Annotated in this window: 104 protein-coding genes, 1 tRNA gene and 1 pseudogene; 52 read left to right on the top strand and 54 right to left on the bottom strand. The window is 60.1% G+C overall.

Going from position 1 to position 114,325, the window contains the following annotated elements; all coding sequences use genetic code 11:
• Nucleotides 1-383 precede the first annotated feature (383 nt).
• Complete coding sequence (locus tag JK232_RS04920; protein ID WP_072926568.1) at nt 384-1,487, bottom strand: cobalamin-independent methionine synthase II family protein; 1,104 nt, start codon at nt 1,485-1,487, stop codon at nt 384-386.
• 498 nt (nt 1,488-1,985) lie between these two features.
• Between JK232_RS04920 and JK232_RS04915 the strand changes: the two genes are divergently transcribed.
• Nucleotides 1,986-3,953: a PTS fructose transporter subunit IIABC gene (locus tag JK232_RS04915; protein ID WP_212588900.1), complete on the top strand. Its 1,968-nt coding sequence runs from the start codon at nt 1,986-1,988 to the stop codon at nt 3,951-3,953.
• 3 nt (nt 3,954-3,956) lie between these two features.
• Nucleotides 3,957-6,611, top strand: coding sequence for a glycoside hydrolase family 38 N-terminal domain-containing protein (locus tag JK232_RS04910; RefSeq protein WP_212588899.1), 2,655 nt, complete (start codon nt 3,957-3,959; stop codon nt 6,609-6,611).
• A gap of 61 nt (nt 6,612-6,672) precedes the next feature.
• Here the strand turns inward: JK232_RS04910 and JK232_RS04905 are convergent, their stop codons facing one another.
• From JK232_RS04905 to phoB, 3 genes are read right to left on the bottom strand one after another with little or no spacing between them, the layout of a single operon-like run.
• The gene (locus JK232_RS04905; protein WP_394853976.1) at nt 6,673-7,659 is read right to left on the bottom strand and encodes a PstS family phosphate ABC transporter substrate-binding protein; all 987 of its coding nucleotides are present in this window, start codon (nt 7,657-7,659) and stop codon (nt 6,673-6,675) included.
• A gap of 37 nt (nt 7,660-7,696) precedes the next feature.
• Nucleotides 7,697-9,013: a phosphate regulon sensor histidine kinase PhoR gene (gene phoR / locus JK232_RS04900; protein WP_072926574.1), complete on the bottom strand. Its 1,317-nt coding sequence runs from the start codon at nt 9,011-9,013 to the stop codon at nt 7,697-7,699.
• Nucleotides 9,014-9,034: 21 nt separating this feature from the next.
• Nucleotides 9,035-9,724: a phosphate response regulator transcription factor PhoB gene (gene phoB / locus JK232_RS04895; RefSeq protein WP_072926577.1), complete on the bottom strand. Its 690-nt coding sequence runs from the start codon at nt 9,722-9,724 to the stop codon at nt 9,035-9,037.
• A gap of 274 nt (nt 9,725-9,998) precedes the next feature.
• On the opposite strand from phoB, the gene sbcD reads away from it, so the two are divergent.
• Both sbcD and JK232_RS04885 read left to right on the top strand, forming a co-directional pair.
• Nucleotides 9,999-11,234: an exonuclease subunit SbcD gene (sbcD, locus tag JK232_RS04890; protein WP_072926579.1), complete on the top strand. Its 1,236-nt coding sequence runs from the start codon at nt 9,999-10,001 to the stop codon at nt 11,232-11,234.
• Nucleotides 11,231-14,911, top strand: a complete 3,681-nt coding sequence (locus JK232_RS04885; RefSeq protein ID WP_212588898.1) for an AAA family ATPase — start codon at nt 11,231-11,233, stop codon at nt 14,909-14,911. The genes sbcD and JK232_RS04885 overlap by 4 nt, the downstream gene beginning before the upstream one ends.
• 109 nt (nt 14,912-15,020) lie before the next feature.
• Here the strand turns inward: JK232_RS04885 and JK232_RS04880 are convergent, their stop codons facing one another.
• The gene (locus JK232_RS04880) at nt 15,021-15,593 is read right to left on the bottom strand and encodes a cupin domain-containing protein (RefSeq protein WP_101829207.1); all 573 of its coding nucleotides are present in this window, start codon (nt 15,591-15,593) and stop codon (nt 15,021-15,023) included.
• Between the two features lie 223 nt (nt 15,594-15,816).
• On the opposite strand from JK232_RS04880, the gene JK232_RS04875 reads away from it, so the two are divergent.
• Nucleotides 15,817-16,083 (top strand): type II toxin-antitoxin system HicB family antitoxin, encoded by a 267-nt coding sequence (locus JK232_RS04875; protein ID WP_079205159.1) that lies wholly within the window; start codon nt 15,817-15,819, stop codon nt 16,081-16,083.
• 65 nt (nt 16,084-16,148) lie between these two features.
• Here JK232_RS04875 and mak read toward each other — a convergent pair whose 3' ends face one another.
• Nucleotides 16,149-17,066, bottom strand: coding sequence for a fructokinase (mak, locus tag JK232_RS04870; RefSeq protein WP_101829208.1), 918 nt, complete (start codon nt 17,064-17,066; stop codon nt 16,149-16,151).
• Between the two features lie 320 nt (nt 17,067-17,386).
• On the opposite strand from mak, the gene JK232_RS04865 reads away from it, so the two are divergent.
• Entirely contained in the window at nt 17,387-18,136 is a 750-nt protein-coding gene (locus JK232_RS04865; RefSeq protein ID WP_072926593.1) for a response regulator, read from the top strand.
• Nucleotides 18,137-18,166: 30 nt separating this feature from the next.
• Here the strand turns inward: JK232_RS04865 and JK232_RS04860 are convergent, their stop codons facing one another.
• The 4 genes from JK232_RS04860 to JK232_RS04845 form a co-directional block, all read right to left on the bottom strand.
• Nucleotides 18,167-18,883, bottom strand: coding sequence for a D-lyxose/D-mannose isomerase (locus JK232_RS04860; RefSeq protein WP_101829414.1), 717 nt, complete (start codon nt 18,881-18,883; stop codon nt 18,167-18,169).
• Between the two features lie 80 nt (nt 18,884-18,963).
• Nucleotides 18,964-19,887, bottom strand: a complete 924-nt coding sequence (locus JK232_RS04855; RefSeq protein WP_165698447.1) for an ABC transporter substrate-binding protein — start codon at nt 19,885-19,887, stop codon at nt 18,964-18,966.
• A gap of 75 nt (nt 19,888-19,962) precedes the next feature.
• Complete coding sequence (locus JK232_RS04850; RefSeq protein ID WP_072926595.1) at nt 19,963-20,952, bottom strand: ABC transporter permease subunit; 990 nt, start codon at nt 20,950-20,952, stop codon at nt 19,963-19,965.
• Nucleotides 20,952-22,481 (bottom strand): sugar ABC transporter ATP-binding protein, encoded by a 1,530-nt coding sequence (locus JK232_RS04845; RefSeq protein ID WP_101834293.1) that lies wholly within the window; start codon nt 22,479-22,481, stop codon nt 20,952-20,954. The genes JK232_RS04850 and JK232_RS04845 overlap by 1 nt, the downstream gene beginning before the upstream one ends.
• Nucleotides 22,482-22,624: 143 nt before the next feature.
• Between JK232_RS04845 and JK232_RS04840 the strand changes: the two genes are divergently transcribed.
• Nucleotides 22,625-25,213 (top strand): ATP-binding protein, encoded by a 2,589-nt coding sequence (locus JK232_RS04840; RefSeq protein ID WP_101834295.1) that lies wholly within the window; start codon nt 22,625-22,627, stop codon nt 25,211-25,213.
• A 126-nt stretch (nt 25,214-25,339) separates the two neighbouring features.
• Entirely contained in the window at nt 25,340-26,251 is a 912-nt protein-coding gene (rdgC, locus tag JK232_RS04835) for a recombination-associated protein RdgC (protein ID WP_072926924.1), read from the top strand.
• Between the two features lie 65 nt (nt 26,252-26,316).
• Here rdgC and ppnP read toward each other — a convergent pair whose 3' ends face one another.
• The 4 genes from ppnP to JK232_RS04815 form a co-directional block, all read right to left on the bottom strand.
• On the bottom strand, nt 26,317-26,607 hold the full coding sequence (gene ppnP, locus JK232_RS04830; RefSeq protein WP_072926601.1) for a pyrimidine/purine nucleoside phosphorylase: 291 nt from the start codon (nt 26,605-26,607) through the stop codon (nt 26,317-26,319).
• A 213-nt stretch (nt 26,608-26,820) separates the two neighbouring features.
• Entirely contained in the window at nt 26,821-27,012 is a 192-nt protein-coding gene (locus JK232_RS04825; RefSeq protein WP_072926604.1) for a YaiA family protein, read from the bottom strand.
• A gap of 115 nt (nt 27,013-27,127) precedes the next feature.
• Nucleotides 27,128-27,652: a shikimate kinase AroL gene (gene aroL, locus JK232_RS04820; protein ID WP_072926607.1), complete on the bottom strand. Its 525-nt coding sequence runs from the start codon at nt 27,650-27,652 to the stop codon at nt 27,128-27,130.
• Between the two features lie 433 nt (nt 27,653-28,085).
• Nucleotides 28,086-28,355 carry a YdgH/BhsA/McbA family protein gene (locus tag JK232_RS04815; RefSeq protein ID WP_072926611.1) on the bottom strand — a complete coding sequence of 90 codons (270 nt, stop codon included), beginning with the start codon at nt 28,353-28,355 and terminating at the stop codon, nt 28,086-28,088.
• A gap of 172 nt (nt 28,356-28,527) precedes the next feature.
• On the opposite strand from JK232_RS04815, the gene JK232_RS04810 reads away from it, so the two are divergent.
• Nucleotides 28,528-28,926 (top strand): hypothetical protein, encoded by a 399-nt coding sequence (locus JK232_RS04810; RefSeq protein WP_212588897.1) that lies wholly within the window; start codon nt 28,528-28,530, stop codon nt 28,924-28,926.
• Complete coding sequence (locus tag JK232_RS04805; RefSeq protein ID WP_072926614.1) at nt 28,899-29,831, top strand: DUF808 domain-containing protein; 933 nt, start codon at nt 28,899-28,901, stop codon at nt 29,829-29,831. Before JK232_RS04810 ends, JK232_RS04805 begins: the two co-directional genes overlap by 28 nt.
• A 1,075-nt stretch (nt 29,832-30,906) precedes the next feature.
• Here the strand turns inward: JK232_RS04805 and JK232_RS04800 are convergent.
• Complete coding sequence (locus tag JK232_RS04800) at nt 30,907-31,677, bottom strand: class I SAM-dependent methyltransferase (RefSeq protein WP_212588896.1); 771 nt, start codon at nt 31,675-31,677, stop codon at nt 30,907-30,909.
• A 146-nt stretch (nt 31,678-31,823) separates the two neighbouring features.
• On the opposite strand from JK232_RS04800, the gene JK232_RS04795 reads away from it, so the two are divergent.
• From JK232_RS04795 to sseA, 3 genes are read left to right on the top strand one after another with little or no spacing between them, the layout of a single operon-like run.
• Entirely contained in the window at nt 31,824-32,645 is an 822-nt protein-coding gene (locus tag JK232_RS04795) for a helix-turn-helix transcriptional regulator (protein WP_212588895.1), read from the top strand.
• A gap of 31 nt (nt 32,646-32,676) precedes the next feature.
• Nucleotides 32,677-33,276: a GNAT family N-acetyltransferase gene (locus JK232_RS04790; protein WP_072926625.1), complete on the top strand. Its 600-nt coding sequence runs from the start codon at nt 32,677-32,679 to the stop codon at nt 33,274-33,276.
• Nucleotides 33,273-34,118, top strand: coding sequence for a 3-mercaptopyruvate sulfurtransferase (gene sseA, locus JK232_RS04785; protein ID WP_212588894.1), 846 nt, complete (start codon nt 33,273-33,275; stop codon nt 34,116-34,118). The genes JK232_RS04790 and sseA overlap by 4 nt, the downstream gene beginning before the upstream one ends.
• A gap of 189 nt (nt 34,119-34,307) precedes the next feature.
• Here sseA and JK232_RS04780 read toward each other — a convergent pair whose 3' ends face one another.
• On the bottom strand, nt 34,308-34,748 hold the full coding sequence (locus tag JK232_RS04780; protein ID WP_212588893.1) for a thiol-disulfide oxidoreductase DCC family protein: 441 nt from the start codon (nt 34,746-34,748) through the stop codon (nt 34,308-34,310).
• Nucleotides 34,749-34,843: 95 nt separating this feature from the next.
• Here JK232_RS04780 and JK232_RS04775 point away from each other — a divergent pair, with 95 nt between their 5' ends.
• Nucleotides 34,844-35,455: a class I SAM-dependent DNA methyltransferase gene (locus JK232_RS04775; protein ID WP_212588892.1), complete on the top strand. Its 612-nt coding sequence runs from the start codon at nt 34,844-34,846 to the stop codon at nt 35,453-35,455.
• Between the two features lie 7 nt (nt 35,456-35,462).
• Here JK232_RS04775 and agp read toward each other — a convergent pair whose 3' ends face one another.
• From agp to JK232_RS04760, 3 genes are all read right to left on the bottom strand, one after another.
• Nucleotides 35,463-36,776, bottom strand: a complete 1,314-nt coding sequence (gene agp / locus JK232_RS04770; RefSeq protein WP_212588891.1) for a bifunctional glucose-1-phosphatase/inositol phosphatase — start codon at nt 36,774-36,776, stop codon at nt 35,463-35,465.
• A 117-nt stretch (nt 36,777-36,893) separates the two neighbouring features.
• On the bottom strand, nt 36,894-37,226 hold the full coding sequence (locus tag JK232_RS04765) for a DMT family transporter (protein ID WP_072926644.1): 333 nt from the start codon (nt 37,224-37,226) through the stop codon (nt 36,894-36,896).
• Between the two features lie 44 nt (nt 37,227-37,270).
• Nucleotides 37,271-38,230 carry an AraC family transcriptional regulator gene (locus tag JK232_RS04760; protein ID WP_246538297.1) on the bottom strand — a complete coding sequence of 320 codons (960 nt, stop codon included), beginning with the start codon at nt 38,228-38,230 and terminating at the stop codon, nt 37,271-37,273.
• A gap of 174 nt (nt 38,231-38,404) precedes the next feature.
• Here JK232_RS04760 and JK232_RS04755 point away from each other — a divergent pair, with 174 nt between their 5' ends.
• Nucleotides 38,405-39,148 (top strand): flagellar brake protein, encoded by a 744-nt coding sequence (locus JK232_RS04755; protein ID WP_212588890.1) that lies wholly within the window; start codon nt 38,405-38,407, stop codon nt 39,146-39,148.
• 682 nt (nt 39,149-39,830) lie between these two features.
• On the opposite strand, the gene JK232_RS04750 is transcribed toward JK232_RS04755, so the two are convergent.
• A complete protein-coding gene (locus tag JK232_RS04750) occupies nt 39,831-41,816 on the bottom strand; it encodes a methyl-accepting chemotaxis protein (RefSeq protein WP_241506175.1) in 1,986 nt (661 codons plus the stop codon).
• A gap of 281 nt (nt 41,817-42,097) precedes the next feature.
• On the opposite strand from JK232_RS04750, the gene JK232_RS04745 reads away from it, so the two are divergent.
• From JK232_RS04745 to JK232_RS04735, 3 genes are all read left to right on the top strand, one after another.
• Nucleotides 42,098-42,613 carry a GNAT family N-acetyltransferase gene (locus JK232_RS04745; RefSeq protein ID WP_072926664.1) on the top strand — a complete coding sequence of 172 codons (516 nt, stop codon included), beginning with the start codon at nt 42,098-42,100 and terminating at the stop codon, nt 42,611-42,613.
• Between the two features lie 168 nt (nt 42,614-42,781).
• Entirely contained in the window at nt 42,782-43,228 is a 447-nt protein-coding gene (locus JK232_RS04740; RefSeq protein WP_212588889.1) for a DUF2946 domain-containing protein, read from the top strand.
• An 89-nt stretch (nt 43,229-43,317) separates the two neighbouring features.
• Nucleotides 43,318-44,733: a PepSY-associated TM helix domain-containing protein gene (locus tag JK232_RS04735; RefSeq protein ID WP_072926668.1), complete on the top strand. Its 1,416-nt coding sequence runs from the start codon at nt 43,318-43,320 to the stop codon at nt 44,731-44,733.
• 6 nt (nt 44,734-44,739) lie between these two features.
• Here JK232_RS04735 and JK232_RS04730 read toward each other — a convergent pair whose 3' ends face one another.
• Both JK232_RS04730 and yjbE read right to left on the bottom strand, forming a co-directional pair.
• On the bottom strand, nt 44,740-45,480 hold the full coding sequence (locus JK232_RS04730; protein ID WP_212588933.1) for an SDR family oxidoreductase: 741 nt from the start codon (nt 45,478-45,480) through the stop codon (nt 44,740-44,742).
• A gap of 224 nt (nt 45,481-45,704) precedes the next feature.
• On the bottom strand, nt 45,705-45,947 hold the full coding sequence (yjbE, locus tag JK232_RS04725) for an exopolysaccharide production protein YjbE (RefSeq protein ID WP_241506177.1): 243 nt from the start codon (nt 45,945-45,947) through the stop codon (nt 45,705-45,707).
• 708 nt (nt 45,948-46,655) lie between these two features.
• Here yjbE and mmuP point away from each other — a divergent pair.
• Complete coding sequence (gene mmuP / locus JK232_RS04720; protein ID WP_072926672.1) at nt 46,656-48,086, top strand: S-methylmethionine permease; 1,431 nt, start codon at nt 46,656-46,658, stop codon at nt 48,084-48,086.
• Nucleotides 48,076-49,014 (top strand): homocysteine S-methyltransferase, encoded by a 939-nt coding sequence (gene mmuM, locus JK232_RS04715; RefSeq protein ID WP_072926674.1) that lies wholly within the window; start codon nt 48,076-48,078, stop codon nt 49,012-49,014. Before mmuP ends, mmuM begins: the two co-directional genes overlap by 11 nt.
• 31 nt (nt 49,015-49,045) lie before the next feature.
• Here the strand turns inward: mmuM and JK232_RS04710 are convergent, their stop codons facing one another.
• Nucleotides 49,046-49,312 carry a helix-turn-helix transcriptional regulator gene (locus JK232_RS04710; RefSeq protein WP_072926676.1) on the bottom strand — a complete coding sequence of 89 codons (267 nt, stop codon included), beginning with the start codon at nt 49,310-49,312 and terminating at the stop codon, nt 49,046-49,048.
• A gap of 625 nt (nt 49,313-49,937) precedes the next feature.
• On the opposite strand from JK232_RS04710, the gene JK232_RS04705 reads away from it, so the two are divergent.
• The 4 genes from JK232_RS04705 to JK232_RS04690 all read left to right on the top strand — a co-directional run bounded on the left by JK232_RS04705 (nt 49,938) and on the right by JK232_RS04690 (nt 52,718).
• A complete protein-coding gene (locus JK232_RS04705; RefSeq protein ID WP_212588888.1) occupies nt 49,938-51,485 on the top strand; it encodes a catalase in 1,548 nt (515 codons plus the stop codon).
• Between the two features lie 47 nt (nt 51,486-51,532).
• Nucleotides 51,533-52,072: an ankyrin repeat domain-containing protein gene (locus tag JK232_RS04700; RefSeq protein WP_101828840.1), complete on the top strand. Its 540-nt coding sequence runs from the start codon at nt 51,533-51,535 to the stop codon at nt 52,070-52,072.
• 86 nt (nt 52,073-52,158) lie between these two features.
• Nucleotides 52,159-52,437 carry a type II toxin-antitoxin system RelE/ParE family toxin gene (locus JK232_RS04695; RefSeq protein WP_072926682.1) on the top strand — a complete coding sequence of 93 codons (279 nt, stop codon included), beginning with the start codon at nt 52,159-52,161 and terminating at the stop codon, nt 52,435-52,437.
• Nucleotides 52,434-52,718 (top strand): HigA family addiction module antitoxin, encoded by a 285-nt coding sequence (locus JK232_RS04690; protein WP_101817866.1) that lies wholly within the window; start codon nt 52,434-52,436, stop codon nt 52,716-52,718. The genes JK232_RS04695 and JK232_RS04690 overlap by 4 nt, the downstream gene beginning before the upstream one ends.
• 33 nt (nt 52,719-52,751) lie before the next feature.
• Here JK232_RS04690 and JK232_RS04685 read toward each other — a convergent pair whose 3' ends face one another.
• Both JK232_RS04685 and JK232_RS04680 read right to left on the bottom strand, forming a co-directional pair.
• Nucleotides 52,752-53,225, bottom strand: coding sequence for a nuclear transport factor 2 family protein (locus tag JK232_RS04685; protein ID WP_101835921.1), 474 nt, complete (start codon nt 53,223-53,225; stop codon nt 52,752-52,754).
• Nucleotides 53,226-53,414: 189 nt separating this feature from the next.
• On the bottom strand, nt 53,415-54,269 hold the full coding sequence (locus JK232_RS04680; protein ID WP_072926688.1) for a LysR family transcriptional regulator: 855 nt from the start codon (nt 54,267-54,269) through the stop codon (nt 53,415-53,417).
• Between the two features lie 264 nt (nt 54,270-54,533).
• Between JK232_RS04680 and JK232_RS04675 the strand changes: the two genes are divergently transcribed.
• The 7 genes from JK232_RS04675 (at nt 54,534) to JK232_RS04645 (ending at nt 63,627) form a co-directional block, all read left to right on the top strand.
• Complete coding sequence (locus tag JK232_RS04675) at nt 54,534-54,929, top strand: putative holin (RefSeq protein WP_072926690.1); 396 nt, start codon at nt 54,534-54,536, stop codon at nt 54,927-54,929.
• The gene (locus JK232_RS04670; RefSeq protein WP_101835923.1) at nt 54,926-55,186 is read left to right on the top strand and encodes a phage holin family protein; all 261 of its coding nucleotides are present in this window, start codon (nt 54,926-54,928) and stop codon (nt 55,184-55,186) included. The genes JK232_RS04675 and JK232_RS04670 overlap by 4 nt, the downstream gene beginning before the upstream one ends.
• Nucleotides 55,187-55,194: 8 nt before the next feature.
• Nucleotides 55,195-55,584, top strand: a complete 390-nt coding sequence (locus JK232_RS04665; protein ID WP_072926694.1) for a M15 family metallopeptidase — start codon at nt 55,195-55,197, stop codon at nt 55,582-55,584.
• 155 nt (nt 55,585-55,739) lie between these two features.
• Nucleotides 55,740-56,867 carry a hypothetical protein gene (locus JK232_RS04660; RefSeq protein ID WP_072926696.1) on the top strand — a complete coding sequence of 376 codons (1,128 nt, stop codon included), beginning with the start codon at nt 55,740-55,742 and terminating at the stop codon, nt 56,865-56,867.
• A 63-nt stretch (nt 56,868-56,930) separates the two neighbouring features.
• A complete protein-coding gene (locus tag JK232_RS04655; protein WP_212588887.1) occupies nt 56,931-60,926 on the top strand; it encodes an RHS repeat protein in 3,996 nt (1,331 codons plus the stop codon).
• Between the two features lie 53 nt (nt 60,927-60,979).
• Nucleotides 60,980-62,188 (top strand): RHS repeat-associated core domain-containing protein, encoded by a 1,209-nt coding sequence (locus JK232_RS04650; protein ID WP_212588886.1) that lies wholly within the window; start codon nt 60,980-60,982, stop codon nt 62,186-62,188.
• Nucleotides 62,189-62,445: 257 nt separating this feature from the next.
• Nucleotides 62,446-63,627 carry an RHS repeat-associated core domain-containing protein gene (locus tag JK232_RS04645; RefSeq protein WP_212588885.1) on the top strand — a complete coding sequence of 394 codons (1,182 nt, stop codon included), beginning with the start codon at nt 62,446-62,448 and terminating at the stop codon, nt 63,625-63,627.
• A 131-nt stretch (nt 63,628-63,758) separates the two neighbouring features.
• Here the strand turns inward: JK232_RS04645 and JK232_RS04640 are convergent, their stop codons facing one another.
• Complete coding sequence (locus JK232_RS04640; RefSeq protein ID WP_165699709.1) at nt 63,759-64,436, bottom strand: helix-turn-helix domain-containing protein; 678 nt, start codon at nt 64,434-64,436, stop codon at nt 63,759-63,761.
• 198 nt (nt 64,437-64,634) lie between these two features.
• Between JK232_RS04640 and JK232_RS04635 the strand changes: the two genes are divergently transcribed.
• The 5 genes from JK232_RS04635 to JK232_RS04615 all read left to right on the top strand — a co-directional run bounded on the left by JK232_RS04635 (nt 64,635) and on the right by JK232_RS04615 (nt 71,162).
• The gene (locus JK232_RS04635; protein ID WP_072926931.1) at nt 64,635-65,771 is read left to right on the top strand and encodes a CfaE/CblD family pilus tip adhesin; all 1,137 of its coding nucleotides are present in this window, start codon (nt 64,635-64,637) and stop codon (nt 65,769-65,771) included.
• Nucleotides 65,772-65,886: 115 nt separating this feature from the next.
• Nucleotides 65,887-66,618 (top strand): fimbria/pilus periplasmic chaperone, encoded by a 732-nt coding sequence (locus tag JK232_RS04630; RefSeq protein WP_212588884.1) that lies wholly within the window; start codon nt 65,887-65,889, stop codon nt 66,616-66,618.
• A 105-nt stretch (nt 66,619-66,723) separates the two neighbouring features.
• The gene (locus JK232_RS04625) at nt 66,724-67,242 is read left to right on the top strand and encodes a fimbrial protein (protein WP_212588883.1); all 519 of its coding nucleotides are present in this window, start codon (nt 66,724-66,726) and stop codon (nt 67,240-67,242) included.
• An 84-nt stretch (nt 67,243-67,326) separates the two neighbouring features.
• The gene (locus JK232_RS04620; protein ID WP_212588882.1) at nt 67,327-70,020 is read left to right on the top strand and encodes a TcfC E-set like domain-containing protein; all 2,694 of its coding nucleotides are present in this window, start codon (nt 67,327-67,329) and stop codon (nt 70,018-70,020) included.
• A complete protein-coding gene (locus tag JK232_RS04615) occupies nt 70,017-71,162 on the top strand; it encodes a CfaE/CblD family pilus tip adhesin (protein WP_241506178.1) in 1,146 nt (381 codons plus the stop codon). Before JK232_RS04620 ends, JK232_RS04615 begins: the two co-directional genes overlap by 4 nt.
• 74 nt (nt 71,163-71,236) lie before the next feature.
• Here the strand turns inward: JK232_RS04615 and JK232_RS04610 are convergent, their stop codons facing one another.
• Nucleotides 71,237-72,205: a chemotaxis protein gene (locus JK232_RS04610; RefSeq protein ID WP_072926715.1), complete on the bottom strand. Its 969-nt coding sequence runs from the start codon at nt 72,203-72,205 to the stop codon at nt 71,237-71,239.
• 395 nt (nt 72,206-72,600) lie between these two features.
• Here JK232_RS04610 and JK232_RS04605 point away from each other — a divergent pair, with 395 nt between their 5' ends.
• The 3 genes from JK232_RS04605 to yajD all read left to right on the top strand — a co-directional run bounded on the left by JK232_RS04605 (nt 72,601) and on the right by yajD (nt 73,932).
• A complete protein-coding gene (locus JK232_RS04605) occupies nt 72,601-72,915 on the top strand; it encodes a hypothetical protein (protein ID WP_146000797.1) in 315 nt (104 codons plus the stop codon).
• Between the two features lie 134 nt (nt 72,916-73,049).
• Nucleotides 73,050-73,400, top strand: coding sequence for a hypothetical protein (locus tag JK232_RS04600; protein WP_072926719.1), 351 nt, complete (start codon nt 73,050-73,052; stop codon nt 73,398-73,400).
• Nucleotides 73,401-73,584: 184 nt separating this feature from the next.
• Entirely contained in the window at nt 73,585-73,932 is a 348-nt protein-coding gene (gene yajD, locus JK232_RS04595; protein WP_072926721.1) for an HNH nuclease YajD, read from the top strand.
• Between the two features lie 27 nt (nt 73,933-73,959).
• Here yajD and JK232_RS04590 read toward each other — a convergent pair whose 3' ends face one another.
• Nucleotides 73,960-74,832 (bottom strand): LysR family transcriptional regulator, encoded by an 873-nt coding sequence (locus JK232_RS04590; protein ID WP_212588881.1) that lies wholly within the window; start codon nt 74,830-74,832, stop codon nt 73,960-73,962.
• A gap of 178 nt (nt 74,833-75,010) precedes the next feature.
• Nucleotides 75,011-75,664, bottom strand: a complete 654-nt coding sequence (locus tag JK232_RS04585) for a hydrolase (RefSeq protein WP_072926727.1) — start codon at nt 75,662-75,664, stop codon at nt 75,011-75,013.
• Nucleotides 75,665-76,107: 443 nt separating this feature from the next.
• Here JK232_RS04585 and JK232_RS04580 point away from each other — a divergent pair, with 443 nt between their 5' ends.
• Complete coding sequence (locus JK232_RS04580; protein ID WP_212588880.1) at nt 76,108-76,359, top strand: YdgH/BhsA/McbA family protein; 252 nt, start codon at nt 76,108-76,110, stop codon at nt 76,357-76,359.
• Between the two features lie 60 nt (nt 76,360-76,419).
• Here the strand turns inward: JK232_RS04580 and JK232_RS04575 are convergent, their stop codons facing one another.
• The gene (locus JK232_RS04575; protein ID WP_212588879.1) at nt 76,420-76,803 is read right to left on the bottom strand and encodes a hypothetical protein; all 384 of its coding nucleotides are present in this window, start codon (nt 76,801-76,803) and stop codon (nt 76,420-76,422) included.
• Complete coding sequence (locus tag JK232_RS23055) at nt 76,796-76,939, bottom strand: ash family protein (protein WP_420847730.1); 144 nt, start codon at nt 76,937-76,939, stop codon at nt 76,796-76,798. The genes JK232_RS04575 and JK232_RS23055 overlap by 8 nt, the downstream gene beginning before the upstream one ends.
• A gap of 460 nt (nt 76,940-77,399) precedes the next feature.
• Between JK232_RS23055 and JK232_RS04565 the strand changes: the two genes are divergently transcribed.
• Nucleotides 77,400-78,308 (top strand): restriction endonuclease, encoded by a 909-nt coding sequence (locus tag JK232_RS04565; RefSeq protein WP_212588878.1) that lies wholly within the window; start codon nt 77,400-77,402, stop codon nt 78,306-78,308.
• Between the two features lie 747 nt (nt 78,309-79,055).
• Here the strand turns inward: JK232_RS04565 and JK232_RS04560 are convergent.
• The 8 genes and pseudogenes from JK232_RS04560 to gpt form a co-directional block, all read right to left on the bottom strand.
• A complete protein-coding gene (locus JK232_RS04560; RefSeq protein WP_212588877.1) occupies nt 79,056-81,389 on the bottom strand; it encodes a YecA family protein in 2,334 nt (777 codons plus the stop codon).
• A gap of 290 nt (nt 81,390-81,679) precedes the next feature.
• Nucleotides 81,680-82,093, bottom strand: a pseudogene (locus JK232_RS04555) (tyrosine-type recombinase/integrase); the annotation flags it as partial.
• A 166-nt stretch (nt 82,094-82,259) separates the two neighbouring features.
• Nucleotides 82,260-82,335 (bottom strand) — tRNA-Thr (locus tag JK232_RS04550).
• Nucleotides 82,336-82,537: 202 nt separating this feature from the next.
• The gene (proA, locus tag JK232_RS04545; RefSeq protein ID WP_212588876.1) at nt 82,538-83,791 is read right to left on the bottom strand and encodes a glutamate-5-semialdehyde dehydrogenase; all 1,254 of its coding nucleotides are present in this window, start codon (nt 83,789-83,791) and stop codon (nt 82,538-82,540) included.
• Nucleotides 83,792-83,800: 9 nt separating this feature from the next.
• Entirely contained in the window at nt 83,801-84,904 is a 1,104-nt protein-coding gene (gene proB, locus JK232_RS04540; protein WP_072926735.1) for a glutamate 5-kinase, read from the bottom strand.
• A 153-nt stretch (nt 84,905-85,057) separates the two neighbouring features.
• Nucleotides 85,058-85,459: a sigma factor-binding protein Crl gene (crl, locus tag JK232_RS04535; protein WP_072926737.1), complete on the bottom strand. Its 402-nt coding sequence runs from the start codon at nt 85,457-85,459 to the stop codon at nt 85,058-85,060.
• A 59-nt stretch (nt 85,460-85,518) separates the two neighbouring features.
• Nucleotides 85,519-86,766, bottom strand: coding sequence for an esterase FrsA (frsA, locus tag JK232_RS04530; protein ID WP_072926739.1), 1,248 nt, complete (start codon nt 86,764-86,766; stop codon nt 85,519-85,521).
• A 198-nt stretch (nt 86,767-86,964) separates the two neighbouring features.
• Nucleotides 86,965-87,423, bottom strand: coding sequence for a xanthine phosphoribosyltransferase (gene gpt, locus JK232_RS04525; protein WP_072926741.1), 459 nt, complete (start codon nt 87,421-87,423; stop codon nt 86,965-86,967).
• A 300-nt stretch (nt 87,424-87,723) separates the two neighbouring features.
• Between gpt and pepD the strand changes: the two genes are divergently transcribed.
• Nucleotides 87,724-89,184, top strand: a complete 1,461-nt coding sequence (gene pepD / locus JK232_RS04520) for a beta-Ala-His dipeptidase (RefSeq protein ID WP_072926743.1) — start codon at nt 87,724-87,726, stop codon at nt 89,182-89,184.
• Between the two features lie 83 nt (nt 89,185-89,267).
• Here the strand turns inward: pepD and dinB are convergent, their stop codons facing one another.
• Complete coding sequence (gene dinB / locus JK232_RS04515) at nt 89,268-90,329, bottom strand: DNA polymerase IV (RefSeq protein ID WP_072926745.1); 1,062 nt, start codon at nt 90,327-90,329, stop codon at nt 89,268-89,270.
• Between the two features lie 194 nt (nt 90,330-90,523).
• Here dinB and JK232_RS04510 point away from each other — a divergent pair, with 194 nt between their 5' ends.
• Together JK232_RS04510 and dpaA are read left to right on the top strand one after the other, a co-directional pair.
• The gene (locus JK232_RS04510; RefSeq protein WP_246538295.1) at nt 90,524-91,399 is read left to right on the top strand and encodes a glycerophosphodiester phosphodiesterase family protein; all 876 of its coding nucleotides are present in this window, start codon (nt 90,524-90,526) and stop codon (nt 91,397-91,399) included.
• Between the two features lie 219 nt (nt 91,400-91,618).
• A complete protein-coding gene (gene dpaA, locus JK232_RS04505; RefSeq protein ID WP_072926749.1) occupies nt 91,619-92,341 on the top strand; it encodes a peptidoglycan meso-diaminopimelic acid protein amidase in 723 nt (240 codons plus the stop codon).
• Here the strand turns inward: dpaA and JK232_RS04500 are convergent.
• On the bottom strand, nt 92,312-93,079 hold the full coding sequence (locus JK232_RS04500; RefSeq protein ID WP_072926751.1) for a class II glutamine amidotransferase: 768 nt from the start codon (nt 93,077-93,079) through the stop codon (nt 92,312-92,314). The two genes, dpaA and JK232_RS04500, sit on opposite strands and share 30 nt — an antisense overlap.
• 36 nt (nt 93,080-93,115) lie before the next feature.
• Nucleotides 93,116-93,697 carry a D-sedoheptulose 7-phosphate isomerase gene (lpcA, locus tag JK232_RS04495; protein WP_072926752.1) on the bottom strand — a complete coding sequence of 194 codons (582 nt, stop codon included), beginning with the start codon at nt 93,695-93,697 and terminating at the stop codon, nt 93,116-93,118.
• Nucleotides 93,698-93,931: 234 nt separating this feature from the next.
• Between lpcA and fadE the strand changes: the two genes are divergently transcribed.
• On the top strand, nt 93,932-96,379 hold the full coding sequence (gene fadE / locus JK232_RS04490; protein ID WP_101854896.1) for an acyl-CoA dehydrogenase FadE: 2,448 nt from the start codon (nt 93,932-93,934) through the stop codon (nt 96,377-96,379).
• 84 nt (nt 96,380-96,463) lie between these two features.
• Here fadE and JK232_RS04485 read toward each other — a convergent pair whose 3' ends face one another.
• Nucleotides 96,464-96,934 carry a YehS family protein gene (locus tag JK232_RS04485; RefSeq protein ID WP_072926756.1) on the bottom strand — a complete coding sequence of 157 codons (471 nt, stop codon included), beginning with the start codon at nt 96,932-96,934 and terminating at the stop codon, nt 96,464-96,466.
• 191 nt (nt 96,935-97,125) lie between these two features.
• On the opposite strand from JK232_RS04485, the gene JK232_RS04480 reads away from it, so the two are divergent.
• From JK232_RS04480 to JK232_RS04470, 3 genes are all read left to right on the top strand, one after another.
• Nucleotides 97,126-98,283 (top strand): pyridoxal phosphate-dependent aminotransferase, encoded by a 1,158-nt coding sequence (locus tag JK232_RS04480; RefSeq protein WP_101858123.1) that lies wholly within the window; start codon nt 97,126-97,128, stop codon nt 98,281-98,283.
• Nucleotides 98,271-99,044, top strand: a complete 774-nt coding sequence (locus JK232_RS04475; protein ID WP_212588874.1) for an amidohydrolase — start codon at nt 98,271-98,273, stop codon at nt 99,042-99,044. The genes JK232_RS04480 and JK232_RS04475 overlap by 13 nt, the downstream gene beginning before the upstream one ends.
• Before the next feature lie 152 nt (nt 99,045-99,196).
• On the top strand, nt 99,197-100,420 hold the full coding sequence (locus tag JK232_RS04470; protein WP_212588873.1) for a glutamine amidotransferase-related protein: 1,224 nt from the start codon (nt 99,197-99,199) through the stop codon (nt 100,418-100,420).
• On the opposite strand, the gene JK232_RS04465 is transcribed toward JK232_RS04470, so the two are convergent.
• The 11 genes from JK232_RS04465 to JK232_RS04415 all read right to left on the bottom strand — a co-directional run bounded on the left by JK232_RS04465 (nt 100,359) and on the right by JK232_RS04415 (nt 110,039).
• On the bottom strand, nt 100,359-101,714 hold the full coding sequence (locus tag JK232_RS04465; RefSeq protein ID WP_212588872.1) for a nucleobase:cation symporter-2 family protein: 1,356 nt from the start codon (nt 101,712-101,714) through the stop codon (nt 100,359-100,361). The genes JK232_RS04470 and JK232_RS04465 overlap by 62 nt on opposite strands.
• A 24-nt stretch (nt 101,715-101,738) precedes the next feature.
• A complete protein-coding gene (gene pucL / locus JK232_RS04460; protein ID WP_072926767.1) occupies nt 101,739-102,635 on the bottom strand; it encodes a factor-independent urate hydroxylase in 897 nt (298 codons plus the stop codon).
• Nucleotides 102,636-102,637: 2 nt separating this feature from the next.
• On the bottom strand, nt 102,638-102,973 hold the full coding sequence (gene uraH / locus JK232_RS04455; protein WP_101828864.1) for a hydroxyisourate hydrolase: 336 nt from the start codon (nt 102,971-102,973) through the stop codon (nt 102,638-102,640).
• Nucleotides 102,970-103,464 carry a 2-oxo-4-hydroxy-4-carboxy-5-ureidoimidazoline decarboxylase gene (uraD, locus tag JK232_RS04450; RefSeq protein ID WP_212588871.1) on the bottom strand — a complete coding sequence of 165 codons (495 nt, stop codon included), beginning with the start codon at nt 103,462-103,464 and terminating at the stop codon, nt 102,970-102,972. The genes uraH and uraD overlap by 4 nt, the downstream gene beginning before the upstream one ends.
• A 63-nt stretch (nt 103,465-103,527) precedes the next feature.
• A complete protein-coding gene (hpxK, locus tag JK232_RS04445; RefSeq protein ID WP_212588870.1) occupies nt 103,528-104,817 on the bottom strand; it encodes an allantoate amidohydrolase in 1,290 nt (429 codons plus the stop codon).
• Nucleotides 104,817-106,064: a pyridoxal-phosphate-dependent aminotransferase family protein gene (locus JK232_RS04440; protein WP_072926775.1), complete on the bottom strand. Its 1,248-nt coding sequence runs from the start codon at nt 106,062-106,064 to the stop codon at nt 104,817-104,819. Before JK232_RS04440 ends, hpxK begins: the two co-directional genes overlap by 1 nt.
• 48 nt (nt 106,065-106,112) lie before the next feature.
• Nucleotides 106,113-106,856, bottom strand: coding sequence for an amino acid ABC transporter ATP-binding protein (locus JK232_RS04435; protein ID WP_072926778.1), 744 nt, complete (start codon nt 106,854-106,856; stop codon nt 106,113-106,115).
• Nucleotides 106,837-107,490 (bottom strand): amino acid ABC transporter permease, encoded by a 654-nt coding sequence (locus tag JK232_RS04430; protein WP_101828872.1) that lies wholly within the window; start codon nt 107,488-107,490, stop codon nt 106,837-106,839. Before JK232_RS04430 ends, JK232_RS04435 begins: the two co-directional genes overlap by 20 nt.
• Entirely contained in the window at nt 107,490-108,158 is a 669-nt protein-coding gene (locus JK232_RS04425) for an amino acid ABC transporter permease (protein ID WP_072926782.1), read from the bottom strand. The genes JK232_RS04430 and JK232_RS04425 overlap by 1 nt, the downstream gene beginning before the upstream one ends.
• A gap of 9 nt (nt 108,159-108,167) precedes the next feature.
• Entirely contained in the window at nt 108,168-108,959 is a 792-nt protein-coding gene (locus tag JK232_RS04420; RefSeq protein ID WP_072926784.1) for a transporter substrate-binding domain-containing protein, read from the bottom strand.
• A gap of 240 nt (nt 108,960-109,199) precedes the next feature.
• Entirely contained in the window at nt 109,200-110,039 is an 840-nt protein-coding gene (locus tag JK232_RS04415; RefSeq protein WP_101828866.1) for a MurR/RpiR family transcriptional regulator, read from the bottom strand.
• A 129-nt stretch (nt 110,040-110,168) separates the two neighbouring features.
• Between JK232_RS04415 and JK232_RS04410 the strand changes: the two genes are divergently transcribed.
• Genes JK232_RS04410 through hpxZ form a run of 4 tightly spaced genes read left to right on the top strand, consistent with a single transcriptional unit; the run spans nt 110,169 to nt 113,782 of the window.
• Nucleotides 110,169-111,755: a gamma-glutamyltransferase family protein gene (locus JK232_RS04410; RefSeq protein WP_072926788.1), complete on the top strand. Its 1,587-nt coding sequence runs from the start codon at nt 110,169-110,171 to the stop codon at nt 111,753-111,755.
• A gap of 14 nt (nt 111,756-111,769) precedes the next feature.
• The gene (gene hpxX, locus JK232_RS04405) at nt 111,770-111,967 is read left to right on the top strand and encodes an oxalurate catabolism protein HpxX (RefSeq protein WP_072926790.1); all 198 of its coding nucleotides are present in this window, start codon (nt 111,770-111,772) and stop codon (nt 111,965-111,967) included.
• The gene (locus JK232_RS04400) at nt 111,964-113,361 is read left to right on the top strand and encodes an AtzE family amidohydrolase (protein ID WP_101828867.1); all 1,398 of its coding nucleotides are present in this window, start codon (nt 111,964-111,966) and stop codon (nt 113,359-113,361) included. Before hpxX ends, JK232_RS04400 begins: the two co-directional genes overlap by 4 nt.
• Nucleotides 113,362-113,395: 34 nt before the next feature.
• Nucleotides 113,396-113,782, top strand: coding sequence for an oxalurate catabolism protein HpxZ (gene hpxZ, locus JK232_RS04395; protein ID WP_072926794.1), 387 nt, complete (start codon nt 113,396-113,398; stop codon nt 113,780-113,782).
• The last annotated feature ends 543 nt before the right edge of the window (nt 113,783-114,325 follow it).

Raw genomic sequence — 114,325 nt, 5'->3', positions numbered from 1 at the left:
CAGCATCCGGCTGCCAAATTATTTTTATCGTCAGAGGTCTATGCGGGCGTTGGCTGCCTCTTGCAGCAGCTCTCCATGCGGGAAGTGACCACGCACCGATAAAGGCGGAAAATTGACGTATTGCAGGCGGTATAGCGCGACAACGGGGGCTAAGTTAAACGTTTATAGCGTAGAAAGACAAGGTGGGATCAAAAAAGCAGAGTCATTGACTATATAAAATTTCTTAACCAGATAATCATGCGGTTTATGCTCTGATCCACCCTACATGATTTGTATATTATTTAAACAAGCAGCACACAAACTGTGACACATTGCCTGCGAACCTGCATGAATCGGTCATCCTATGGCCGTTTCATACACAATCCGCAGGCAGGATCAGCGGCTTACCATACGCGGGCAGCGGTATTGATCACCAGTTGCAGTTTTTCCCACTGCTGCGCTTCGGTGATGCTGTTGCCCTCTTCCGTGGAGGCAAAGCCGCACTGGGTGCTCAGGCAGAGCTGCTCCAGCGGCACATACTGCGCCGCCTCACGGATGCGCTGCTCAATCACCGCCGGATCTTCCAGCTCACCGGTTTTGGTGGTCACCAGGCCCAGCACCGCCTGCTGTTTGCCCGGCTTCAGGAAGCGCAGCGGCTCAAAGCCACCGGAACGCTCATTGTCGTACTCCAGGAAGAAGGCGTCGATGTTGACGGTGCCGAACAGCAGCTCCGCCACCGGCTCGTAACCACCTTCGGAGATCCAGGTCGACCGGAAATTCCCGCGGCAGACATGCAGCCCGATGGTGAGATCGTCCGGCTTGCCGGCAATCGCCTTGTTGAGCACATCGGCATAGGTCTGCGCGAGTTGCGCCGGATCATCGCCCCGCTCACGCATCTGGCGTTTCTGGTCATCTGAGCAGAGGTACGCCCAGACGGTGTCATCCAGTTGCAGGTAACGGCAACCGGCGTCATAGAAGGCTTTGATGGCGTCGCGGTAGGTTTGCGCCAGATCGTCGAAATAGACGGCCAGATCCGGGTACACCTCGTGGCTGATCGCTTTACGGCCGCCGCGGAAATGCAGCACGCTCGGGCTGGGGATGGTCATTTTTGCCACCGCATCCCCGGCAATGCTTTGCAGGAAGCGGAAATCTTCCAGCATCGGGTGGTTGCTGAAGCCCAGCTTCCCGGTCACTTTGATGCTGCGCGCTTTGGTTTGCACGCCGTTGAACTGAATCCCCTGGTCCGCTTCGTAAGGCTCAACGCCATCCAGCCCTTCGAAGAAATCGAAATGCCACCAGGCGCGGCGGAACTCACCGTCCGTCACCACTTTCAGGCCCAGTTCGCGCTGTTTCGCCACCACATGGCGAATCTCCTCATCTTCCACCCGGCGCAGTTGCGCGGCATCAATTTCACCGGCCTGGAATTGTTGGCGGGCTTTTTTCAACGCAGCCGGGCGCAGCAGGCTGCCGACAACGTCAGCGGAAAAAGCAGGTGTGTTATTTGGCATCTCTGGCTCCTGAGGATTGCCGCCTGAAGGCGACAATCAAATGATTTCTGACGGATAACTAATTTATAAAGTTAACTATTTTTGAAGCGAATTATTTTCCACTAAAATAATTTCGCTGCGTGACATCAGACTTCTGGACGTCTACATGGCTTGAAGGCTAATTTGTCATGTGCGCTGCCTGACGGCAAACGAGGAATTTTCATGGCCCATGAAATAAATTCATGTTGGTACGCCCTGCCCCCGCTTTTTTCACCTGCCTCACACATCACAACCGGCCTTTCCCCCGCGTAACCCGCTGGCCACCTGTACCGGTCTTCCCCTGTGACGGCATTCACAGCCTGTGAAAGCCACGCACTGTGAATGCCGGGAATGGCGGGTTAATCCCATTAGGCACACTGTCTTTATGGGGTTAATCGATTACCCTGCCTGTCGTGATATGCCGCGATACGGCCACGCCATAACGCCCCGTATCGCCACGCCAGATGTCAGGGAGGAGATATGTTATTAAGCAGCATCACCAGTGACAGACTGATTTTATTGGATAAACCGTGGCAGCACCGTGCTGACATCCTGCAACGGCTGTGCCGGTTGCTGGCGGAACAGGGTGTCGTCAGCGATGAAAACGCTTTTCTGGAGGCCGTGTGGCAGCGCGAGCGCCTTTCTGAAACCGGCTTTGAGCAAGGCATCGCCATTCCCCACGGTAAATCCCCGGTGGTCACCAGGCCGGCGTTTGCCGCCGTGCGGCTGACCGCACCGGTCGCGGACTGGCCGACCATGGACGGCGAAGACAAGGTTGATCTGGTGTTTTTGCTGGCCGTACCTGACGGCGACCCCGGCGCGCACCTGCGGCTGCTCTCCTCCCTGAGCCTGTTGCTGATGGAGGAACACCATGTCGCCGCATTGAAAGCCGCCGCCACCCCGGCGGCGTTCCTGGCGATCCTGGACAGCGGCCACAGCGCCGCCGCGCCGCACGTCACGGATGCCCGCCAGCCAACCCTTATCGTCATCACCTCCTGCCCGGCCGGGATTGCCCACACCTATATGTCTGCCGAGGCGCTGGAAAAAGCCGGCGCGGCGCGCGGCATCCGGGTATTGAGTGAGAAACAGGGCGCAAACGGCGTGGAAGATGAGGTCACGGCTGAACAGATCGCGCAGGCTGACGGCGTGATCTTTGCCGCGACGCTGCCGCCCAAAGGCAAAGCGCGGTTCAACGGCAAAAAATATGTCTCCACCACGGTGTCGGAGCCGTTAAAAAATGCCGACGGCCTGATCGACCGCGTATTGCATCACCCGGACGGCATTCTGGCAGTGGGCGCAGAAGAGGCCCCCGCCACGGGCAGCGGCAAAAAATCCTTCCCTGCCCGGCTCTATCAGGGCGTCTCCAGCGGCATCTCCTACATGATCCCGGTCATCGTCGCGGCCGGGCTGATGATCGGCATCGGGCAGGTCGGGGCCAGCCTGTTTGGCGTGGTCAATATCAGTGACGCCGCCTATGCCGCCCACCCCCGCCCATTATTGGTGGTTCTCCACGGCCTGACGCTGTACGGCACTATGATCATGAAATTTATGTACCCGGTCTTTTCCGCGTACATGGCGTACAGCATTGCCGATCGCCCCGGCCTGGTGCCGGGCTTTATCGGCGGGGCATTCGCCGGTGGCCTGCATTATCTCTTCTGGTCAATCGGCGGCGGTATTCCCTCGGGTTTTCTCGGTGCGTTGATGCTGGGGTTAGTGGCCGGTGTGGTGGCGGATTACCTGAATAAACATATCCGGCTGCATAAAAACCTCCAGGCGATGAAACCGATGCTGATCGTGCCGGGGCTGACGGTGCTGGTGATCTTTTTCATTAACCTTTATCTCGTCGATCCGGTATTCGGCGGCATCAACCACTTTTTCCAGCAAACCATTATCGCGCACGGCAATTCCGGCGCCTTAATGCTGGCCGTCATTATCGCCTCCCTCACCGCTTTTGATTTGGGCGGCCCGGTGAATAAATCCGCCGGGGCCATTGCCATTGGCCTGGCGGCCGACCATATCTACCCGTTAACCTCGCGGGTGCTGGGCATTGTGATCCCGCCCATCGGCATTGGGCTTGCGACATTACTTGATAAATACCTGGTCAGGCAGCGGGTCTTTGATGAAAACCAGCGCGTCACCGGCACCACGTCATTAATTCTCGGCTTTCTCGCCATCGGTGAAGGGGCGATTCCCTTTATGTTGAAAAACCCCCTGATTACGATTTCGATCAATATCGGCGGCGCGGTGCTCGGGGCCGTGACCGCCATCAGCCTGGGGTCGGTGCAATGGTACCCGCTGCCTGCCGTCTGGGGCTGGCCGCTGGTGGAAAACCTGCCCGCCTATCTTATCGGCCTGCTGGCCGGGGTCGCCTTTATTGCAGTCACCAACGTATTTGTCCGCTATGCCCTGATCAGGGCAGGGAAAATGCACATCGAATCACAGGAGTAACAGATGGCAAATAAAGAGGTTTATGTCGTTCCGCATTCCCACTGGGATGCGGAATGGTATTTCACCTGCGAGGACTCCCATATTCTGTTAATTGAGAATATGGATTACCTGATGACTGTATTAGAACGTGATCCCACCTTTCCCAGTTATACCTTTGATGGCCTCGCCTGTGTGATTGACGAATACCTGGCGATCCGGCCGGAAAACCGCGCCCGGTTAGCGGCGTTAATCCGTGCGCGGCGGTTATTGGTCGGCCCCTGGTACACCCAATGTGACTCCCTGCTGATCCGCACTGAATCCCTGATCCGCAACCTGGTATACGGCACCAACATAGCCGGGCACTTCGGCCACAGCATGAATATTGGTTACCTGCCCGATATTTTTGGCCAGCACGCCTGGCTGCCCGCCTTTTTTACCGATCTGGGCATCACCTACTGTGTATTACAGCGCGGCATTTACACTGACCAATTAAACGGTGATTTGAATTTCTACTGGCGCGCGCCTAATAAGGCCATGATCGCCACCAATTATCTCTATTTTGGTTATGGGCCGGGGAAATTCTTAAGCGCGCAGCCAGATTACCTTGAACAGCGTTTATTGCCGATCCTCGATCGGCTCTCCGCCATGAATCAGCGCACCGACAAGCTGCTGTTGCCCGCCGGCGGCGATCAGGTATTGGTCAATGCGGGCTTTCCGGCCACGGTGGCCGCGCTGAACCGCTGCCGGACCGGTTATACCTTCAGACTGGCCAGCTATGAAACCTATATGGAGGCGGCCTGGGCTGACACGGATTTCCCGCACGTGATTGACGGCGAACTGGTGGGTTGCCAGAAATCGCGGATTCACCGCACCTGCCACTCCACCCGCTATGACATCAAACAGCAGACCTGGAAAACCGAGCATCTGTTGCTGGACCAGCTCGAACCGCTGGCGGCGCTGGCGGCGCGGCAGGGCATCACCTGCCCTGCACGGCTGATGGATACCCTCTGGAAAACGGTTTTCCTGGCGCACGCGCACAACGGCATTGAGGCGACGAACGCCGATCCGGTCAACCACGACATTAAGCAGCGCCTGGTAAGCGTCGAACGTTCTGCGCTGAGCCTGATTAACCTGCTGAAAAAGAAACTCAGCCACCCGATCACCCGCCAGCTCGGCCAGGCTAACCTGCTGGTGGTGTTCAATACTGATGTCCACCCGCTTGACCAGCCCGTCAGCGCCGTGCTCTTTACCCGCAACCCGCATTTTACCCTGCGGCACGACGGCACGCCGGTGGACTACACCCTGCTCCGTCAGGCGGCGATGGATGGCGGTAAAAAAGTGGTTGTCACGGCGCAGGGTGAGAAACTCGAGCCGGTCGAACACTACTACCGCAGCGAAATCCTGTTTCCCCCTTTCCCCACGCAAGGGCTGGGCTACCAGGCCTATGTGGTCGATGAGGAGAACCCGGCGCAGCCCGGCCGCCCGGTCGCCCCCACTTCCGCCACGTACATTGAAAACTGCCACTACCGGGTAACCCTGGAGGCCGGGCGGCTGTCGCTGGAACATCTCCGGCTTAACCAGCGGATTGACGATCTGCTGACCTTTGTGGATGAAGGCGATGACGGCGACGAATTTGATTTCTCACCACTGGAAAGTGAGCACCTACTTCGCTGCAACACCTTCAGCCTGGTGGCGACAGAAACCGGCCCGCTGGTGTCTATCATGACCTTATCCTCGGTGTTGACGCTGCCGCAAGGGATGGCGGAACGCCAGGCGGGCCGTCAGGATCAGCCGCTGACCCTCCTGACCCGGCTTGAGTTGCGCCACCAGGAGCCGCTGGTGCGGGTGCACCACGAACTGCACAACACCATGACTGAACACCGCCTGCGGGTGCAGATAAAAACGCCGGTGGAGCGGCCTGCCTGCTCTTATGCCGACCAGGGCTATTCGATGCTCCGGCGCGACACGGTGAGCCGCTATGTGCCGGGGTGGCGGGAAGCCGGGTTTGTCGAAAAACCCATGCCGATCCACACGCTGGAAAACGTGGTCTGCCTCAGAGGCCCGCACTGCGTTTTCGGCGTAATGACCAAAGGCATCAAAGAGTATGAAGTCGTGCCGGAGGAGAACAGCATTGCGTTAACCCTGTTCCGCAGCGTGGGGCTGCTGGGTAAAGATGACACCCGGTGGCGGCCGGGGCGGGCATCCGGCATCAACAATAAAGTGGTGCACACGCCGGATGCGCTGATGCAGCAAACCATGACGTTTGACTACGCGCTGCTGCTTGATGACCCCCGCACTGAGGAGGCCGGCGTGTATCGCGCGGTCAATAACTACCGCGAACATTACCTGGCCTATCATGTGCAGAGCCTGAACACCTTTGAGGAGCGGCTGGAGCGGTTTACGATCCCCCTCCCTGACCACCCTGCGCCTGCGGCGGCCATGCATCTGGCGGTCGACAACCCCCGCATTTTCATGAGCATGTGCAAACCAGGCACAGATAACGCCCTGATTATCCGGCTGTTTAACCCCGGCGACACGCCTGAAACCTTCAACATTCACAGCGGCGGCGAACAGCTGATCCACCGGTTGAACCTGCGCGAGGCGAACCAGGAGACCCTCACCGGCGCGATCACCCTGGCCGGCAAGCAGTACCTGACGCTGGCGGTCTGCCCCCGTTAATCAGGCAAGCGCGCGGCGGCCTGCCCATGCCGCGCGCCCTTTTTATCTCCCTGCTCCCCCGCTACTCCGCCAGCCCCAGCAACGCACGCACTTCGCGCAGTTTTTCCGGCGACAACGGCAGATAGCCGTCACGGGTGATCACCCGTTGCCCGGCCTCTGACAGCACATGGCTGAAGAAGGCGGCTGTCAGCGGTTCCAAAGGCTGGCCCGGCGCTTTATTGACGTAGATATAGAGGAAACGGGTCAACGGGTAGTGGCCGTTGCGCACATTATCCGCGGTGGGCTGGATAAAGTGTTGGCCATCCTCGGCCAGCGGCAGCGCTTTCACCCCGCTGGTGTGGAAGCCGATACTGGCATAGCCGATGCTGTTCAGCGTACCGGCCACCGCCTGTGCCACCGAGGAGGAGCCGGGCAACTCATTGACCTGCGGCAGGAAATCCCCGCCGCACAGCGCCCGTAATTTGAAATAGCCATAGGTGCCGGACGCCGAGTTACGGCCATAACGTGCAAAGGGGCGGTTGGCCCAGCTGCCGCCGAGGCCGACATCCCCCCAGCGGCGTAGCTGCCCTGTCTCACCGCAGCGCTGCGTCATGGAGAAAATGGCGTCCAGCTGGTCCCAGGTCAGGCCGGTCAACGGGTTATCCTGATTGACCAGCACCACCAGCGCATCCACGGCCACCGGCACTGCCAGCGGCGAATAACCGTAACGCTGGCGGAAGGAGGCGATCTCTGCATTTTTCATCGGGCGGCTCATCGGCCCCAGCTGGGCCGCCCCGGCAGCCAGCGCGGTGGGTGCCGTTGAGGAACCGGCCGCCTGAATCTGTAAATTCACCCCTGGGAAACGGCGCGAGAAGCCCTCGCCCCACAACGCCATCAGGGTCGCCAGCGTGTCAGACCCGACGCTGGAGAGGTTACCGGAAAGCATCCGGTTGGCGGGAGGCGCAGCAGGGCCGGAAGCCGGGGAAGCAGCGGACACCGGCAAACAGGAAAATGCGACCGGCAGCAAAAACAGGAGGCAGGCCAGGGCCTGCCGGCAATGCCGTGAAATCATGGGTTGTGTGGCTCAAGGGGGCTGAAGCGGGTAATTATGTCTGTGTCGCGCCCTGAGTCAATGCATCCGGCACAATCAGCCGTTTTGGCAGGGTAAACATAAAGCGGGTGCCTTCGCCCGGTTCGCTCAGCACTTCCAGCCGGGCGTCGTGGTGGTTAAGCGCATGTTTGACGATGGCCAGCCCCAGCCCGCTGCCGCCGGTCTGGCGCGAACGCGCCTTATCGACCCGGTAGAACCGCTCCGTCAGGCGCGGCAGGTGCTCAGCGGCGATGCCCGGCCCGTTATCACTGACCAAGAATTGCGCGCCCTGCGCGGTACGCTGCCAGGAGACCTCAATGCGTGTGCCGGGCGGGGTATGGTTCACGGCGTTATACACCAGGTTAGAGACGGCGCTGCGCAACTGATCCTCATTGCCGAACACCTTCAGCGCCTCATTGATGCGGAATTCGATCTGGTGCTGGTTATTGCTCAACGCCTGCGCCTCAGGCTGCAACATGCGCAGCATCCGCGGGATGTCCACCCGCTCCTGCATGTCCGGCGGCGGCGCGGCCTCGATTTTTGACAGCGTCAGCAACTGCTGCACCAGCCCGTCCATGCGGCGGGTCTGTGCCTGCATGGTATGCAGCGCTTTGCTGCGCAGTGGTTCCTCGAGCGTCTCCTCGCCCATCATCTCCAGGTAGCCCTGCAACACCGTCAACGGCGTGCGCAGCTCATGGCTGACGTTGGCGAAGAAGTTGCGCCGCGCGCCTTCCAGCTGGCGCATCTGGGTCACGTCACGTGCCACCATCAGCAACTGCCCTTCAGAGTAGGGCATCGCGCGGAATTCCACATGGTGGCCGTTGTTCAGCACCAGCGTCAGCGGGCGGGTAAAGGTTTCGCCTTGCAGGTAGCGGGTAAACTCCGGGTAGCGCAGCAGGTTAAGGATGTTCTGGCCATTATCTTCCGGCCAGCGCAGCCCCAGCAGTTGCTGGGCCAGGCCGTTGCACCAGAAAATCATGCCCTCTTCCGTGGTCAGCACCACCGCATCGGGCAGGGATTCCGCCCCGCTGCGAAAACGCTTGATCAGCAGCGCCAGCTCACGCCGCCGCCGCCGGTTACGCAGCTGCATCTGGTAAAGGCCGTAGAAGACAGGCTCCCAGCTCCAGCGGCCGGTGGGCGGCGTCATGCTGCGGTCGAGCCATAACCAGTAAGAGAGCCGGAGCTGGTTATAGTAGTTCCAGCCCAACGCGCTCAGTACGCTGGCCAGCAGCCACCAGGCGAGGCCGCCGAACAGCAGCCCCAGCAGCAGGCCGGGCAGGCAGAACAACACCAGCTCCAGCGCCAGCCCCTTCCAGGATAGACGTTCCAGCACGTTATGGTCTCCGCCGCGACATCAGTAGCGCGTTGAGAATCGGTAACCCGTCCCGCGGACGGTCTGCACCATGCGATCGTGGCCGCTGCTCTCCAGCGCCTTGCGCAGGCGGCGGATGTGCACGTCCACTGTCCGGTCTTCTACATAGACGTTAGTGCCCCAGACGTGGTTCAGCAGTTGCTCACGGCTGTACACCCGCTCTGAATGGGTCATAAAGAAGTGCAGCAGCCGGAACTCGGTCGGGCCCATCTCCAGCGGGGATTCATTCGCCATCACCCGGTGTGAGGAAGGGTCGAGGCTCAGCCCCTGCATCTCAATCATCTCTTCCAGCGCCATCGGCGAGATGCGCCGCATTACCGCTTTGATGCGCGCCACCAGCTCCTTGGGTGAGAAGGGTTTGGTGATGTAATCATCCGCGCCCACTTCCAGCCCGCGAACCCGGTCTTCCTCTTCGCCGCGCGCGGTCAGCATCATCACCGGGATGTCACGTGTCATCGCTTCACGCTTCATGTGCTTGATAAATTGCAACCCGGTACCGCCCGGCAACATCCAGTCGAGCAATACCAAATCGGGAAAAGGTTCCGCCAGCCGGTTCAGCGCGGTGTCAAAATCCTCGGCTTCCAACGGCTGGTAACCATTCTGTTCCAGAACAAAACAGACCATCTCCCGAATCGGGGCTTCATCCTCAACCACCAAAATACGTCTTGCCATCGTCAATCCTGCCAATAGGTTAGCGATCACGTTTGTGTGCGGCCGCCATTATGCGTCAGTTTTATGACACATTTATGAATAAGTCTAGCGCGTCCATTCAGCACGGGAATTGGTCATACCTTACTGCTAATTGTAGCCGGACAGGCGATAAAATGACGGAGTTGGAAAGCATCTCGCAAACCGTAACGGGTTTCCCCCACGACATCACGGCGCGACGGCGTTTATAATCAGCCTCCTCCGCCCTCCGGGGCAGGCAATACAAAGCGAGAGTGTTATGCGCCTGATTCATACATCTGACTGGCATCTTGGCCAGGTCTTTTTCACCAAGAGCCGCGCAGCGGAGCACCAGGCGTTCCTGACCTGGCTGATTGAACAGGTTGAAGCCCATCAGGTGGATGCAGTGGTGGTCGCCGGGGATATCTTTGATACCGGCGCGCCGCCGAGCTACGCCCGCCAGCTCTATAACCGCTTTGTGGTGGCGTTGCAGCGTACCCGCTGCCAGTTGATTGTGCTGGGCGGTAACCATGACTCCGTCGCCACGCTGAACGAGTCGCGGGAGTTGCTCTCCTGCCTGAATACCACGGTCATCGCCAATGTGAAGGCCGACAACCGCCCCCAGCTCTGTGTGCTGAACCGGCACGACGGCACCCCCGGCGCGCTGTTGTGCGCCATCCCGTTCCTGCGCCCGCGCGACCTGCTCCTGAGCCGCGCCGGCCAGTCCGGCAGCGAAAAACAGCTCGCCCTGCAGGAGGCGATCGCCGCCCATTACCAGAGCCTGCATCAGGCTGCACTGGCCAAACGGGACGAACTGGGCCTGCCGCTGCCGATCATCGCTACCGGGCACCTGACTACTGTGGGCGTCTCCACCTCGGATTCGGTGCGTGACATCTATATCGGCACGCTGGACGCCTTCCCCGCGCAGGCGTTCCCGCCGGCGGATTACATCGCCCTCGGCCATATCCACCGCGCCCAGTGCGTGGCAAAAAGCCACCATATCCGCTACAGCGGGTCACCGATTCCGCTCAGCTTTGACGAAGCCAACAACACCAAAAGCGTCTATTTGCTGGAGTTTGACGGCGCAACGCTCGCCTCCGTGGAGACCCTGCCGGTGCCGGTTCACCAGCCGATGGCGATCGTCAAAGGCTCGCTGGCGGAGATTGAACAGCAGCTGCACGCCTTCCGTGACGCCGACCCGGCGCGCCCGGTATGGCTGGACATTGAAGTTGCCACCCAGGACTACCTGAGTGACATCCAGCGCCGCATCCAGCAACTGACCGACCCGCTGCCGGTGGAAGTGGTGCTGCTGCGCCGCAACAAAGCCCAACGGCAGAGCGCCCTGGCCCAGCAGGCCAAAGAGACGCTGACGGAGCTCTCCGTTACCGAGGTGTTTGACCGGCGCATGGCGCTGGAAGCGGACGCAGACAGCGAACACTGCGAGCGGATGCGAAAGATGTTCCGCAATGTGGTGGAAGAGGTGCGTGAAGCCAATGAAGGAATGCCATCCGCATGAAAATTCTGAGCCTCCGGCTGAAAAACCTTAACTCGCTGCAAGGCGAATGGAAAATCGACTTCACCCAGGAGCCGTTCGCCAGCAACGGCCTGTTTGCCATTACCGGCCCCACCGGCGCCGGGAAAACCACCCTGCTCGATGCCATCTGCCTGGCGCTCTACCACCAGACGCCGCGCCTCACGGTGACCCCGAGCCACAATGAGCTGATGACCCGCCACACCGCCGAATCCCTGGCGGAGGTGGAATTTGAGGTCAAAGGCGTGGCTTACCGCGCTTTCTGGAGCCAGCGCCGCGCCAAAAATGCGCCGGACGGCAATCTGCAGGCCCCGAAAGTGGAGCTGGCACGGGTGGCGGACGGCAAAATCCTGGCTGACAAAGTGCGTGACAAGCTGGAATCGGTGGCGCAGATCACCGGGCTGGATTTCGGCCGGTTTACCAAATCGATGATGCTGTCGCAGGGGCAGTTCGCCGCCTTCCTGAATGCTGATGCCAACGACCGCGCAGAACTGCTGGAGGAGCTGACCGGCACGGAGATTTATGGCCAGCTCTCTGAGCGGGTATTTGAGCAGCACAAACAGGCGCGCAGCGATCTGGATGCGCTGCACCACCGCGCCGCCGGTATCGAACTGCTGACCGACGAACAGCAGCAGCAGCTCGCCGGCCAGCTGGCGGCGCTGGTGGAACAGGAGGCGCAACAGGCGCAACAGGCCGCCGGATTGCAACGCGGGATCGCGTGGATCAACCAGGATCAGGCGCACCGGCAGGCACTGGCGCACGCCCTCCGGCAACACCAGCAGGCAGAAGTAGCCTGGCAACAGGCGCAGCCTGACCTGCTGCGGCTGGCGCGCAATGAACCGGCAGAAAAGTTGCGCCCGCTCCAGCAAGCCCGCGATCAGGCCCGGGATGACTGCGTTCAGCATCAGGCCACGCTCAATGCGCTGCTCACCCGGCAACACGATCAGCAGCAGGCGCTGGCCCCGTTGCTGGCCCGCCACGAACAGGCGCAGCAACAGCTTACGGCCCTGCAACAGCAGCATACCCAACAGGAAGCGCTGATTGCGCAGGTCACGCCGCTGGACACCCAGCTCGCCCAGCTGGCCCGGCAACATGAGGAGCAGCAACAGGCGCACCAGCGCCAGCAACAGCAGGAGGCTGAACGCCGCCGCGCCTTGCAGCTCACCCAGCAACAACTGGAACAGGGCAGCATGCGGCTGGCGGCGCTTGAGGCCTATGGCCGTGACCATGCGCACCATGCCCAGTGGGGCGAAAACTTGCCGCTGTGGCGCACGCAGCTCCAGCAACAGGTGGCCCAACAGCAGGCGCAGCAGGCCGCACAACAGGAACTGGCTGCCGCCCAACAGCAGCTTGACCGCCTGAACCGGGAGCGCGAGACGCTGGCGCAGCAGCAACCGGCGGTGGATCAGGCACTGCAACAGGCAGAAACGCAGGCCGCCGCCCATCAGCAGGCGTTGCAGACACAGGAACAGCAGTACCCGGCGGAGACGCTGCATACCCGGCTGGCCGCCCTGCGCGAACGGCGGCCGGTGCGTGGGCAGCTGGCCGCACTGGTGCCGCTGGCACGCCAGACCCGCCAGCAGATCGCCCATCTGCAACAACAGCAGCAGGAAAACCAGCAGCACCTGACGCTGACCGGGCAGCAGCTGGCGGAGAAACGCCAGCATTACCAATTGCAAAAGCAGCACCTGGCGGACCTGAAAACGCTGCATCAGCGCGAAGAGCAGATCGTGAGTTTCGAGGCGCATCGCGCGGCGTTGCAACCCGGTGATGCCTGCCCGCTGTGCGGGGCCACCGAACACCCGGCGATTGAGGCTTATCAGGCGATTGTGCTGTCTGAGACGGCGCAACGGCTGGCGGTGCTGGAGCAGCAGGTTGACGCGATAAAAACCGCCGGCATTGAACTCGGGGCGCGGGTGAAGTCCCTGCAGGAGCGCGAGGCGCAGTTGCAGCAGGAGCTGGCGCGTGCCGGCCAGGTGCAGGCGGAGCAGCAACAGCGCTGGCAGGCCCTGAGCGCCCCGCTGGCGCTGACGCTGACGCTGGCGGATGAGGCCGCCCTGGGTGACTGGCTGGCGGACGAAGAGCAGCAGGAAACCCAGCTCCAGCAGCAGTGGCAGCAGCGTGAAACCCTGCAACAGGCGCACCGCGCCGCACAGGACGCGCTGAACACCGCCCGGCAAGCCCAGCAGCAGTTGCACCACCAGCTGGCGTTGCTTGATGAGCGCCGCCATGAACAGCAGAAACAGTGGGCGCAGCAGCAGGCACGCCAGGCACAGGCTGAGCAGGCGCTGGCCGATGACGCGCAGCGGGTCACCGCCACGCTGGCCGCGCTGGGCCTGACGCCGCCGGAAGCCGGGGAGCACGCGGCCTGGCTGGCACAGCGGCAGCAGGAGTGGCAACAGTGGCAGCAGCAACAGCAGGAGCGCCAGGATCTGACGCTGGCGCTGAAGCAGGCCGAAACGCGGCGCGAAGGCGAACAACGGCGGGTGGAGGATGCCGCCGCCCGTCTGGCCGAGCTGGATGCCCAATGCCGCCTGCTTGCCGCCCAGCAGGCGCAGGCGCAACAGCAGCGCCGCGATCTGTTCGGCGACCGTGACGTGGCCGCGGCGCGCGACACCTTACAGCGTGAGGTGCAGGCCGCCACCCTGGCGGCCCAGCAGGCCGACGCGGCCTATCAGCAGGCACAGCACGCCCTGAGCCGGCTGGCCGGGGAGATCGCCGGGCTACAACAGCAACAGCAGCAGTTGGCCGCGCGTGAACAGCAGAGCGAACAGCAGCTGGCTATTGCACTTGCCGCCAGCGAATTTGCAGACGAAAGCGCGCTGAATGCCGCCCTGTTGGATGAGGCGCAACGGGATGCGCTGCATCAGCAAAAGGCAGCGCTGATGCAGCAACAACAGGAAGCGGAAACCTTGCTGAAACAGGCACAGGCCACCCTGGCACAGCATCAGCCTCAGCGTCCGGACAGCCTGCCCGCGCAGGCCGACGGCAGTGCGCTGGAGGCGGAGCTGGCGGCGCTGCAACAGCAGTTGCGGCTTTGCGCCCAACAGCAGGGCGAACTGCGCCAGCAACTGGAAAGCGATCGCCTGCGCCGCAGCAACCAGCAGCAGCTGTTCAGCCAGATTGCCGAAAGCCAGCAGCAGTTCCGCGACTGGAGCGCGCTCAATACGCTGATCGGCTCCAGTGACGGTGCCAAATTCCGCCGCTTCGCCCAGAGCCTGACGTTGGATCATCTGGTCTATCTCGCCAACCAGCAACTGGAACGGCTGCATGGCCGCTACCTGTTACAGCGTAAAGAGAGCGACGCGCTGGAGCTTCAGGTAGTGGACACCTGGCAGGCGGATGCTTTGCGGGATACCCGTACCCTGTCCGGCGGTGAAAGTTTCCTGGTGAGCCTGGCGCTGGCACTGGCGCTCTCTGATCTGGTCAGCCATAAAACCAGCATCGATTCGCTGTTCCTGGATGAGGGCTTCGGCACCCTGGATGCCGACACGCTGGATACGGCGCTGGACGCGCTGGATAACCTCAACGCCTCCGGCAAAACTATCGGCGTCATCAGCCACGTGGACGCGATGAAAGAGCGCATCCCGGTGCAGATCCGGGTGAAAAAAGTCAACGGTCTGGGCGTCAGCCGCCTCGGCAAAGAGTTCGCGGTGCCCTGAGGCCGCACGCCCCAACTGTCCGGCCGCCGGGGCGCTGTCGGCCGCCCGGTTTCGCACATGGGCGGCCATTACCGCCCGGCTGCTACGCCCCCGATTAATAAGCCTCTAATCAATAGGCGCTGCCATCCTTGTGCAGGAACTGCGGGTTGCCCTGGCTGTCCTCTTCCAGCAGCAGGTCATCGTCGGGGTAGATCACCCCGTCACCGGGACTGCGATCGCCCACCTCCAGATAGACCACCTCCTCCGCCGTGCGGTTGAGCAGATGGTGGGCATCACCGTTACCGGCTTTAAACCCGGCACACATGCCGGGCTTCAGCGGTGTTTCGCCCTGGTTGGTCACCAGCACCGGCTCCCCGGACAGGATGTAGATAAACTCATCCTCCCTGGTATGGAAATGGCGCAGTGCGGAGGCACCGCCGGGCGCGATGCGCGCAAGGTTGACGCCAAAATTCGTCAGGCCGAATTGATCGCCCAGTTGGCGTTTTTGCCGTTTTTCCATCTGGGCGGCAAATGGCGCCGGGTAGTGCGAAGGCGGCTCCACCGGTGCCACCTCAGCGGCTGTCACCGCCGCCGGAAAGGTCGCCGACGTTTCAGGTAGTGTGCCCGGCGTCGCGCCCGCGTCAGGCTCCTGGTGGGTCAGCGACGTTGTGTCAGGGTGTTTTCGCGAAGGGGTCTGGGTCATCAGGCATTCTCTCCCGTCAAGATTCGGTAGGGTCTGGCACCGCCAGCTCTGGCGGCCTTATCAGGGTTAGCACATTTTTTACGCTTGCCCCACCTGTACAAGGCATTGGCGGCAGAGTTAAAACAATACCAAACAGCAACAGTACCGACCGGAACAATGCAGAGTTAAAATTCATGTCAGCGGTTATCAGACCGCTCGTTAAGCTAAAGAGAAGGTGTAACGCATGCGATATCCGCTTTATCTCCATCAGGCTACTGACGGCGCTTTCTCCGGTTTCGTACCGGACGTGAGCGGCTGTTATTTTGCTGGTGATACCCTTGACGACGCCATTAACGATGCCCAAAACGCCCTTAGCCTCTATTTTGCCTACCGGGTTGAGCAAGGCCATGCGCCAGATAAGGCAAAAACCGTGGCTGACCACCTGAAGAATGACGCCTGTACCGGCGGAATTTGGGCCTATGTCGATATCGACTGCCCCCTGACACCCTGACGCGACAGGGAAAAGGCCCTCGGTTTCCCCGTCGCGTTTAATAAGTCATGGTTTGCCCTGGGCGCTTAGCGCAATGGCTCCTGCGGCCAGAGCCAGGCGGCACCGCGCACGCCGCTGGCATCGCCATGTTTCGCCTTCAGTACCGGGGTTTCGCACTCACCGCCGAATACCCACTGCTTCAGCAGCAGCGGCACGGTCTGGTAGAGGCGGTCAACGTTGCTCATGCCGCCGCCCAGCACGATCACATCCGGGTCGAGCAGGTTGACCACATGCGCCAGGGATTTCGCCAGCCGTATCTCATAACGGCTGAGTGCCAGTTCCGCCACCGCGTCGCCCTGCCCGGCCAGCGCCATGATTTGCACGCCTTTCTGCGCCTGCCCGCTCAGCCGCTGGTAGTCCTGGGCGAAACCGGTGCCGGAGATAAAGGTTTCGATGCAGCCCGGTTTGCCGCAGTAGCAGGCCACTTCGCGCGCATAGCGCAGCTCGTCGTCGTCCTGCCACGGCAGCGGGTTATGCCCCCACTCACCGCCGATGCCGTTACCCCCGGCGTGCACTTCGCCATTGATCGCGATGCCGGCGCCGCAGCCGGTGCCGATGATCACCGCAAAGACCGTGTGTTTGCCTGCCCCTGCGCCGTCAGTGGCTTCAGAGACCGCCAGGCAGTTGGCGTCATTAGCCACCCGCACCTGCCGTTGCAGCATCCGTGACAGGTCGCTGTCGAACGGCTGGCCGTTGAGCCACACCGAGTTGGCATTTTTCACCAGGCCGGTATAAGGCGACAGGGTGCCGGGAATGCCGATCCCCACGCTGCCCCGCTCGCCGGTGGCGTGTTCCGCTTCCGTCACCAGCCCGACAATCGCCCCCAGGGTTTTGTCGTAGTCATGGCGCGGCGTGTCGATCCGTTTACGGAAATATTCACGCCCATCATCGGCCAATGCCACGGCCTCTATTTTGGTGCCGCCTAAATCAATCCCAATTCGCACGATCGTCTCTCCGGCGCTGTGGTTGTCAATGTCATCAAAGTCATGATGCGGATAAGTATAGTGACCAACGGGGCAGCACACCGGCAACCCCGACCTGTCTGATTCTGTGTTGCCCCCGGCGGGGTTAACCGGTACACCTTGTGATAAAAAACGGCCCGGCGGGGAGAGTTCGCTCACAGTTCCAGCGCCCGGCAGTTAACGCCGCGGGCGCATCGGTTACACTGATTTTAACGTTTCTTTAACACCCCTGCGCGGTTTGCAGTGCCCGTCCCTGGGGCACGTAAGGTTGTCTGCGTCGGCACCCCGCAAGGAGTCTTGCCATGAAACCCGCCATTCTGGTTGTGGATGATGACCCGGCCATCTGTGACCTGCTGCATGATGTGCTGAGCGAACATGTGTTTACCGTGCGCTGCTGCCACCGGGGCGAAGAGGCGCTGCAACAGATTGCACAACACGCTGACATCGCGCTGGTACTGCTGGACCTGATCCTGCCGGACATCAACGGCCTGCTGGTGCTGCAACAGTTGCGCCGCCTGCGCCCCGATTTGCCGGTAATGATGCTGACCGGCCTCGGCGCGGAATCTGACATCGTGGTCGGCCTGGAGATGGGCGCGGATGACTACATCGCCAAGCCGTTCAATAACCGGGTAGTCGTGGCGCGGGCCAAGGCCGTGCTGCGCCGCAGCGGCGCGCTGACGGTGGCCGCCCCCGCTGCGCCCGCCTGTGGCTGGGGGTTCAACGGCTGGTGGCTCGACGAGCAGCGTTGCACCCTGCACAACCCGCAACGGGAGGAAGTGGGCCTGACCCAGGGTGAATACACACTGCTGCTGGCGATGATCACCCATGCCCGCCAGGTACTGACCCGCGATCGGCTGCTGGAACTGACCCACAGCGAAACGCTGGACGTGTTTGATCGCACCGTGGATGTGTTGATCATGCGCCTGCGCCGCAAGATCGAGGCAAATCCCCACCAGCCGGTGCTGATCCGCACGATCCGCGGGCTGGGCTATGTGTTTGCCGCCGACGTGCAGCGCCCGGCGCGGGCGGTTGCGCCGCGCCATATTGCCTGACCCCTTGCGCCTGAGCCAGGGGCCGGGCACTCAGGCCGCACCCGGCTCGCGCCGGTACTCGGTGCAGAGCAGCCAGCGCGGCGGCTCATCCTCCTCCAGCGCGGTGAAACGCGCCAGCGGCGTCAAAAAGCAGTTGTCATGCTGGTCGTCGTTGGTCATCGACACCTCGCCCACCAGCACATCGCCGAACCCCTCCTCGCCCCAGAAGCTGTGGTACATGCCCGGCGGCAATGTCACGCTCTCGCCGGGGGAGAGCCGGATGCGGCTGCCGGGCGGCAGCGTCTGGCGGTAGCCGTCCGTCACCACCTCGACCGGCGTGTTTGCCAGCCCCGGCGGCGTGTCGCTGGTCGCCCCTGCCGGCTCTTCGGCGTTATACAGCTCAATAATCAGGTTGCCGCCGCTGCGGTTGATGATGTCTTCCCGTTTGCGCCAGTGGAAATGCATCGGCGTCACCTGCCCTTCCCGGCAGTGCATCACCTTTTCGGCATAAGATTTGGCATAGGGCTGCCCGTCCGGCGAGCCGTTGCGCAGGGTGAACAGCGTCAGGCCGCGCTGGTAAAAATCGGTGGAGCCGAAACAGGTCACATCCCAGCCGAGGCCCAGATCAAACACCTCCTGCCAGGCCTCCTGCGGCTGTTGCGCCCAGGCTTCCGGGCTGAAATGGGCAAACGGCGGCAGGTGCACATCCTGCCGGGCGAAAAACTGCCGCGTATCGTGCAGGATCTGGTTGACCTGCGAGCGGGCCATGCGGCCCCCGCTGTGCTGATCGGACATGATGGGCACCTCCTGCCGGTGAAAAGGGCCGGTACGGGCGTACCGGCATCGGGTTATCTGACCGTCCAGCCTTTGTAGCTGCTGACGCTGTTGCGGTCGATCATCGTAACCGGGATCAGCACCGGCGCAGTGGGCGCGGCTTTGCCCTGGAGGATGTCATAGCCGATCTCCACCGCTTTGGACGCCATCACCTGCGGGTCCTGCGCCGGGGTCGCGACAAACAGCGAGTTTTTGCGTTTCAGCGCCTCTTCGCCATCCGGCGATCCATCCACGCCCACGATGAAGAATTCGGTACGTTGCGCCTGTTTGGCCGCCAGATCGGCGCCGATCGCGGTGGGATCGTTAATGGCGAACACGCCGTCAATGTGCGGGTTGGCAGAGAGCAGCGAGGTCATGACTTCCAGCCCGCCTTCGCGGCTGCCTTTGGCGTTCTGGTTATGGGAGAGCAGTTTGATGCCGGGGTGCTGTTTCAGCTCCGTCATACAGCCTTCGACCCGGTTCTGCACCGCCGACACCGGCGGCCCGTTGATGATCACCACATTGCCCTTCTCTTTCAGGCGGTCTGCGATGTATTTACAGGCGATCTGCCCGGCCTGGGTGTTGTCTGAGGTGATGGTGGCGTCTGCCCCTTCCGCCGCGACGTCCACCGCCACCACCACGATCCCCGCCTCTTTGGCGCGTTTCACCGCCGGGCCGATGCCTTTGGAGTCCGCTGCGTTCAGGATGATCATGTCCACTTTCGCCGCGATAAAGTTGTCGATCTGCCCGACCTGCTGGCCGAGGTCATAGCCGCTGGAGACCAGCGTGACGTTCACGCCGTCGCCCGCCAGCTCACGCGCCTTTTTCTCCGCGCCTTTGGTGATCTGCACAAAAAACGGGTTGGCGAGGTCACCGACCGTCACCCCAATCGATTTCAGTTCTTTTGCCTGCGCTGATGGCGCAGAGAGCAGCACGCCTGCGGTCAGCAGCGCACCCATCACAGCGTTGAAGCGGATTTTCATTGGCTTTTCCTTGTTGTTCTCGGATCAATGTTATCGGGTACAGGGGAAACATCAGGCCGTCTGGTGGTGGCGCGTACGGTATTTGTCGATCAGCACCGCGATGATGATCACCGCGCCTTTGATCACCAGTTGCCAGAAATAGGAGACGCCCATCAGCGTCATGCCGTTGTTGAGCGTGGCGATGATCAGCGCGCCGACCAGCGTGCCGGTAATGGTGCCGATGCCGCCGACAAAGCTGGTGCCGCCGAGGATCACCGCGGCAATCGCATCCAGCTCATAGCCGACGCCGAGGTTGCCGTTGGCGCTGTAGAGGCGTGAGGCGCTCATCAGCCCGCCCAGCCCGGAGAGCAGCCCGCTCATCGCATAGACGAACAGCAGCACCACCCCGACCTTGATGCCGGTCAGCCGCGCGGCCTGCATGTTGCCGCCCACCGCGTAGATGTGCACGCCGAGGGTGGTGCGCCGCAGGATGAACCAGCACACCGCAATCACCGCGAAAGCGATGATAATCAGCCACGGGACCGGCCCCAGGTAGCCGTTGCCGATCCATTCGAAATTGATGTCGGAGTTGATAACGGTCGTGCCGTCAGCGAACAGGTAAGCCGCCCCGCGCAGCGCGGTATAGGTGCCGAGCGTGACGATAAACGGCGGCAGCCCGGCCCAGGCCACCAGCGCGCCGTTGAACAGCCCCATCAGCAGCCCGGCCAGCAGCGCCAGCGGGATGGTGAACGTGGCCAGCGCCGGGTTCAGCGAGGTCACCATCGCCACCACCGCCGTGGCCCCGAGCATCGACCCCACCGACAGGTCAATGCCGCCGGTCAGGATGATAAAGGTCATGCCCGCTGCCAGCACAATGTTGATCGACGCCTGCCGGGTGATGTTCAGCAGGTTGGCATCGGTGAAAAAGTTGGGGGCGATAAAGCCGAATACCGCCACGATCAGGATCAGAATCGGCAAAATGCCGACGGTTTGCATCAGGTCGCCCAGCAGTGCCCGTTTCAGCGCCGGGGATTTTGCCGCGGCGGTCTCTGTTTTGCTCATCAGATGATTCCTTTAGTGGAGGTTTCCTGGGGAAGGGCGACGCCGGTGGCCAGCGTCATAATGTTCTCCTGCGAGATCTCATGCGCCGCCAGTTCCCCGGCCAGCGCGCCCTCGCGCATCACATAGACGCGGTCACTCATGCCGACAATTTCCGGCAGCTCGCTGGAGATCATCAGGATCGCCACGCCCTGCTGCGCCATCTGGTTCATCATCCGGTAGATTTCACTCTTGGCGCCGACATCCACGCCGCGCGTCGGTTCGTCCAGCAACAGGATGCGCGGGCCTATCGCCACCCAGCGCGAGATCAGCAGCTTCTGCTGGTTGCCGCCCGACAGCCCCCCGGCACGCACCTGCGCATGGGGCACACGGATGTTCAGGGCGCGGATCGCATTGCCTGCAATGTCGCGCCCTTTGCTGCGGTTGAGCAGGCCGTAACGGGCGTCGCGCCCGAGGGTCGCCATCACGATGTTCTCGTGCGCCGCCAGCTCCAGAAACAGCCCCTGCTCTTTGCGGTTTTCCGTCAAAAAGCCGATGCCGAGCGCGATGGCGTCACGCGGGGAGCGGATGCTGACCGGCCGGCCGTCAATCAAAATCTGCCCGCCGGTGGCCGGGTGAACGCCGAAAATCAGCGAGGCCAGCTCGGAGCGCCCGGCCCCGACCAGCCCGGCCAGCCCGACAATCTCCCCGGCGCGCACGTTCAGCGTGCAGGGGTGCACCTTGCCGCCGTCGGTCAGCGCCTCCACCGCCAGCCGCACCGCCCCCGGCGTGGCCGTCTGCGCCTCCTTGTTGAACAGGTCACTCAGCGGGCGGCCCACCATCATCCGCACCAGCTCGGTGGCGTTGAGGTTGTCGCGCGTCAGGCTGCCGACATACTCCCCGTCACGCAGCACGCTGACCCGGTCGGAGAGCGCGTAAATCTCCGCCATGCGGTGACTGATGTAGATGATCGCCATCCCCTCGCCGCGCAGCCGTTTAATCAGGCCGAACAGGTGATCGGTTTCGCGGCTGGAGAGCGCGGCGGTGGGTTCGTCCATCACCAGGATGCGGCTGTTGCGGTGCAGCGCACGGGCGATCTCCACCTGCTGCTGCTCGGCGATGCTCAGCGTCATCACCCGGTCGGTGGCGCGGAACTGCGCGCCCAGGCGGTCAATCACCTTTTGCGCCTCTTCCGCCATCTGCGTGCGCCGCACCAGCCCGCCGCGGTGCAATTCACTGCCGAGGAAGATGTTTTCCGCCACCGTCAGGTTGGGCGCGAGGTTAATCTCCTGGTAGATCAGGGTAATGCCTGCGGCCAGCGCATCTTTCGGCCCGCGGATCGGGTAGGGCCGGCCGTCAATCAGGATGGTGCCGCTGCTGGCGGTATAGGCCCCGGCCAGGATTTTCATCAACGTACTTTTGCCCGCGCCGTTCTCGCCCATCAGCGCATGGACTTCGCCGGGGTAGACCGTCAGGCTGACATCCTTCAGCGCGTAGAACTGCCCGAAGCGCCGTGAGATATGTTGCATTTCCAGAATCGGGGTGGCGGCCATCGGCCTCTCCTGTCAGGTCGGGATAGGCGCAGTTCACCACCGCCAGATAAACGCCGCATGTCAGCCGCCGTTCATCTTTGTCATAATCTTTCCGGCCGCGGCTTTTATGATGCGTCATTCCCTTTCCCCACGTCAGGAGCATTATGGCCCCCTCCCTTCCCCGTTTGCTGGCGAGCGCCCGCGGGCGGTTGCTGATGTTTAACCTGCTGGTGATGGCACTGACGCTCACGGTCAGCGCCGTGGCGATCGTGGGCTTCCACCATGCAGGCAAGATTCAGGAACAGGCGCAGGCGCAAACGCTGGCGGAGATGAACGGCAGCATGGCGCTGGCGCGCGACACGGCGAACGTCGCCACCGCGGCCGTGCGGCTGTCGCAGGTGGTGGGCGCGCTGGAGTACCAGAGCGAGTCGGCGCGCTTAAAGCAGACGCAGCTTGCCTTGCAGGGTTCCCTGCGCGGGCTGGCCGCCGCCCCGCTGGCGCAGCGTGACCCGGCGCTGGTGGCGCGCCTCACTGACCGCAGCACCCGGCTTCAACAGAGCGTCAGCCGGTTGCTGCTGCTCGGCCACCAGCGGCATATGCAGCGCAACCAGATGCTGAGCGCGCTCTATCAGGATCAGTCCACCCTGCACCACATCATTGAGATTGCCGTGCGGCAACCGCCCTCGCCGCTGCCGCCTGAGCTGGCGATTGAATTGAACCGGCTGCTGACCCTCGCCATCCAGATCCCGGCGCCGCAGGCGGTAACGGAGCAGATCGACCGCGTGATGGCCAACTGGCCGGCACCGCCGCCGGATGCGCTGATGGCGGAAAAAATGGCGCAGTTCCAGCACACGGCGGCGCGCCTGACGCCGCTGGCGGCTGACCTGGCGCAAAGCGACCTGGCGATCGCCTTTTACACCTACCAGATCAAGGCGCTGGTGGCGATGCTCAACGACGACATCAACCACTATGTGCAGAACGTGGCGGCGGCCTCCGCGCAGCGCACCCACCAGAACCACCAGGAGCTGAGCTCCGCCATTGGCTTTATCAGCGTGATTGCGCTGCTGGCGCTGGTGATCACCGGGTTTGCCGGGCTGTATATCTACCGCAACCTCGGCTCCCACCTGACGGCCATCGCCGGGGCGATGACGCGGCTGGCGAAAGGCGAACGGGACGTCAGCGTCCCGGCGCTGCAACGGCGCGATGAGCTGGGCGATCTGGCGCGGGCGTTCAACGTTTTTGCGCGCAATACCGCTTCCCTGGAGCACACCTCGCGCCTGCTGAAAGAGAAAAGCACCCAGCTCGAAACCACTTTTCTGGCGATGCGCGACGGCTTTGCCTTGTTCGACAACACCGGCCACCTGGTGGTGTGGAACCCGCAATACCCGCTGTTGCTGGGGCTGGATGAGCACATGCTGCACCGCGGCCAGCACTACCGCGCGCTGCTGCAATGTGTCGGCCCGGCCTCTGACCACCCGTGGGACGCCGCGCTTGCCGGGCTGGCCCGCCGGTGCCCCGCCCCGCAGGAGGTGCGGCTGAACGATGGCCGGGTGATTGAACTGCGCTTCAGCCCGCTGCCGGATCGCGGCATGGTCAACGTGGTGCTGGAGCGCACCGAGCGCAAAGCCCTGGAGCAGGCCCTGGTGCACAGCCAGAAAATGAAAGCGGTCGGCCAGCTGACCGGCGGGCTGGCGCATGATTTCAACAACCTGCTGGCGGTGATCATCGGCAGCCTGGAACTGGCGCAACAGCAGCCGCTGGAGGCGCAAACCGCTGCGCGCATCAGCCGTTCGCTCAAGGCGGCGGAGCGCGGGGCGCAACTTACCCAGCGGTTGCTGGCCTTCTCGCGCAAACAGTCGCTGCGACCGCAGGCCATCGACGTGGCGCTGCTGGTGGAGAACCTGCATGAGTTGCTGCAACACGCCCTGCCCGACGGGCTGGCGCTCAGGGTCGAGGCTGACCCTTCGCTCTGGCCGGTGTGGATTGATGCCAACCAGCTGGAGAACGCGCTGCTCAACCTGGTGATGAATGCACGTGATGCGATGGAGGGGCGCGGCGGCGAGATCCTGATCCGCCTGACGAACCAGCAGGTGGCGCGCACCGGCGGGCGGGTGCAGGCGATGGTGGCGCTGGAGGTGGAAGACAGCGGCTGCGGCATGTCAGAGGAGGTGCGTGCGCAGGTGTTCGAGCCGTTCTTCACCACCAAAGGCGTCGGCCAGGGCAGCGGGCTGGGGCTGTCGATGGTGTATGGGTTTATCCGCCAGTCGGGCGGCCGGGTACAGATTGAGAGCCGCCCCGGCCAGGGCACGCGGGTGCGGCTGCAACTGCCGCGCGCACCAGACGCCGCCGCGCCGCCGGCCCCGGTGGCTGACGAGCGCAACAGCCCGCCGGATGACCGGTTGATCCTGGTGCTGGAGGATGAAGAGGATGTGCGCCAGACACTGTGCGAGCAGCTCCACCAGCTCGGCTACCTGACACTGGCGTGCAGTAACGGGGAACAGGCGCTGGCGCTGCTGGCGCAAACCCCGGACATCAGCCTGATGATAAGTGACCTGAGGCTGCCCGGCGAAAGCGGTGCGGAGGTGGTGCGCCGGGCGCGGGCGCGCCACCCGTCGCTCGCGACGTTGCTGGTCAGCGGGCAGGACCCGCGGCAGCCCGGCGACGGCACCCCGCCCGACGGCGTGCTGTTGCGCAAACCCTATACCCAGCGCCAGCTGGCCGCGGCGCTGCGGCTCGCCTGGCAGGCGCACTGACACCGTGCTCTCAGGCCGCCGCGGCGCGGGATTTTTCTTAAGGACTGAGGCCCGCCAATTGGGTATCATGCCGCCCTGCTTGTGATTAACCGCGCGCCGCTTGCGCGCCCGGACAGGGATAAAACGATGTTATGGTTTAAGAATTTGATGGTTTATCGTTTAAGCCGTGAGGTGACCCTCTCTGCGGACGAGATGGAAAAACAGCTCAGCGCCTTCACCTTCACCCCGTGCGGCAGCCAGGACATGGCCAAAACCGGTTGGGTCTCCCCGATGGGCAGCCACAGTGAAGACCTGACCCACAGCGCCAATGGCCAGATCCTGATCTGCGCCCGCAAGGAGGAGAAAATCCTGCCGACGCCGGTGGTGAAGCAGGCCCTGGAGGCCAAAATCAGCAAGCTGGAAGCGGAACAGCACCGCAAGCTGAAGAAGACCGAAAAAGATTCGCTGAAAGACGAAGTGCTGCACACCCTGCTGCCGCGCGCCTTCAGCCGTTTCAACCAGACGTTCCTGTGGATCGACACCGTGAACGGCCTGATCATGATCGACTGCGCCAGCGCCAAGAAAGCGGAAGATACGCTGGCGCTGCTGCGCAAAAGCCTCGGTTCGCTGCCGGTGGTGCCGCTGACGTTGGAAAAACCGATCGAACTGACGCTGACCGAGTGGGTGCGCGCCGGGGAGTTGCCGGCCGGGTTCACGCTGATGGAAGAGGCGGAGCTGAAAGCGCTGCTGGAAGATGGCGGCGTGATCCGCTGCAAGAAGCAGGATCTGGTCACTGATGAGATCGCGGTGCATATCGAAGCCGGGAAAGTGGTCACCAAACTGGCGCTGGACTGGCAGGAGCGCGTGCAACTGCTGCTGGCCGATGACGGCAGCCTCAAGCGCCTGAAGTTCGCGGACGCCCTGCGTGACCAGAATGATGACATCGACCGGGATGACCCGGCCGCCCGTTTTGACGCGGATTTCATCCTGATGACCAGTGAGCTCACGGCCCTGATTGCCAATGTGGTCGAGGCACTCGGCGGCGAAGCGCAGCGCTGATCCCGCGCGCTGCCCGCCATAAAAAAGCCGCCCGGTGGGCGGCTTTTTTTCTGTGGCAACCGGCGTTATTTGCTCAGGTATTTACACAGATAGGCGGTGGTGTCAGACACCTGAAGGTTAAATTCGCTGTGGCCCGGTACGTAGAAGGTTTCCCCCGGCATAAACACCTGCCAGTCCGGCGAACCGGGCAGCAGTACCCGCAATGCGCCGGTGATCACCGTCATCTCTTCCGGCTGTTTGGTGCCGAAGGTATATTCCCCGACTTCCATCACGCCGACGCTGGCGTTACCGATGGTGCCGCTCTCGTACCCGATAGACTTCACTTTCCCTGCAAAATACTCGTTAACATTCAACATAGTCTGACCCTGCGGCTGGAAAACAGAACTGCCATAGTAGAGTCAGTGGGCGCGCGCTGTCACTGATTATTCACGCCCGGCGCGCATTATTGCCCTATAACGCGATCGGGCGCGCAAACCCGCCCGCCCGGCCTGCCTTCCTTAAAAAACCGGCATGAAAAAGCCGGCATCAGCGCCGGCTTTTTGCACATATTTTCACAGGGCGGCTAACCGCTAATCAATTTTTTCGTCTTCGTAGCGCCGCTTGGAATCAAGGGCTTCCGATTCCGTCTCATGCTCACTGATCAGGGTGTCCGGTTTCGGATGATCGGCGCGCAACTCGTACCAGGTCACAGTATTACCGGGTTCGCCCTTTTCAACAGGGACGATGCGCGCTTCGCGCGGATAGGGAGGATGTCCAGGCATGGTTAATTCCTTTCGTTATGCACCGAAAAGTAAGTATAGACAGGATTTTAGCGGGCGGTGGCTGCGGCGGGTCGGAAGTCTCTGAAAACCGGGCCGAAGGCGGCCCGGCAGCGGATTACTTTATGGTTTCAACCTGTAACAGGCGCTGGATGGCCGCGACGATCTCCGCCGGGCTGGTGGTGGCGTCCAGCACATGGTGGGCAACTTCCTGATAGAGCGCCTCACGGGCGGCCAGCACCTCGACCATCTCTTCACTGATCGGCTTGCCGGTCAGCGTCGGGCGCTGGGCATCCAGCGGGTACTCTTCCAGCCGGTGGGCCAGGGTGGCAGCCGGTGCGCGCAGGTAAATCACCCGCCCCGCCCCGCGCATAAAGGCGCGGTTTTCAGCCGCCAGTACCGCGCCGCCGCCGGTAGCGACCACGGTACGGGGGGCCGTGACGGCTTTCAGCGCCTCGGTTTCACGCCGGCGGAAACCCGCCCACCCTTCACGCGCCACGACATCCGCCACACTCAGGCCGGTGGACTGTTGCATAAACACATCCGTATCCGTGAACTGATAGCCGAGTGCACGGGCCAGCGCATTACCGACCGTGGTTTTGCCTGCGCCGCGGGCACCGACCATAAAAATAGGTTGTGTCATTGCTGTCCTTTCCTGCCGCTACGCCGGGCAGTTCCCATCATCTTTTAGAAAAGCGGAATCATACCTGTTACCCACACAGACGCAATGATTGATCACGCTGCGCCGCCGCAAAACAGAAACAGAGACGGCCGGGCGCAATCTGACACTGCGCCCGGCCGTCTCTGTTTTTTCAGAACTTTCCAATCAGGCAGCCATAGCCTGACGCCGCCGTTATTACCACGGCGCACCCTATGATTATTAATACAGCCTTTTACCGGGTATTCCCTATTAAGAAATAACGCAGATAAAACCCTTCACCTTAATAAACCCCCTCACCCACTGTTTATTTATCCGGTCTTTTTCCGCACGCCATTAACGGTATTTCACGTTATTCATGCCGTTACGAAAGCGCGACGGCAGCGCCGGCCAGCCTGACCGGGAAATAAACTTCGGCTCAGCGATAAATCTCGGCATTTACCCGTTGCTGGCTGGAATCACTCGGCGTATCAATGCCGATAATACGGTAGTGGCTGGCCCCTTCATCCATGGCTTTTTGCTCTACGGCACTGATGGCATCTTCCGGCGAGCCGGTAATCCCACTGACCGTCACGGTGCCCATGCTTTGCAGCCCGCTGGCTTCGCTGCGGTTGACTTCCGTTGCCGCCAGGGCAGAGAACGAGGCAGCCGTCAACAGCGCAGCAGTTATCACAGGTAACAGTTTCATGACACTCTCCTCATACTTTTGCAGATGAAAACCTCTTTCGCACACAGGGTATTTCACGGCACTGGGTAATTTGCAGCAAAACAAATAGCCCGGCGTGGTGACATGTCACACTGATTTACGCTATGGCGATCGTGTTCAGAGCAGTAATTATGGGTCACGCGGTGAAAAAAAGTTGTCAGCCGGTGTAAAGAAATTCAAGTATCGTGGAGGAAATAAGGAGGGGGATCTTTTTTCTTTTTTACCGGCTTCGGTGTTCAATTATTTTGGCGTTACCTGGGCGGATCACACGATTATTTTGTCGCTAACACTTATCTGTATAAAAGCCATAGAGCAATTTCTGGTTATTTTGCTGTCGGCTGCCGCTTTTTCCCATAACATTTCTTTACCCGGCCCCGGCTGGGCGAAAGCGGTGCCAGCGCCTATCTTTAAGGGGACGCCCGGTCACAGGGCGAGTGGTACACTGGCGCGCCGGGTAATTTCTTGTTACTGCCTGTTTTTGTTACTATCCGGCCTATTGAAAAAATTAACCGAAAGGAAAACACGATGGCGGGAAGCAGCCTGTTGGCACTGATTGATGATATAGCCTCTATTTTGGACGACGTCGCCGCGATGAGTAAGGTGGCGGCACGGAAAACCGCCAGTGTGCTGGGGGACGACCTCGCACTGAATGCCCAGCAGGTCAGTGGCGTCAAAGCTGACCGCGAGCTGCCGGTGGTCTGGGCGGTCGCCAAAGGCTCGCTGCTCAATAAAGCGATTCTGGTGCCGCTGGCCTTGCTGATCAGTGCGTTTATCCCGTGGGCGATCACCCCGTTGCTGATGATTGGCGGTGCCTACCTCTGTTACGAAGGTTTTGAGAAAATAGCGGAAAAATTTTTCCATGGTAAAGAGGCCGCCCATGAGGCTGCGCCGCGCGCCAACGCGCCGAAAACCCAGGAGGAGTTACTGGCGCTGGAGAAGAAGAAAGTGAAAGGCGCGGTGCGCACTGACTTTATTCTTTCCGCCGAGATTATTGTGATTTCCCTGAACACTGTGGCCCACGTGCGGTTTGTGGATCAGGTGATGGTGATGGTGTTGATTGCCGTGGTAATGACGGTGGGCGTGTACGGGCTGGTGGCCGGTATTGTGCGGATGGATGACGTTGGGTTTTACCTGCGCAAGCGCCAGGGCACCGGCATGTTCACGCGCCTGCTGCACGCGCTGGGCAGCGGCATCCTACACACTGCCCCGCTGTTGATGAAGACGTTGTCGATTGTCGGCACCATCGCGATGTTCCTGGTCGGCGGCAGCATCCTGACCCACGGTTTGCCGTTTATGCACAGTCTGGTGGATGTGCTGAACCACGGCAGCACCGGGTTTGTCAGCACGCTGATTACCGGTGCGGTTGACCTGGTGGTCGGGTTGATTGCCGGGGCGATTGTTCTCGGTGCGGTAGTCCTGGGGAAGAAGGTGTTTGGGAAGAAGGAGAAGGCGGCCTAAGCGGCAGGCTCATAGCCATTAATGGTTAATGGTTAAGTGGCATGTTTCGGTTGCTCATGTGCGGATGGCTTTTGGATCGAGGTGTGTTGCGTTGGCAGACGCCCGGCTTCTTTCTGCTGCCGCAGCCATGCGTAACGTGGCATGTTTCGGTTGTTTATGTGTATTTGTCTTCCCGGCTCACCGAGCCTCAACCGAGCAGGGCCTGCCGGCGCGCCGGCCCTGCACCCGCGCGCTTTCGGTGCCCCGGCTGAATCATTGCACGCTCCCGCGTGTCCCCTCACTCCGCCTCCGGGCTTTTCGGGCCGCCGCAGACACGCTCCCGGCGTGGCTGCGACTCTCGCACACATCCCTGTGTGCTCGCCCGGCCCTGCGGCTCCACTCGGCAATGATTTTTACGCCCCCACCAGATTGCAAATCAAAAGGTATGTAAGGAAATAGTAGGGGAAATTCTAATGATGAGTCTGCGTTTACGTTTGGCCTGCGGCTCCACTCGGCAATGATTTTTACGCCCCCACCCCCTCTGCAAACCAAAAAGTATGTAAGGAAATAGTAGGGTGAGATTTTTAAGTCGCTCGGTGTATTTACTCTCATACTGAATTTTCATGCAGCAACGCGTTTGCATTCTCCCCAAATCTTAAAAAGGTCTTATCTACTCTTTCCTTACATAGCGAAGAATTTGCAGTCTGGTGGGGGCATTAAAATTATTGCCGACGAGGACGCAGGGCCGGGTGAGCGGGCATGGACGCCCGCGAAAGGGACAGTCATGCCGGGAGCGTGTCTGTCCCGGCCCGAACAGCCCGGAGGACGCTGGAGGGAAGCCGCGGTAGCGGCCAATAATTCTGCCGGATCACCAAAAAGTGCGCGGGTGCAGGGCGAGCGCACTGGCGCGCCCTGCTCGGTTGAGGCTCGGAAAGCCAGGTAGACAACGACACATAAACAACCGAAACATGCCACTTCACTTATTTTCAGGCTCTGAACAGCTCGGAAGACAATTACACATGAACAACCGAAACATCCCACGTTACGCATGGCTGCGGCAGCTGAAAGACAGCGGGCGTATGCTAATGCGCCCCCCTCACATCCGAAACCCCTCAATAGTCATCACATCACTACAAAAACTCCCGTCCGCCTGAATCTCAAAATATTCAACCACCTCCGCAGAGGCCCCCTCCTGTAACGCCCGGATGGCGGTCACAAAATGTTCCGGCGTCCGCATCCGCGTTATCCAACTGCTGAACTCCAGCGCCAGGCGGCCGCGGGTCACTTTCTTAATGCCCAGCCCGGCGGCGTTAAACAGCGTGAGCCACTCGCCGCCGGAATAGTTGCGCACATGGGAGGTGTCGCGCAGCACTTCCACTGTCTGCAAATGGATGTCCAGCACCGGGTGGCCGGGCGACACCACATCCATCACGATCACCTTGCCGCCCGGCTTCAGCACCCGCCGCACCTCACGCAGCGCCTGCCCGACATCATGCCAGTGGTGCGCCGAATAACGGCTGATCACCACATCAAACTCACCGTCCGCAAACGGCAGGGATTCCGCCGCCCCCTGCACGACCCGGATATTCTCCAGCTGCCGCGCGTTTGCCGCCTGTGCCACCACCGCCAGCATCTCCCCGGAAAGGTCATACGCCGTCACCTGCGCCACCTGACCGGCGGCCACAAAACTGGCGTGCCCCGCCCCGCACCCAATGTCCAGCACGCTCGCCTGCGGGTGCGCCGCCAGCCGCCGGGCCAGCCGCTGTAAATCCTCACCCTGCGCATGCACCGCGCTGTGTAAATAGGCGGTGGCCTGCGTACCGAACTGCTGCTCAACCGCTTCTGCGTGGGTCTTCTGCTTTTCCATAATGCCTCCGGGGTATAGTGGGAATCAGCGCCTGACAGGCGCCCTGTTGCGCTGCCGGTTCACTATAGGCACGTGCCGATACGGGTACAATATGAGCAGTTATACTGGTATAACGACTACCCCCTTCGCGAACGGGAAACGAAACGATGCAGCCTGATACCCTGAATGGCCCCAAAGCCCTGGGCGCTTTTTTACGCGCCCAACGTGAACGCCTCACCCCGGCGCAGGCCGGGCTGCCCAGCGCCCCACGCCGCCGTACCAGCGGGTTGCGGCGTGAGGAGCTGGCACAGCTCAGCGGCATCAGCACCACCTGGTACACCTGGATTGAACAGGGGCGCGACGTTTCCGTCTCACCGCTGACCCTGGCGCGGCTGGCGCGGGCGCTGCAACTCGGCACGGCTGAGCGCGAGTATCTCTTCTCCCTGGCGCAGGCCAGTGACCCGGAAAGCCAGGACGCCGCCGACGCTGCCGGCCCGGCCTTGCTGGCCAGCGTGCAGCAACTCCACTGCCCCGGCTACCTGCTGGACAGCATCTGGAATGTGATCAGCTGGAATGCCCCGGCACAGGCGCTGTTCAGTGGCTTTTTCGGCACTGTTCCGGCCCCCAATCTGCTGAATTTCATGTTCCTGCACCCGCTGGCGCGCGAACTGGTGGCAGACTGGCCGGAGCGCGCGCGGCGGGTGGTGGCGGAATTTCGCGCGGAGACGCGCCATTTCCCGCACTCTGAACCGGTGCGCGACCAGGTGCAGGCGCTCTGCCGTGACAGCACGCTGTTTGCCCAGTGGTGGCACGGCCAAACGGTGATGGCGCGCGAGGGCGGCCTGCGCCGCTTCCACCACCCGCAGCATGGCGAGGTGAATTATCGCCAGCAAACCTTCTACCCGGCGGGCAGCCCGGCACTGAAACTGGTGATGCTGTTACCCGGTGAGGACGCTGAAAATATTGACACCTCCCCGCAGCATGGGTGACGCTGATCCCCCTGCCGATGAGGATACTGCCATGATCCCACGCCTGATCTACCGTGATAACGCCATTGAAATCCGTGCCCCGGAAGAGGCTGAAGCCCCGCTGCTGTGCCGCGCCGTGCGCGATTCCCAGGCCGACATCGGCCGCTGGGAGAGCTGGTGCACCCCGGCGTACAACGTCGCTGACAGCCTGCGCTTCCTGCGCGATTCAGAACAAAAACGCTCGCGCGGCAGCGAATACAATTTCAACCTGTTTGACCTGGAAACCGGCGAGATCACCGGCGCTATCTCCCTCAACCGCATCAGTTACGAATACCACATGGCCAACGTCGGCTACTGGACCCGCAGTGACCACACCGGCCGGGGGCTGGCCCCGCTGGCCGTCCGCGCCGCCAGCCAGTTTGCCTTTGAGCGGCTGGCACTGACGCGGCTGGAGATTGTGGCGATGGAGCGCAATCACCGCAGCTGCCGGGTGGCCGAAAAGGTGGGGGCCACCGCCGAAGGGTTGCACCGCAACCGGCTCTATTTCCATGGTAAACCCTGCCACGCCTGGGTTTACTCCCTGATCCCCGGTGACATTACCTATCCCGATGCCACCGCCACCCCGATGCAACAAAGGAATGCGACGCTATGACCTCTTCTTATCTCGTCTCTCCGCACTGGCTGGAAAAACATTTGCAGGATGACAACCTGATTGTGCTCGACTGCCGCAAAGCCAAGCCCGGCACCACCCCGCCGCGGCCGCTGGAGGAAGAGTACCGCGACGCGCACATCCCCGGCGCCGTCTATTTCGATGTGGATAAACTCTCTGACCAGACCACGCCGCTGCCGCATATGCTGGCGGAAGATGCCTACTTTGCCCGCGAGGCCGGGAAACTCGGCATCCGTAACGATCAGACCATCGTTGCCTATGATGACGGCGATTTCTTCTCCGCGCCGCGCATCTGGTGGATGCTGCGCCATTACGGTGCCAAAGATGTGCGCGTGCTGGATGGCGGCATCAACGCCTGGCGGGCGGAAGATCGCCCACTCGAACAGGGCGAAGTGAGCCGCCCGCCGCAGACGTTCCGCGCCGCCTTCGACCGCAGCCAGGTGAAATCGGTGAAAGAGGTGAGTGAACTCAGCCAGAACGGCGAAGCGCAGATTGTGGATGCCCGCGCCGCCGGGCGTTTCCGTGGTGAGGTGCCGGAGCCGCGCCCCGGCCTGCACAGCGGCCATATCCCGAACAGCCTGAACGTGCCCTTTACGCTGCTCTCGGCCGACGGACGCCTGAAAAAGCCGGACGCGCTGAAGCAGACGTTTATCGATCAGGGGGTAGATCTGGAGAAGCCGGTGGTGGCGAGCTGCGGTTCCGGCGTCACGGCGGCGGCGCTGGTGTTCGCCCTGGCCACACTGGGCGTGGACGCCAAACTCTATGACGGTGCCTGGACAGAATGGGGCGATCTCAACGCGCAGTGGCCGGTGGAAAAAGGCTGACGCCACCTAAAAAGAAGCCCGCGCAAGGCGGGCGGAACAAACTGGATGAGGTTGGGTTGTTATTCGGGGGGCTTTTCACCCTTGCTGTTTTTAACCCATGATGCTTTCAACCCGTTGAGTGTAGATCGGTTTCGGGCGGCATGATGTTATTAAAATGTAAACAAATGCGCCCGGCTTTATCCGCCCGGCCTATCCCCCCGGCAAATAGCGCCCCGGTTCCTGTGCGCCCGGCAACGCTGAGCCGGGCGGCAACTTGCCGAACCAGCGGTAACGGTTTTTCGCCACGCCGTTGTACACCGCATCGCGCAGTACCCGGGGAAACAGGCGCAGGGCAGCCAGCGCGCGCCACGGCCAGCCGAGCTGCGCCAGAATGGCGAAAAAGGCATCAGACCGTACCCGCAGTTGCGGGCCGTGGATCCAGGCGATGGTGTTGAAATTATCCGTCGGCAACCCGGCCCAGCGCAGTAAATCCTGCCCGGTGGCCGACTGCACCGTCGCCAGTTTCAGCACGCGCTGCCGGTCAGCCCGTAACAGAAAACGCACCAGCCGGTGGCAGAGTGGGCACTCACCATCAAACAGCACCACCTGTTCGCCGGGCTGTAAATGCGGAGGTGCAGATCGTTGCGTCATGATGTTTCCCCTTACGCTGTGTACCGTTAAGGTTAGCCGGCCCGGTTCGCGCCCTTTTCCTGCTCACGCTTTTTCCTCCCCACTCAGGAGACACCATGTGCCACCACCCCGCCGCCGATAACATCATCCCGCTCTACCAGCAACATGCCGCGTTATGGGATGCCGCACGCCGTGATGACTTTATCGAACAGCCGTGGCTGGATGCGTTTCTCAGCCTGTTACCGGCGCGCGGTAGCGTGCTGGACATCGGCTGTGGGGCGGGAAAGCCACTGGCGGCCTACCTGCTGGCACGTGAATGTGAGGTCACCGGCGTGGATGCCTCGCCGCCGATGATCGCGCTCTGCCGGGCGCGCTTTCCGCAACAGCGCTGGCAGGTGGCGGATATGCGCACGCTGGCGCTCGGCCGCACATTCCACGGCCTGTTGGCCTGGGACAGCTTCTTCCACCTGACGCGTGAGGCGCAACGGCGGATGTTCCCGATCTTCCGCGCCCATGCGCGCCCCGGTGCGGCGCTGCTGTTTACCAGCGGCCCGGCGGAGGGCGAGGCGATCGGCACCTTTGCCGGCCAGCCGCTCTACCACGCCAGCCTCAGCCCGGCAGAGTACCGGCAGTTGCTGGCGCAGAACGGCTTCCGGGTGGTCAGGCAGCAGAGCGAAGACCCCACCTGCGGCCACCACACTCTCTGGCTGGCACAGCAACAAGGCTGACCCCTGGTCAGGTTTCCGGCACCGGCTGCCGGGCGGCGACCTGCCGGAAGGTGTTGAACGGGCAGAAACCTTGCGCATCCGCCGGGCAACCGGCTAACCGCAGGGTGACGCGCTGCGGCGGGGTTTGCAGGGTCAGGGCGCTGTTATTGCGGATCTGCCCGGTGGCCGGGTAGACATACTCCACTTTCAGCAGGTCACGGTCAGCGGTGCTGTCGTGCCAGCGCTGGAACACCACCGCGCCGCTGATTGGCGTGCGCTCATACTGCTGCGGCAGCTGATAATCCTGGGTTTTCAGCGCCGCCAGCAGCGACGCAATGTTGGAATCATGCCCCACCAGCACCGTCAGTTTCGCCTGTTGCGCGGCCTGCTCGTCCGGCGTTTTACCGTTGGTTCCGTCCAGCGCCAGGCTGATAAAGCCCAGCAGTGGCGCGGCGGCGTTGGCGGCGATCGCCGGGGAACCGAATAACGTCTCATGGTAGAGGTTTTTGATCGCCTCCAGTTGCTGCCATTGTGCCGGGGTGCTGACCTTGCCCCAGGCCACATCGGTGAGCGGGTAGCCCTCATAATATTGCAGCATAAAGGCGTCAGCCGCGCCGGTGGCGGTCCGCAGCGGCCCGGTGATGCCCGGCTCTTTGCCCTGGCGCAGTTGCACGCTGGAGGGCTGCGCCGCCAGCGAACACAGAGATTTCTCCCGGCAGAGTTTGCTGTGCCGGTAGTCCAGCACCTGCTCCAGCAACGCATAGTTCGGGGCCAGGCGCTGGTTCAGGCCATCGAGGCCGCCCTCACCGGCATGTTGGTTAAGGGAGCGCAGCGCGTTGCGGCGAAACGTATCCGTTACCTCAGCGGTGATGATCGGGTTGAAGGTCGGGTCCATGGTGCCGACCAGCATCTGGTGCGTGACGCGGAGATCACAGCCGGGAAACGCCCCGGCGAGGAAATGGGTGGCGGTGTCGATGGTGCGCGGCAAGCTGTTGGCATAGGTAAAGACCTGTTTCGGCGCCGGGCAGCCTTCAGCCGCCAGCAGGCCGGTTGTGCCGAGCCAGGCGCGGAAATAGCGCCCGACATGCTCCTCCACCAGCCCGCCTTTGGGGGTCAGCAGCCCGCCGGGGGTTTTCCATGCCGGCCAGGTGTGCGGGGTGGCGTCCGCCAGTACATCGCCGTAGTTCACCAACGGGGCGCGGATGCCGTGGCGGCTCATGATCACCACTTTTTCCAGTTGGTAGCCCGCCGGTGCCCCCTGCTCCGCCGCGCCTGCCGCCAGCGGCAACAGCAGCCATGACAGCGCCGCTGCGCCCCTTTTCCATGCCGATTTTTTAGCCATTGTGTGCTCCATTGTGAAAACAGCCGGTGGCGCAGCCTTCAACCACTTGATCCTGCGTCTTTTTTCAGCATAGAAGAGTCTGGCGGAAAGGGGGAGACGCGGCTCACACTCCCCGGTTCAATGGCTCACCGAATGGGAGAACAGGTTCATGATTATCACCCCCGCCACAATCAGCGCCATGCCGAGCAGTGCCGGGGTATCGAGCTTCTGGCCGAACAGCACCCAGCCCACCAGCGTGATCAGCACCACGCCCAGCCCTGACCAGATGGCATAGACAACGCCCACCGGCATGGTGCGCAGCGTCAATGACAGCAGATAAAACGCGATGCCGTAGCCTGCCGCCATCAAGAGCGTCGGCCCCGGCCGTGAGAAGCCGTCGCTGGCTTTCAGCGCCGAGGTGGCGACCACTTCAGCCAGGATGGCCGCAATCAAAATACCCCACTGGTTCATGCCCTTCTCCCTTTGTCCTTCACAGCCTTAAGCGTAGCCGGGGTTCAATTTTGTGCCGTGACATAATGGGAAAAGGCTGACGACGGGGTCAACGCCAGCGTCTGTTTCATGTGGGCGATCTCCTCGCCCGGCGGGCGGCCGAAGAAGCGCTTGAACTCGCGGCTGAACTGCGACGGGCTTTCATACCCGACCTGAATCGCCGCCGCCGCGGCCGTGACGTCATGGCGGATCATCATCAGCCGCGCCTGATGCAGGCGGGTCGATTTCAGGTATTGGATGGGGGTGGTCTGGGTCACCGCTTTGAAATGCGCATGGAACGCCGGGACGCTCATGCCCGCTTCCCCGGCCAGGCGGCTGACGTCCAGCGCGGCGTCGTAATGCTGGTGGATGCGGCGCAGCGCACGGGCAATCTTGCCGAAATTGCCCTGCTGCACCAGCGCCGCCCGCATCGCACCGCCCTGCTCGCCCATCAGCACCCGGAAACAGATCTCGCGCACCAGCGACGGCCCGAGGATGTCCGCCTCCAGCGGCGTGCTGAGCGCCTCCAGCAGCCGCAGCACGCTGTCGCTGAGTTTGCCGGTCAGGGGCGTCGCGATCATGCTTTGCGGCTCCGCCGCGATCCGCCCGTGCCCCTCTTCAATGGCCAGCATTAAATCGGCGGTGGTGGTGAAATCCAGCCGCAGCGCCACCGCCAGCATCGGCTCCTCCGGCGTGGCCTCGGTTTCGGTGGCAAACGGCAGCGGCACTGACAGCACCAGATAGTGCCGGGCATCATACACAAACGCTTTGTCACCAAAGAAACCGCGTTTACGCCCCTGGCAGACAATCACAATGCTCGGCTCGTAGAGCACCGGCGTCAGCGGCAGGGGCTGGTTGGCGCGCATAAAACGCACATTCTCCAGCGCTGACTGGGTATAGCCTTCACGCGGTGCCAGCCGCAATAACAGCTCCACCATGCGCTGTTGCCGGCTTATTTCCGGCTGTATGACCACTGCCTCACTCATTCTGCCCTCCTGAGATTGCTGAACCGGATTACCGCGACCGGCTAAAGCATGGCACAGGCGGGCCGTGCCGCGCCAGTCACCACGTTGGGTGAAATTTACCCAGCCACCGGCCTAAAGCCGTGCGGGGCGCTGCCGATAATTCAGGATTAGCCATAATTATTCCGGGGAAGCCAGGTGAGCCACAGCGATAAAGACCAATTTCTGAAAACCAGCCCGCTCTCGATCATTGCCAGCCTGCGTGACCTCGAAGCGCAGGACGTCGCGGTGATGGTCAGCCATGCGCGCGGCCAGTTCGTGACCAAAGTGCTGGCCGTGCTGCCGGAGAGCGGCGAATGGGTGCTGGATCTGAGCAGCGTCAGCCATGAAAACCGGGTGGTGCTGGAGGCGCAAACGCTGGGCGTGGTGGCGGAAACCGCCAGTGCGAAGATTGAGTTCACCCTCGGCGGCCGGTTGCGCGAACAGACGTGGCAAGGGTTGCCGGCCTTTTACGCGCCGCTGCCTGCGTCGTTGTATGCCATTCAACGGCGCGAATACTTCCGCGTCAACACGCCGCTGTCGCTGGATTTCTGCTGCCGCGGCACCCTGCCGGGCTACGGGGATTTCTCTTTCCAGGTGAAAGATATTTCGCTGGGCGGTATCTGCCTGTATGCCGATAAGGCGTTTACCGGCACCTTGCAGCCGGGCATGGTGTTGCACAACACCGATCTGGATTTAGGGATGTTCGGCCGCTTTACGCTGGATATTCAGTTTGTTGACGTGATGGTGAACCAGGTGCTCGACCGCAAAGGCGACACCCAGAGCCAGACCCGTTTCAGCTTCCGCTTCCCGATGCTCAGCGCCCCGCAGGAGCGCGATTTGCAGCGGGTGATTTTTGGGCTGGAGAGGTTGCAGCATGAGAGGCGGCAGCGGGTGAGGTAAGCGCGGGGGCGCTGGCCCTGCACCCGCGGGCTTCGGGTACCGCCTGTTGTTTTTAATGGGGGCGGTGGACTGTTTCGGTTGTTCGGCATCGCTGACCATTTCAACCACTAAGCCTCAACCGAGCAGGGCGCGCCGGTGCGCTCGCCCTGCACCCGCGCACTTTCGGTGCCCCGGCTGAATCATTGCCCGCTCTCGCGGGTGGCCCTCATTTCGCCTCCGGGCTTTCCGGGCCGCCGCAGACACGCTCCCAGCGTGGCTGCGACTCTCGCGGGCGTCCTGCCCGCTCACCCGGCCCTGCGGCTTCACTCGGCAATGATTTTTACGCCCCCACCACTTCTGCAAACTATTAAGTATGTAAGGAAAAAGTAGCCGTTTTTTTTGGGCATCCATGCCCGCTCGCCCGGCCCTGCGGCTCCGTTCGGCAAGGGTTTTTACGCCCCCACCAGACTGCGAATTCTTGGGTATGTCAGGAAAAAGTAGACGGCGTTTTTGGGTATCCGCCCCGCTTACCCAGGCCTGTGGCTCCGTTCGGCAAGGGTTTTTATGCCCCAGCCTTTCTGCAAGTTCTTGGGTAGGTACGGAAAAGCAGGCGGTGAATCGTTGGGGGTTGTCGTGAAGAAGGCGAAAAAAAGCCGGGACGTTGATACGCCCCGGCTTTTTATGCGGCCTGGTTTTATAACGCTTAAAGGTCGCGGGTTTTGAAGGTGCTGACGTGGGCGGTCAGGCCAAGGGCCTGCTGCTCCAGGGCGGCGGTGGTGGCGGTGGCTTGCTGTACCAGCGCGCTGTTCTGCTGGGTGACACCCTCCATCTCGTGCACCGCCTGGGTCACCTGGCTGATGCCGCGTGCCTGCTCGTCCGAGGCGGTGACAATCTCCGCCATAATGGCGTTGACTGCCATCACGGCCTGCGTCATCTCGGCCATCGTCTTGCCGGTGGCGTTCACCAACGATACCCCCTTGCCGACACGGGCACCGGACTCCGCCAGCAATGCGCTGATCTCGTGGGCGGCGTCGGCGCTGCGCTGCGCCAGATTCCGCACTTCCCCGGCAACCACCGCGAAACCACGGCCCTGCTCACCGGCGCGGGCGGCTTCCACCGCCGCGTTCAACGCGAGAATATTGGTCTGGAACGCGATGCCGTTAATCAGCGTGGTGATCTCGTTGATGCGCCGCGCGCTGTCGTCAATCTCACCCATAATCGCGACCACCTCACCCACCAGATGCTCGCCGCGCCCGGCTATCTGCGCGGCATTGCCGGTCAGTGCGGTGGCGCTGTGGGCGTTCTCGGCGTTCTGCTGCACCGTGGCGGTCAACTGCTCCATACTGGCCGCCGTCTGCTCCAGCGCGGCAGCCTGCTGCTCCGTGCGGGCCGCCAGCTCCACATTCCCGGCAGCGATCTGCGTGGCCTCGCTGCTCACTGCCTCACTGGTGGCACGGATCTGCCCGACCAGCGTCGACAGCTGACGCTGCATGGTCGACAGCGCATAAAACAGACTGTGCGTGTCCTGCGCGCTCACCGTCACCGGCAAACGTAAATCCCCTGCGGCGACGGCGAGCGCAATCTCGGCCGCCTCGCGCGGTTCCCCGCCCAGCGGGCGCGCCACCTTAAAGGTAAACACCGCACCCAGCACGCCGGTCACAATCACAATACTCAGCAACATCAGCCACAACGCCTGAGTACGCTGCCGATCGGCCGCCGCCATCACCACATCCAGCGGCGCGACAATCTGCAACATCCACGGCGTGCCGCTGTTCCCCACCGGGATCGGCAACACAATACTGATGGCGCGCGTCTTCAGCACGCTGTCTTCCACTTCCGCCTGCCACGGCTTCCCGGCGCGGATATGCTCCAACAGCCCCGCCTCGGTCACGCTCCCGCCACGCAGCGCCGCGTCCGGATGCGCCACCACTTTCCCCTCTGCCGAATAGAGCGCCGCATAACCGGTGCCCTGGAACGGCACAATCCCGGCAATCATCTTTTGCAAGGTGACCAGCGAGAAATCCGCCGTGACCGACCCGAGGAATTTCCCCTCTTTCATGATCGGCACGGCAATCGACGTCAGCAGTACCGGCACGCCGTTATACGGGTAACTGTAAGGCTCCAGAATCACGTCCGTGCGGCGCTCACGCGGCAACAGATAGTAATTGCCGCTGCCGGGGGTCTCGTAGTCCGTTAAGTTGTGCAGCGCCGGGTTGCCTTGCGCATCGCGATCGCTGTAGCGCACAAACCGCCCGGCGGCATCCTGCCCCGGCTGCCCGGCCAGCGCCCGGTCTTTGCCGTCAAAGGCGTCCGGCTCCCAGCCCATCGACATCGACAGAAAATCGGGATGGTTACCGAGCGTATTCTGTAACAGGGTATCCGCCAGGTGGCGATCGGCCGCGCCGCCCTGTTGCAGGCTTTGCAGGTTGACGCCCAGCGAGCGCGCGGCAATCAGCGCCGCATCCAGCCGTTGCTGGGTCGCCAACGCCTGCGTGGCTGCCGTCTGGGTCAGGTAGTGGATAGAAAGGGCTTTTTGTTGCTTGCCGGATTGGTAACTCAGCAGGCCCAGCGTGGTGACAAAGCCCAGCGTGATCACGCCAAGCCCCGCCAGCAGCATCACACTGCGGGTAGAGAGGCCGCGGTGCGCAGTGCCCGGCGGCTTTTTACGAAATAAGGATGACAAAAACATGGGGTTCCCCTGGCGAAGTCAGTCACAGTGTCAGCGGCACTCCCTGCTCGGGTGGTTCACCTGTTTCCCGCCAGGCATCGGGAACGTTATCGGCACCCGGCGGCGAAACCTTAGCCACTTGCCGCAGGCAAATTTCCGGTTTGCCCGCCCGGCGCACCGGGATCGGGTTCGCCTGATTCATTCATTTTGTGAATGAACGGTTAAAACGATTCAGCAAGCGGATTGATTTGTGTCGTTAAATTACGCAGGATGGAGGTCTTTTATACATCGAAGGAATGAGAATGTTGACGATCAGAACGGCCGGGGTCGCGGATGCGGCCACCCTGCAACAAGTGGCGCGTGAATCCTACCTGCACCATTTTGCCCACCTGTGGCAGGTGGCAGCGGAGATGGAGGAGTTTCTGGCCGACGAGTACAACCGTGACACGCTGGAGGCCGAACTCGCCAACCCGGAGATTTTGTGGCTGCTGGCCGAGTCCGCCGGGCAACCGATCGGCTTTGCCAAGGTGTGCTGGAACCGCCCGCGCCCTGACAATAACGAGCCGGGCGCGCTGCTGCAAAAACTCTACCTGATGCCGGAACAGACCGGCCAGGGCTATGGCCGGCAACTGTGGGAGCAGGTGCTGGCGGCCGCCAGGCAACAGGGCCAGAAAAGCCTGTGGCTGACGGTGTTGCAGAACAACCCGCGGGCGCGCACCTTCTACCTGCGGCACGGGATGGAAAGCATCCAGACCCTGCCCTTCTCCAGCGTCAGCCAGCGCAGCCTGATGGATCTGCTGGTGATGCCGCTCCCATAAGGGGGCGGTTGGCCGGTTAATTGCCCCGTTTGACGTCACCGATCGGTGATCTTTTCTTTACTGTCCCGTGTGTTTTTAGCAGCACGGGTTTAACATTTCTGCGATAAATCACGTACACTCCCTGCGCCGGTTACCGCATGGCGTGGTAACCCTGTGATGGGATCTGCTGTGTTTCTGACGCTCCGCCCCTCTGCCCGGCACCGTACCACGGCGGCCTGGCTGGGGATAGTCGCTCTGCTGCTGCTGTTTGTTGCCCCGGTGATCTCCACCTCACTGGCAGACACGCACGCCCGGACGACGGCGATGCCCGGCATGATGATGGCGATGGACTCTCCCTCAATGGGCCATGAGGCAATGGGCCATGAGGCGATGGATCATGGCGCGATGGCGGCGGGTGAGATGCCGATGTCGCACCCCGCGGGGATGATGGCCGATCAGGCCGCCTGTGGTTACTGCGTATTGCTGGCCCATGCGCCGCTGCTGGAGATGGCGCTGCCGTTGCTGGCCTGGTTTACCCTGCTGGCGGCCCGTGTGCCGCCGCCCCGGCTGCGGTTACGCCTGCCGCCGCCCCCGCCGGTCTGCCGCCCGCGTACCCGCGCGCCCCCTTTCTGCTGATAAGCCCCTGACGCCCCGGCGTCTGTTGTCCGTTGCCGCTGCCCTGCCGGGCGGTGGCGCGTGTCGTTTGCCTTATCACGGAGTTCACCATGTCGGTTGAATCTTTGCCGCAGGCGCGTACGCCTGCGCGCACCCTCTCTGCCCGCGCGGCGCTGCTGGCGCTGCTGAAGCGGCTGCATTTCGCCATTGGCCTGTTCGTCGGCCCGTTTATCTTTGTCGCCGCCCTCACCGGCACGCTGTATGTGCTGACGCCGCAACTCGAAAATGCGCTGTATGCGCAGCAACTCTTTACCGACGCCACCGGCCCGGTGCAGCCGCTGTCACGCCAGGTTGCCGCGGCCCAGGCGGCGGCAGGGCATGGTGCGCGGATCATCGCCGTGCGCCCTGCGCCTTCCCCCGGCCAGACCACCCGCGTGATGTTTGCGGCCGCCGGGCTGGGGCCGTCGGAGAGCCGGGCGCTGTTTATTGACCCACACACGCTGGCGCTGCGCGGCGAGCTGACCGCCTACGGCACCAGCGGCATCCTGCCGTTGCGCACCACGCTGGACTACCTGCACCGCAACCTGCTGCTGGGCGAGCCGGGGCGCGTTTACAGCGAGCTGGCCGCCTCCTGGCTGTGGGTGGCGGCGCTGGGCGGTCTGGCGCTCTGGCTGATGCAGCGCCCGCCGCGGCTGACGCGCCACGCCACGGAGAACGCCCGGCAACAGCAACGCACCCGCCGCCGCCATACCGTGACCGGGCTGACGCTGCTGCTGGGGCTGCTGTTCTTCTCCGCCACCGGCCTGACCTGGTCAAACTGGGCAGGCAGCAATATCGACCGGATGCGCAGCGCGCTGGACTGGATGACCCCGGCCGTGAACACCGAGCTGCACCGCAGCCAGGGTGAAAAAGAAGAGGCTGACCCGCACGCGGAGCACCACGGCATGATGATGATGCCCGGCATGGTGATGCCGCCCGCCCCGGCGCAGGCCGCCGCCACGTTTGACGGCGTGCTGGCGGCGGCGCGGCAGGCCGGGATTGCCGCTGACCGGCTGGAGATCCGCCCGGCGAAAATCGCCGGCCGGGCCTGGACGGTGAATGAGATCAATCCCCGCTGGCCGACGCGCGTCGATTCCGCGGCCATCGACCCGCACGGCTACCGGGTGGTGGATATGGTGCGCTTTGCCGATTTCCCGCTGGTGGCGAAACTGACACGCTGGGGAATTGACGCACATATGGGCGTGCTGTTCGGGCTGCCGAACCAACTGGTGCTGGCGGCGTTCGGACTGGGGCTGTGCCTGATGATCCTCTGGGGTTACCGGATGTGGTGGCTGCGGCGGCCCGCGGCCCCCGCGCAGCACCCGGCGCAGACACTCTCTGCCGCCTGGGCCGGGTTGCCGTGGCTGCCGCGCCTCGCGGTGGTGCTGGTGGCCGCCGGGCTGGCGCTCGCCTTGCCGGTGATGGGCGTCAGCCTGCTGCTGTTTTTGAGTGTGGATGTGTGGCGCTGGCGGCGCAGTCAGGCCTGATGAACGTCAGATAATGCCGCCGTTCGCGCGCAGCGTCTGGCCGTTGATCCAGCCGCCATCCGGCCCGGCCAGGAATGCCACGGTGGCGGCGATGTCCTGCGGCTCGCCGAGGCGCTCCAGCGGCGGCATCTTCGCCAGCCGCTCCACCTGTTCCGGGGTTTTGCCGTCGAGGAACAGATCGGTGGCGGTCGGGCCGGGCGCGACGGCGTTTACCGTGATGTGGCGGCCGCGCAGTTCCCGCGCCAGCACCGCCGTCATCGCTTCCACCCCGGCTTTGGTGGCGGTGTAGACGCTGTAACCGGGGTGCAGCAGCCCGACCAGGCTGGAGGAAAGGTTGATGATGCGGCCGCCGTCGCGCAGGCGCGTTGCCGCCTCACGCAGGGTGTTGAAGCTGCCTTTCAGGTTGATGGCGATAAGCCGGTCAAAGGTGGCGTCATCGATCTCCGCCAGCGGCGCAATGGCCATGACCCCGGCGTTATTGACCAGCACGTCCACCCCGCCAAAGTCGGCGTCGGCCCGGTCAAACAAGGCGGCCACGGCGGCAGCATCACTGACATCCGCTTTTACCGCGATCGCCCGGCCACCGCGCAGGGTGATTTTTTCCACCAGCGCATTGGCCGGCAGGGCCTGGCTGGCGTAGTTCACCACTACCGCAAACCCCTCTTTGCTCAGCCGTTCCGCCACGGCCGCCCCGATGCCGCGTGAGGCCCCGGTCACGATCGCGACTTTCTGGTTTTCATTGCTCATCATCTTATCCCCCGGTTGAGGTCATCTGTTGCGCACGGTGTCGGCGCAAAGCGTGGCCTGCCCACCCGGCCGGGTGCGGCAGCCCTGGGAATAGCTATAGCAACCCACCGCCGCCCCGGCAATGAAAAAGGCCGCCGGTGAAGACGGAAAAAAGAGGCCGCCCGGAGGCGGCCTGTAAAACAAGCAAAGGGGAGTTACAGGTAAAGCGCAAAACAAGCAACAGGTTAGCGGGTGGTCTGGGTGGTGGTCGAGGTGCTGGTGGCAGTGGAGCCGTTGCCGTCTGAGCCGCCATTTTCCAGCAGCAGCGCCACGGCGGTAATCGCGGCAATGCTGCCGACACCGATGGCATCAGACTGCCCCTTGCTCAGCGAGGTCGCGCTGCTGCCTGCGGTTTGTGCCGCAGCCGCGCCGCCGGAGATCGCCAGGGCGGCGATAAGCCCGGCCACTTTCATCATAGTTGCGTTCATTTTCTTATTCTCCTGATGACTTGCTGTGTGAGTCCTGACATACCGGCGGGCCGCCCGGTTGCCGCCGCAGGTTTACGCTGTTTTTTTATCGCGTATTTATCCCGCTGCCGCCGGACGCGGCCCGATATTACCGGGGGATTCCTTGCCAATTAATCAAGCCCGGCGAATTAAAACGCTAGAGGTTTGGCTTTTAAAAAACAAATAACATCAGCGCCGGTAAAGTTTTTAAGAATAGCCTTAATATAAAATGAATTTTTTTAGTTTTTCCGGTGTTTATCACAAGGTGAAATGATCATGAAATCGGCGTGAAAATCCTTTAAAAACAAACAACCACCATTAGGAATGCAATTAAGAATCTCAGGCAACAACGCCAGCCGCCACACCGGCTAAAATAATCACATTATTTTCACTTCTGTTATTTATCTGCCGGGTTTTATTTTTAGCGGGGTATTTATTTCTCATTTCTTCCGGTGATTTTATTTCTTTGGGTGTGGCGCGGGGTTTTCATCAATAAATAAAGGTGTGTGCTGGGCGGGCGGGCGTTAAAAAAGCGGGCGGCGGGCTGGATAATTCCCGGCGGGGATTAATAAGCGGCCATCATCGCGCTCAGGCGGTCGGGGACACCCAGCAGGAGTGAAGATTGATTTCAGCCGGCGTAAAAGGTATAACAACCTCACTTTAGAAGTTTAGACGTCTATACGGATAAGAATGAGCAGCCAACCCTCCTCCACTTCCGGCCAAGAAGGCCAGTTCAAGCGCACCATGAAAGCCCGCCATCTGGTGATGCTCTCGCTTGGCGGCGTGATCGGCACCGGGTTGTTTTTCAACACCGGGTACATCATCTCCACCACCGGCGCCCTGGGGACGCTGCTGGCCTACCTGATTGGTGCGCTGGTGGTCTACCTGGTGATGCTGAGCCTGGGTGAGCTGTCGGTGGCGATGCCGGAAACCGGCGCGTTCCACCTCTATGCCGCCCGTTACCTCAGCCCGGCCACCGGTTACACCGTGGCCTGGCTCTACTGGCTGACCTGGACGGTGGCGCTCGGCTCCAGCCTGACCGCCGCCGGGTTCTGTATGCAGTACTGGTTCCCGACGGTGCCGGTGTGGATCTGGTGTCTGCTGTTCTGCGTCATCATCTTTGGGCTGAACGTCATCACCACCAAAGTGTTTGCCGAGGGGGAGTTCTGGTTTTCGCTGATCAAAGTGGTGACCATCCTGGCGTTCATTATCCTTGGGGCCGGGGCGATGGTCGGGCTGGTGCCGATGCGTGACGGCACACCTGCGCCGTTCCTCAGTAACCTGACGGCCGGGGGCTGGTTCCCGCATGGCGGCCTGCCAATCCTGATGACGATGGTGGCGGTGAACTTTGCCTTCTCCGGCACTGAGCTTATCGGCATCGCCGCCGGTGAAACGGCGCAGCCGGAGAAAGTGGTGCCGATGGCCATCCGTACCACGGTGGCGCGGCTGGTGATCTTCTTTATCGGGTCGGTGCTGGTGCTGGCGGCGCTGATCCCGATGGACCAGGCCGGGATTGTGAAAAGCCCGTTCGTGGCAGTGTTTGAGAAGATCGGCATCCCTTATGCGGCCGACATGTTTAACTTCGTTATCCTGACGGCCATTCTGTCTGCAGCCAACTCCGGGCTGTACGCCTCCGGGCGGATGCTCTGGTCACTGGCGAATGAGCGCACGCTGCCGGGCGCCTTTGCCAAAGTGAACCGGCGCGGCATCCCGATGAACGCGCTGCTGGTCAGCATGGTCGGCGGGCTGCTGGCGCTGCTCTCCAGTGTGGTCGCGCCGGACACGGTGTTCGTGGCGCTCTCCGCCATTTCCGGCTTTGCGGTGGTGGCGGTGTGGCTGAGCATCTGCGCGTCACATTATGTGTTCCGCCGCCGCTGGCTGGCCGCGGGCAATGCGGCCGCCGCCCTGCCCTACCGCGCGCCCTGGTACCCGGTGACGCCGATCCTCGGTTTCGTGCTCTGCCTGCTGGCCTGCGTCGGGCTGGCGTTCGATCCGTCGCAACGGATTGCCCTATACTGTGGCCTGCCGTTCGTTGCGCTCTGCTATGTTGCCTATTATGTGACCCAACGACGGGCGAAAACCTTAACTGCCGCTGTATCAGGAGAACACCATGCCGGCTGAAAACCCGATTGCCCGCCATCTGGCGCAACACCCTTATCTGATCCTGGACGGGGCGCTGGCCACCGAGCTGGAGGCGCGCGGCTGCGACCTGGCTGACCCGCTCTGGTCGGCGAAAGTGCTGCTTGAGAACCCGGAACTGATTTATCAGGTGCATCTGGACTACTTCCGCGCCGGGGCGCAGTGCGCCATTACCGCCAGCTATCAGGCGACGCCGCAGGGCTTTGCGCCGCGCGGGCTGGATGAGGCGGCCTCGCTGGCGCTGATTGGCAAAAGCGTGTCGCTGGCGCAACAGGCGCGCAGCGATTACCTGGCGCAGCACCCGGAGAAAACCGGCCTGCTGGTGGCCGGCTCGGTTGGCCCCTACGGCGCTTACCTGGCGGACGGCTCTGAGTACCGCGGGGACTACCAGCTGCCGCAGGCGGAGATGATGGCGTTCCACCGGCCGCGCATCCGCGCGCTGGCGGAAGCGGGCGTGGATCTGCTGGCGTGCGAAACGCTGCCGTCGTTTGCCGAGTTGCAGGCGCTGATTGCGCTGCTGGCAGAGTTCCCGGCGCTCTCTGCCTGGTTCTCCTTTACGCTGCGTGACAGCGACCACCTGAGCGACGGCACCCCGCTGACGCAGGTGGTGGATCTGCTGAACGCCACCCCGCAGGCGGCGGCGCTGGGGATTAACTGCATCGCGCTGGACAAGGTCACGGCGGCGCTGCAATCCCTAAGCCCGCTGACGGACAAACCGCTGCTGGTCTACCCGAATTCCGGCGAGCAGTATGACGCGACCAGCAAACGCTGGCACAGCTGCGGCAGCGGCCACCCCACGCCGGCAGACCACCTCCCGGCGTGGATCGCGCTCGGCGCCCGGCTGGTCGGCGGCTGCTGCCGCACTACCCCTGAAGACATCGCCGCCATCGCCCAGCGCTGCGCGGGCTGATCCCCTCCCTTGCCTGATTCAGGCGCGCCGGTTACTCCGGCGTGCCTGCCGCGCACTGCTGCCAGTAACGCAGGATGGCATCCGCCAGATCGTTCTCTTCGGCATAAAACCAGGCCAGCGGCAGCCCGAGTGCCTGGGCGATCCGGCTTGCGGTGGCCTGGTCGGGCTGGTGTTTGCCCTTCTCATACTGGTTCATCCGCGCGCTGGAGGTGGTTTCCTCCATGCCGGCCAACAGCCCGAGTTTATATTGCGTTAACCCGGCCCGTACCCGCGCCTCTTTTAATCGTTTTACCAGCATGATTATTTTCCTCTTCATTGACTCAGGTATTCTTAGTTTTTATCCGCGCCCGCTACCCGCCCGGAAAATAACGCGCCACCCCGCACCGCAGAAGTATGAACGCCGTCCCACTTTTTGGGAAAGGGCTTTATTTTAAGATGTGTCTGAATATTGCCGATTTTATGAACCACTTCGCAAAATGTGTCTGTTTTGTTTTCAACCCACGCTTTTCCAATCGCCTCATTTACCTCACTTTTTTATTTCCCCACCGGGTTTGTTAAGCCCTGCCTATTAATCTGATAGTGATAACAGCCTTATAAAAAGACGTAATCCCGGTAAAGTAGCGCCCTGTCGCGCCCGCGTAACCGGTTGTTTTTACATCGTTGCGGGTAAATCACCGTGCGGCAGGCGGCGTTTTCTTTATGCTGCCGGTGACCGGTTCATTCATCCAGAGGAGAGAGACTGCCCGCCCATCGCGATATCTGACGACGTATTACGATAAACGCCGGTGCATCGCCACGTCAGTGACGGCTGGCCCGCCGGTTATTTATTTTGGTTACCTGCCTATTCAGGTGGCCCACCCCGACTCACCTGCAATAAATAGCCTCTGGCTGATAATAATGACTGTTTGAAATAAGGAAATACCATGCGCAATAGCCGTGCTGCGGTACTTAACACCCGAATTAAAAAAAGCCTGTTGATTGTCTCATCCTTAATTATCGCCACCTCTGCCGGTGCCGCGACCCTGACCCGTGATAATGGCGCGCCGGTAGGCGATAACCAGAATTCACAGACTGCCGGCGCCCACGGCCCGGTGCTGTTGCAGGATGTGCAGCTGTTGCAGAAGTTGCAGCGCTTTGACCGTGAACGCATCCCGGAGCGCGTGGTCCATGCCCGCGGCACCGGCGCGCACGGCGAGTTCACCGCCACCGCGGACATCTCCGACCTGACCACCGCGCAGCTGTTCCAGAAAGGCAGCAAAACGCCGGTGTTTGTGCGCTTCTCCCTGGTGGTGCACGGCAACCATTCGCCGGAGACGCTGCGTGACCCGCGCGGCTTCGCCACCAAGTTCTACACCACCCAGGGCAACTGGGATCTGGTCGGCAATAACTTCCCGACCTTCTTCATCCGTGATGCGATCAAGTTCCCGGACATGGTGCACGCCTTCAAACCCGACCCGCGCACCAACCTGGATGATGACGCGCGCCGCTTTGACTTCTTCTCCCACCTGCCGGAGTCCACCCGCACCCTGACGGAGCTCTATTCCAACGAGGGTACCCCGGCCTCCTACCGCAACATGGACGGCAACAGCGTACACGCCTACAAGTTTGTGAATGCCAAAGGTGAAGTGCACTACGTGAAGTTCCACTGGAAGACGCTGCAAGGGGTGAAAAACCTCGACCCGCAGCAGGTTGAGCAGGTGCAGGGCAAAGATTACAGCCACCTGAGCCATGACCTGGTAGACGCGATTAACCGCGGCGATTTCCCGAAATGGGATCTCTATGTGCAGGTGCTGAAGCCGGAAGAGCTGAAGAATTTCGATTTCGACCCGCTCGACCCGACCAAAATCTGGCCAAATGTGCCGGAGCGTAAAATCGGCCAGATGGTGCTGAACAAGAACCCGGATAACGTGTTCCAGGAGACTGAGCAGGTGGCGATGGCCCCGGCGAACCTGGTGCCGGGCATTGAGCCGTCTGAAGACAAACTGTTGCAGGGCCGCCTGTTTGCCTATGCCGACACCCAGATCTACCGCCTGGGTGCCAACGGCATGAGCCTGCCGATCAACACCCCGCGTGCGCCGGTCAACAACATCAACCAGGACGGCAGCCACAACACCGGCCACACGCAGGACAAGGGCGTGAACTACCAGCCAAGCCGCCTCTACCCGCGTGAGGAGCTGGCTTCGGCGCGCTACAGCCTGACGCCGCTGGAAGGTACCACCCAGCAAACCAAAATCCAGAAGGAGCAGAACTTCAAGCAGGCGGGTGAACTCTACCGCTCCTACAGCAAAAAAGATCAGGATGACCTGATCAACAGCCTTGGTTCGGCGCTGGCGACCACTGACAGTGCCAGCCGCGACGTGATGCTCTCCTACTTCTATAAAGCGGACGCCGACTACGGCACCCGTTTGACCAAAGTCGCGAAAGCAGACCTCAGCAAAGTGCAGCAGATGGCCGCCAAACTCTCTGACTGATTATTCCGGCCGCCCGCCCCACGGGCGGCCTGAAGGAGCCTGTGACGATGCGTAGTGTGTTGATAGTTAACCTGGTATGTAGCCTGCTGTTCTCCTGGCCGGGCTTAGCACAGCCCACCCCGACGGAGGAGGTGCGCGCCTCGCTGAACCAGCACCTCTGGGATGCGGCGCGCAACGGCGATACCGCCATCATCGGGGAGTTTGTCGCGGCAAAGTATGACCTGAACGTGCAGGATGCCAACGGCTACACGCCGGTGATCCTGGCGGCTTATCACGGCCATGCGGATACCCTGGCGCTGCTGCTGAAACATGGCGCAGACCCCTGCCTGCGGGACAAACGCGGCAACAGTGCGCTGATGGGCGCGATTTTCAAAGGTGAGGTCAGGATCGCCCGTACCCTGATTGCTGCGCCATGCAACCCGGATCAGCGCAACAATGCGGGCCAGACTGCCGCCATGTATGCGTCGCTGTTTCAGCGCACGGAGTTATTGAAAGCCCTGGCTGACAAAGGGGCGGATATGCAGGCCACCGATGCGCTGGGCAACAGCGTGACATCGCTGGGACAGGGGGAGATCAGGGGGCGGTGAGGGGTGTATAAATATCGCAACAAGAATGATGCGCAACACGCATCATCGCGGTATAATAGAGGAAATACATAGCTGAGCAGTCAAGAATGATTAAGGATTTCAGGCACAAGGGATTGCGGCAGTTTTTTCTCAGTGGCTCGACGGCGGGTATCAATGTGCAGCAGGCAAAACGCATCAGCCTGCGACTCGCTGTATTGAATGCGGCTGTACAAATCAGCGATCTTGATTTGCCCGGTTTTCATCTCCACGCCCTGAAAGGGGATCGCGAGGGTATCTGGTCAATCACCGTCACAGGCAATTGGCGCATTACGTTTGAATTTATTAACGGTGATGCTTATATCGTCAATTATGAGGACTACCATTGATGAACATGTATAACCCGCCGCACCCTGGCCATCTGGTCAGGGAAACGATGGAAGAGCTGGGATTAAGTGCGCGCCAACTGGCGCTGGCGCTGGATGTCGCGCCCACCACGCTGCAACGGCTGGTTAATTGCCAGTCAGATATCTCTTCCGAGATGGCCATTCGCTTAGCTGAAGTCATCGGTAGCTCGCCGGAAGTCTGGCTCAGTTTGCAGTGTAAATATGATTTATGGCAGGCCCGCAACCGCGTTGATGTTTCCAGGCTGCACCGGTTAACAGCCTGATCCCTCTTTCCCAGAACGTGATGTGATCGCCCCCTACAGCCCCAGTGCCGTCAGCCCCGGATGGTCAATGGGCCGCGGGGCGTGGCGATCCCAGTGGAATTTGCGTTCAGATTCCGTGATCGGCAGGTCGTTGATGGAGGCGTGGCGCGTCTCCATCAGGCCGTTGGCGTCAAATTGCCAGTTCTCATTGCCGTAGGCGCGGAACCACTGCCCGGCGGCGTCCTGCCACTCGTAGGCAAAACGCACCGCGATGCGGTTTTCGCTGTATGCCCAGAGTTCTTTAATCAGCCGGTAGTGCTGCTCACGCATCCATTTTTCGGTCAGGAAAGTGACAATCTCCGCCCGCCCGCTGATAAAGCGATCGCGGTTGCGCCACTGTGAATGCTCGGTGTAGGCCAGCGCAACGCGCTGGGGATCGGTGCTGTTCCAGGCATCTTCTGCCGCACGGACTTTCTGGATGGCGGTTTCTAAGGTAAACGGCGGTAACGGCGGGCGTGGTAATGACATGGCAAACTCCTCTTTTCAGGTAATCCTTTGTTGTACCGGGATTTACTGCCGGAGGGAAATCACTGTTAGTGCTAAGGGTGGCCGGAAAAAGAGGTAAGCAGTGGGACGTGGTGCCGGGGCCGCTCAACACTGCCGGCCACGCCATCAACAGCGGCACCGGCAGCGTCGCCCGCTGCGCTTTTGTTTCAATTAAATAAACAAGTTAATGATTTTTTTGAGCTTGTCCCGGCCCGGCATACTTTCTTTATGAAGATTATGATAGAGATGCACATAAGGATGCAGTTTCTCAATCACCTGCAACGGCATGTTCTGCATGGCGTACATCGCCGCGATTTTATGGGTTAACACCGCCCCGCATTTGCCGGTTTTCAGGCAGTAGAGCAATTTGACGATATCAAAGTCATTTTCCAGGACGTCAATATCCTGCGCCAGGGTGTGAATATGCGCCTTGACCGATTGCCACATGATGTCTGAATAGTCATCTTTCCATAATGAAATTTTAAACGGCCCGTTTTTATTCTGTTGCTGTTGGTTGCCGACAATCACAAAATCCCCTCCCGGCCATTTCTCAACCGCAATGCCGGATAAGAAAGGTAACGCCCGTAATGAAACGATGATCTGATCTTTTTTATCGAACATATTTTCGACATCCGCAATGCTGATCAGGGCGCGCTCACAGGCGGCCTCCAGCCCTTCTGCCCCAATGGCCATGGTAATATGCTGGAAAAGGATCTGCGGCACGCTGATGTCAAATTTTATGGTGACCGGGATTTTTTTCGTCCGGTGATAGCACTCATATTCAATCGCATTAAGATAACGGTAAGCGGATTTGCATTTATTATAATACTCCCACGCCAGCTTTGTCGGCTCGAGGTCATTATACGTCCGGTGAAAAAGTTTCCCTCCAAGTACCTCTTCCAGCTCACAAATCACCTTATTTAACGGTGAGCGGGTAATGCATAATACTTCCGCCGCTTTGGAAAAGCTTTTCTCCTCCATGGTGACGATGAAATATTTCATTTTCTTAGCCAGAAAGATTCCCATATCTTATCCTATGAACGTGTAATCACAGCTGTCTCAGTTTATTCCACATAGGCACAAGGCGACCATTAGCGGGCAGATGAAAAAAATAATCAACCCGCCGCTCCCTAAATCCGGTAACAATACATTAATTCTTTTTGCGATCTTTTTATCGGTCAATTATTAGCTAACTCTTATCTATTTTTCAACCAACACGGGCAGCCTATGCCGCTATTATTCGGGCCTTAGCAAGATATTAACATCTGTGATCAACGTGAGGGTAAACCCATGCCAGACGCACTCAATGCGGGTGATAGCGGAAAAGCAGGCGTAACGCTATTTACCCCGTTCCTTGGCCTGCATATAAGCCATGATCCGGGGGTGATACTGGGCGCGTTTGCCGGCAGCCTGATTTTTATTATTTCCGCGGCTGACCTGCCGCGATGGGCGCGCATTGCCTCTTTTACCGCCTCAATGGTGATTGGGGTGATCGCGGCAGAATTTACCGCCTCCCTGCTCTCCTTTTTGCTGGAAAAGATGTTTAGCCTCCCGGTGGTGACGCCGGTAGCCGTGGGCGCCACCCTGACCTCTGTCGCGGCGGTCAGGGTTTTAATGTTTCTGAGTGTAAAACCGCAAAAAACCGCCTCGTTATTCGACACGCTGCGTAAGAGAGAAAAGAAATGAGCATCCCGACGCTGCTGAATATCATAGCCTGCCTATTTATTATCTTGCGAATAATTACATCGCAAAGAAATAACCCCCACCCGCGCCGGATTATTTTATGGTTGACCTGGTTGCTGGCCGTTGCCTGCGGCAGCGTGATCTATTGCCTGGTAATGGGGTATTACCCACTGGCGGAGTGGCCGGAAAGCATTATTCATTTTTTATTATGCGCGGTGATTTATGTGGCCGCGGGGGATCTGTCAAAAATTATCAAGTGAGGAAGACGATGCCGGTATTTTCATTCAGCGAACGCAGCCTGCGCCAATTACGGGATGTCCACCCGGACTTAACGTCGCTGGCGCATTATGCCTTAACCTTAACCCCGGTGGACTTCGGCATCACCGAGGGCCGCCGGACGCCAGAGCGCCAGCAGGCGTTATTAAAACAGGGGCAATCCCGCACCCTCCATAGCCGCCACCTGACCGGCCATGCGATTGATATTATTGCTTACCCGACACCGGCAGGCTCCTGGGAATTTACCTATTACCGGTTAATTGCCGAGGCCTTTATGCAGGCGTCAGAGGCGACAGGCATTCCGGTGGAATGGGGCGGAAATTGGGAAGGCCTTCGGGACGGCCCCCATTTCCAGCTTCCCTGGAAACACTACCCGGCATAATGACCTGGGCAGTAAAGAGTACAGAGTCAATCATTTTCAGCCGCACCCCCAGAAAGAGAATCATTACACTGATTTCGTACGCTGATCATTAACCATAAATAATGGCGGTGATAAGCGACTCCCTGAAATTAATCATGTAACGTGAGGATATTATTATGGCTTTAGATTATGTCACCGGTGTTTCTTCGTTAAAAATGTGGACCGAACCTTCGTCAGAAGATATTTCAACCGCCCATCTGGTGGTGAACGGCAGGCATTATGTCACGCTCTATGCCGGGGTAAAATTTAAAACAGAGAGTGGTAAACCGGCCCCCACACCTGAGCAGTGTGAAAAAGAAGTCACCATTAACCTGATTAATAACGTTACCGGTAATGCAATAGCCTATCTGGGTGCGCCGGCTAAGGACGCCGACCTGTTTGGCGCCCTGTATAACCCCAATCAACTGTATCAGGCGACCTATGCAGAAGATCCCTCCAATAATTATGACTGGGTTATCAGCTGGAAACTTTGCAGTAATAAAACCATTAACCCGAACTTTGCCAGTGAAGCCGTGGCGCTGCAAATGGATTTTGTGGGCAAGGACAACGTTAAGATCAGCATGGACACGTCTGCATCCGGCAGCGGCAGCACGAAAACCTCAGTGCAGGTTGTCTGCCATGCGCCGCAAAATTATCAGCATGGCCCACAGAATAATACGCAGATGGTAACCATGAGCCGTGATAACGGGGTCGCTAATTTCGCCTGGGATGAGATGAAAAATAAGAAACCCGTCTTTGATAGAGATTTTAACACCACCGATTATGATGACTTTGTTTACCGCATGCATATCCAGAGCGACTATTTCACGATTACCCGTTTTGAGGTCGTATCCGGCACGCGGCTCAAAAAAGTAAGCGGTGATGATCAGCTCTTTATGAACTCCTCTATTTCCGGTGCGCCACAATGGGACCATCTGCAAAATGTCTTTTGCCCGACCATCACCCAGGGTCTGGGTCAAAAAAATTACGATATTGTGGCGTATTCGGATGACAAAGTCTCGGTCACGGAATGTCGCCAGGTCGGCAAACATAGCGGGAAAATTTATCAGGGTGCAGGGGAAATTATTTTTTATGCTGCCCATATCACGGCGAATTTTAAGTTCGGCACTTACCGGGAAGGCGAGCACAGCTATTTTTACCTCTGGGACCAGTTCGGCACCAAAATGCACGTTGAGGTCGTCCACACCATGAAAGACCATGACGCCGTGCCGGGCGTCAGCAACGTTCAGAATATCGATAATTAATATCGCCCTTCCCTTTCATTTGACGAAAAGCAGCATCTGATGATGCTGCTTTGGAGTGCCATCATGAGCGAAAATTATTATACCCAGACGCCGAATTTTGTCAGTTCCGTCTCCTCTGACGTTGACCCGCGGACGCGTCTTTTTTCTTTTTCTCTATCGCTGGGGACAATCACCGGGAATAACGGCATGGGGCCGGACTTCCCGGTCAGTATTAATTATTCCCCAACGTCCTCCTCAAATTACTGGAATATGGGGATTGGCACATCGCTGGGCCTGAGCATGTATAACCGGCAGACCGGGGATCTCTATTTAGAGAGCGGCGAGATGTTCAAAGTGAATGATAGCGGCAGCCAGCCGGTTATTCTGCACCAAAAAATCCGCACGGTGGTTTTTACCCGGATTAATGATGACACCTACCGGGTGATTGAGCAGGACGGCAGCCTGACCGAACTTCAGGATGTGGCGGGCGATGGCCTGTTCCGCCCGGTGCAGCGCTGCTCACCGCTGGGCTACGCGTTGACCCTGCACTGGGCATTTGATGCCATAGGCTTTGTGCTCGCCTCGGTAAGTGATGATTCAGGCAGCACGCTCTGTACCTTTGAGTATGACGGGTATGGTGAGACCACGGTTCATTTCTACCCCGGCTGCACCGAAGCCTATTACGTGACGCTCTCCACGCTGAATAATTACCTGACGGATATCCGGCATACCGGGGTGACCGGTATGGAAGAGGATTACCACTGGCAACTGGATTATGACGATGTGGGCATGGGCAATGGGCTGTTAACCTTAATCCGCGTGACGACCCCGACCGGGCTTATCAAAGAGGCCATCTATAATTACGGTGCCGCCACCGGGATAATGCGCTTCCCGGATGAAGCAGGCCTGCCGCCGCTGCCGGCCGTGACCCAGTTAACCATCAGCCCCGGCCAGGGCCAACCGGAGATGGTCACGCTTTACAGCGCCACCGAAGACAATAACGACAGCAATGTCGCTTTCCGAAATTACCTCGGTTACGCCTTTACGCTGGGCAGCGGCTGGGACCCTGACAGCGATAATATGTACGCAATGTTAGACCCGGCGTATCTCTACCAGACCATTGTGACCCAGGTCTCCCCGGAAGGGGCAAACAGCGATATTAAAAACGTCTACACCTACAATAATTACCACCTGCTCCAAAAAACCGACATTACCCAGAACGCCACCCGCCACCTGACAGAGATGGACTATTATGCGCAGGCGTATCAGGAATTTGATGACCAGCCGGCGCAATGTTTATTCCCCCGCCAACAGACCGTCACCTGGACGGACGCCCTCGGCCGCTCGCGCAGCGAGATAACAACGTTTGAGTATGATGAACACGGCAACCTGCGCCAACAGACCGGGCCGGACGGCACCGTCATCAGCTATGTCTATTATCCGCCAGAAGGCGAAGCAGCGACCGACGCAGACTATTACGACATCAGCCAGGCCAATTACAGCCTGACCGGCTGCCCGGCGGACCCTAACGGCTTTCCCCGCTGGCTGAAATATAAAATCCAGCAGCCGCCGGTGGTCAATGGCTACACCGATGTACCGGTGCGCGCGGCGTTTTACCGTTATGATTCGTTCACCCCGGTTGGCGGCTCGCCGGTTACCCAGGCCGTGCTGCCGCGGCAGCAGACCAATGTTGAATGCACGCTCTCCGGTGCCGATCTGCGCGTAACGGTGCCGCCGATTCTGGCACGTGAAATCATCGCCTACGCCGGTGACCCGGCCTCGCTGTTCTATGGCCAGATTCAGCAGGTGGAGAAACGCTATTACGGTGATGACGGCCGCTGCTACCGTTACGGGCGGACGCACGATTACCGCATCGCCACCCCGGACATGTGCTCTGCCGAGGATCTGCGCCCGGCGGACGAGTCCTATCGTGAACAGGTGACCCACACCACCTACGATAATTTGTCGGTGACCACCTCATCACGCTATTCGCGTTATACGCACCAGCTCTGGTCATCGGTGGATGAACTCGGCAATACCCATGACAGCTATTACAACGCCCTCGGCGGCGTGGTGCGGGAAGTGCGCAATGCCGATAACCCGGACTACCGCGTTGAGCAGCGCACCAGCTATACCCTGTCACCGGCGGTTGACGGCATCTTCACCGCCACCAGTGACAGCAAAGGCAATGCCTCGCGTGAATATTATGACGGCATGGGCCGGGCGATTTCCGTGTCCATGAATGGGCCGGATTATCAACAGCCGGACACCTGGTTTGAAATTTCCCGCACCCATTATGATGCGCTAGGGCGGCCCGCCCTGGGCGGTGCCTGGGATTACTATTTTGACGACAATAATGCGCTGGAAGGCAGTTCCTCGGTCACGGAAACCACCCTGTATGATGACTGGGGCGAAGCCTGCCAGACCAACAGCTCGATCGGGCAGAACCAGGTGTACTCGCAAGACCCGGTCAGCCTGACGACGCTGGAAACGCTGGCCGTCCCGACAGGGGAGGTCGAACTGGGCTGGAGGCAGACGCGCTATAACCCCCAGGGCCTGCCGGTTTCCGTGACCGTGCTGCACGCGGATAAAAGCCCCTACAGCACCACCGCCAGCACCTATGACGGCTTAAACCGCCTGCGTAAATACCAGGATGCGCTGGGCCATGTGACGGAATACACCTATGACAAATTTGACCGCACGCTGACGCAGACGGTGGCCGACGGCACGCAAATCCAACTGGCGTATGATCCGCCCTCCACTGATGAACAGCCGATCCGCATCCAGGCAGCGTACCAGGTCAACGGCGCGCCGGTGGTGACGGAGCTGGGTACGCAAACCTTTGACGGCCTGGGCCGCCGGGTGGCGGTGCGCACCGGCGGGCGTGAGAACCTCGCCGCCTACAGCGGTGCCAACACCATGCCGGACTGGACGAAAGACGCGAAACAGCAGGCCATCTATTACGGCTATATCCCGGAGCTGGATAACATGATGCGTTATGCCAGCGACAACCCGCAGGGTACGGCGGGACGCTACCAGCAAAACTTCACCTATGAAAACAGCACCGGCCTGCTGCTGACCGCGCAGGAACAAGGCAGCCGGGGCGAAACGCACATCAATTACCCTTCCGGTGCCTTGCAGCAACAGGTTTTCGACCCGGCAAGCGGGGCGCAACGCCAGGCCGGTTATCACTGGTCGCTCCAGGGGGCGCAGCAGCGCTCGCGTGATATCGCCGGCAATGCGCAAGTCGTCAAGATGGACAGCTATGGCCGCCCGATACGGGTCGAGGATGCGCAGGTGGTGCTGACGTTCACCTATGACGAGGCGGGCCGGCTTTCTGCGCAAGTCGCGGAGGCAAAAGACGGCAGCCGCATGATGACCCTGATTGACTGGGATGAATTTAACCGGGAGACCGCGCGGACGATCGACGCCTCCACCGGGGATACGCTTTCCATTACGCTGGAGTATGCGTTAAATCACCAGGTCAGCCACCGTGAGATATGGAAAAACAGCACCCTGCTGCGCGCCGAAACCTTTACCTACGACAACCGTAACCGGCTGCGTACTTACCAGTGCGAAGGCAGCGAATTGCCGGTCGATGCCTACGGCTACCCGATGATGTCGCAGCAGTTTGATGAGATTGACGCCCTGAATAATATTCTGCGCTGCACCACACAACTCCCTGACGGCGAAGACGTGGCGCTGTTTGAGTATGGCAACCCGGCGGACCCCACGCAGCTTACCGGCATCACGCATTCGCTGACCTCGCACTACCCGGCGCACATTGTGCTGAAGTATGACGAGAACGGCCGGATGGTGCAGGACGACGCGGGCCGCACCCTGGCCTATGATGTCGCCGGGCGGCTGAGCCAGACCAGCGCGGAGAACGGCAATGCGCTGTACGCCTATGACAGCTTTAACCAGCTGGTCTTGCAGTCATTGGATAATAACAGTGACCCACGCGAGCTCTATTATCAGGACAGCCGGCTCACCAACGAGGTACATCTCCAGTCTGGTGAATGCACGCGCTTTATTCCCGGCTTCTCCGGCACCGCTGCCGTGAGTAATGAACCATTATAAAAAGGCTGCGCCGCCCCGGTTCCCACCGGGGCGGTTTATACAAGGACATCATCATGACGTTATCGTTAACCGGCGTGGATAAGCACGGCAGCACGCTTTTTTCACTTTCGGCGCGCACATTGGCTGCTTTTGCTTACAGCCCGTTCGGGGCCACCCGCCCCCGCACCGGCGAACAGGCCGCCCTGCCCGGCTTTAACGGTGAGCGCAGTGACCCGCTGACCGGCGTGACCCACCTGGGCAACGGCTACCGCGCCTTCAGCCCGGCGCTGTTCCGCTTCACCTGCCCGGACAGCGCAAGCCCGTTTGGTGAGGGCGGGATCAACGCCTATGCCTATTGTGAAAATGACCCGGTCAATATGACCGATCCCAGCGGCCACGGCCCCATAACTCAGCTCATCCGGCAATCCCTGCGGCTGGGCGTGCGCCTCGGTTTAAATGACGCCACCGCCGGGGGAATGACCAGCGCCATGAGCCGGGCGGGCCTCGGCACGCTGGAGAACGTGCTGGAGGTCTCGGCGCAGGTGGCCACCGGCCTCGCGTCCGCCGCTGTACAGCAACGCAACCCGCAGCAGGCGAAAAAGCTGATGTGGGCGGCGCTGGGGCTGGGCATGGGGATCGGCGCGCGGCAATCAGTGACGCTGGGCGGGGCGCTGCGTAAGGGGTTTCACCGCCTGGTGAACCGGGGCCCCTCGAATGGGATCCGCTTAGACTTTTGGCTAATGGGCGCTGACAGCAATCTGGAAACGATGAGCGTCGACCTGGGCATCACGGATAATTTCCGCGACCGGGGTGAAGATGCCTTGTTAGCCCACGGCAATAAAGACGGGAATCTCATGTTTTTTTTTGACGGCGTGGAAAGCAGAGATCCTGCCACCGGCAAAATAAAAAAAGAGTTCATTCCTTCCAGGCAGTACCGCGATTTTGCAGGCGTGTACAGCGCAGCCAAGGCCAGGCAAGTCTTTGGGCAGCCCAATGCCTCCACTCTCTATATTGCCCCTGATACCGATGCCCACCTCTACCTTATCTGCTGCTATTCCAAACGCTATGCGCAAGAGTGGGCGAACCGCTTTGGGCGCCCCATGATCGCGTGTTCCCGGCATATTTCCTTTCTCTATTTTAACCCCTTTGCCAGCGTGCCGGTTGAAGAGCCCAACTTTACTGTTCTTACAGCTTACCGGAAGCATGACCCCCGCAGGCTTATTTTCGGGCGTTACCATAAAGCAAAATTTAAACTTTTCACGCCAAACATGGCGTACTTGTAATTTATTTACGCCCTTTCCTGATATGTCCTGCCACCCTTCACGCCGTAGCGGTGTATTCCCGCCGGGAACCCCATGCCCGGCACAATGCCATTTTATCTTCCGCTGTTTTTATGTTGTGCAGGGATGAGTTAACCCCAGGGCATAAATAAGGCCCTCCCCCCACAACGGCTCTTTATATTACCCGGAGATGCTTTGCAGCATTTCGTTACCCCTGCCGACACGGGGTACATCATTCATTTATTTAGCCAGAGGACATTATGAACCTATCTCTCACGGGTAATGACGCTAATAACAGCACGCTGTTTGCATTGAGCGGAAATACCTTATCCGCTTTCCGTTATTCACCCTTTGGCGCAACGCCGCCGCCGGATGCCTCCGCCACGCCGCTGCCGGGGTTTAACGGCGAGCGGGCCGACCCGCTGACCGGTGTGACCCACCTGGGCAACGGCTACCGCGCCTTCAGCCCGGCGCTGTTCCGCTTCACCTGCCCGGACAGCGAAAGCCCGTTTGGCGAAGGGGGCATTAACGCCTACGCCTATTGTGAAAATGACCCGGTCAATATGACCGACCCCAGCGGCCACGGCCTGATCACCATGATGATCAAACAAACGCTTAAACTGGGCGTTAAGCTGGGGATGTCACAGGCGGCGGCGGACGGCATTACCACCGCGATGGCGAGTGCCTATCTCGCCGTTATTGAAACGTCGATAGAAGGCGCGGCCGCGCTGGCAACCGGCATCGCAGGCTCTATGGAGATGAAAAAGAACCCGGTCGCCGCACAAAAACTGATGTGGGCCGGCATGGGGTTCGGCGGCGCGCTGGGCGTGTTGGGGACGGCACACTACCTCGCCCCGACGGCCAAATCGCTGTGGCGCCGCCTGCTGCGCCGCGGCCCGGCCGTAGAACTCATCGAGATGCGGCCGCGGGCGATAGCCGCTGCCGGGCCGGCGCAGGAAAGGGTCTTTGTCGGGTATCACGGCACCTCCACCAAATTTGACAACTCCCTGGGCAAGGGCATCAACCCTTCCGCCCATGCCGGGACAGGGTCCGGCACCCGGAGCGATCACGGGTTTTATACCACGATGGACTACGGCTCGGCAGACGTATACGCCTTGCGCACCACCGCGCGGACCAACAACGTCCGGTGGCCGTTCAAGCGTGATCACCAACGGGCGGTGTATGAGGTCTATTTTGATAATGACGCCTATCAAGGCCCGCGCCAGCAGGAAATCAGGGTGAGCAGGCTCTATATGCCTGAAGCAGCGCGGGAGGCAATACAGCCCCCTGTCGCAGCGCGGGCACCAAGACGGCCCCCTGTCTATGAGGCACGTTTCTCGGGTTCAGCCGTACAACACCTTTCATTGGTAAAAAGGGCGAGCGGCGAAGGTGCGCCACGCATACGGGCCGCATCGCTCAAACAGACGTTACGCCTTGAATAAGGCGCAGGCTATCGGGCCGGTAAGATAACCGTCATTGAGCAAAAGGCCATTGAATTGGCATTCTGGCCCGGCATCCCGCCTTCAGAGTGCCAATTCGCCTGCGCAGCCCGGCCCCGCAGGGGATATGTTACTCAGAACTTCTTCGGCAACTCTTTATACACCACAATCCCTTTGCCGTTTTGGCCGATGCCGATATATTCCCCGTACTTTAATGCACGCAGTATCCGCATCACATTGGTTCTGGAAATAGACGTGCGTTTCTGAATATAGGCGGCGATTTTAATGTTTTCCCTGACGTCATCAGGCTGGCTGCACACGTCGTTGATAATCTCTTTAATCTGCTCATAGGCGGTTTTTCCGACAATTTTATAGCTCTCTTTCCATAATGCGACCATCGAATAGGTGACCGCCTCACACACCGCCTGCCACAACTTCCTTTCGGTGAAAATATCCCTGGCGGCGGCAATGGGAATATAGCTTAGCTCGCACCGGGTTTCAGCAATAAAATAGTGGCCGGTGTTTTCATAAATGGCATTCGCCAGGCCCAGGATCGTTCTTTCGATATTGACTTTGACATACAGATCATTATCTCCCCTGACCATCGACATGGTGCCTTTTTTCAGCAAGAAGATATAGTTAATGCCCTGGCGAAAATCCAGCGTCATGCCTTTTTCAAGGGCAAAAGAAAAAGATTTTGGCTCGAGGGCGTTAAATATCTCTTTGACTGACGAGGGTTTGCGGAGCCTGGCACGGTCTGTTTTAATACATATGGGGGGCAAGGAGACATCACTACCCGTATATTCTTTCATGATGCTGTGCGTCCTTCTCATTATTTAATGAAATGTTGCCAACTCATAAAAATAATCCAGATACCGCCAACTTACAATGTGCCAAGTGGCACAGTTATTTTTTCCCATTTTGCACAGTTGTCATTTCTGATGAAAGTAGGAAATATAATATGCGGACACTAATAATGATGCTAATAATACAGAAACCAATAAATGTTTATGAAACTATTCATATCAGGATTTTTTTTATGGGCCGTTTCCTTATGGGGCCATGCGGAAAGCTCCCCGCCCACGTCAAGTGCGCTCACCATTCAGCGCACCTTTGACCGGCTCTCCCCGCCCACTGAGGACATCAGCCTCTGGAAGCAGGTGCTGGGCGGCTATGATACGGAGGACCCCGGCAAATGGAACGGCAACGGTTGGGTATGCGAAAGCAACAGTGACCCGGCACATGGGCAATGCAGCCCCAAACTGGTGTGGTATGCCAGCGGGGAAACGGTGTTGCCGTTACGCTTTACCGAAAAGCGCAGCGGGATGCGGCAGGTGCTGAACCTGCGGGGCTACATTCAGCCCTACTTCGTTCACACCGGCTGCGGGACGTACGGTTCGAAATTCCAGGTTTATGGCGCGGCCGCAGTGGGGTGCCAGAGTGGCGGCGGAAGTTCCGGGGCCGCGCTCACGGTGTGGTTGCCGGCCGCCGAGCTGGCCAGACTGCCGGTGGGCGGCCTGTGGCAGGCTGATTTACGTTTGAAACTCACCAACTATTTTACCGACGGGCGGCTGGCGGACTTTACCGCCCACTTCCAGTTTGACGTGGTAGACCCGGACCATATTGAGATTTTCTTCCCGGCATTCCGCACTGCCAGCCCGCTGGTCGAGCTGGATCTCCGCCCGCAAGGCGCGCCGGACGGCAGCCCCACCGCGCAGGACATCACCCCGCTGGATATGTGCCTGTATGACGGCTACAACGCCAACAGCACCCGCTATGACGTGCTGCTCCGTGATGAGGGGCGGCCGCATAATGGCCGGGCCGACAGTGATTTTTCGATCTACCGGGAGGCGGCAGAGAGCGATCCGGATTCCCCGCGTGACCGGATTGATTATCAGGTGAGGTTAAAAAACCCGGAAAGCGGCGAGCTGATGCCGGTGGTCAATAATGCGCAGATCACCTGGTGGGAAATTAATAAGAACTTAATCCGCCCGGTGAGGTTGCCGTCGATTAATTACCCCGTATTGTGCGTGCCTGCGCCCTTATTACTCGTTGTGCCGAAATTTGCTGTTAAGGATAAGAATGCAGGCCATTACCGCGGGAAAATGACAGTGGTTTTCACGCCGACCACGCCCACGGTAAATTAGCGAAATCAACCCAATAAAACATAAATACTGTGCCATTTTGTACACTTGACCATTTTCAGAGGTCGTGCACAATTCCACAGCCCAAATAAACCACCCAACGACGCTCGGATTAATTATGGTTTCTTTTAAACATCTTCGAAAAATAGCCCTGGCGGCCGCCCCGTTATTTGCCTGCACGGCCGCCTTCGCCAATATGACGATATACCCGATGGCGGTGGGCCTGGATGCCAAAGGGGAAGGCAGTGTGCGTATTTTTTCCAAAACGAATGATGTCCAGTTTGTCAAAACCACCATCAAGAAAATAAACGATCCGGGTACGCCGCAGGAAAAAGAGGTTGAGGTCTCGGCCGGTACGGATACCGGGCTGGTGATTATGCCGCCTAAGTTTGCCGTGCCGGGCGGGGCCAGTAAAACCGTGCGCTTTGTGGCGATGGAGCCGGTGAATAAAGAGGCGATGTACCGGGTATTATTTGAAGGGGTGCCTTCACTGGACGACTCACCAAAAAACCAAAAGGGAAATACGGTGACGTCGGCAGTCAATGTGAATCTGGTGTGGGGCATTCTGGTGACAGTGCCGCCGGTCAACCCCATTATTGAGTTGGCATTATCCGCTGATAATTCCTCCCTGCAAAACCACGGCACGCAACGGGTGAAAATTACCGACATCGGATTATGCCGGGCGGAAACCTCAGAAAAAGCGTGCACCTGGAAGAAAGAGAACCGCAATATTTTCCCGGACAAGACTTATAGCCTGCCGGCCTCGGCGGGGTATGAAAAAGTCATTATTAAATATTATGACTGGATTAAGAAAAGTAACAGCCAGATAGCGCTTCCCCTGAATGGCTGATGAGAGAAATCAGAACAGCATATTCCCTGATGATGCTGTTGTGGCCCCTGCCCTTACGCCGCAGTAAGGGCCTTACATATGGAAATAAAAAGGATATTACCCACCATGAAACTGATGATGAAACCCTTAATCGCCGCCCTCTGCCTGACCGTTGCCGGCTCCGCCTTCGCCGTTCAGAAAGATATTACCGTGACAGCGAACGTGGATGCCACGCTGGACATGACCCTGTCTGACGGCAGCGCATTACCGAAAAGTGTGGAAATGCAGTATATCCCCGGCAACGGCCTGTCACCGGTGAATCTGATGACCAAAATCTGGTCAAACGCGCCGACCGGCGGCAACATCCACCTGCAACTGATTACGGATGCGCAGCTGATCAACAACACCGGCCCAACCGCCAACCCGATCCCGTTAAGCGTGAGCTGGGGTGGTGAGGTGCTGAGCGTTGATACCCCGCTCGACCTGACCACCGCGGTGCTGTTCCCGAACGGGGCCGATGCTGCGAAAACCGGTTCTGTTGCCAAAGAGCTGCAAATTGCCCAGACCACCAAAGGCGCGGTGGAAACCGGCATGTACCAGGGCGTGGTCAGCATCTATCTCTATCAGGATCCAGCCAGCGCATAACCGTGCCTGCCCCGCGCCCCCTGTGGCGCGGGTTTTATTTTTTGCTTCACCGCTCCCCTAAAATGAAAATGCGAAGCCATATTCATGAAAAAAACCCTTTCTGTTCTTATTATGCTGGCCTGTCTGGAGCGTGGGTATGCCGCTTCCATTAACGTCCCTGCCGGGTTTGAAATTCTGACGCAAGGGCAGCAGGAACGCGTTGAAGTGATCCTGGCGGGCAAAGAGATTGGCTTATTTGACGCCATTGTCAGTTTAGATACCGTTAAATTCATTGAGCCGGAAAAAGTACTGGCCGCGCTGGAACTCCCGGTCACCCCGGCTGATAAAGATTACCCGCGGATATTAACGGCCCTCTCCGCACCGTTGGCCCGTAACGGCGGTGCGGCGTGCGGCTACGGCACCCAGACGCCCGGCTGTGGCTATATAAACTCCGACAGCGTCGACGCAATTTATGATGATAACGAAAGCAGCGTGACGCTGTTTATGCGCAAAGAATGGATGCCGGTCTCCGGCGCACAGGCGCTGTACCGGACGCCCACCACCCATGATGTGCAGAATGCTTTTATCCACCAGCAGGATTTGAACCTGATTGCGCAGGATGATTACAGCAGCCTGTTTTTACAGGGCGCAGGCGCGCTCGGTGTAACGGAAAACAGCTATTTCGGCATGCACTGGTCACTGAATGCCTCGCAGTATGAGGATGACGAGAGTGAGTACACCGCCGACGTCAGCGACCTCTATTACCGCTACGATTTCAACCGCCGCTATTATGCGCAACTGGGCCGGATTGACAGCCGCACGCTGTTCAGCACCCAGGGCGGTAATTTTAATTTCTCCTTCCTGCCGCTCGACTCGATTGACGGGCTGCGCATCGGCAGTACGCTGAGCTATTTCAACTATGAGCAAGGCGGCCAGGGCACCCCGCTGGTGGTGCTGCTCTCCCGTAACTCGCGGGTGGACGCCTACCGCAATGAGCAATTGCTCGGCTCCTTCTATTTACCGCCGGGCAACCAGTCAGTTGATACCTCCATGTTCCCCAACGGCAGCTATAACGTGCAGCTGCGCATTTATGAAAGCAACCAATTGGTGCGCACCGAAAACCAGCCGTTTACCAAAACCGGCGGCATGGATGACGGCCGGGTGCACTGGTTTATGCAGGGCGGGCAGATAAGCGACCCGGAAAGTGACGACGCCGCTGCCTTTCAGGCCGGGGTACGGCTGCCGCTGCTGAATACGCTCTCCCTGACGGCGGGCGGCGCGTCGGTGGATAACCAGCTCTCCGCTGAACTGGGCGTGGACTATTCGCCCGATTTCGGCGCGTACGGCAACCTGGGGCTAAGCGCCCACCTGTATCAGGGCGAGGAGAACCGCCAGGGTGACAGCGAGCAGCTCTCCTGGTCACTTCAGGGCTGGCCAAGCCTGTCGCTGTACCGTTACGCCTCGTCCGGCGACCAGTGCGCCGCCGGCTATGACGACGACGGCAGCGACTACAACCGCCCCGGCTGCTACGAGAGCCTCAACGTCACACTGACTGACACGCTCTACGACTGGACGATGATGCTGGGCTACATCCAGACAGAGAACAACAGCGACGACGCGCTGCGCTGGGATGACAACACGGACTTTGAAGACAACGTGTTACGCCAGACCACCGAAAACGCCACCTCCCGTACCCTGCAATTCAGCGCCTCGCGCGCCTTCAGCTACCGCGACTGGATGATCAACAGCACGCTGGGGCTGTTCCGGCGTGATGACGAGGGCTATGACAACAGCGACAACGGCGTCTACGTGACATTTTCGCTCAGCCAGTCGCCCCGGCAGGACAGCGATGCCAGAAGCCAGATGACCGAAGTCAGCGCTGACTACCGCAGCAGCCGGCAGGGTTCTGACCAGCTCGCTTATAACGTCTCCCATACCTGGTATCAGGACAACACCGATCACCGGGAATTGAGCGTGGAAGCGGGCGGCATCAATACCGACACGCTGGACGCCGCCGTCAGCGGGCGGCTGGAAGGGGCTTACGGCAACCTGAGTGCCGCCCTGTCAGACAGTTACGACACGCAGGAAAACCGCCACGCCACGGCGCTCACCGCGACCTACAACTCCACCTTTGCCGTCAGCCGCCAGGGCCTGTACTGGGGCGCGGCAGGCTTTGGTGACCCGGCCTCCGCCGTGGTGGTGGAAGTGGAAAACCTCGATGAGAGCGATGATCAGATCGCCGTTGATGCGCAGGTGGCGGGCAACCGCCGGACGCCGATCTCCCAGGGCGGGTCGGTGCTGTTCCCAATGATGAGCTACGAGCCGGGCAGCATCGACGTACGTGACAGCACCCGCTCAGGCCAGGGCGGCACCACCAGCCTGATAAGCGGTGCCGGTGCCGGCAATGTGATGCTGCTGCCGGGCAAAATGCGCCGCCGCAGCGTCACCGTTGAGCACCGTTATGGCTATGTCGGGCGCTTGCTGCTGCCTGCCGGCGCGCATGAGAACCCGGTCATCGGGCTGAATACGCACATGTTGCTGTTAAGTGAGGATCGCAGCTTTACCGCTGAATTCACCCGGATCGAAAACGATCTTTACCTGCTTTCCGGCCGTGACGTCTACCGCTGCCCATTGGTGGTACAGAAACAGCGCGCGATTGTGCGCTACGTCGGGGAGAGCCAGTGCCGGGCTATCGCGATGGATGACCTGCCCGCAGAGATGCGCGATCAGGCGCGGATTAAAATCAAAACACGCACGGAGACCGAAACGGCTTACCGTGCACCGGAGGGAACCGAGTGAAGTACATCTTAATTTTTTGGTTAGTCTGTTTACCCTGCCTGGCTCAGGCGGAGATGCAGCCCCCGGCCCCCAGCAATGTGACCATTCAGCGCACCTTTGACCGGGCCTCCCCGCCGGGCGGGGACATTATCCTCTGGGAACATGAATCAGGGGGATGGGATGAAGCCGATCACGCCAAATGGGGGCGCAACGGCTGGGTGTGTGAGAGTAACAGCGACCCCAAACAGGGTAAATGCAACACTAAATTAGAGTGGGCAAGTACCGGCAACACCACCGTGCCGCTGACTTTTACCGAAAAGCGCAGCGGTATGAAAGTGGTGTTGAATCTCCAGGGGTACAGTGAGCAATACTTCCGGCAAACTATGTGTGCGGCCTATGGTGGCCGTTATCAAATCTGGGGGAGCGCGTATGTCATATGTCCGGATGGAAACCCGGATGATCTCAATGTCGGGCGGGCGCTGAATATGGCCCTGCCCGCCGCTGAACTGGCAAAACTGCCGGTGGGCGGCCTGTGGGAAGCCGATTTACGGTTGAAGTTAATGCAATGGGACCCAAATATCTTTCTGGCGGACTTTACCGCCCATCTTCAGTTTGATGTGATTGACCCGAACCATATTGAGATCTATTTCCCGGCATTCCGCACTGCCAGCCCGCTGGTCGAGCTGGATTTACGCCCGCAAGGCGCGCCGGACGGCAACCCCTGGGCACAGGACGTGACCCCGCTGGATATGTGCTTGTATGACGGCTACAACGCCAACAGCACAAAATATGAACTCACCCTCAAAGATGAGGGCAAGCCCCACGCCGGGCGCCCGCGTGATGCGGATTTCTCACTCTACCGCGACGGGGAAAACAGTAACCCGGACTCCCTGCGCGATCGCATCGATTACGCCGTGCTGCTGAAAAACCCGGAGACCGGCCATCTGGAGCGGGCCAGAAACAACAGCACCTTTATCTGGAACGCCATCAACCAGAACTTAATCCGCCCGGTGAGGCTGCCTTCGCTGAGTTACCCGGTGCTGTGCGTGCCGGTGCCGCTGCTGATTAACGTGGAGAAGTTTGAGGTCACCACCAAAAATGCCGGGCGCTACACCGGGAAACTGACGGTGGTCTTTACCCCGACCACCCCCACGGTGAATTAACCCCCATGAAGTAAAAAAAACGCGCCGGGCGGGAGCCCGGCGCGTTTTTTATTGGCCCTGCCCTGCCTGAGCTGTCAGCGGGCGGCGGCTTCCAGTACCTGATGGATGGTGGTCGAGAGCTCGTTGATTTCGAACTTCGCCACATAGCCGTTGGCCCCGACTTTACGCACGTGCTCCTCGTTGGCACTGCCGGAGAGCGACGAGTGGATCACCACCGGGATGTGTTTCAGCTGCTCGTCACGTTTGATGTTACGGGTCAGCGTGAAGCCGTCCATTTCCGGCATTTCGAGATCGGTCAGCACCAGCCCGATTTTGTCGGTGATCGGCACCCCTTCGGCGCGCGCCTGCTGGGCGATCAGTTTGATTTTCTCCCAGGCTTCCAGCCCGGTGTTGTGCATCAGCGCCGGGATGCCCAGCCCTTTCAGGCCGTGTTCCAGCATGGTGCGCGCGACTTTGGAGTCTTCCGCCACGATGGCTATCGCCCCCGGCTTCAGCTTAAAGCCTTTGGCTTTGATCTCATCGGCGGCGTCCACCATGCGCACCGTCGGGATGATGTCATGCAAAATCTGCTCAACGTCCAGCACCAGCGCCAGGTTATTGCTCTGCTTGTCGCTGTCGAGGCAGGCGATGCTGGTGATGTTGCGGTTGCTGACCCCGGCTTCCGCCGCGTGCACCTGGCTCCAGTCAAGGCGGACGATGTTGTCCACTGACTCCACCGCGAACGCCTGGGTGCTGCGCGCATACTCCGTCACCAGCAGCAGGTTCAGCCCGGTAGACGGCGTGCACCCCGCCACGGCCGGCAGGTCAATCACCGGGATAATCTGCCCGCGGATGCTCGCCACGCCCAGCAACGGGGATTTCATGCCCGCGGCTTTGGTGATGGTCGGCATCGGCACGATTTCACGCAGCTTAAACACGTTGATGCCATACAGCTCCGATTCCTCACCTTTTACATCCGTTCCCAGGCGGAACAGCAGCAGCTCAAATTTATTGGAGAGCGCAAGGTTGGCCCGTTCATCGATATCTTTTTGAAAATTGTCCATCTTTGCCTCTGAGAATGGTGAGTGTCGTCATTTACAAACCGATAGGGAGGATGACTGACAAGAACGGCCCGGCTTCCGGCATTGGCGCGCGTGAATGACTCTTCAGGGGTTATCGGCAGGCCGCCGGGATTTTATAGGGCAGAGAACAGATTTTGCGCTAAAGGGGGCAGAGGGCGTTAACCGGCGCACGGGTTCACCGTTTTGTGATCCCGGTTAACCAGCCTGCGTGCATTTCAGCGTACAACGTCAGTTTGGTTTTCCAGGCCTGACCGGCATCACTGAACAGAACGGGGTATTCCTTGCGCAAAGCGATAGTGAGCATACTGTTTTTACTGTTTTTTATGATCTCAGGCCGGGAGTTTCTGCAACGTCACATTTTCCCGGTGACCTTAACCGTGGCGGAGTCCCTTAACCTTAACGACACCGCCCGCTTATATGTGGTGGAAGCGGATGTGAACGCCACGCCCCGCCCCGTTTACCGTTACTATCTGGCGGATAAATCATTAAGCCAAAAGGATTTTCTCGCGAGCATTCAGGAGAGCGAGAACTATTTTTTGCAGGCCAGTGAAAAAGCAAAAGTGAACTTTACACAGGGCGTGCTCTCTTTATCCACCACCGGCACCGTCTCTAAATTCACCAATACCGGCAGCTACCGCGTCGGCGAAAATACCTATTACGTGAAGATCGCGCTGTCGGCTGCGCCGGAGTAAGAGAATCAGCGTTCTGTTCCAGCTTTTATTTCCGACAGTTCTTCTGCGGGTTATTTCGCTTGATAAGCTGTTATGGTTTCATCAGTGCTACCGGACAGCACATCAACCTCCACTCGTCAGACAGGGAACGTTTTATGAATCTTGTGGCTAAAATGGGTATTGGTGTGGCGGCGTTTACCGCCCTGATCGTTGCCGATTATTACATTGGTAATATGATTGCCTATCAGGCTGATGTGAAAGCCTGCAAGACGCTGACGCGGGCAGAGGTGGTGGATGCCGTCGTGGCTGATATGACGCGCCCTGACAAGCGGAGTGTAAACCGGCGTCATTTTTCGCCTTCAGATATCGTCGTCGAAACAGAGGCTATTCAGATAGGCCCTTCGGATGTGCTGGCTCCCTTTCGTATCGCGTCTGAACCTGAGCGGCAGCAGTTCGCGATGCTGCCTTGTTCAGCGCTGGAAAGTATCGAATATGCAAGTGAATAACGGCCATGCCGTCTCAGCGTGAACAGCGTGTCACCTAAACGCATCATGCCCGGCAACACACCCATACGACGCGGTTGAGGAAAGAAAGAAGCGGACTTACCAGGCAGCGTGCAGTACCCTGTTGGGCAGGCTGGCCCGCCCAAACCGGAGGCCACATTGTCTCTTTATCACAGGTAATATCAGCATGGCTCTTATCCCCAAAAACTACGCGCGGCTGGAAAGCGGCTACCGTGAAAAAGCATTAAAAATCTATCCGTGGGTCTGTGGGCGCTGCTCACGCGAGTTCGTTTACTCGAACCTGCGTGAACTCACGGTTCACCATATCGATCACGACCATACCAATAACCCGGAAGACGGCAGCAACTGGGAGTTGTTGTGTCTGTACTGCCATGACCACGAGCACTCAAAGTACACGGAAGCTGACCTGTACGGCACCAACGTGGTGGCAGGGGAAGATGCGCAAAAAGACGTAGGGGCCGCAACCTACAATCCCTTTGCTGATTTAAAGTCGATGATCAATAAAAAGAAATAGGGTTGAGGATGTCCGCTTCCGGCCCCCTTACGCATAATCCTTAAAACACGCGATCAGCATATCCGTCAGCACCCTGACTTTTCGCGCCGGGTGCTGGCCCGGTGGGCGAACGACATAGACCCCGGCCGAGGGCGGTGGGTAGCGGGTCATTACCGGCACCAGCGCGCCCGAGTCCACGTGGGGGCGGGTGACGCCATCCGGGATCCAGGCGATGCCGAGCCCTTCTATGGCGGCGGCGGCGAGCGCGGTCGCGTTGTCAGCTTTGAAACGCCCTTGAGGGTTCACCGTCACGATCTCCCCGCCATCCATAAACTGCCAGGCTTCCGTTCCCTGCATCAATGCCTGATGGTTCACCAGCTCGCTGGGGTGCTCTGGCGCACCGTGCGCCTTGATGTAGCCGGGGCTTGCCACGAGCTTGCCGTAAATCGGCCCGACGCACCTGGCCATCAGGTTGGAATCCGGCAGGTAACCCACGCGGATCGCGCAATCAAACCCTTCAGCAATCAGATCCACAAACCGATCGCTAAAAGAGAGATGGATATGGAGGCGCGGGTGGTCCAGCGCCATTCTCGCCAGCACGGGGGCGAAATGCGCAGGCCCGAAAGAGAGCGAGGCAGCCACCCGCAAACGGCCACGAAGCTCACCGTCCGGCTGAAGGGTTTCCCTTGCTGCTTCAATCTCGGCGCACGCTTTGGCGGCATGTTCCCGGAATGTGCTCCCCGCTTCCGTGAGCGCGGCGCCCCGGGTGGTGCGGGCCAGCAACTGGACGCCGAGATCCGCTTCAAGCCGGGCGAGCCGTCGGCTGACAATGGATTTGGAGACATTAAGCCGGCGGGCGGCAGGCGAGATCCCGCCTGCATTCGCGACTTCCACAAAGGTAAGCAGATCATCAATATCCACGCGTTTCCCCCTGGTACGCAAAACCGCCGGGCTTCATTATTACCAGCCGGTACAGGGGTGTCCATTTTTTAAGCGTTTTTGCTGTGCCGGGGAAAGGGCCTGGCCGGAGAGGAGGTGGTGTTCAGGGCGGGAGGTGGGCGACGAAATGAGGCCGGTGTTGCGCACCGGCCTTTGGTTGTCAGCGGGCGTTACCCGGTGCCGGGGTGTTGAGCAGTTGCTGCTCCCACAGGTAGGCGATACCGCTGCCTGCCGCGTGCTGGATGATGACCTTATTCAACTCTGCGGCGCTCTCCGCCCTGGCCCAATCACGCTGCCACTCCGCCGCCAGCGCCATCCAGGTCATCATATTGATGCCGGCGGCGATCATGCGCTGTATCGCCACCTGATGCGCCTCGACGGACACCGCGCCCGAGGCATCGGTGATGACGGTAACATCCCAGCCCTCGCCTGCGGCCTGGATGGCGGGCATCGCGACACAGATTTCGGTCCACAGCCCGGCGATGATCAGCTGTTTGCGGCCGGTCGCCTTAACCACATCGACGACCTTGGGATCTTCCCAGGTGTTGATAAACGTCCGGTCTATCACCTCCTGATCAGGGAAAACATCGGTAATTTGCGGGAAAATAAGGCCGCCGCGTTCGGCAATCACGCTGGTCAGGATGGTCGGCACCCCAAAGACTTTAGCGGCTTTTGCCAGGGCGGTGGCGTTATTGACCACCAGGTGGGGATCGTGGCTGTTGAGATTGGTGAGCTGGTAAGGCTGGTGATCAATCAGCACCAGTACGGAGTCTTCAGGGCGAAGAAGCGAAGTAAGGCCGTTGCGAAAGGTCATGCATGCATCCTCTGTTACCGTGGTGAGTAAGACTGGTGCGGTAAGGCCCGTGCGGCCTCCGGCACCACCTGATTCGGATACTGGCACGTCTCCTCAGCCTGCGGTAGCGCCCTTTCCCGACTTGCTCTGTCGCATAAAGTGGAACGCCGGCGCCATGCAGGCCGCCCGGTTTGATGCAGTGACACCGCTTCCCGCAGGGCGTGAATTTGTTCCCACAGCACAAAGCCCAGTGATGCCCTCACCCATATTTCCCCGATCTGCAACAGCTCCCATACCCGCAGCCGCATTTTCTGGAGCCTTTAAGTCAATGCGGCCACAGTGACAATTTTGTCATATCCCCGTCAGTCTCATGACAGGTTGGGTGCGTATATTCCTCTTTAAAGCCATAGAGCATCCTCATGGTAAACATTCTGATACCGTTATTTGTCTAAAAAGGAAACAACATGAAAGCATCACTTGTTATTACCCTGATCATGGGGCTTATTTCCGTCAATGCCGCCTCTGCTGCACAGCACATTGATCAGGCAGAAGGGAAAGAGAAAATCGGCGTCATCTCTGCAAGCAATGCCTATAACCTTGATGAACTCTCGGAAGAACTTTCTGCCAAGGCTGATGAGAAAGGGGCAACCTCTTACAAAATACTTTCAGCCTCTGGTAATAACCGGCTGCACGGCGTGGCAGAGATTTATAAGTAATTTGATCTATTGAGGCCGTACTAATGGGGCGGCTTCATTCACCGCCCTGTTTTTACGCTGTTACAGCACCAATCGCAGGGCGCTAATCCGCTCCCACAGCACAAAGCCCAATGAGGCCCTCACCCACGGCTCACTCACCTGCAACATCGCCAACGCCAGCGCCCGGCACTGCTCCGCCAGCTCCGACGCCGTCAGCGGCCGGTCGTCATAGAGACGCGCGTCAAAAGGATAAGGCGACACGGGCGGGTCGAATGGCCGATCGAGCGCGGCATCCAGCGCGTTCAGTTCGGCCAGCAACATCGCGCAGAGATCCTCACTGGCTGGTGAGGCATCAAGATTCACCAGGGTGAAGGCCAACAGACGGCAGTGTTCGGTCAGGGTGTGGGGGATATAGGCATTGAGTGGAGAGAATTCAGAGACCACGCGTGGAGATTGGCTATCCATATAAAAGCTCCTTGAAGTGATGAGTAAAGCCACCACCGGAGTTCCTACGCTCTTGGGTGGTAGCCCAGACGGGGGTAGGAATACCGGCCTTCAAGGACACCGGCCAGCCCGAAGGCTGCCCCGCCTGAGCCACCATTGAAACACAGCGTATGCCATGTAATAGATGTGCCAAGGCCGCAACCCCAAATAAGGGGTCGCCCTGAAGTGACACGGGTTCCTACGCCCGGCTGCGGATGTGCCGCAGCGGCGCAGATGATAGCAGGTGAGGGGTTGGGGGGGAATGGGGGAACGTTAAAGCCATACAGATGCGAAGATTTTAATGGCTATGAGAAGCATCGGCGGGTTGAGTGAGGGCATTGGAGCTTTGTTAGGCATTTTTTTGAGAGCAGCTAATGCTCACTTTTAATATGAACTTCCTGATAGAAGTGTAATGGCGGCTATGAGCGAATAGCGGAAGTTCGCTTTAAAGGTAAACTAGTCCGATTATCTAAGGATCTCTGAAAGAGAATCATCTGCTTTGCCAGGATACATACAATTTCTCCTTCAAGTTATTCCAGTGGTATCTTTTACGTATAAGACCCAAACGGAGCGACGCAATGGCTGGTCAAGATAGAAATAAGGTTCCCAACTGGAAAGCTCTCGAAAAACTTGTTGCCATGATACAAAGGCAACTTTCTCCCGATGCTATAGTGCAACATAATGTGATGCTTGATGGTATCCAGAGTGAAACCAAAAGACAGGTGGATGTTCTGGTGGAACAGTCCATTGGTCAGTACAAAATGCGTATTGTGATTGATTGTAAGGACTACGCTAATCCGGTGAATGTCAAAGGTGTTGAAGAATTTCACGGGTTAGTACAGGACGTATGTGCGCATCAGGGGGCTTTAGTCTGTCCGGCTGGCTTTACTAAATCAGCTTTGCGGCGTGCTCAGAAATTACAGATTACGCTATATCGTCCAGTTTCAACAGATGACCATAAATGGCGGGCGAAGGTGACTGCTCCCGTATTGTGTGATTTCAGAAACAGCTTCATGAGTTTTGGAATTAGATGTTCTTCTCCTAAACCTCTGCTCATACCAAATGAGTTTTACAAGTTGCCTGTTTACAGCCCCGAGAACGAGCTATTGGGTACGGCGTTAGAGATTGCTCAGGCTCGATGGGATAATGGTGCACTGCCGAGTGAACCGGGGGAACATGAAGAGTTGCTAATATTTCAGGAGGCTAAAACTCAAATTGATAATGGATACGGTGGCAAGGTGGAAGTAACTTTAACTCTCCGACTTTTTATAAAACAAAATCTATATCTCGGCCATTTACCTATTGAAGGTATCAACGGATTACAAGATGAACATACCGGACATATTGTTACTAATGCTTTCACGCTGGGTGGACTTAACCCTGATGAGATCGAACGAGATTGGCAACGGGTCGAAGATATGAGCGCAATTAAATTCGAACCCCTTCTGAAAGTGGTTGGCTATAATTGTTACGGGATTGGTTCCTGATTAGCCACGGGTTTCCTATTATCGGTACCGACTCTAATAATATAGAAGTATCTAAATGCAGAGCGAAATAATAACGCAGAGAAAGGGAAAAGGTATCTTTGATCGTAAGGTTTGTTTAACAGATTCCCAAAATCTGTATTTATCTGCAAAGATTTTAAGAGATCAAGGCGTTCGAAATAAGAGCTTTTTCTGGCTAAAATTAAGAAACCTCCTGTTGTGCATGAATATATCGATATCGCATCAGTAACTGATAAATTTAGCAGGATTATGTTAGGGTACGCTTTCGAAATGCTGTTAAAATCTACGATTATTTTAATGAATCTTGGTGCGCAAAAAGACACCACAGAACTTGAGTTTCGCGATTAAAATCATAAGGTTGAAATGAGGTATTACTTTAAATCCCTCAGGGTAACTTATGGGGAATTTATATTTTCATATCAAACGTAATAATACATTGTCACATACGTGACGTGTAAAAACCACATACGCCTCAGAAAAACCAAAGCGCCAAAAACATAACTTAATGATTTTAAAATAACTGGTGATAATAGGAATAAATCATACAACATAACTATATGATATAAATTACTATTTTATTGTAATCTTTTAGAGATACCCCAAAAAGTATCCCCATGAAGCTAACTTTACTAAACGCAGTATGAAATTATTCACTAAAAGTCGAATTCAAATTAAGAATTGCTTTCAGAGAGACCGTAAAATGGTCTCTCTGTACATGATTTTTAGCATTCAACGGCCATGACACTTTTTATACTTTATACCGCTTCCACAAGGGCAGGCTTCATTCCGGCCAACTTTACGGAACTCTTCCACTTTTATTGAAGACATTATAAAATTTGAATCAGTACCGCTAGAGTTCATCAATCGTTCAGCATCTTCGAAGATGTGAGCATTTTCATCAGTTTTTTCTTGAGGCACAATAACATTAATACCAAGAGCTTTGATGTATTTCCCTTCAGAATCTACTTCAACTATAACAAAATTATGCCTGACAGCATCTTTAATGTTAAGAGCCATGGAACTTGCTTTATCATTAACTTTCCCCCAGTCTATTTCATTCTCGAAATTTTGCATCCAAATAAACAAAGACTCTTCATCATTTCCAATCAAAAAATAGCGTGCAGGATGTTTATCTAAACTATCACCTAGCTTCTTAAGCATATTTCCAAGAGTAGATCGCGTTTGTGCATCGTAGTTTCTGATATGGCTGTCTATTGCTAGCCAACCCGGCGCACGTGTGGAATCAAGCGCTTCCAACAAATCTGTCACTTCCTTTGGAAAATCCTGAGTAGGTAACGGTTTAGTGTCCCAATCAAGCTCTTCGAAACTCTTATCAATAACACTACTCATACCGTCCCAGAGAAGCATACTGCCTTTTTCTTTTGCCAATTTTTCAATACTATCCAAGTCAAAGCGATTATTAGTTATATATAATCCCAAATGGTCAAATTCATCATAAAGAAATGCATTCCTAACATTTACCAATAACTGTCTCACCTCCATGTAATGTAAAAATGCTCCAGGAGAAGGTAGAAAACGCTTCAGAACAAATAAATCGTCAATCGACATGGACACAAATCCATATTTATCTAGTAAAGGTTTGATTTGTGGTAATTGCTTACAGAAAGATGAAAATGGAGAAAATGATTCAACAGTCAGTCCGATAGGTAACATCACTCTATAATTCGAAGCTTTAATTCTACCACACTCTTTATGCTTACCATTTACTAACTGATAAATAATGACTTCATCTGCTGAGTTCAAATAGTTAAAAAACCGCTCACATTGTTTGTATGCTTTGATTACTAAATCCTGTACAGATTGGGCGTGTCGTTTGAAATCTGTAGCAGGTGAAGCAATCGTTGCTGCAGCACCAGCCTTAGCCTCTATAAGAAATAGCACATCATCCATTAATATTAACATGTCATTTTCAGACCATTGATTTGTTTCTGGATCCTTATAATAAATCTCTTGATAAACATTAGCGGTAGGGAATTGTGCTCTCAAAATGTCATAGAATGCACCTTCACTCATCGTTTTCTGACGTTCTTCGAATTCTTTTTTATATTCAGGTTTTCGCTGCAAAAGATTATGTAGAAGTGCCCGATATCCTGCATCACGCATGAAACAAGGATCTACTGCATAATAACCGGCATCGAGTTTTATAAGAGGTTTTTTCCTTGCAGGGAGAGTTCGATAAGGAGTACCAGAAAAATCTCCTATGGCAAAGAAATCCGTATCTTCCCCTCGTTGATAGGCTAAATCCGCTAATAATTTGTCTGGTAAATCAGTATGAAGACTAACGTTGGTAATCCCCCCCCGGAAAACATCACTAGCAGCTTGACTAGCAAATTTTAATTTTTCTCCATTTTCTTCCTTCCATGATTCCATAACCTCTTCTATAGTTTTTTTCTGTTGCGAAGCAATTTCTTGCACTGCTATAAATTGCATCATCATTTCTTCTAAAGCATTTGTATGACCTGTACGAATAGCATTAGCCATGGATTGAATACCGCGAGCTATATCACCTCCACTTACTCCGTAGACCTCTTTTAAAACATCATCATGTGGCGAAAGCACGTATCTATAAAATTCTTCTTCTAAAACTTGATAGCGGTTTCCTCTAAGCATTACCCATGCTGTTTTTGAATGAAACTCTATAGTCGACGTATCAGGCCCAAAAATACTATCTTTTGCTTCAAGTGAAGATGCTATTGCGTATAGCATAGCCTTATGACATAAATCTCTACTTAGGCTAAACAAATAACTGCATTTTTTTTCATCAAAACTCATTTCTTTAGGAGCAATGTCTGTCGCGAGCACGGCATGCACATATTCAAGAAGGAATTGATTATCGTTGACTAAATCTTTGGTTTCTGGAGTATTTTTATGCTGATTATCAAAAGCCGCATGCATCATGAATTGAGCATAAATATATCCAATTAAATCTTCAGGCGGCATACTTGCAATAAGAGTTCGCATCTCACATGCTAGCGCTTCCATTTCCTCCAGGAGCTTAACACCTGACTCTGCAAATTTTTTTTTACTTTCTGCAAACATCATAGGCACTACCCTTTTTAAGTATGAAGTTAACTAAATATTACTCCTATTTTACTTATGTAACCCGAAGCGAGATCTCAAAATTCTAATTTTTATTTTTATTTTTAAGTAATAAGCAACTCGATATTAGTGGTTAAAACGAGACAACAACCAATCCTCTACCAAACAAAACACTTCACAGCTTTTCATTCACCACTTTTATCAACTTTTACAAATGCGGTTCCAATATCATCTGTATATTCTTGAATTATTTTGGTCACTACAATATGTTTAAGAGTAGGCTCAAAAGATGGTTTTTTGCCAATGTAAGGGAACACATCTTTGTTGAAAGCTTCCAGGATGTCTGAAGCATACCCAGCAGACCATTTTTTTAGTTTGCTGCTGTGCCACTCAAGGACAATATCTTTGAAGGAATTGTTTAACTGAGTTTCACGGGCAATCTTCTCTTCCCGTTTCGCTTCCATAGGATCGATACCCCCAGCGATACCCCTTTTAACTTCTTCACGTTTTGCCCGAGCATCGGCCAATGTGACTTCAGGATACACACCCAGCGCTAACAGCTTCTCTTTGCCGGCTACACGATACTTGAGCCGCCAGTATTTACCGCCATTAGGTTTGATCTGGAGATACAGAACACCACTATCAGCCAGCTTGTAAGGCTTATCTTTAGGTTTGGCGGCGTCCACCTGCCGGGCGTTTAGTTTCACTTGGGGGTACCTCCTCTAGACCGAACAGTAAATACCCCCATAAGTACCCCCATATGACCGTAGATTTCAGGGAACTTTAGTAGACGTAGAAATACTAAAAGGGGCTTTAAATCGCAGAGCATAAGGAGTTTCAGTGAACTTCAGTAGACTTGGGGAGATGTTGGAATGGTGCCGATAATAGGAGTCGAACCTACGACCTTCGCATTACGAATGCGCTGCTCTACCAACTGAGCTATATCGGCTTGGGAGGGAACTGCCGGGGAACTACGGGGTGACAAATTATTGAAATCTGCACGGCAAGTCAAGAGGCGTTTGGCCGTCTGCTGATTTTATCAGCACCCTGCCCTGTCGGGCTTTTAGATTGCGGCTTTGCCATTGATAAGCTGAATGAAAGTGGCGACAGGTTACGCGAAAATCCCCGCACTCTGGGTGCGGGGGTCAGGGTCAGGCGCGGACTAAATCGTCGCCGTAGCCGATCCATTTGTAGGTGGTGAGCGCTTCCAGCCCCATCGGGCCGCGGGCGTGCAGCTTCTGGGTGCTGACTGCCACTTCCGCGCCGAGGCCAAACTGGCCGCCGTCGGTGAAGCGGGTGCTGGCGTTCACGTAGACCGCGGAAGAGTCTACTTCGCGCACGAAGCGTTCGGCGTTGGTCAGCGAACGCGTCAAAATCGCGTCAGAGTGCGCGGTGCCGTAGTTGCGGATGTGCTCTACCGCCGCATCCAGGTCATCCACCAGCGTGACGTTCAGGTCGTTCGACAGCCACTCATCCTCGTAATTCTGCGGCTTCACCGGCACCACTTGCGCCGGGCCGTCTTGCAGCAGCGGCAGCGCGTCCTCAGAGGCGTGCAGCGTCACACCGGCGTCGGCCATCTTGCGGCTCAGCGCCGGCAGGAAGGTGTCGGCAATCGCGCGGTGTACCAGCAGCGTCTCCAGGCTGTTGCAGGCGCTCGGGCGCTGCACCTTGGCGCTCTCAATCACCGTCAGCGCTTTGCCGAAATCGATGCTCTCATCAGCGAACATATGGCACACGCCGATGCCGCCGGTGATGACCGGAATGGTCGAGTGCTCGCGGCACAGCTTGTGCAGCGACGCGCCGCCGCGGGGGATCAGCATGTCGACGTAGCGGTCGAGGCGCAGCAGCTCGTTCACCAGCGCGCGATCGGGGTTCTCAATCGCCTGCACTGCCGCGCCCGGCAGGCCGCAGCGCTCCAGCGCCCGCTGGATTACGCTGACGGTGGCCTGGTTGGTGAGGTGCGTCTCTTTGCCGCCGCGCAGGATCACCGCGTTGCCGGTCTTCAGGCACAGGGTCGCGACATCAATGGTTACGTTCGGGCGCGCCTCGTAGATCACGCCGATCACGCCCAGCGGCACCCGGCGGCGCTCCAGCTTCAGGCCGTTGTCCAGCAGGCTGCCGTCAATCACATGGCCTACCGGGTCGTGCAATTTACTGACCTGACGCACGTCGTTGGCAATCGCCGCCAGCCGGGCCGGGGTCAGCAGCAGGCGATCGAGCAGTGCCTCGCTCATCCCGGCCGCGCGCGCGGCGGCCACATCTTGTTCGTTGGCGCTGAGGATAATCTCGCTCTCGGCTTCCAGCATGTCGGCAATCACCAACAGCGCCTGGTTTTTTTTCGCCGTGCTCAGCACGGACAACTGGTAAGAGGCCTGTTTCGCGGCCTTACCCATAGACTCCAGCATGGCAGCTCCTTAACTGACAATCATATCGTCGCGGTGCACAGCCACCGGGCCGTACTCATAACCGAGGATATCGTTGATCTGTTGTGAGTGATACCCGGCAATCATGCGCATCGCATCACTATTATAGCGGCTGACCCCGTGGGCCAGGTCGCGCCCCGCCAGGTTGCGGATGCGGATCACCTCGCCGCGCGAGAAGTCGCCTTTGACTTCCTTGATGCCCTTTGGCAGCAGCGAGCTGCCGCGCTCCAGCATCGCGGCGACGGCCCCGTCATCAATGGTGACTTCACCGGCCGGCGGTGCGCCGAAGATCCAGCGTTTACGGTTTTCCAGCGGCGTTTCGAGCGCGTGGAAACGGGTGCCGACCGAGGTGCCGTTGATCACGTCGCCAATCACATCCGGGCGGCTGCCGGCAGCGATGATCACATCAATGCCCGCGCGGCAGGCGACGTCCGCAGCCTGGAGTTTGGTGGCCATGCCGCCGGTGCCGAGGCCGGAGACGCTGTCCCCGGCGATGCCGCGCAGCGCGTCATCAATGCCGGTGACTTCGCGGATCAGCTCCGCTTCCGGGTTTTTGCGCGGGTCAGCGGTGAACAGCCCCGGCTGGTCGGTCAGCAGCAGCAGTTTGTCGGCCCCGCCGAGGATCGCCGCCAGCGCCGACAGGTTGTCGTTATCGCCGACTTTGATCTCCGCGGTGGCGACCGCGTCGTTCTCGTTGATCACCGGCACAATGTGGTTGTCCAGCAGGGCGCGCATCGTGTCACGGGCGTTGAGGAAACGCTCCCTGTCTTCCAGATCCGCACGCGTCAGCAGCATCTGCCCGATGTGGATGCCGTAAATCGAGAAGAGTTGCTCCCAGAGCTGGATCAGGCGGCTCTGCCCGACGGCCGCCAGCAGCTGCTTGGAGGCGATGGTGGCGGGCAGTTCAGGGTAGCCCAGGTGCTCGCGCCCGGCGGCGATCGCCCCGGAGGTGACAATGATGATGCGGTGACCCGCCGCGTGTTGCTGGGCGCACTGGCGCACCAGTTCCACAATGTGGGCACGGTTCAGGCGGCGCGATCCGCCGGTGAGCACGCTGGTGCCCAGTTTTACAACCAAAGTCTGGCTGCCACTCATAATTAGTCTGCCGTTGCGTCTGAAAAGGGAAAGGATAAAGAAGTCTGAGAAGACCGTCACACCGATCTTTGTAACAGGAGAGACGCGCCATGCCAACAGGCACAGCGCGAAATTAAAGGAAATCAGGGGGAAAGCGCCCGGGGGCGGGCCGCGTCAGGCGCTGAGTTTTACCGGCTCATCCGCAAAGTGGTCGGCTGGCGCCAGCGGCAGTTCCATCTCGTTCAGCATGGCAGCCAGACGTTGGTGGAAGTCGCGTAACGTGGTTTCCAGTTTCTCCTGCACTTCCGGATCTTTAATCTTCTGGGCTTTCCAGACGCCCTCTTTGTCAAACAAGCCAAACTGGTAAACGTAGGTAAAACGCGTGGCCTCGGCCTGGAGTTCAATCCACCAGCCCCAGAACTCACGTTTTTCCGGCGCGGGCTTGACGTTGACACACACTGCCAGGCAATCAAAAAAGAACTGATCGTCCCGGCATTTTCCTTCCCGCAGATAAGGCCCCAATGCCGCGAAACGCTTCATTAACCGGCTTTTAGGATGTCCGCTTGGTAATGTCATTTTCTACCTCCTTATGGCGACGATCCTTTTTAACAAACCAATCAAAAATAGCAACTCTATTAACGCATTTTACCCTTCAGCCAGGCGCTCATCTCTTCCATCGCCTGATGGAAACCGCGATACACCGGCTTTTTGCCGATCTCCAGCAGTTTGCCGTCACTGGACGAGGAGACGATCAGCCGCGATTCCTCTTTCGGGCTGAACGGCTCATTCGGCCAGTAGCCGGAGAACATCGGCGTCGGGCAGCGGCGGCCGAGCAGCCCCTGGGTTTTCAGCGAGTAGCGGTTCAGCTCCACCCGCAACGCGGCGTCTGAGGCGGTGCTCATGCCGAGGCGGCTGGCCAGCACATCCATGTACATGTCCGGCACCGCCTCCTGCGTGGCGCTGTTGCACATCAGGTTATGCACAATCGGCCCGAGGCAGGCCACGGCGCGCAGCCGTTTCGGCTCCAGGTAGGCCAGCCGCACCGCCACGTTGGCCCCGAAGCGGAAGCCGAGCAGCGACACGCGGGTGTGGTCTACCCACGGCACGGTCGGGAGCTGCGCCAGCACCTGTTGATGCAAAAAGCTGGTGTCCTGGGTGAGTTTCCAGCGTGAAGAGAAGCCGATAGAGGGCATGTCGATGGTGAGCATCGCCATGCCGCGCGGGGCGAAGTAGTCACGGAACAGGCGGTAGTGGTCGCTCTGCATCATGTCCAGCCCGCCGCAGATCAGCACCGTGGGGTACGGCGCGCTGCCCTCGTGCGGCATATGCAGGAAGCCGCTGATGGGCGCGCCGCCGGGGATCGGGAACTCAAGCTCTTTCAGCTGATAGGGCAAATGCTGTGACGCCTCTTCGTAGGCGCGGTTCGACAGCACTTCGGCCTGGTCGGCCAGCTCATCCCCTTTCAGGTGCGGATACGCCGCGATGCTGTAGAGGTTGGCGGCCATCAGCCAGTATTCACCGCGTGCCGCCGGGTCGGTGCTCTCCAGCGCTTTTTGCTGCCAGAGCATCGCCTGGTGCGACCACTCATAGATCCAGTTGCCGTTGCGGTAGCCGACCACGGTGTCGAGCAGTGCCTCATCGGTGCGCTCAGCCGTCGAGGCGGCGATGCGCGCCAGCACCTCCTGCATCTCCAGCGCGTCCACGCCGCGCCAGATCCACATCAGGCGGTTGATCATCCGGTACCAGTGGCGGGTCGCCTGCCCTTCCAGGGCGGACTCGGTGGCCAGCGCCGGGTGATGGTGCGCACGCTTGACCAGCGTGGAGGTTTCCGGGTGCTTGAAACGGGGTTTGAACAGGATTTCCGACAGATTGGCTTGGGACATGTACAGCCTCCATGATGCAGTGGGCGGGCGCGGATGCGGCCGGACATTATCGTGAGAGTGTACCAAATAACGCGGAAGAGGGAGCGGACAGGGTCAATATTGGTGCAGGTGGAGGACGGTGGCGGTGATAAAAACCAGCCCGCCGGAAAAAACAATGCCCGGCATAAGCCGGGCAAAGGAACGCATCACAGACGGGGCTTAGCGGCCGCCGATCGGCTCAACGAAGGTCACGGCCATGTCCCACGGTTGTTCAATCCAGGTATCCTGCGGGATGTCGACCACGTAGTCATCCACCAGCGGCTGACCGGCCGGTTTAGCGAAGATGGTGACGAAATGCGCTTTCGGGTACATCTCACGGATCGCGCGGGCGGTGCCGCCGGTATCGACCAGATCGTCGATGACGATGAAGCCTTCACCGTCGCCTTCTGCGCGCTTGAGCACTTTCAGGTCGCGCTGGTTGTCGTGGTCGTAGCTGGAGATGCACACGGTATCAACATGGCGGATACCCAGTTCACGCGCCAGCAGCGCCGCCGGCACCAGGCCGCCGCGGCTCACCGCGATGATGCCCTGCCATTGGTCGGCCGGAAGCAGGCGGTGTGCCAGTTTACGGGCCTGCATTTGCAACATGTCCCAAGTAACGACGTATTTTTCGCTCATAAAATCGTGTCCCAGCCAGCAATAAATTGGCTTAAAAGTATTCAGGGGGGAAAAGGTTGCGCGAGATTATAGAGAGGCAGCCGGATAAAAACCAGTAACAATCGGTGAAAGCGCCCGCTTTTTTCCCGGCCCGCCACGCGCACCCCGCAGGAGAAAGTGATATTCTCTCAGGTCCACGCCAGGGGTTTCTGGCGGCGCATTATCCACCTAACCATTTGCAGCATCCCACCTTTTCCGCGCCTGCCCGTGCATTCACCGGGGCCGGCACCGGGCCGGAGGTGCTGCCACAGGAGACTCATTGTGTCTGAACTGTCGCAACTCTCGCCACAGCCGTTGTGGGACATTTTCGCCAAGATCTGCTCGATTCCGCACCCTTCTTTCCATGAAGAAGCGCTGGCCCAACACATCATGGCCTGGGCCGCTGAGAAAGGGATCCACGCTGAGCGCGATCAGGTCGGCAATATTTTGCTGCGCAAACCGGCCAAACCAGGCATGGAAAACCGTAAACCGGTGGTGCTCCAGGCGCACCTCGACATGGTGCCGCAGAAAAACAACGACACCGTGCATGACTTCACCAAAGACCCGATCCAGCCGTATGTGGATGGCGAGTGGGTAAAAGCGCGCGGCACCACGCTGGGTGCGGACAACGGCATCGGCATGGCGTCCGCGCTGGCGGTGCTGGCTGACGAGAGCGTGGCGCACGGCCCGCTGGAAGTGCTGCTGACCATGACTGAAGAGACCGGCATGGACGGTGCCTTCGGCCTCCAGCCGGACTGGTTGCAGGGCGAGATCCTGATCAACACCGATTCCGAGGAAGAGGGTGAGATCTACATGGGCTGCGCAGGCGGCATCGACGTCTCCACCACCCTGCCATTGCAGCGCGAGACGCTGGCCGGTGGTTACACCACGCTGTCGCTGGTGGTGAAAGGGCTGAAAGGCGGCCACTCCGGCGCAGACATCCACCACGGCCTCGGCAACGCCAACAAGCTGCTGGTGCGTTTCCTGTTTGAGCACGCGGCCCCGCTCGGCCTGCGCGTGCTCGATTTAAACGGCGGCACCCTGCGCAACGCCATCCCGCGTGAAGCCTCGGCCACGCTGGCGGTGCCGTCGGCTAACGTCGATGCACTGAAAACGCTGGTGGAGGATTACCAGACCACGCTGCAAAACGAGCTGGCGGCCAAAGAGAAGAAGCTGGCGGTGCTGGTCACCCCGGCGGAAAACAGCACGCCGGCACTCACCACCGACTGCCAGGCCCGCCTGCTGGCGCTGCTGAACGCCATGCCGAACGGCGTGATCCGCATGAGTGACGCGGTGCCGGGCGTGGTGGAAACCTCGCTGAACGTCGGTGTGGTGACGATGACGGCGGACGAGGCCCACATTAACTGTCTGATCCGCTCGCTGATCGACAGCGGTAAAGAGTACGTGGTCGACATGCTGACCGCCCTCGGCCAACTGGCGAACGCCACCACCACGCCGAAAGGCGGCTACCCTGGCTGGCAGCCGGACCCGCACTCCCCGGTGATGGGCCTGGTGCGTGAAACCTACCAGTCACTGTTCGGCAAAACCCCGAACATTATGGTGATCCACGCCGGGCTGGAATGCGGTCTGTTCAAAAAGCCATACCCGGAGATGGACATGGTCTCCATCGGGCCAACCATCACCGGCCCGCACTCCCCGGACGAGCAGGTGCACATTGAGAGCGTCGGCCTCTACTGGCAACTGCTCACCGCGCTGCTGAAGGCGATCCCTGAGAAAGCGTAATCCCGCTTTCACTTCTGCTTTCACTTCTGCAAAAAGCGACGCCCCGGCGTCGCTTTTTTATTGGCCGGATCCCAGGGTAGCCGTCAATCCCACGGCAACAGCAACTGGCGCTCCAGTTGCGGGTCGAGCAGCGTCACATGCAGCCCCACCAGCCGTACACTGCGCCCGGCGCGGCGCTGATCCCACGCCTGGCGCGCCACCGCCAGCAGATCCGGCAGGTTCAATTCCGGCCAGACGTGCTCCTGGGTGGTCTGCTGGAAATCCTGGAATTTCAGCTTCACCCCCTGCCGCGCAATCTGCAAATCCGGCCGCACCCGCCGTAGCCGCGCCTCCAGCTCCGGGTAGAGCCGGTCAGTAATCAGCGCCGCGCAGTCGTCCCAGTCGCTGATGTCATTCGCCAGCGTGGTTTCCACACCCACGGATTTGCGCAGCCGGTCAGCGGAAACATCCCGCTCATCAATGCCGTGGCTGCGCTCCCAGATGGCATGGCCAAACTTGCCGAAGCGCTTGAGCAGGTCAGCCAGGTCATAACGCTGCACATCGGCACAGGTCAGCAGCCCCAGCTCCTCAAGCCTGGCTGCCGTGACCTTGCCGACGCCGGGGATTTTGCTCAGCGGCAGATCCTGCAAAAACGCCGCCACGCCGCTGGGCGGGATCACAAACTGGCCGTTGGGCTTGTTGAGGTCAGAGGCGATTTTCGCCAGGAATTTCACTGGCGCGACCCCGGCCGAGGCGGTGAGTTGCAGCTCGTCCCAGATCGCCTGGCGGATCTCACGGGCAATCAGCGTGGCCGAGCCGCTGCATTGCGGGGTGTCGGAGACATCCAGATAGGCTTCATCCAGTGACAGCGGTTCAATCAGCGGCGTGTAGCGGGCAAAGATGTCGCGGATATGGAGCGAGGCCTCTTTATAGGCCGCCATCCGGCCGGGGATCACGGTCAGTTGCGGGCAGAGTTTCAGCGCCATCGCCGTGGACATCGCGCTGCGCACGCCATATTTGCGTGCCGGATAGTTGGCGGTGCTGATCACCCCGCGCCGGTCTGAGCTGCCGCCGATGGCGATCGGGATGTCGCGCAGGCGCGGGTCGTCACGCATCTCCACCGCCGCGTAAAAGCAGTCCATATCGACATGTATGATTTTGCGCACCTTCTCCCCCGGTTCCGGCCTCCCGACCCTGTATAAGTATACAGGCGGAGGCGGTGATGGCTCAAGCCGCGCGGTGTCATGGATATGTCACTGTAAATGAATATGTTATGTAGCCATCGTTACTTTTCGCGGGCGGCCTGCCGTGCTACTCAACAGCGGTACGTTTTTCCCTCTGCGCTTTTAAGGATGAAATGATGTCAATCAGCAAAACGTTTGTGATCGCAGCCTCGCTGTTACTCGGCAGCGCCCCGGCGTGGGCCGCCCCGCAGATTATCGCCCACCGCGGCGGCACCGGCGATGCGCCGGAAAACACCCTGCCCGCCATCGGCCTGGCGCTGAAAAACGGCGCGGATGCCGTCTGGGTCACCGTGCAGCTCAGCAAAGACGGCATGCCGGTACTCTACCGCCCGTCGGACTTAAGCGCGCTGACACCGCGCAAAGGCCCAGTCTCTGCGTATACCGCGGCCGAGCTGGTAAACACCGACGCCGGTTGGGCGTTCGGCAGCGGCGACCAGCACCCGTGGCGCGGCAAACAGGTCGCCATCCCCACACTGGCCGGGGTGCTGACGCGCTTCCCGGATGTCACCTTTTACCTCGACATCAAAAGCCCCGACGCCGCGCCGGAGGTGATGGCCGCCGCGCTGGCGAAGGTACTGCGGGACACCCACAGCCTGACGCGCATCCGGGTCTACAGCACTGACAGCCGCTACCTGGCCGCCCTGCCGCCGGAGGTGCCGCGCTTTGAAAGCCGTGACCTGACGCGCACCGTACTGGCGAACACCACCATGGCGCACCAGTGCACGCTGGAGGCGTCAGCCGCCGACCGCTGGTACGGGCTGGAGCTGCAACGCAAGGTGGAGGTGGTGGAGAAATATACGCTCGGCGAAGCGCGTTCCGCCGCCACGCTGGTCTGGGATAAAGAAGCCGTAGACTGCTTCCGCAGCCGCGGCAAGGCGCACATTGTGTTGTTCGGCGTAAACAGCCCGCAGGCATTGCAGCAAGCCACTGAGCTGGGTGCGGATGGTGTGCTGGTGGATGCCCCGTCGCAATTTGCCGCCGCCGCCCATTAATTCCCCGCCGGTGCGCCTTTCATCAGGAAGACGGCGGCTGTTCAGCCCCGTCTTTTTTCTTATTCAGCGATATGGCTTCCAAAAAATATCGTTTTACCCCCATTGCTAAATAATTAATCAGCTTTACTATGAGTCAGCCCCGCACCGGGGCAGCAAGGGCATACGCCGGGGCGCTCGCCCGCAGGCAACGACAGTTATTAATAATAAGCAGGAATGACAATGGGCAAAATCGCGCTGATGCTTGCGATGTTTCTCTGTTTGCCTTGGGTAGCCGCCCCCAGCTCCGCCAGTGAGCAGGTACCGGTTAGCCAAAATATTAAACAGCAATTATTGGGTACACCGATCTATATTCAAATCTTTAAAGAAGAACGCACCCTGGAGTTATACGGCAAGATGGGGAATGAGTTCCGCTTGCTGGGCGCGTACCGTATCTGCAATTTCTCCGGCGGCCTCGGCCCGAAACGGCGTGAAGGGGATTTCAAAAGCCCGGAAGGGTTTTACAGCGTCGATATCCGTAACCTGAAACCCAACAGCCGCTTCTACCGTGCCATTAATATCGGTTACCCGAACGCCTATGACCGCGCGCAGGGCTATTCCGGTAATTATTTGATGATTCACGGGGAGTGCAAGTCCATCGGCTGTTACGCGATGACCAACGCCTATATGGATGAGATCTTCACCTATGTGCAGGCGGCGCTGCGCAATGGGCAGGTGAAAGTGGATATCGCCATCTATCCGTTCCGCATGACGGACGCCAACCTCCAGCGCCACCGCATGTCCTCTTATTTCGCCTTCTGGCGCGGCCTGCAACCAGGCTACCGCTACTTCAGCGAGAAACACCTGCCGCCGACGGTGACCGTCGCCAACGGCCAGTATGTGTTTAACCCGGCCATCATCGGTACGCAGGCTATTTCAGAGTATGCGTTCACCGAAACGAAATAAGGCGAACTCACCTGGCGCAATCTTGTGCCAGGTTTCATTGCCGGTCAGCGGCTGGGTGGCAATCACCGTGACCACATCATTCGGTGTGGTCTGCTGCTGAAAATCGATCTCGACATCCCTGTCCAGCAACGTGGCTTTGCCGAACGGCGCACGGCGGGTGATCCAGTGCAGGTTGGTGGAGCAGTACGCCATCACGAACCGACCATCCGACAACAGCATATTAAATACCCCTTTCTGCCGCAGCTGATCGGCCAGTGACGCGATAAAGCGGAACACGGCCGTCCAGTTGCCGGGCGTACGCGGGTAGCGCTGCGTCAGTTGGTTCAGCAGCCAGCAAAACGCATATTCGCTGTCCGTCTGGCCGATTGGGCGCAGCTGGCCGGTTTCCAGCTGGCGGTAGCCGGTCAGCTGGCCATTATGGGCATACGTCCAGTTGCGGCCCCAGAGTTCGCGGGTAAACGGGTGGGTGTTTTCCAGCGCCACTTCGCCGCGGTTGGCCTGGCGGATGTGCGACACCACGGCGCAGGATTTGATCGGGTACTCCTGCACCAGCCGCGCAATCGGGGAGTTAAAGCTGGGCTGCGGGTCTTTAAAGGTACGGCAGCCCAGCCCCTCATAAAAGGTAATCCCCCAGCCATCTTTATGCGGGCCGGTGCCGCCGCCGCGCTGTACCAGGCCGGTAAAGCTGAAGCAGATATCGGTCGGTACATTGGCGCTCATCCCGAGCAATTCACACATGGCTCTCTCCTCCCCTGACGACCCGCGCGCTGTGACTCAGTGGCTGCTCATCTCTTTTTCAATCAGCATGATCAGGATGTGAATCACTTTGATGTGAATCTCCTGGATACGATCGGCATAACCGAAGTGCGGCACCCGGATTTCAACGTCCGCGCTGCCGTCCATCTGGCCGCCGTCTTTGCCGGTCAGGGTGATCACTTTCATGCCTTTGGCACGCGCAGCGGAAATCGCCTTGATCACATTACCGGAGTTGCCGGAGGTGGAGATGCCGAGCAGCACATCGCCGCGCTGGCCGACGGCCTCAATAAAGCGTGAGAACACGAATTCGTAACCGAAATCGTTGCTGACGCAAGAGAGGTGGCTGACGTCAGAGATGGCGATAGCCGGGTAGCCGGGGCGGTTTTCACGGTAGCGGCCGGTGAGTTCCTCGGCGAAGTGCATGGCGTCACAGTGTGAACCGCCGTTACCGCAGGAGAGCACCTTGCCGCCCGCTTTGAAGGCGTCTGCCAGCAGCACCGCCGCCTGCTGGATGGCGGCCAGGTTGGCCTCATCGCTGAGGAAATTGTTCAGAGTTTCAGCAGCTTCGTTCAGTTCGTTACGGATTAAATCCTGGTACATGACAGCCTCTTGATAGCCCGTTGGCATGAAAATTCTTCCGCTGTGCAGTGTAGCGGATTGGCCCATAAGCGAGAAGCGTTGTCACGCCCGGCCTGCCTTTTTGGCAACCGGTGCGGTGGGAATGTGAGCCAGATTGTAATTAGCATGTAAACGTATTGCTAAAAAAATAGCCATCATCTACAACCTATACATCGTCAACAGGTCAGACCTCCTACAACTTAGGGAGCTTTCAATATGCTGGTGCTTACGATTATTGGTTTTCTGGTGCTGCTGGGTGCGCTGTTCTACCACAAGGTCAACCTGACGCTCAGCAGCCTGCTGCTGCTGGCGTATGCCGCCGTGCTCAGCGCGGCCCAGGTGTGGTCGTGGTGGGTGGTGCTGCCGCTGGCCCTGGTGCTGCTGCCGCTTAACCTGCTGCCGCTGCGCCGCGCCCTGTTCTCCGCCCCGGCGATGCGCATTTTCGGCAAGGTGATGCCGGCGATGTCCCGCACGGAAAAAGAGGCGATTGATGCCGGGACGACCTGGTGGGAAGGCGATATCTTCCAGGGCGCGCCGGACTGGAAAAAGCTGCACAACTACCCGCAGCCGGTGCTGACGCCGGAAGAGCAGGCCTTCCTGGACGGCCCGGTCAACGAGGCGTGCCGCATGGCGAATGATTTCGCCATCACCCACGAGCTGGCTGACCTGCCGCCGGAGCTGTGGGCTTACCTGAAAGAGCACCGCTTCTTTGCGATGATCATCAAGAAAGAGTATGGCGGGCTGGAATTCTCCGCCTATGCCCAGGCGCGGGTGTTGCAGAAACTGGCGGGCGTCTCCGGCATTCTGGCAATCACCGTGGGCGTGCCGAACTCCCTCGGCCCCGGCGAACTGCTGCAACACTACGGCACCGACGCGCAGAAAGATCACTACCTGCCGCGGCTGGCGCGCGGGCAGGAGATCCCCTGCTTTGCCCTGACCAGCCCGGAAGCCGGCTCTGACGCCGGGGCCATCCCGGACACCGGCGTGGTCTGCATGGGTGAATGGCAGGGCCAGCAGGTGCTGGGGATGCGCCTGACCTGGAACAAACGCTATATCACGCTGGCCCCGGTCGCCACGGTGCTCGGGCTGGCGTTCAAACTCTCTGACCCGGAACACCTGCTGGGTGACACCGAAGAACTCGGCATCACCTGCGCGCTGATCCCGACCAGCACGCCGGGCGTAGAGATTGGCCGCCGCCACTTCCCGCTGAACGTGCCGTTCCAGAACGGCCCGACGCGCGGCAACAACATCTTTGTGCCGATTGACACCATCATCGGCGGCCCGGCGATGGCCGGCCAGGGCTGGCGGATGCTGGTCGAGTGCCTCTCCGTCGGGCGCGGTATCACCCTGCCCTCCAACTCCACCGGCAGCCTGAAATCGGTGGCGCTGGCGACCGGCGCTTATGCCCACATCCGCCGCCAGTTCAAAGTGGCGATCGGCAAAATGGAGGGGATCGAGGAGCCGCTGGCGCGCATTGCCGGTAACGCCTACGTGATGGACGCCGCCGCGACGCTGATTACCACCGGCATCATGGCCGGTGAAAAACCGGCGGTGCTCTCTGCCATCATCAAATACCACTGCACCCACCGCGGCCAGCGCGCGGTAATGGACGCGATGGACATCACCGGCGGCAAAGGCATTATGCTTGGCCGCAGTAACTTCCTTGCCCGCACCTATCAGGGCGCGCCGATCGCCATCACCGTGGAAGGCGCGAACATCCTGACGCGCAGCATGATCATCTTCGGCCAGGGGGCGATCCGCTGCCACCCGTATGTGCTGGAGGAGATGGCCGCCGCCGCCGAACGCAATGTGGAACGCTTCGACCGTGCGCTGTTCGGCCACCTCGGCCACGTCGGCAGCAACGAAATGCGCAGCCTGTGGCTCGGCCTGACCAACGGCCGCACCAGCCGTGCACCGGTGCGTGACGCCACCGCACGCTATTACCAGCAGATCAACCGGCTGAGCGCCAACCTCGCGCTGCTGGCGGATGTCTCGATGGGCGTGCTGGGCGGCAGCCTGAAACGCCGTGAACGTATGTCGGCGCGGCTCGGCGACATCCTCAGCCAGCTGTTCCTCGCCACCGCCACCCTGAAACGTTACGAGGACGAAGGGCGTCAGCAGGCTGATTTACCGCTGGTGCACTGGGGCGTGCAGGACTGCCTGCGCCAGGCCGAGCAGGCGCTGGATGAGCTGCTGCGCAACTTCCCGAACCGGCTGGTGGCCGGGCTGGTGCGGCTGGTGGTGTTCCCGCTCGGCCGGGCGCAGCGCGGGCCGTCAGATCGCCTTGACCACAAGCTGGCACAACTGCTGCAACAGCCTTCCGCCACCCGTTCCCGCCTGGGGCGCGGCCAGTACCTGACGCCGGGCGAAAATAACCCGTTTGGCCAGCTGGAAGAGGCGTTACAGCACATCATCGCGGCGGAAGTTGTCCATAAACGGCTCTGCCTTGAGGCCGGCAAAACCCTGCCGTTCACCCGGCTGGATCAGCTGGCGCACCAGGCACGTAAAGAAGGGAAGATTAATGACGACGAGGCGCGTATATTAATCCAGGCGGAAGAGAGCCGTCTGCGTTCGATTAACGTGGACGATTTCGACCCAGAGGAACTGGCAGCCAAAAAGCCGGACTCAGTAAAACAGACGCCGCGCCAGCCTGAGGCGGCCTAGGGCAAAGACATTACACAGCAACTTTTCCCGCAGTAAGCAAAACGGCACTCCCTGGAGTGCCGTTTTTTTTCGCTGATGCTGCGGTTACGCTTTGGCCGGGCGCACGCGCTGCGTCAGGCCCTTCAGGAAGTAACGCATAAACTGGTCACCGCACGGGCGATAGTTCTTGTGGCCCGGCTTGCGGAAGATCGCGCCGATTTCCGGCTGCGAGACGCGGAAATCTACCGACGCCAGGATCTCCAGGATGTCGGTAGTTTTCAGCTCGAACGCCACGCGCAGCTTTTTCAGGATCACGTTATTGGTGACCGGCAGCTCGATCTCCGGCACCGGGTGCGACTCATCACGGCCGCGGCGGAAGAAGATCAGGCCATTCAGGAAGTGCGCCATCACGGTGTCCGGGCAAGGCTGGTGGCCCGCCTCCTCCTCTTTTTTCAGATAGCTTTGCACCTGTTCCACACTCGCGCTTTCACCGGCCGAAGCCAGGATCTCGATGAGGCGGGCATCGCTCAGGTCAAGCATGTAGCGGATGCTGCGCAAAACATCGTTGTTCATCATATCGGTCATTCCTGTTTTTAAGAGAGGGCGGCGTTTGGGGGCGCCGGTGCGCATTATAAAAGGATCGCGCCGCGAAACACCTCTTTATTTACCCTGATTTCCCGGCTTTGGCCGTCTAAGCGTCTTGATTGCCAAACGTCAACCAGATGTTATATTGTCGTTACACCTATTTCTGAGTATCGGCCAATACCATGAGCGCAGCCCTGATCCCGCAAAGTAAATTACCGGCCCTCGGCACCACCATTTTCACCCAGATGAGCGCCCTGGCGCAGCAGCACAATGCCATCAACCTGTCGCAGGGCTTCCCGGATTATGACGGCCCCGACTACCTGAAAGCGCGCCTGGCGTTCCATGTGGCACAGGGCGCGAACCAGTATGCGCCGATGACCGGCTGTGCTGCGCTGCGCGAGGCGATTGCCGATAAAACCGCGGAGCGCTACGGCTGGCAGCCGGATGCCGGTGCCGGGGTGACGATCACCGCCGGGGCGACCGAGGCGCTGTATGCCGCCATCACCGCGCTGGTGCGCCGGGGCGACGAGGTGATTTGTTTCGATCCGAGCTATGACAGCTACGGCCCGGCGGTGGAACTGGCAGGCGGCGTGATGAAGCGTCTCACGCTGCAACCGCCTGCGTTCCGCGTGGACTGGTCACAGTTTGCTGATTTGCTCACCGACAACACCCGGCTGGTGATCGTCAACACGCCGCATAACCCGTCCGCCACCAGCTGGCAGGCCGCGGACTTCGAGGCGCTGTGGCAGGCGATTGGCGAGCGAGAGATCTATGTGCTGAGTGACGAAGTGTATGAGCACATCTGCTTTACCGCGCAGGGCCACGCCAGCGTGCTGGCACACCCGCAACTGCGCCAGCGGGCGGTGGCGGTCTACTCATTCGGCAAAACCTACCACATGACCGGCTGGCGCGTCGGGTACTGCATCGCCCCGGCAGCGATCACCGCCGAACTGCGCAAAGTGCACCAGTACCTGACCTTCTCCATCACCACGCCGGTGCAACTGGCGCTGGCGGACATGCTGCGCCATGAACCGGCCCACTGGCAGAGGCTGCCGGCATTTTACCGGGCGAAGCGTGACCGGCTGGTGCAGGCACTGGCCGCCAGCCGCTTTGAGGTACTGCCGTGCGAGGGCACCTATTTCCTGCTGGTGGACTACAGCGCTGTCTCGGATCTGGATGATGTCGCCTTCAGCCGCTGGCTGACCGAGCATGTCGGCGTGGCGGCGATCCCGCTGTCAGTGTTCTGCGCCGATGCTTTTCCCCACAAACTGGTGCGGCTCTGCTTTGCCAAGCAGGATGCCACGCTGGACGCCGCCGCGGAGCGCCTGTGTCAACTCTGAACCTGACCTTACTGCAACAGCCGCTGACGTGGCTGGACGGCGCGGCCAACCTGCGCCATTTCGACACCCTGCTCAGCACGCTGCACGGGCGCGATCTGATCATCCTGCCGGAGATGTTCACCACCGGTTTTGCCATGCAGGCCCCCGCGAGTGCGTTGCCGGAGGCGGAGGTGATCGCCTGGCTGCACCACTGGGCGCAACAGACCCACGCGCTGGTGGGCGGCAGTGTGGCGCTGAAGACGCCGGAAGGGGCGGTGAACCGTTTCCTGCTGGTGGAGCCGGGCGGCCGGGTGCACCGCTACGACAAGCGCCACCTGTTCCGTATGGCGAACGAACATATGCACTACCAGGCGGGCAAACGGCGCGAAATCATCGAATGGCGCGGCTGGCGCATCCTGCCGCAGATCTGTTACGACCTGCGTTTCCCGGTCTGGTCGCGCTGCCACCAGGATTACGATCTGGCGCTCTACGTCGCCAACTGGCCCGCCGCGCGCGCCGCCCACTGGCAAACCCTGCTGGCCGCAAGGGCAATTGAGAACCAGTGCTACGTCGCCGGCTGCAACCGGGTAGGCATTGACGGCAACGGCCTGCACTACCGCGGTGACAGTGTGATCCATGACCCGCAAGGCGCGCTGCTGGCCTCCGCTGAACCGGAAATGCCGGCGGTAATTGAGGCATCCCTCTCCCTGGAAGCGCTCCAGGCCTACCGCCAGGCCTTCCCCGCCTGGATGGATCAAGACAGCTTCCTGCGCCACGACTGAGCCTCACCGCCTGCTGAAACGTGGGCGGTTTTCTGGAAACCGTTTTCCCCTCCCCTCTCTGCCCTGTCCTTTGCCACCCCATCGCCGTCATTTTCACCCCGGTACAGATCTTGCATTCCTTCTCTGTTTTTTATTTCACAGGGGGCAGACCGATGACCATTACCTTTGTTGCACACCTTACACCGGAACCGGCGCTGTATGGCGCGCTGGCAGCGATGCTGGCGGAGCTGCGGGCGCAGCCGTTGCTGCATCTGCCGGTCAGCCATGACGAGGAACGGTTCCCCGGCGGGCGGCAGCATATTACCGCGCAGGGGCAGCGGGTCAGCAGCGGGTTGCTGTGGGTCGAGCGGTTAACCGGCCGCGATGCCGGGGCAGAAACGCCGTGGGAAAGGGTGCGGGAACGGGCGCTCACCGAGGATCTGGTGGTGCCGGTAAACCCGGCGCTGTTGCCGTGCCTGGAGGAAATGATGGCGGATGCCGGGGCGCACGGCGTGGCGGTGGTCTGTTTGCGGGTAGTGAAAAAGAACCAGCGCTATCAGCTTGAAGAGTGGGAGAGCGGCAAAGTGCGCAGCAACGGCTGGATGCAGGATGAGGTCGGCCGCTGGACGGTGGGCAGCGTCGCGCAGCCGGTAATGCGCAGCGGCCAGACCCTGCGGGTGGCGCTGGCCGGGGCCGCCCATCAGCACCACGACGCCAACCCGGCGATGATGGCCGCCCTGGGGGATGCCGCCGATGCGCTGGCGATGCCGGTTGAACTGCTGTTTTTGTCGCCGGGCGTCAGCCACAGCCAGCGTGCGCGGCTGCTGCGCAGCGCAGACGGCATCGTGTTGCCGGACGCCTTCTCCCCGGAGACGGAGGCGATCGGCACCGAGGCCGCCGACTGGGCGCTGGAACAGAACGTGCCGATCTTCGGCGTCGGCAGCGGGATGCCGGCAATGGTGGCGGCACTGGCACAGCAGTGTTTCGCCGCCCCCATGCCCTGCACCCTGCCGCTGGCTGCCCCGCGCCTCGGCAACCACCGCATCACGGTGCAGCCTCACAGCGCGCTGGCCGCCGCCGCAGGCAGTGCCCTCACCTTACGTTTTCACCAGCACCACCGGCTTAACCCGGCGCTGCTGGAGGATCTGGCCGCCGCCGGGTTACAGGTGGCGGCCACCCTGGACAACCACGAGTGCGCCGCGGTGACGCTCACCGATCACCCGTTCTTTACCGGCGTCGCCGGGCGGCCGGAGCTGGCTTCACGCCGTGAACGCCCGCAGCCGCTGCTGATGGCGTTCCTGCAACAGGTGCGGCAGAGTGCGCGCAGCCGGGCAATCAGCCACGCGGCACTGACGACGAGCGCACCACCGGCATATCCGCACTTCTTACGGGGTTGAACAACAGGTTGAGCAGCAGCGCGGCCAGGCAGGACGCGCTGATGCCCGAGTGCAGCAACGTGTTCACCCAGCCGGGGAAACGATCGTAGAAAGTCGGCATCACAATCGGGATCATGCCGAAGGCGATCGCCGTCGCCACCACCACCAGGTTCATGTTGTCTTTATAATCCACTTTCGACAGCGTGCGGATGCCGCTGGCCGCCACCGAGCCAAACAGCACCACGCCCGCCCCGCCCAGCACCGGCAGCGGAATGGCGGCGAAAATTACCCCCAGCGCCGGGATTACCCCCAGCAGCACCAGAATCAGCCCGCCTGCGCTCACCACAAAACGGCTTTTGATGCCGGTCAGCGCCACCAGCCCGATGTTCTGCGCAAAGCTGCTCTGCGGAAACGAGTTGAACACCGGCGACAGCGCACTGGCCAGCATGTCGGCGCGCAGGCCGTTGGCGATGCGGCGGCTGTCCACCGGCGAGCCGACAATCTCCCCCACCGCCATCAGCCCGGCGGTGGTCTCGGTGAGCAGCACCAGCACAATCAGCAGCATCGAGAGGATGGCCGGCAGCTCAAAGGTCGGCCAGCCAAAGGCGAACGGCTGCGGCAGCGCCAGCAGCGCGCCGGAAGCCAGCCCGCTGAAATGGGCTTTCCCGGCCAGCATCGCTGCCACGGTGCCGATGACCATCGCCAGCAGCACCGAAATACGTGCCACCGCCCGGTTGCCCACTTTGTTCAGCAGCAGCACCACCGCCAGCGTAAAGGCCGCCAGCCCGATGTTGCCGGTCGATCCCCAGTCCGGCGCATTGACGCGGCCGCCCATCGCCCAGCGCACGGCCACCGGCATCAGCGACAGGCCGATCACCGTGATCACCGTGCCGGTCACCACCGGCGGGAAGAAGCGGATCACCTGGGCAAAAAACGGCGTGATCAGCAGGCCGAGCGCCGCCGCCACCATCACCGCGCCGAACACCGACGGCAACCCGCCGCCGCCGTTGACGATGGTCACCATCGTCGCCACCCCGGCAAACGAGACGCCCTGCACCAGCGGCAGGCGCGAGCCGAAAAACGGCAGCCCCAGCGTCTGTAACAGCGTCGCCAGCCCGCTGACAAACAGCGCGGCGGAGATCAGCATGCCGATGTCAGCGGTGCCCAGCCCGGCGGCGGTGCCGATAATCAGCGGCGGGGCGATGATCCCGCCGTACATGGTCAGAATATGCTGTAAGCCGTAGGCAAAGGTTTTGCCCAGCGGCAGCCGCTGATCTTCCGGGCGGCGTGGGGCGTGTGGCGCGGTCGGTGTCATGGTCGGTGCCCTCAGGGTAACGGATTAACAGAAGCCGGTGACGTTCTCCCAGGCTTTCCCGGCCGGGGAACTGCTCTCACGCAGTACGCTGGCCTCAATCAGCCCGTAGGGGCGGTCAGCGGCGAAGAAGACTTCATTCGGGTTATCCAGGCCAAACGGCGAAAGATCCACAGTGAAATGGTGCTTGTTCGGCATCGAGAATTTCAGCTCATCAATCTCCGGGTGCGCCTCCAGCACGCGCTTGCCCATCGCGTACAGCGTCTGTTGCAGCGCCAGCGAGTGGGTGGCGGCAAACGTCTCCAGCAGCAGCCGTTTCACCTCGCCATAGACTTCGTTGAAGTCGAGGTCGAGGCGGTTATAGCGCCAGCGGGCGGTGACGGCCGTCGCCAGAATGCGGTCGGTCGCGCCTTTCAGCGTGGTATAGCGGTCTTCCATAAAGCCGTGGAACTCCGAGCCGGTGGATTTCATCACCACCAGATCGGTCAGCCCTGCCACCACCCAGGTCTGGCTGCCGTCTATCGTCACACAGGCGGTGCGCGTCTCCTGGCCGCTGCGCACAAAGGCGTGGTCATGCCCCGCGCCGTTGACCGGGATGCGCTGCCACTGATACTGCTCGGCCGACCAGTGGCCGCCGCTCACCACCTCATAGTTGCCGGTGAAGTGGCGGCCGAGGCGCAGCAGGAAATCCTCCGGCGAGCGGATGCCGTCGCGGGCAAAGGCGTACACGGTGTTTTTCTGGGTGTCGGTCGGCAGGCAGTGGGCGTTGTCGCCCTCTTCATGCACTGCCCGGAAATCGCCGCGCAACTGGGAAGTGACGTTCAGGTCATCAATCTCATGGCGCGCGCTGTCGCGGGTCACTTTCACCACCCGCACTTCGGCTTTGCCGTACTGGTTTACCCCTAAAATGATGTTGTCGTTCATGGTCAGCTCCCGCGATAAGTGGAATAGGCGTAAGGGGCGACAAGCAGCGGCAGGTGGTAGTGCGCCTGTGCCGCGTCAATCTGCACGTCGAGGATGGCGGTAAGGTAGAGTGATGCCCGCCCGCTTTGCGCAAAATAGCGGCCGATGTCCGCGCACAGGCGGTAATGGCCGCCGGGCAGCGGCTTCGGCGTCAGGTCAGTGACGCGGCCGTCCTGGTTGGTTTCACTGCGGGCGATCACCTGCTCCTGCCCGTCGGTGATCTGCACCAGCCAGACGGCCACGCCCGCCGCCGGTTGGCCGAGCGCGGTATCAAGAATGTGGGTGGTAAGGGTAGTCATGGCGTAATCAGCTCCTCAAGGCGCAGCAGGGTAATCTGCCGCAACTGTTCCAGGCTCTCCTGCTGCTCCTGCGCCGGGCTGTTCGCCAGGCGCTGGTGCAGAATCGCCAACATCTCTTCGGCACTGCGCCCTTTGGCGCGCACCAGAAATACCCGGCCGAACCGCTGCTCATAGGCCAGGTTGCCCGCCTGCAGCGCGGCGGCGGTGGGCGCACCGGCATCCACGCCCGCCTGCTCACGGCGGGAAAACGCCGCTTCCGCACCCGGCCCGGCGGCGCGCTCGCCGATGCGCGGGTGGGCGCTGAGCGCCAGCGTCAGGTCAGCCGCCTGCCAGCCCTGGGCGGCCTGCTGTGCCGCCGCGAGTAATGCCGTGTGCGAGGCGTAAGGCCGCCCGGCGATCACCTGCTCTGCCCAGGCCGGGATCGCCACACAAGGGCGCAGCAGGGCCATCGCGCGTTCCGCAGAAAGCGCATTAAAGTCATTGAGGTTCATCGTTACTCCTGAAGCAGCCCGGCAGAAAGGAAAGTGCAAAACGCGTGCCGGAATGCACAAACGTCACACCGGCACCGGTTCCCCGGCGATGGCCAGCACGGCAGAGAAGTACGCTGCCACGGCAACGGCCACATCGGCCTCGTGGACGGATTCGTCCGGGTGGTGGCTGATGCCGCGATCGCAGCGCACAAACAGCATCCCCACCGGCCAGCACTCCGCCACGGCAATCGCGTCATGCCCCGCGCCGCTCGGCAAGCTGAGGCTGCGCCCCTGCACGGCCGCCACGCTGTGGCTGAGGTGCGCTTGCAACCTGGCGTCACAGGCGGTGGCGGGCATGGCGTAAAATTGCTCGGCGGAGAACTGCAACCCGCGCCGGGCGGCGATCTGTTCCGCTTCTGCCAGCAGTTCAGCAAGCAGGCCCGCCAGCGGCGCCTCTTCCGGGCCGCGGATGTCGAGTGACAGCCGCACTTCGCCGGGGATCACGTTGACCGCGCCCGGCAGGCAGTTCAGGGTGCCGACGGTGGCGACGCGGTGCTGCCTGCGTTCAGTGGTGATGCGTTCCACCGCCAGCGTCCACTCCGCCGCCGCCGTCAGCGCGTCTTTGCGCTGCCCCATCGGCACCGTCCCGGCGTGGTTCGCCTCGCCGGTAAAGACGCAGTTGAGCCGCCGCGCGCCGTTGATCGCCGTGACCACGCCGAGCGGCAGGTCAGCGGCTTCGAGGCACGGCCCCTGTTCGATGTGCAGCTCCAGGTAACCGCAGAAGGCGTCAGGCGGCCGGGCCGCCGCCGTAATGCGCGCCGGGTCCAGCCCCGCGGCCAGCAAGGCCCGCGCCACGCTGATGCCGTCGGCATCGGTGCGCGAAAGCCACTCCGGCGGCCAGGTGCCGGTGAGGCCGCGGCTGCCGAGCAGGGTGATGCCGAAGCGCGTGCCCTCTTCATCAGCAAAGCCGATCACCTCCAGCGCCACCGGCAAGCGGCGGCCGGTGCGGTGCAGCTCAGCCACCACCTCAATCGCTGCCAGCACGCCGAGCATCCCGTCGTAGTGCCCGGCGTTGCGTACCGTGTCGAGGTGCGACCCCAGCAGCAGCGCCGGGGCGCCTGGTGTGTGCGCCTCATAACGCCCGCAGATGTTGCCGACGCTGTCTTGCCAGACGCGCATCCCGGCCGCTTCCATCCAGGCCGCGACGCACTGGTTGGCGCGCAGGTGCTCCGGCGAGAGGTAGACGCGCGTCAGCGCGCCCGGTGTTTCACTGATCTCCGCCAGCGCCGCACAGCGCGCCATGATGCGCTGCCCGGCGGCGCGGCGCTGTTCCGCGGCCAGCGCGGGCGGTGCAGTGGGGGAACATGCAGGCATCAGCGGCCTCCTGCCGGGGCGGCGTGGTGATCGTAATGGTTCCAGGCGGCCTGAAGCGCGTCGCCCTGGGTGGAGCGGAAGCCGAGCCGGTTGAGCACCGCCTCCAGCGCCGTCAGGGTCTGCATCACGCAATCTTTGCGGGCGTTGTAGCCCATGGTGCCGATGCGCCAGATTTTGCCGGCCAGCGGGCCGAACGAGGTGCCGATCTCAATCGAGAAATCATTGAGCAGCAGCTGGCGCACCTGCTCGCCGTGGATGCCGTCCGGGATCATCACGCCGAGCACGTTGTTCATGCGGTGGTTCTGGTCGCCGAACACCTCCAGCCCCATGCCCTGGATGCCCGCCAGCAGCGCGCCGCCGTGCAGCCGGTGGCGCGCGATGGTCTGGTCCAGCCCCTCTTCCAGGATGACGCGGGCGCACTCGCGGGCGGCGAACAGCATACTGGTGGCTTCGGTGTGGTGGTTGAGGCGCTCCGGCCCCCAGTAATCCATGATCATGCCGAGGTCGAAATAGTTGGAATAGATCATCTCCTCGCTGCCGTCGGTGTGTTCAGCAGTGCGGATGCCCTCTTCCACGCATTTGCGGCGGCGGATTTCCGCCTCGAAACGCGGGCTGATGGTGACCGGCGAGCTGCCTGAGGGACCGCCCAGGCACTTCTGCAACCCGGCGGAGACGGCATCCAGCCCCCAGGCGTCGGTGTCCAGCGCGTTACCGGCCACGGAGGCGGTGGCGTCGGTGTAGAACAGCACATCATGGCGGCGGCAGATCTCGCCCAGCTGCTCCAGCGGCTGGAGCATGGTGGTGGAGGTGTCGCCCTGCACCGTGAGCAACCAGCGCGGCTTCACGGTGTTGATCGCGTCCTCAATCTGTTGCGGGTCAAACACCTCGCCCCACGGCACCTCAATGGTGTGCACCTCGGCGCGGCAGCGGCGGGCGATTTCACACAGCAGGTGGCCGAACCGGCCGAATACCGGCACCAGCACTTTGTCACCGGGGCGGATGCCGGAGAGCAGCACCGCCTCAATCCCGGCGCGGGAGGTGCCGTCCACCAGCAGCGTCCAGCGGTTTTCGGTGCGGTAGATGCCGCGGTAGAGCGCCATCACTTCGTTCATCATGCCGGTCATCGCCGGGTCATACTGCCCGACCAGCTGGCTCGCCATCGCCCGCAGCACGCGCGGGTCGGCGTTAATCGGCCCCGGCCCCATCAGCAGGCGGGCGGGCGGGTTGAGTTGTCCGTAGTGGGTCATGTTTCACTCCCTTACTTCATTATCATCAAACAGGGTCACCGCTGCGCCTCAGGCCTCTTTCAGCCCGCGCACCGATGCGATAAATTGTTGCAGTTCCGGTGTTTGCGGGCGGGCAAACAGCGCCCGGCTTTCGCCCTGCTCCCACACTTTCCCCTGATGCATAAAGATCACGCGGTCACCCACTTCGCGGGCGAAGTTCATCTCATGCGTGACCAGCACCAGTGTCATGCCCTCTTTCGCCAGTTGCTCCAGCACTTTCAGCACCTCGCCCACCAGTTCCGGGTCGAGCGCGGAGGTTATCTCGTCACACAACAGCACTTTCGGGTTCATCGCCAGCGCCCTGGCAATCGCCACGCGCTGCTGCTGGCCGCCGGAGAGGTTGGCCGGCGCATAGTGCATCCGGTCGCCCAGCCCGACTTTGTTCAGCATCTCTTCGCCCAGCGCCCGGCACTCCGCGGCACTTTTGCCCAGCACCCGGCGCGGTGCCAGCATCACATTCTCCAGCGCGGTCATGTGCGGGAAGAGGTTAAAGTTCTGGAACACCATGCCGATGGAGCGGCTGATCTCCCGCGCCTGCGACTCCTTGTCCGTGATGGTCATGCCGCCCAGTTTGATGCTGCCCTCCTGATACCCCTCCAGCCCGTTGATGCAGCGCAACAGGGTACTTTTGCCGGAGCCGCTGCGGCCGATGATTGAGATCACCTCGCCCATATCGATATCCAGATCCACGCCCTTCAGCACATGGTTTTTGCCGTAATATTTTTGAACCTGATTAATGGTGATCAGCGGCATGGAATTTCCTCTCCAGGTAGTGGCTGTAACGCGACAGCGGGTAACACATCAGGAAGTAGCCCAGCGCCACCAGCCCAAAGACTTTAAACGGCTGATAGGTCACATTATTCAGCATGGTGCCCGCCTTGGTGAGTTCAATGAAACCGATGATGGAGGCCAGCGCAGTGCCCTTGACCACCTGCACCGAAAAGCCCACCGTCGGCGCGATGGCGATGCGCAGGGCCTGCGGCACAATCACCCGCCACAGCGTCTGGCCAAAGGTGAGGCCGAGGCAGCGCGACGCCTCCCACTGCCCTTTCGGCAAGGCATCGATGCTGCCGAACCAGATATCCACCAGAAACGCGCTGGTGAACAGCGTCAGTGCCAGCGCCGCTGCCGCCCAGGGGCTGACATCAATGCCGAACAGGCCGAGGCCGAAGAAGGCCAGAAAGAGTTGCATCAGCAGCGGCGTGCCCTGAAACAGCACCGCATAACCGCGCACCAGCCGCACCGGCCAGCGGCGGCGGCTCAGGCGCAGCAGCAGCAACGGCAGCGTCACCAGCGTGCCGCCGAGGAACGCCACCAGCGACAGCAACAGCGTCCAGCGCGCCGCCAGCAACAGGTTGCGCAGGATGTCCCAGTCAGTAAATGTCATCATGCCGCGACGCCCCCAAAGACCCGGCGGCCCAGCGCCATCAGCACGTGCCGCATCACTATCGACAGCAGCAGGTAGCACAGCGTGGTCACCAGATAGACTTCAAAACTTAAAAAGGTGCGCGACTGGATCAGGTTGGCGGCGAAGGTCAGCTCTTCATATGACACCTGCGACACCACCGAACTGCCGAGCATCACAATGATGCACTGGCTCACCAGCGCCGGATAAATCCGCTTCAGCGACGGCGGCAACACCACCCGCAGGAAGGTTTGTGCGCGCGACAGCCCAAGCACCCGCCCGGCTTCCCACTGCCCTTTCGGCGTGGCCTGGATGCCGGCGCGGATAATCTCGGTGCTGTAAGCGCCCAGGTTCACCAGCATCGCCAGCAGGGCCGCTTCCCCGGCCGTGAGTTTCAGGCCAAGGCCCGGCAAGCCGAACACAATAAAAAACAGCTGCACCACGAACGGCGTATTGCGGATGACCTCCACATACCCGCCCCAGAGGGCGCGCAGCACCGGCCGGTTGCCGCAGCGGATCGCCGCGCCGCAGATGCCGAGGGCAATCCCGCCCACCGTCGCCAGCGCCGTCAGCCCGAGGGTGGTCAGCAGCCCCGCCAGCAGCTCCGGCAGAGAGGGCCACAGGGCCGGAAAATTGAGCTGGTAGGTCATGTCCGCTCCTTACGCGCCGAGGTCAGCCGGCAACGGCGCTTTCAGCCATTTTTCCGACAGCGTGTTCAGCGTCTGGTCTTTCAGCGCCTCGCCAATCAAGGCATCCACTTTGGCCTTCAGCGCCGGTTCATCCTTGCGCAGCCCGATGTAGCACGGGGAATCCTTCAGCATGAATTTCGCCACCGGCGCTTTCGCCGGGTTCTGGCGGGCGATGGCCGCCACCACCAGGTTACCGGTCGCCACATATTTCACCTGGCCGGAAAGGTAGGCAGACAGCGTGGTGTTGTTGTCCTCATACCGTTTGAGCTGCGCCTCTTTCGGCGCCATGCCGCTCAGCACCATGTCCTCTACCGCGCCGCGCGTCACGCCGATGCTCTGGCCGGCGAGCTGGCTGGCATCGCTCAGGGCCTCGCCTTTCGGGCCGAACACGCCGAGGAAGAACGGCGCGTAAGCCCGGCTGAACGCGATCGCCTTCTCGCGCTCCGCATTTTTACCCAGGCTGGAGATCACCAGGTCCACTTTGTCGGTTTGCAGGTAAGGCACGCGGTTGGCACTGGTGACCGGCACCAGTTGCAACTTAAGTTTCATCTTGTCGGCCAGGTAGTGCGCCATGTCGATGTCATACCCCTGTGGCTGGAGATCGGTGCCGACCGAGCCGAACGGCGGGAAGTCCTGCGGCACCGCCACCCGCAGCACGCCGCGCTGCTGGATCTGTTGCAGTTGGTCAGCCAGCGCGGCCGATGCCTGCATCACCAGCAGGGCCGCCCCAGCCAGGGCGAGAAACGATTTTCTGAATGTCATGAGCATATCTCCGGGGTGCGAAAGATGAAACGATAGATTCTTATATCTGCCATCCTGCAACGAATGTGCCAAGAATCACCCGGCGGAAACCCGGTGCGTTATCTCACGACAGCGCCCCGGTTAATGGCAAAAATCAGTGGGGAGGCGGCAGGGACGAGGCACTGCACGGCGGGCGTGCAGCGCATCAATCAGGTGCAGGGGATCAGTGCAACCGCACTGTATGGGGGCAGAGACAGGCGCTCAGCGCTGCTCCAGCTCGTCGAGGTCACCGTAGAGATCGGCAATCTGATGGATGCGCTGGCGGCCGCTGGCCAGCAGGTGGTGCAGCAGCGCGTTGCTCAGCAGGTTGGCCAGGCTCATCGCCGCCGAGTAGGCATCAAAGGCGGAGACGCTGTCGAGCGGTGCGGCCAGGTGCCAGCGCGCCAGCGGCAACAGCGACGCGGCCTGCGGTTCGCACACCAGCACCACCGGCACCTGCTGCGCCTGCAACTGTGCCAGCAGGGTGCGCACCGCACGCGGACGGCGGCGGAACGCCACAAAGATCACCACATCGTCCGGGGTGAGATCCACCAGCTCCTCAGAGAGCGTCTGGCCCGGCTGCGGCACCAGCAGCACACCGGGGCGGATCTGCAACAACTGCTGGCGCAGGTGCAGCGCCACCGGGTAGCTGTTGCGAAAGCCAATCAGCACCACCCGCTGCGCCGCCGCCAGCGCCGCGATCACCTCACCAAACTGCCCGGCGTCGATCTGGTGCACCCACTGGGTCAGGTTGGCCATCTCCTGCTTGTAGTGGCGCGCCAGCAGGGTGTTGCCCTCCACCGCGTCGCGGTTGTCGGTGAGCGGCAGGCCGCTCTGGCGCAGCGCCCGCACCTCGTCACGCATCCCGCGGTAGCTGGCGTAGCCCAGCCGCCGGAACAACCGGCTGACGGTGGCCTTGGAGACCCCACTGAGCCGCGCCAGCTCGGCGCTGTTGTGGCTCATCAGGTGGTCGGGGTGGTCGAAAATAAAGTCCGCCACCCGCTGCTCCTGCGGCGTCAGCGCGGCATAGTGGCTGCGCAGCCGTTCATCAATCTGTTTCATCCGCTCCCCTGCAACCTCTGTTTCACGCTGTTGCAGGCAAGGTAACAGGCAACCCGGCAAAGTGGAACGCCTCTTGCTTGATTTCTGCCTGTGAATCCGCCCCTTGCCGGGGCAAACAGAGGAATCGGCATGATAAACAGTAATTGCGCCCCGCTCGGCATGGCCGTCACGCCCCACCACCTCGCCAGCCAGAGCGCGCTGGCGGTGCTGCGTGACGGCGGCAACGCCATTGAGGCGATGGTCGCGGCGGCCGCCAGCATCGCCGTGGTTTACCCGCACATGAACGGGCTGGGCGGCGACGGCTTCTGGCTGATTGTGCCGCCGCAGGGCGATCCGGTTGCGATAGACGCCAGCGGGGCGGCGGGCAGCCTCGCCACCCCGGAGCGTTACGCCGGGCAGGCGTGCATCCCGCACCGTGGCCCCGGCGCGGCGCTGACGGTGGCGGGCACGGTGGGCGGCTGGCATGAGGCGTTGCAGGTGAGCCGCGAACTCGGCGGCGAGCAGTTGCCGCTGGACCGGCTGCTGCGTGACGCGCTGCGCTATGCCGCTGACGGGGTGCCGGTCACCGCGTCGCAAGAGGCGGCCACCCGCAGCAAATACGCTGAGCTGGCGCATTACCCGGCCTTTGCGGAGGTATTTTTGCCCGGCGGTGAGATCCCGCTGTGCGGCAGCCGTTTCACCCAACCGGCGCTGGCGCGCACCCTGTCGCTGCTGTGCGAAGAGGGGCTGGAGAGTTTCTATCGCGGCACGCTGGCGGATCAGATGGCCGATGAGATGGCGAGCTGCGGGATGCCGGTCACCCGCGAGGATCTGGCCGCCTACCGCCCGAAACGCCGGGTGCCGCTGCGGCTGCAACACAGTAAAGGTGAGGTGTTTAACCTGACGCCGCCGACGCAGGGGCTGGTGTCGCAGGCGATCCTCGGGATAACCGACCGGCTGGATCTGGCGCAGAGCAACGAGGCTGACACCCTGCACGGCATCGTCGAGGCCACCAAACTGGCGTTTGGCCTGCGTGACCGCTTTATCACCGACCCTCGCCAGATGACGCAGGACGCGCAGGCACTGCTCAACCCGGCGCACCTGGATGCCCTGGCCGCTCAGATTGACCCGCACCAGGCCGCCCCGTGGGGGAAAGGCAAAGGGCCGGGCGACACCGTGTGGCTCGGCGTGATGGACAGCAGCGGGCTGGCGGTATCATTTATCCAGAGCATTTACCACGAGTTCGGCAGCGGCGTGCTGTTGCCCGGCAGCGGCGTGTTGTGGCAGAACCGCGGGGCGTCGTTCAGCCTGGAAAGCGGGCACCTGCTGGCGCTGGTGCCGGGCAAACAGCCGTTCCACACCCTGAACCCGGCGGCGGCGCGGCTCTATGACGGCCGCACGCTGGTGTATGGGTCGATGGGCGGCGACGGCCAGCCGCAGACGCAGGCGGCGCTGTTTGTGCGCCACGTGGTACAAGGCAAACCGCTGCAACAGGCGATAAGCGCCCCGCGCTGGCTGCTCGGCCGCACCTGGGGGGACAGCTCCGACTCGCTGAAACTGGAGGGGCGCCTTGATCAGGCCACCGCAGAAACCCTGCGACAGCGCGGGCATGAGGTGGAGTGGCTGCCGGACTACAGCGAAGCGGTGGGCCATGCGGGCGCGATTGTGCGCCATACCAATGGGATGTTCGAAGGCGCATTTGACCCGCGCAGCAACGGCAGTGCCGCCGGATTCTGACTCAGGAGAGAGAAATGACCACACAAACCCTGCCCGCCCCGGATTGGGCGGCCTACCTGCACCAGATGGAAGCGATGCTGGCGCTGGAACTGGATGACGCACGCCGTCAGGAACTGCTGACGCAGTTCACCCGCATCGCCGCGATGGCAGAACCGCTGATGGCGCTGCCGCTCGATCAACGCCTGGAGATCGCGGGGGTGTACCGCGCATGAATGCCCTGCTGACCGGCCCGATTGCCGGGTTGCGCACTGCGCTGCAACAGGGCGAAGTTTCCGCCCGTGAGATTGCCGCCGCCACGCTGGAGAAGATTGCCCGCGTGAACCCGGCGATCAACGCCTTTACCCAGGTGACGGAAGATCGCCTGTTGCGCGAGGCTGACGCCGTGGATGCCCGGCGCGCGCGCGGGGCTGCTCTGCCGCCGCTGGCTGCCATCCCTTATGCGGTAAAAAATCTGTTTGATGTCGCAGGCGCCGTGACGCTGGCCGGTGCCCGCCTCTTCAGCCAACACCCCCCGGCGCAGCAGGACGCCACCGCCGTGCAGCGGCTGGCGCAGGCCGGGGGATTGCTGGCCGGGATGCTGAATATGGATGCCTACGCCTACGGCTTCACCACCGAGAACAGCCACTACGGCGCGACCCGTAACCCGCGTGACCTGAGCCGGATTGCCGGGGGTTCCTCCGGCGGTTCCGGCGCGGCGGTGGCGGCCGGGCTGGTGAATTTTGCGCTCGGCAGCGACACCAACGGCTCGATCCGCGTGCCCGCCTCGCTGTGCGGCATCCTCGGCCTGAAACCGACCTTTGGCCGCCTGTCGCGCCACGGCAGCCAGCCGTTTGTCGCCAGCCTCGACCATATCGGGCCGATGGCGCGCAGCAGTGCCGATCTGGCCGCCGTGTATGACGCGTTGCAGGGGCCGGACGCGCAGGATGCGTTCCAGGCTGACGAAGCGGTGACGCTGACCGCCCCGCTGCTCGATCGCGGCCGGGAAGGATTGCGCACCGCGGTGCTCGGCGGCTTTTTTGCCGACGGCTGCGATGACGATGCGCGGGCGGCGGTGGCGCGGGTAGCGCAGGCGCTGGAGGCGCAGGCTGAGCTTGAGCTGCCGCAGGCGGCACTGGCGCGCTCGGCGGCGTTTATCATTACCGCGTCGGAGGGCGGCAACCAGTACCTGCCGCTGCTGCGTACGATGCCGGAGCAGTTCGAGCCGCTGTCACGCGAGCGGCTGCTGGCCGGGGCGATGATCCCGGCGGCGTGGTATGTTCAGGCGCAGCGTTTCCGCCGCCACCTTCAGCAACAGGTGCAGCCGCTGTTTAAAGCATGGGACATCCTGATTGCCCCGGCGACGCCCTGCTGCGCCACGCCGATCGGCCAGGAGAGCATCCGCATCAACGGGCAGGATCTGCCGACCCGCGCCAGCATGGGGATGCTGACGCAGCCGATCTCCTTCCTTGGCCTGCCGGTGGTGACGGTGCCGCTGACCACGGCGGGCGGGTTGCCGATCGGCGTGCAACTGATTGCGCCGCCGTGGCGTGAAGATCTCTGCCTGCGTGCCGCCCGTGCGCTGGAGCAGCAAGGCGTGGTGAAGGTGGACGCAGGCATCGCCGGGTAAGCGCCCGGCGGGCATTTTTAACCGGGGAGAAAACATGAAGAGTGAACATATCGATCGTCCGGCGATCCTGGCGGAACTGAATGCCGCCTTCTATCGCTATGAACAGGCGCTGGTAAGCAATGACATCGCGGTGCTGGATGAGCTGTTCTGGCACGACGCCCGCACCGTGCGTTACGGGGCCGGGGAGAACCTGTACGGCATTGAGGCAATCCGGGATTTCCGGCTGCACCGCCCGTCTCAGGGATTAGACCGGACGCTGGAGAACACCACCCTGACGACCTTCGGGGAGGATATGGGCATCGCCTGCACGGAGTTCCGCCGCGAGGGCAGCACAAAGATCGGCCGCCAGACGCAGACCTGGGTACGGTTGCCGTGTGGGTGGCGGATTGTGGCGGCGCATGTGAGTTTGATGGAGGGGTGAGGTGGTGTAGCGCGGGCGGTGCACTCGCCCCGCTCTCGCGGGCATTGAGTCGCGTATTCTGGGTGAGGTGGATTGTTTCGGTTGTTCATGTGTATTTGTCTGCCTGGCTTTCAGCACCTCAACCGAGCAGGGCCTGCCGGCGCGCCGGCCCTGCACCCGCGCGCTTTCGGTGCCCCGGCTGAATCATTGCCCGCTACCGCGGGTGGCCCTCATTTCGCCTCCGGGCTTTCCGGGCCGGTACAGACACGCTCCCAGCGTGGCTGTACCTCTCGCGGGCGTCCTGCCCGCTCGCCCGGCCCTTCGTCTCCACTCGGCAATGATTTTTACGCCCCCACCAGACTGCCTATCTTTGGGTATGTAAGGAAAAAGTAGGGGGCGATTCTTTTTACTGAACGCGCATGTACTCTCAGCCTTCGGCTCCACTCGGCAATGATTTTTACGCCCCCACCAGACTGCATATCTTTGGGTATGTAAGGAAAAAGTAGGGGGCGATTCTTTTTACTGAACACGCATGTACTCTCAGCCTGCGGCTCCACTCGGCAA

It is taken from the genome of Nissabacter archeti, from assembly GCF_018257325.1.
Taxonomy (GTDB): Bacteria; Pseudomonadota; Gammaproteobacteria; order Enterobacterales; family Enterobacteriaceae; genus Chimaeribacter; species Chimaeribacter arupi.
This window is presented reverse-complemented; position numbering and strand designations above follow the sequence as displayed.

Excerpts from the sequence above, each read along its gene's own strand:
- JK232_RS04875 (WP_079205159.1), top strand. The coding sequence starts at position 15,817 with ATGCGATATCCGCTTTATCTCCATCAGGCTACTGACGGCGCTTTCTCC.
- mmuM (WP_072926674.1), top strand. The coding sequence starts at position 48,076 with ATGCCGGCTGAAAACCCGATTGCCCGCCATCTGGCGCAACACCCTTAT.
- JK232_RS04805 (WP_072926614.1), top strand. The coding sequence starts at position 28,899 with ATGGCGGGAAGCAGCCTGTTGGCACTGATTGATGATATAGCCTCTATT.
- JK232_RS04465 (WP_212588872.1), bottom strand. The coding sequence starts at position 101,714 with ATGACACCGACCGCGCCACACGCCCCACGCCGCCCGGAAGATCAGCGG.
- JK232_RS04840 (WP_101834295.1), top strand. The coding sequence starts at position 22,625 with ATGGCCCCCTCCCTTCCCCGTTTGCTGGCGAGCGCCCGCGGGCGGTTG.
- JK232_RS04735 (WP_072926668.1), top strand. The coding sequence starts at position 43,318 with ATGTCGGTTGAATCTTTGCCGCAGGCGCGTACGCCTGCGCGCACCCTC.
- JK232_RS04640 (WP_165699709.1), bottom strand. The coding sequence starts at position 64,436 with ATGAAAGAATATACGGGTAGTGATGTCTCCTTGCCCCCCATATGTATT.
- JK232_RS04510 (WP_246538295.1), top strand. The coding sequence starts at position 90,524 with ATGTCAATCAGCAAAACGTTTGTGATCGCAGCCTCGCTGTTACTCGGC.
- JK232_RS04710 (WP_072926676.1), bottom strand. The coding sequence starts at position 49,312 with ATGCTGGTAAAACGATTAAAAGAGGCGCGGGTACGGGCCGGGTTAACG.
- hpxZ (WP_072926794.1), top strand. The coding sequence starts at position 113,396 with ATGAAGAGTGAACATATCGATCGTCCGGCGATCCTGGCGGAACTGAAT.
- uraH (WP_101828864.1), bottom strand. The coding sequence starts at position 102,973 with ATGACTACCCTTACCACCCACATTCTTGATACCGCGCTCGGCCAACCG.
- JK232_RS04630 (WP_212588884.1), top strand. The coding sequence starts at position 65,887 with ATGGTTTCTTTTAAACATCTTCGAAAAATAGCCCTGGCGGCCGCCCCG.
- gpt (WP_072926741.1), bottom strand. The coding sequence starts at position 87,423 with ATGAGCGAAAAATACGTCGTTACTTGGGACATGTTGCAAATGCAGGCC.
- JK232_RS04415 (WP_101828866.1), bottom strand. The coding sequence starts at position 110,039 with ATGAAACAGATTGATGAACGGCTGCGCAGCCACTATGCCGCGCTGACG.
- JK232_RS04865 (WP_072926593.1), top strand. The coding sequence starts at position 17,387 with ATGAAACCCGCCATTCTGGTTGTGGATGATGACCCGGCCATCTGTGAC.
- rdgC (WP_072926924.1), top strand. The coding sequence starts at position 25,340 with ATGTTATGGTTTAAGAATTTGATGGTTTATCGTTTAAGCCGTGAGGTG.
- hpxK (WP_212588870.1), bottom strand. The coding sequence starts at position 104,817 with ATGCCTGCATGTTCCCCCACTGCACCGCCCGCGCTGGCCGCGGAACAG.
- JK232_RS04435 (WP_072926778.1), bottom strand. The coding sequence starts at position 106,856 with ATGCCGCTGATCACCATTAATCAGGTTCAAAAATATTACGGCAAAAAC.
- JK232_RS04850 (WP_072926595.1), bottom strand. The coding sequence starts at position 20,952 with ATGAGCAAAACAGAGACCGCCGCGGCAAAATCCCCGGCGCTGAAACGG.
- JK232_RS04430 (WP_101828872.1), bottom strand. The coding sequence starts at position 107,490 with ATGACATTTACTGACTGGGACATCCTGCGCAACCTGTTGCTGGCGGCG.
- JK232_RS04400 (WP_101828867.1), top strand. The coding sequence starts at position 111,964 with ATGAATGCCCTGCTGACCGGCCCGATTGCCGGGTTGCGCACTGCGCTG.
- frsA (WP_072926739.1), bottom strand. The coding sequence starts at position 86,766 with ATGTCCCAAGCCAATCTGTCGGAAATCCTGTTCAAACCCCGTTTCAAG.
- lpcA (WP_072926752.1), bottom strand. The coding sequence starts at position 93,697 with ATGTACCAGGATTTAATCCGTAACGAACTGAACGAAGCTGCTGAAACT.
- JK232_RS04655 (WP_212588887.1), top strand. The coding sequence starts at position 56,931 with ATGAGCGAAAATTATTATACCCAGACGCCGAATTTTGTCAGTTCCGTC.
- proB (WP_072926735.1), bottom strand. The coding sequence starts at position 84,904 with ATGAGTGGCAGCCAGACTTTGGTTGTAAAACTGGGCACCAGCGTGCTC.
- JK232_RS04815 (WP_072926611.1), bottom strand. The coding sequence starts at position 28,355 with ATGAAACTGTTACCTGTGATAACTGCTGCGCTGTTGACGGCTGCCTCG.
- JK232_RS04660 (WP_072926696.1), top strand. The coding sequence starts at position 55,740 with ATGGCTTTAGATTATGTCACCGGTGTTTCTTCGTTAAAAATGTGGACC.
- agp (WP_212588891.1), bottom strand. The coding sequence starts at position 36,776 with ATGGCTAAAAAATCGGCATGGAAAAGGGGCGCAGCGGCGCTGTCATGG.
- JK232_RS04920 (WP_072926568.1), bottom strand. The coding sequence starts at position 1,487 with ATGCCAAATAACACACCTGCTTTTTCCGCTGACGTTGTCGGCAGCCTG.
- JK232_RS04650 (WP_212588886.1), top strand. The coding sequence starts at position 60,980 with ATGACGTTATCGTTAACCGGCGTGGATAAGCACGGCAGCACGCTTTTT.
- JK232_RS04910 (WP_212588899.1), top strand. The coding sequence starts at position 3,957 with ATGGCAAATAAAGAGGTTTATGTCGTTCCGCATTCCCACTGGGATGCG.
- JK232_RS04705 (WP_212588888.1), top strand. The coding sequence starts at position 49,938 with ATGCGCAATAGCCGTGCTGCGGTACTTAACACCCGAATTAAAAAAAGC.
- JK232_RS04825 (WP_072926604.1), bottom strand. The coding sequence starts at position 27,012 with ATGCCTGGACATCCTCCCTATCCGCGCGAAGCGCGCATCGTCCCTGTT.
- aroL (WP_072926607.1), bottom strand. The coding sequence starts at position 27,652 with ATGACACAACCTATTTTTATGGTCGGTGCCCGCGGCGCAGGCAAAACC.
- mmuP (WP_072926672.1), top strand. The coding sequence starts at position 46,656 with ATGAGCAGCCAACCCTCCTCCACTTCCGGCCAAGAAGGCCAGTTCAAG.
- JK232_RS04440 (WP_072926775.1), bottom strand. The coding sequence starts at position 106,064 with ATGACCCACTACGGACAACTCAACCCGCCCGCCCGCCTGCTGATGGGG.
- JK232_RS04620 (WP_212588882.1), top strand. The coding sequence starts at position 67,327 with ATGAAAAAAACCCTTTCTGTTCTTATTATGCTGGCCTGTCTGGAGCGT.
- JK232_RS04695 (WP_072926682.1), top strand. The coding sequence starts at position 52,159 with ATGATTAAGGATTTCAGGCACAAGGGATTGCGGCAGTTTTTTCTCAGT.
- sseA (WP_212588894.1), top strand. The coding sequence starts at position 33,273 with ATGACCTCTTCTTATCTCGTCTCTCCGCACTGGCTGGAAAAACATTTG.
- JK232_RS04800 (WP_212588896.1), bottom strand. The coding sequence starts at position 31,677 with ATGGAAAAGCAGAAGACCCACGCAGAAGCGGTTGAGCAGCAGTTCGGT.
- phoB (WP_072926577.1), bottom strand. The coding sequence starts at position 9,724 with ATGGCAAGACGTATTTTGGTGGTTGAGGATGAAGCCCCGATTCGGGAG.
- JK232_RS04500 (WP_072926751.1), bottom strand. The coding sequence starts at position 93,079 with ATGTGTGAATTGCTCGGGATGAGCGCCAATGTACCGACCGATATCTGC.
- pucL (WP_072926767.1), bottom strand. The coding sequence starts at position 102,635 with ATGAACGACAACATCATTTTAGGGGTAAACCAGTACGGCAAAGCCGAA.
- JK232_RS04645 (WP_212588885.1), top strand. The coding sequence starts at position 62,446 with ATGAACCTATCTCTCACGGGTAATGACGCTAATAACAGCACGCTGTTT.
- JK232_RS04745 (WP_072926664.1), top strand. The coding sequence starts at position 42,098 with ATGTTGACGATCAGAACGGCCGGGGTCGCGGATGCGGCCACCCTGCAA.
- JK232_RS04780 (WP_212588893.1), bottom strand. The coding sequence starts at position 34,748 with ATGACGCAACGATCTGCACCTCCGCATTTACAGCCCGGCGAACAGGTG.
- JK232_RS04560 (WP_212588877.1), bottom strand. The coding sequence starts at position 81,389 with ATGATGTTTGCAGAAAGTAAAAAAAAATTTGCAGAGTCAGGTGTTAAG.
- JK232_RS23055 (WP_420847730.1), bottom strand. The coding sequence starts at position 76,939 with ATGGTGGCTCAGGCGGGGCAGCCTTCGGGCTGGCCGGTGTCCTTGAAG.
- JK232_RS04480 (WP_101858123.1), top strand. The coding sequence starts at position 97,126 with ATGAGCGCAGCCCTGATCCCGCAAAGTAAATTACCGGCCCTCGGCACC.
- JK232_RS04730 (WP_212588933.1), bottom strand. The coding sequence starts at position 45,480 with ATGAGCAATGAAAACCAGAAAGTCGCGATCGTGACCGGGGCCTCACGC.
- JK232_RS04665 (WP_072926694.1), top strand. The coding sequence starts at position 55,195 with ATGCCGGTATTTTCATTCAGCGAACGCAGCCTGCGCCAATTACGGGAT.
- JK232_RS04610 (WP_072926715.1), bottom strand. The coding sequence starts at position 72,205 with ATGGACAATTTTCAAAAAGATATCGATGAACGGGCCAACCTTGCGCTC.
- JK232_RS04880 (WP_101829207.1), bottom strand. The coding sequence starts at position 15,593 with ATGACCCAGACCCCTTCGCGAAAACACCCTGACACAACGTCGCTGACC.
- JK232_RS04420 (WP_072926784.1), bottom strand. The coding sequence starts at position 108,959 with ATGACATTCAGAAAATCGTTTCTCGCCCTGGCTGGGGCGGCCCTGCTG.
- crl (WP_072926737.1), bottom strand. The coding sequence starts at position 85,459 with ATGACATTACCAAGCGGACATCCTAAAAGCCGGTTAATGAAGCGTTTC.
- JK232_RS04410 (WP_072926788.1), top strand. The coding sequence starts at position 110,169 with ATGATAAACAGTAATTGCGCCCCGCTCGGCATGGCCGTCACGCCCCAC.
- JK232_RS04425 (WP_072926782.1), bottom strand. The coding sequence starts at position 108,158 with ATGACCTACCAGCTCAATTTTCCGGCCCTGTGGCCCTCTCTGCCGGAG.
- JK232_RS04600 (WP_072926719.1), top strand. The coding sequence starts at position 73,050 with ATGAATCTTGTGGCTAAAATGGGTATTGGTGTGGCGGCGTTTACCGCC.
- JK232_RS04580 (WP_212588880.1), top strand. The coding sequence starts at position 76,108 with ATGAAAGCATCACTTGTTATTACCCTGATCATGGGGCTTATTTCCGTC.
- JK232_RS04625 (WP_212588883.1), top strand. The coding sequence starts at position 66,724 with ATGAAACTGATGATGAAACCCTTAATCGCCGCCCTCTGCCTGACCGTT.
- JK232_RS04915 (WP_212588900.1), top strand. The coding sequence starts at position 1,986 with ATGTTATTAAGCAGCATCACCAGTGACAGACTGATTTTATTGGATAAA.
- JK232_RS04635 (WP_072926931.1), top strand. The coding sequence starts at position 64,635 with ATGAAACTATTCATATCAGGATTTTTTTTATGGGCCGTTTCCTTATGG.
- JK232_RS04790 (WP_072926625.1), top strand. The coding sequence starts at position 32,677 with ATGATCCCACGCCTGATCTACCGTGATAACGCCATTGAAATCCGTGCC.
- fadE (WP_101854896.1), top strand. The coding sequence starts at position 93,932 with ATGCTGGTGCTTACGATTATTGGTTTTCTGGTGCTGCTGGGTGCGCTG.
- yjbE (WP_241506177.1), bottom strand. The coding sequence starts at position 45,947 with ATGAACGCAACTATGATGAAAGTGGCCGGGCTTATCGCCGCCCTGGCG.
- JK232_RS04700 (WP_101828840.1), top strand. The coding sequence starts at position 51,533 with ATGCGTAGTGTGTTGATAGTTAACCTGGTATGTAGCCTGCTGTTCTCC.
- JK232_RS04670 (WP_101835923.1), top strand. The coding sequence starts at position 54,926 with ATGAGCATCCCGACGCTGCTGAATATCATAGCCTGCCTATTTATTATC.
- JK232_RS04680 (WP_072926688.1), bottom strand. The coding sequence starts at position 54,269 with ATGGGAATCTTTCTGGCTAAGAAAATGAAATATTTCATCGTCACCATG.
- JK232_RS04795 (WP_212588895.1), top strand. The coding sequence starts at position 31,824 with ATGCAGCCTGATACCCTGAATGGCCCCAAAGCCCTGGGCGCTTTTTTA.
- JK232_RS04485 (WP_072926756.1), bottom strand. The coding sequence starts at position 96,934 with ATGATGAACAACGATGTTTTGCGCAGCATCCGCTACATGCTTGACCTG.
- sbcD (WP_072926579.1), top strand. The coding sequence starts at position 9,999 with ATGCGCCTGATTCATACATCTGACTGGCATCTTGGCCAGGTCTTTTTC.
- dpaA (WP_072926749.1), top strand. The coding sequence starts at position 91,619 with ATGGGCAAAATCGCGCTGATGCTTGCGATGTTTCTCTGTTTGCCTTGG.
- ppnP (WP_072926601.1), bottom strand. The coding sequence starts at position 26,607 with ATGTTGAATGTTAACGAGTATTTTGCAGGGAAAGTGAAGTCTATCGGG.
- JK232_RS04860 (WP_101829414.1), bottom strand. The coding sequence starts at position 18,883 with ATGGCCCGCTCGCAGGTCAACCAGATCCTGCACGATACGCGGCAGTTT.
- JK232_RS04775 (WP_212588892.1), top strand. The coding sequence starts at position 34,844 with ATGTGCCACCACCCCGCCGCCGATAACATCATCCCGCTCTACCAGCAA.
- JK232_RS04750 (WP_241506175.1), bottom strand. The coding sequence starts at position 41,816 with ATGTTTTTGTCATCCTTATTTCGTAAAAAGCCGCCGGGCACTGCGCAC.
- JK232_RS04565 (WP_212588878.1), top strand. The coding sequence starts at position 77,400 with ATGGCTGGTCAAGATAGAAATAAGGTTCCCAACTGGAAAGCTCTCGAA.
- JK232_RS04855 (WP_165698447.1), bottom strand. The coding sequence starts at position 19,887 with ATGGGTGCGCTGCTGACCGCAGGCGTGCTGCTCTCTGCGCCATCAGCG.
- JK232_RS04675 (WP_072926690.1), top strand. The coding sequence starts at position 54,534 with ATGCCAGACGCACTCAATGCGGGTGATAGCGGAAAAGCAGGCGTAACG.
- JK232_RS04585 (WP_072926727.1), bottom strand. The coding sequence starts at position 75,664 with ATGACCTTTCGCAACGGCCTTACTTCGCTTCTTCGCCCTGAAGACTCC.
- hpxX (WP_072926790.1), top strand. The coding sequence starts at position 111,770 with ATGACCACACAAACCCTGCCCGCCCCGGATTGGGCGGCCTACCTGCAC.
- JK232_RS04885 (WP_212588898.1), top strand. The coding sequence starts at position 11,231 with ATGAAAATTCTGAGCCTCCGGCTGAAAAACCTTAACTCGCTGCAAGGC.
- JK232_RS04845 (WP_101834293.1), bottom strand. The coding sequence starts at position 22,481 with ATGGCCGCCACCCCGATTCTGGAAATGCAACATATCTCACGGCGCTTC.
- JK232_RS04765 (WP_072926644.1), bottom strand. The coding sequence starts at position 37,226 with ATGAACCAGTGGGGTATTTTGATTGCGGCCATCCTGGCTGAAGTGGTC.
- proA (WP_212588876.1), bottom strand. The coding sequence starts at position 83,791 with ATGCTGGAGTCTATGGGTAAGGCCGCGAAACAGGCCTCTTACCAGTTG.
- uraD (WP_212588871.1), bottom strand. The coding sequence starts at position 103,464 with ATGAACCTCAATGACTTTAATGCGCTTTCTGCGGAACGCGCGATGGCC.
- JK232_RS04575 (WP_212588879.1), bottom strand. The coding sequence starts at position 76,803 with ATGGATAGCCAATCTCCACGCGTGGTCTCTGAATTCTCTCCACTCAAT.
- JK232_RS04470 (WP_212588873.1), top strand. The coding sequence starts at position 99,197 with ATGACCATTACCTTTGTTGCACACCTTACACCGGAACCGGCGCTGTAT.
- yajD (WP_072926721.1), top strand. The coding sequence starts at position 73,585 with ATGGCTCTTATCCCCAAAAACTACGCGCGGCTGGAAAGCGGCTACCGT.
- JK232_RS04760 (WP_246538297.1), bottom strand. The coding sequence starts at position 38,230 with ATGAGTGAGGCAGTGGTCATACAGCCGGAAATAAGCCGGCAACAGCGC.
- JK232_RS04685 (WP_101835921.1), bottom strand. The coding sequence starts at position 53,225 with ATGTCATTACCACGCCCGCCGTTACCGCCGTTTACCTTAGAAACCGCC.